Annotated in this window: 113 protein-coding genes (2 of these 113 cut by a window edge); 68 read left to right on the forward strand and 45 right to left on the reverse strand. The window is 66.8% G+C overall.

Going from position 1 to position 111823, the window contains the following annotated elements; all coding sequences use genetic code 11:
- From ACR65K_RS00840 to ACR65K_RS00850, 3 genes are all read right to left on the reverse strand, one after another.
- Positions 1 to 110, reverse strand: partial view of a sensor histidine kinase gene (locus ACR65K_RS00840; RefSeq protein WP_440150974.1) — the 5' end (the start) only. It extends 1483 nt beyond the left edge of the window; only the first 110 of its 1593 coding nucleotides appear in the window; its start codon is at positions 108 to 110; its stop codon lies beyond the left edge, outside the window.
- Between the two features lie 170 nt (positions 111 to 280).
- Positions 281 to 856, reverse strand: coding sequence for an SRPBCC family protein (locus tag ACR65K_RS00845; RefSeq protein ID WP_440150975.1), 576 nt, complete (start codon positions 854 to 856; stop codon positions 281 to 283).
- Between the two features lie 129 nt (positions 857 to 985).
- A complete protein-coding gene (locus ACR65K_RS00850) occupies positions 986 to 1156 on the reverse strand; it encodes a hypothetical protein (protein ID WP_440150977.1) in 171 nt (56 codons plus the stop codon).
- A 135-nt stretch (positions 1157 to 1291) separates the two neighbouring features.
- Here ACR65K_RS00850 and ACR65K_RS00855 point away from each other — a divergent pair, with 135 nt between their 5' ends.
- The 5 genes from ACR65K_RS00855 to ACR65K_RS00875 all read left to right on the forward strand — a co-directional run bounded on the left by ACR65K_RS00855 (position 1292) and on the right by ACR65K_RS00875 (position 6709).
- Positions 1292 to 1957 (forward strand): peptidoglycan-binding protein, encoded by a 666-nt coding sequence (locus ACR65K_RS00855; protein WP_440150978.1) that lies wholly within the window; start codon positions 1292 to 1294, stop codon positions 1955 to 1957.
- Positions 1958 to 1962: 5 nt separating this feature from the next.
- Positions 1963 to 4416 (forward strand): hypothetical protein, encoded by a 2454-nt coding sequence (locus ACR65K_RS00860; RefSeq protein WP_440150979.1) that lies wholly within the window; start codon positions 1963 to 1965, stop codon positions 4414 to 4416.
- Between the two features lie 244 nt (positions 4417 to 4660).
- Positions 4661 to 4873, forward strand: coding sequence for a hypothetical protein (locus ACR65K_RS00865; protein ID WP_440150980.1), 213 nt, complete (start codon positions 4661 to 4663; stop codon positions 4871 to 4873).
- Positions 4874 to 4981: 108 nt separating this feature from the next.
- The gene (locus tag ACR65K_RS00870) at positions 4982 to 5368 is read left to right on the forward strand and encodes a hypothetical protein (protein ID WP_440150981.1); all 387 of its coding nucleotides are present in this window, start codon (positions 4982 to 4984) and stop codon (positions 5366 to 5368) included.
- Between the two features lie 99 nt (positions 5369 to 5467).
- Complete coding sequence (locus ACR65K_RS00875; RefSeq protein ID WP_440150982.1) at positions 5468 to 6709, forward strand: glycoside hydrolase family 26 protein; 1242 nt, start codon at positions 5468 to 5470, stop codon at positions 6707 to 6709.
- A 65-nt stretch (positions 6710 to 6774) separates the two neighbouring features.
- On the opposite strand, the gene ACR65K_RS00880 is transcribed toward ACR65K_RS00875, so the two are convergent.
- The 8 genes from ACR65K_RS00880 to ACR65K_RS00915 all read right to left on the reverse strand — a co-directional run bounded on the left by ACR65K_RS00880 (position 6775) and on the right by ACR65K_RS00915 (position 13547).
- Positions 6775 to 6924 (reverse strand): hypothetical protein, encoded by a 150-nt coding sequence (locus ACR65K_RS00880; protein ID WP_307088381.1) that lies wholly within the window; start codon positions 6922 to 6924, stop codon positions 6775 to 6777.
- Between the two features lie 12 nt (positions 6925 to 6936).
- A complete protein-coding gene (locus ACR65K_RS00885; RefSeq protein ID WP_440150983.1) occupies positions 6937 to 8061 on the reverse strand; it encodes a glycosyltransferase family 2 protein in 1125 nt (374 codons plus the stop codon).
- 289 nt (positions 8062 to 8350) lie between these two features.
- Positions 8351 to 8794 carry a YdeI/OmpD-associated family protein gene (locus ACR65K_RS00890; protein ID WP_440150984.1) on the reverse strand — a complete coding sequence of 148 codons (444 nt, stop codon included), beginning with the start codon at positions 8792 to 8794 and terminating at the stop codon, positions 8351 to 8353.
- Positions 8795 to 8928: 134 nt separating this feature from the next.
- Positions 8929 to 9135, reverse strand: a complete 207-nt coding sequence (locus ACR65K_RS00895; RefSeq protein WP_056329277.1) for a hypothetical protein — start codon at positions 9133 to 9135, stop codon at positions 8929 to 8931.
- Positions 9136 to 9245: 110 nt separating this feature from the next.
- Entirely contained in the window at positions 9246 to 11375 is a 2130-nt protein-coding gene (locus ACR65K_RS00900) for a beta strand repeat-containing protein (RefSeq protein WP_440150986.1), read from the reverse strand.
- Positions 11372 to 11875, reverse strand: coding sequence for a hypothetical protein (locus ACR65K_RS00905; protein WP_440150987.1), 504 nt, complete (start codon positions 11873 to 11875; stop codon positions 11372 to 11374). Before ACR65K_RS00905 ends, ACR65K_RS00900 begins: the two co-directional genes overlap by 4 nt.
- Position 11876: 1 nt before the next feature.
- Entirely contained in the window at positions 11877 to 13013 is a 1137-nt protein-coding gene (locus tag ACR65K_RS00910) for a COG1470 family protein (RefSeq protein WP_440150988.1), read from the reverse strand.
- Between the two features lie 78 nt (positions 13014 to 13091).
- Positions 13092 to 13547, reverse strand: coding sequence for a hypothetical protein (locus ACR65K_RS00915; protein WP_440150989.1), 456 nt, complete (start codon positions 13545 to 13547; stop codon positions 13092 to 13094).
- A gap of 586 nt (positions 13548 to 14133) precedes the next feature.
- Between ACR65K_RS00915 and ACR65K_RS00920 the strand changes: the two genes are divergently transcribed.
- Positions 14134 to 15186, forward strand: a complete 1053-nt coding sequence (locus ACR65K_RS00920) for a transposase (protein ID WP_440150990.1) — start codon at positions 14134 to 14136, stop codon at positions 15184 to 15186.
- A gap of 20 nt (positions 15187 to 15206) precedes the next feature.
- Here the strand turns inward: ACR65K_RS00920 and ACR65K_RS00925 are convergent, their stop codons facing one another.
- From ACR65K_RS00925 to ACR65K_RS00935, 3 genes are all read right to left on the reverse strand, one after another.
- Positions 15207 to 15671 carry an Lrp/AsnC family transcriptional regulator gene (locus ACR65K_RS00925; RefSeq protein WP_056329293.1) on the reverse strand — a complete coding sequence of 155 codons (465 nt, stop codon included), beginning with the start codon at positions 15669 to 15671 and terminating at the stop codon, positions 15207 to 15209.
- Between the two features lie 164 nt (positions 15672 to 15835).
- Positions 15836 to 16078 carry a hypothetical protein gene (locus ACR65K_RS00930; RefSeq protein ID WP_440150992.1) on the reverse strand — a complete coding sequence of 81 codons (243 nt, stop codon included), beginning with the start codon at positions 16076 to 16078 and terminating at the stop codon, positions 15836 to 15838.
- A gap of 378 nt (positions 16079 to 16456) precedes the next feature.
- Entirely contained in the window at positions 16457 to 17071 is a 615-nt protein-coding gene (locus ACR65K_RS00935; protein ID WP_440150993.1) for an ArsR/SmtB family transcription factor, read from the reverse strand.
- A 278-nt stretch (positions 17072 to 17349) separates the two neighbouring features.
- On the opposite strand from ACR65K_RS00935, the gene pdhA reads away from it, so the two are divergent.
- The 6 genes from pdhA to ACR65K_RS00965 all read left to right on the forward strand — a co-directional run bounded on the left by pdhA (position 17350) and on the right by ACR65K_RS00965 (position 24683).
- The gene (pdhA, locus tag ACR65K_RS00940) at positions 17350 to 18579 is read left to right on the forward strand and encodes a pyruvate dehydrogenase (acetyl-transferring) E1 component subunit alpha (protein ID WP_440150994.1); all 1230 of its coding nucleotides are present in this window, start codon (positions 17350 to 17352) and stop codon (positions 18577 to 18579) included.
- Positions 18576 to 19697, forward strand: a complete 1122-nt coding sequence (locus tag ACR65K_RS00945) for an alpha-ketoacid dehydrogenase subunit beta (protein ID WP_440150995.1) — start codon at positions 18576 to 18578, stop codon at positions 19695 to 19697. Before pdhA ends, ACR65K_RS00945 begins: the two co-directional genes overlap by 4 nt.
- 2 nt (positions 19698 to 19699) lie before the next feature.
- Positions 19700 to 21247: a dihydrolipoamide acetyltransferase family protein gene (locus ACR65K_RS00950; RefSeq protein WP_440150996.1), complete on the forward strand. Its 1548-nt coding sequence runs from the start codon at positions 19700 to 19702 to the stop codon at positions 21245 to 21247.
- A 110-nt stretch (positions 21248 to 21357) separates the two neighbouring features.
- Complete coding sequence (locus ACR65K_RS00955; protein WP_440150997.1) at positions 21358 to 21663, forward strand: hypothetical protein; 306 nt, start codon at positions 21358 to 21360, stop codon at positions 21661 to 21663.
- Positions 21664 to 22071: 408 nt separating this feature from the next.
- Positions 22072 to 22857: a glycoside hydrolase family 16 protein gene (locus ACR65K_RS00960; protein WP_440150998.1), complete on the forward strand. Its 786-nt coding sequence runs from the start codon at positions 22072 to 22074 to the stop codon at positions 22855 to 22857.
- A 389-nt stretch (positions 22858 to 23246) separates the two neighbouring features.
- Entirely contained in the window at positions 23247 to 24683 is a 1437-nt protein-coding gene (locus tag ACR65K_RS00965; RefSeq protein ID WP_440151000.1) for an FAD-dependent monooxygenase, read from the forward strand.
- Between the two features lie 19 nt (positions 24684 to 24702).
- Here ACR65K_RS00965 and ACR65K_RS00970 read toward each other — a convergent pair whose 3' ends face one another.
- The gene (locus ACR65K_RS00970; RefSeq protein WP_440151001.1) at positions 24703 to 25119 is read right to left on the reverse strand and encodes a VOC family protein; all 417 of its coding nucleotides are present in this window, start codon (positions 25117 to 25119) and stop codon (positions 24703 to 24705) included.
- A gap of 100 nt (positions 25120 to 25219) precedes the next feature.
- Positions 25220 to 25957: an ANTAR domain-containing protein gene (locus ACR65K_RS00975; protein ID WP_440151002.1), complete on the reverse strand. Its 738-nt coding sequence runs from the start codon at positions 25955 to 25957 to the stop codon at positions 25220 to 25222.
- A 144-nt stretch (positions 25958 to 26101) separates the two neighbouring features.
- Here ACR65K_RS00975 and ACR65K_RS00980 point away from each other — a divergent pair, with 144 nt between their 5' ends.
- Positions 26102 to 27379: an acyltransferase family protein gene (locus tag ACR65K_RS00980; RefSeq protein ID WP_440151003.1), complete on the forward strand. Its 1278-nt coding sequence runs from the start codon at positions 26102 to 26104 to the stop codon at positions 27377 to 27379.
- Between the two features lie 19 nt (positions 27380 to 27398).
- On the opposite strand, the gene ACR65K_RS00985 is transcribed toward ACR65K_RS00980, so the two are convergent.
- From ACR65K_RS00985 to ACR65K_RS00995, 3 genes are all read right to left on the reverse strand, one after another.
- Positions 27399 to 28127, reverse strand: coding sequence for a cation diffusion facilitator family transporter (locus tag ACR65K_RS00985; RefSeq protein ID WP_440151004.1), 729 nt, complete (start codon positions 28125 to 28127; stop codon positions 27399 to 27401).
- On the reverse strand, positions 28124 to 28450 hold the full coding sequence (locus tag ACR65K_RS00990; protein WP_440151005.1) for an ArsR/SmtB family transcription factor: 327 nt from the start codon (positions 28448 to 28450) through the stop codon (positions 28124 to 28126). Before ACR65K_RS00990 ends, ACR65K_RS00985 begins: the two co-directional genes overlap by 4 nt.
- Positions 28451 to 28568: 118 nt before the next feature.
- Entirely contained in the window at positions 28569 to 30104 is a 1536-nt protein-coding gene (locus tag ACR65K_RS00995) for an LCP family protein (protein WP_440151006.1), read from the reverse strand.
- A 202-nt stretch (positions 30105 to 30306) separates the two neighbouring features.
- Between ACR65K_RS00995 and ftsW the strand changes: the two genes are divergently transcribed.
- The gene (ftsW, locus tag ACR65K_RS01000) at positions 30307 to 31548 is read left to right on the forward strand and encodes a putative lipid II flippase FtsW (protein ID WP_440151007.1); all 1242 of its coding nucleotides are present in this window, start codon (positions 30307 to 30309) and stop codon (positions 31546 to 31548) included.
- Positions 31532 to 32863: an MFS transporter gene (locus tag ACR65K_RS01005; protein ID WP_440151008.1), complete on the forward strand. Its 1332-nt coding sequence runs from the start codon at positions 31532 to 31534 to the stop codon at positions 32861 to 32863. The genes ftsW and ACR65K_RS01005 overlap by 17 nt, the downstream gene beginning before the upstream one ends.
- On the opposite strand, the gene ACR65K_RS01010 is transcribed toward ACR65K_RS01005, so the two are convergent.
- Together ACR65K_RS01010 and ACR65K_RS01015 are read right to left on the reverse strand one after the other, a co-directional pair.
- The gene (locus ACR65K_RS01010) at positions 32860 to 33006 is read right to left on the reverse strand and encodes a hypothetical protein (protein ID WP_156386093.1); all 147 of its coding nucleotides are present in this window, start codon (positions 33004 to 33006) and stop codon (positions 32860 to 32862) included. The two genes, ACR65K_RS01005 and ACR65K_RS01010, sit on opposite strands and share 4 nt — an antisense overlap.
- A gap of 337 nt (positions 33007 to 33343) precedes the next feature.
- On the reverse strand, positions 33344 to 34093 hold the full coding sequence (locus ACR65K_RS01015; protein ID WP_440151009.1) for an ANTAR domain-containing protein: 750 nt from the start codon (positions 34091 to 34093) through the stop codon (positions 33344 to 33346).
- A 226-nt stretch (positions 34094 to 34319) separates the two neighbouring features.
- On the opposite strand from ACR65K_RS01015, the gene ACR65K_RS01020 reads away from it, so the two are divergent.
- Positions 34320 to 34838, forward strand: coding sequence for a MarR family winged helix-turn-helix transcriptional regulator (locus ACR65K_RS01020; RefSeq protein ID WP_056329338.1), 519 nt, complete (start codon positions 34320 to 34322; stop codon positions 34836 to 34838).
- 65 nt (positions 34839 to 34903) lie between these two features.
- Positions 34904 to 35347: a hypothetical protein gene (locus ACR65K_RS01025; protein ID WP_440151010.1), complete on the forward strand. Its 444-nt coding sequence runs from the start codon at positions 34904 to 34906 to the stop codon at positions 35345 to 35347.
- 143 nt (positions 35348 to 35490) lie between these two features.
- On the opposite strand, the gene ACR65K_RS01030 is transcribed toward ACR65K_RS01025, so the two are convergent.
- Positions 35491 to 35814: a hypothetical protein gene (locus ACR65K_RS01030; protein WP_056329339.1), complete on the reverse strand. Its 324-nt coding sequence runs from the start codon at positions 35812 to 35814 to the stop codon at positions 35491 to 35493.
- A 157-nt stretch (positions 35815 to 35971) separates the two neighbouring features.
- On the opposite strand from ACR65K_RS01030, the gene ACR65K_RS01035 reads away from it, so the two are divergent.
- Both ACR65K_RS01035 and trxB read left to right on the forward strand, forming a co-directional pair.
- Positions 35972 to 36406, forward strand: coding sequence for an arsenate reductase ArsC (locus tag ACR65K_RS01035; protein ID WP_056329342.1), 435 nt, complete (start codon positions 35972 to 35974; stop codon positions 36404 to 36406).
- A 22-nt stretch (positions 36407 to 36428) separates the two neighbouring features.
- The gene (gene trxB / locus ACR65K_RS01040) at positions 36429 to 37406 is read left to right on the forward strand and encodes a thioredoxin-disulfide reductase (RefSeq protein WP_440151011.1); all 978 of its coding nucleotides are present in this window, start codon (positions 36429 to 36431) and stop codon (positions 37404 to 37406) included.
- A 51-nt stretch (positions 37407 to 37457) separates the two neighbouring features.
- Here trxB and ACR65K_RS01045 read toward each other — a convergent pair whose 3' ends face one another.
- Positions 37458 to 37799 carry a hypothetical protein gene (locus tag ACR65K_RS01045; protein ID WP_440151012.1) on the reverse strand — a complete coding sequence of 114 codons (342 nt, stop codon included), beginning with the start codon at positions 37797 to 37799 and terminating at the stop codon, positions 37458 to 37460.
- A 188-nt stretch (positions 37800 to 37987) separates the two neighbouring features.
- On the opposite strand from ACR65K_RS01045, the gene ACR65K_RS01050 reads away from it, so the two are divergent.
- Complete coding sequence (locus ACR65K_RS01050; protein WP_440151013.1) at positions 37988 to 38602, forward strand: PAS and ANTAR domain-containing protein; 615 nt, start codon at positions 37988 to 37990, stop codon at positions 38600 to 38602.
- 7 nt (positions 38603 to 38609) lie between these two features.
- Here the strand turns inward: ACR65K_RS01050 and ACR65K_RS01055 are convergent, their stop codons facing one another.
- Positions 38610 to 39005 carry a hypothetical protein gene (locus tag ACR65K_RS01055; protein ID WP_440151014.1) on the reverse strand — a complete coding sequence of 132 codons (396 nt, stop codon included), beginning with the start codon at positions 39003 to 39005 and terminating at the stop codon, positions 38610 to 38612.
- 164 nt (positions 39006 to 39169) lie between these two features.
- Between ACR65K_RS01055 and ACR65K_RS01060 the strand changes: the two genes are divergently transcribed.
- Complete coding sequence (locus ACR65K_RS01060) at positions 39170 to 39601, forward strand: hypothetical protein (RefSeq protein WP_440151015.1); 432 nt, start codon at positions 39170 to 39172, stop codon at positions 39599 to 39601.
- A 58-nt stretch (positions 39602 to 39659) separates the two neighbouring features.
- A complete protein-coding gene (locus tag ACR65K_RS01065) occupies positions 39660 to 40877 on the forward strand; it encodes an MFS transporter (RefSeq protein WP_440151016.1) in 1218 nt (405 codons plus the stop codon).
- A 9-nt stretch (positions 40878 to 40886) separates the two neighbouring features.
- Here ACR65K_RS01065 and ACR65K_RS01070 read toward each other — a convergent pair whose 3' ends face one another.
- Both ACR65K_RS01070 and ACR65K_RS01075 read right to left on the reverse strand, forming a co-directional pair.
- Positions 40887 to 41732, reverse strand: coding sequence for an SDR family NAD(P)-dependent oxidoreductase (locus ACR65K_RS01070; protein ID WP_440151017.1), 846 nt, complete (start codon positions 41730 to 41732; stop codon positions 40887 to 40889).
- Positions 41733 to 41763: 31 nt separating this feature from the next.
- A complete protein-coding gene (locus tag ACR65K_RS01075; protein ID WP_440151018.1) occupies positions 41764 to 42441 on the reverse strand; it encodes an NADPH-dependent F420 reductase in 678 nt (225 codons plus the stop codon).
- A gap of 140 nt (positions 42442 to 42581) precedes the next feature.
- Between ACR65K_RS01075 and ACR65K_RS01080 the strand changes: the two genes are divergently transcribed.
- Both ACR65K_RS01080 and ACR65K_RS01085 read left to right on the forward strand, forming a co-directional pair.
- The gene (locus ACR65K_RS01080; RefSeq protein WP_440151019.1) at positions 42582 to 43160 is read left to right on the forward strand and encodes a TetR/AcrR family transcriptional regulator; all 579 of its coding nucleotides are present in this window, start codon (positions 42582 to 42584) and stop codon (positions 43158 to 43160) included.
- Positions 43161 to 43251: 91 nt separating this feature from the next.
- Positions 43252 to 43953 carry an esterase/lipase family protein gene (locus ACR65K_RS01085; RefSeq protein WP_056329368.1) on the forward strand — a complete coding sequence of 234 codons (702 nt, stop codon included), beginning with the start codon at positions 43252 to 43254 and terminating at the stop codon, positions 43951 to 43953.
- Here the strand turns inward: ACR65K_RS01085 and ACR65K_RS01090 are convergent.
- A complete protein-coding gene (locus tag ACR65K_RS01090) occupies positions 43922 to 45028 on the reverse strand; it encodes a flavin-containing monooxygenase (RefSeq protein ID WP_440151020.1) in 1107 nt (368 codons plus the stop codon). The two genes, ACR65K_RS01085 and ACR65K_RS01090, sit on opposite strands and share 32 nt — an antisense overlap.
- A gap of 124 nt (positions 45029 to 45152) precedes the next feature.
- Here ACR65K_RS01090 and ACR65K_RS01095 point away from each other — a divergent pair, with 124 nt between their 5' ends.
- The 7 genes from ACR65K_RS01095 to ACR65K_RS01125 all read left to right on the forward strand — a co-directional run bounded on the left by ACR65K_RS01095 (position 45153) and on the right by ACR65K_RS01125 (position 50058).
- Positions 45153 to 45806, forward strand: a complete 654-nt coding sequence (locus tag ACR65K_RS01095; RefSeq protein WP_440151021.1) for a TetR/AcrR family transcriptional regulator — start codon at positions 45153 to 45155, stop codon at positions 45804 to 45806.
- 154 nt (positions 45807 to 45960) lie between these two features.
- A complete protein-coding gene (locus ACR65K_RS01100) occupies positions 45961 to 46506 on the forward strand; it encodes an alternate-type signal peptide domain-containing protein (RefSeq protein ID WP_056329377.1) in 546 nt (181 codons plus the stop codon).
- A gap of 72 nt (positions 46507 to 46578) precedes the next feature.
- Positions 46579 to 47175, forward strand: a complete 597-nt coding sequence (locus ACR65K_RS01105; RefSeq protein ID WP_440151022.1) for a hypothetical protein — start codon at positions 46579 to 46581, stop codon at positions 47173 to 47175.
- 12 nt (positions 47176 to 47187) lie between these two features.
- The gene (locus ACR65K_RS01110; protein WP_056329383.1) at positions 47188 to 47832 is read left to right on the forward strand and encodes a signal peptidase I; all 645 of its coding nucleotides are present in this window, start codon (positions 47188 to 47190) and stop codon (positions 47830 to 47832) included.
- Positions 47833 to 48321 (forward strand): hypothetical protein, encoded by a 489-nt coding sequence (locus ACR65K_RS01115; protein WP_440151023.1) that lies wholly within the window; start codon positions 47833 to 47835, stop codon positions 48319 to 48321.
- Between the two features lie 163 nt (positions 48322 to 48484).
- The gene (locus ACR65K_RS01120; protein WP_307088490.1) at positions 48485 to 48868 is read left to right on the forward strand and encodes a VOC family protein; all 384 of its coding nucleotides are present in this window, start codon (positions 48485 to 48487) and stop codon (positions 48866 to 48868) included.
- Between the two features lie 194 nt (positions 48869 to 49062).
- Positions 49063 to 50058: an aldo/keto reductase gene (locus tag ACR65K_RS01125; RefSeq protein WP_056329390.1), complete on the forward strand. Its 996-nt coding sequence runs from the start codon at positions 49063 to 49065 to the stop codon at positions 50056 to 50058.
- Between the two features lie 60 nt (positions 50059 to 50118).
- On the opposite strand, the gene ACR65K_RS01130 is transcribed toward ACR65K_RS01125, so the two are convergent.
- Positions 50119 to 51024 (reverse strand): phosphatase PAP2 family protein, encoded by a 906-nt coding sequence (locus ACR65K_RS01130; protein WP_440151024.1) that lies wholly within the window; start codon positions 51022 to 51024, stop codon positions 50119 to 50121.
- 36 nt (positions 51025 to 51060) lie between these two features.
- Positions 51061 to 52251, reverse strand: coding sequence for an MFS transporter (locus tag ACR65K_RS01135; RefSeq protein ID WP_440151025.1), 1191 nt, complete (start codon positions 52249 to 52251; stop codon positions 51061 to 51063).
- Between the two features lie 53 nt (positions 52252 to 52304).
- On the opposite strand from ACR65K_RS01135, the gene ACR65K_RS01140 reads away from it, so the two are divergent.
- The 7 genes from ACR65K_RS01140 to menD all read left to right on the forward strand — a co-directional run bounded on the left by ACR65K_RS01140 (position 52305) and on the right by menD (position 61807).
- Complete coding sequence (locus ACR65K_RS01140) at positions 52305 to 53291, forward strand: ABC transporter ATP-binding protein (RefSeq protein WP_440151026.1); 987 nt, start codon at positions 52305 to 52307, stop codon at positions 53289 to 53291.
- 1 nt (position 53292) lies between these two features.
- Positions 53293 to 54915: an ABC transporter permease gene (locus ACR65K_RS01145; RefSeq protein ID WP_440151028.1), complete on the forward strand. Its 1623-nt coding sequence runs from the start codon at positions 53293 to 53295 to the stop codon at positions 54913 to 54915.
- A complete protein-coding gene (locus tag ACR65K_RS01150; protein ID WP_440151029.1) occupies positions 54912 to 55508 on the forward strand; it encodes a GbsR/MarR family transcriptional regulator in 597 nt (198 codons plus the stop codon). Before ACR65K_RS01145 ends, ACR65K_RS01150 begins: the two co-directional genes overlap by 4 nt.
- The gene (corA, locus tag ACR65K_RS01155; RefSeq protein WP_056329405.1) at positions 55505 to 56521 is read left to right on the forward strand and encodes a magnesium/cobalt transporter CorA; all 1017 of its coding nucleotides are present in this window, start codon (positions 55505 to 55507) and stop codon (positions 56519 to 56521) included. The genes ACR65K_RS01150 and corA overlap by 4 nt, the downstream gene beginning before the upstream one ends.
- Positions 56522 to 56582: 61 nt before the next feature.
- Positions 56583 to 57611 carry an o-succinylbenzoate synthase gene (locus ACR65K_RS01160; RefSeq protein ID WP_440151030.1) on the forward strand — a complete coding sequence of 343 codons (1029 nt, stop codon included), beginning with the start codon at positions 56583 to 56585 and terminating at the stop codon, positions 57609 to 57611.
- Positions 57612 to 57782: 171 nt separating this feature from the next.
- Positions 57783 to 59849: a PhoX family protein gene (locus tag ACR65K_RS01165; RefSeq protein ID WP_440151031.1), complete on the forward strand. Its 2067-nt coding sequence runs from the start codon at positions 57783 to 57785 to the stop codon at positions 59847 to 59849.
- Positions 59850 to 60067: 218 nt separating this feature from the next.
- A complete protein-coding gene (menD, locus tag ACR65K_RS01170) occupies positions 60068 to 61807 on the forward strand; it encodes a 2-succinyl-5-enolpyruvyl-6-hydroxy-3-cyclohexene-1-carboxylic-acid synthase (protein WP_440151453.1) in 1740 nt (579 codons plus the stop codon).
- Between the two features lie 116 nt (positions 61808 to 61923).
- Here menD and ACR65K_RS01175 read toward each other — a convergent pair whose 3' ends face one another.
- From ACR65K_RS01175 to ACR65K_RS01190, 4 genes are all read right to left on the reverse strand, one after another.
- Positions 61924 to 62724: an amino acid ABC transporter ATP-binding protein gene (locus ACR65K_RS01175; protein WP_056329415.1), complete on the reverse strand. Its 801-nt coding sequence runs from the start codon at positions 62722 to 62724 to the stop codon at positions 61924 to 61926.
- 12 nt (positions 62725 to 62736) lie between these two features.
- Positions 62737 to 63528 carry an amino acid ABC transporter permease gene (locus ACR65K_RS01180; protein ID WP_440151032.1) on the reverse strand — a complete coding sequence of 264 codons (792 nt, stop codon included), beginning with the start codon at positions 63526 to 63528 and terminating at the stop codon, positions 62737 to 62739.
- 93 nt (positions 63529 to 63621) lie between these two features.
- Positions 63622 to 64425 (reverse strand): ABC transporter substrate-binding protein, encoded by an 804-nt coding sequence (locus ACR65K_RS01185; RefSeq protein ID WP_056329420.1) that lies wholly within the window; start codon positions 64423 to 64425, stop codon positions 63622 to 63624.
- Between the two features lie 178 nt (positions 64426 to 64603).
- On the reverse strand, positions 64604 to 66019 hold the full coding sequence (locus ACR65K_RS01190) for an isochorismate synthase (protein WP_056329422.1): 1416 nt from the start codon (positions 66017 to 66019) through the stop codon (positions 64604 to 64606).
- Positions 66020 to 66144: 125 nt separating this feature from the next.
- Between ACR65K_RS01190 and ACR65K_RS01195 the strand changes: the two genes are divergently transcribed.
- The 4 genes from ACR65K_RS01195 to ACR65K_RS01210 all read left to right on the forward strand — a co-directional run bounded on the left by ACR65K_RS01195 (position 66145) and on the right by ACR65K_RS01210 (position 70657).
- Complete coding sequence (locus tag ACR65K_RS01195) at positions 66145 to 66921, forward strand: demethylmenaquinone methyltransferase (RefSeq protein WP_235565060.1); 777 nt, start codon at positions 66145 to 66147, stop codon at positions 66919 to 66921.
- A gap of 3 nt (positions 66922 to 66924) precedes the next feature.
- Complete coding sequence (locus tag ACR65K_RS01200) at positions 66925 to 68256, forward strand: geranylgeranyl reductase family protein (RefSeq protein WP_440151033.1); 1332 nt, start codon at positions 66925 to 66927, stop codon at positions 68254 to 68256.
- Positions 68253 to 69353, forward strand: a complete 1101-nt coding sequence (locus ACR65K_RS01205; RefSeq protein WP_056329429.1) for a polyprenyl synthetase family protein — start codon at positions 68253 to 68255, stop codon at positions 69351 to 69353. Before ACR65K_RS01200 ends, ACR65K_RS01205 begins: the two co-directional genes overlap by 4 nt.
- 464 nt (positions 69354 to 69817) lie before the next feature.
- Positions 69818 to 70657, forward strand: a complete 840-nt coding sequence (locus ACR65K_RS01210) for a DUF559 domain-containing protein (protein WP_440151034.1) — start codon at positions 69818 to 69820, stop codon at positions 70655 to 70657.
- A gap of 118 nt (positions 70658 to 70775) precedes the next feature.
- Here ACR65K_RS01210 and ACR65K_RS01215 read toward each other — a convergent pair whose 3' ends face one another.
- Together ACR65K_RS01215 and ACR65K_RS01220 are read right to left on the reverse strand one after the other, a co-directional pair.
- Positions 70776 to 71204 (reverse strand): hypothetical protein, encoded by a 429-nt coding sequence (locus ACR65K_RS01215; protein WP_440151035.1) that lies wholly within the window; start codon positions 71202 to 71204, stop codon positions 70776 to 70778.
- Positions 71205 to 71256: 52 nt separating this feature from the next.
- Complete coding sequence (locus ACR65K_RS01220) at positions 71257 to 71910, reverse strand: trimeric intracellular cation channel family protein (RefSeq protein ID WP_440151036.1); 654 nt, start codon at positions 71908 to 71910, stop codon at positions 71257 to 71259.
- A 61-nt stretch (positions 71911 to 71971) separates the two neighbouring features.
- Between ACR65K_RS01220 and ACR65K_RS01225 the strand changes: the two genes are divergently transcribed.
- From ACR65K_RS01225 to ACR65K_RS01245, 5 genes are read left to right on the forward strand one after another with little or no spacing between them, the layout of a single operon-like run.
- Positions 71972 to 72829: a sirohydrochlorin chelatase gene (locus tag ACR65K_RS01225; RefSeq protein WP_440151037.1), complete on the forward strand. Its 858-nt coding sequence runs from the start codon at positions 71972 to 71974 to the stop codon at positions 72827 to 72829.
- A 54-nt stretch (positions 72830 to 72883) separates the two neighbouring features.
- Positions 72884 to 74629 carry a nitrite/sulfite reductase gene (locus tag ACR65K_RS01230; protein ID WP_440151038.1) on the forward strand — a complete coding sequence of 582 codons (1746 nt, stop codon included), beginning with the start codon at positions 72884 to 72886 and terminating at the stop codon, positions 74627 to 74629.
- Positions 74629 to 75357: a phosphoadenylyl-sulfate reductase gene (locus ACR65K_RS01235; RefSeq protein ID WP_142032264.1), complete on the forward strand. Its 729-nt coding sequence runs from the start codon at positions 74629 to 74631 to the stop codon at positions 75355 to 75357. The genes ACR65K_RS01230 and ACR65K_RS01235 overlap by 1 nt, the downstream gene beginning before the upstream one ends.
- A complete protein-coding gene (cysD, locus tag ACR65K_RS01240; RefSeq protein ID WP_056329446.1) occupies positions 75354 to 76298 on the forward strand; it encodes a sulfate adenylyltransferase subunit CysD in 945 nt (314 codons plus the stop codon). Before ACR65K_RS01235 ends, cysD begins: the two co-directional genes overlap by 4 nt.
- The gene (locus ACR65K_RS01245) at positions 76298 to 77704 is read left to right on the forward strand and encodes a sulfate adenylyltransferase subunit 1 (protein ID WP_056329449.1); all 1407 of its coding nucleotides are present in this window, start codon (positions 76298 to 76300) and stop codon (positions 77702 to 77704) included. Before cysD ends, ACR65K_RS01245 begins: the two co-directional genes overlap by 1 nt.
- Before the next feature lie 89 nt (positions 77705 to 77793).
- On the opposite strand, the gene ACR65K_RS01250 is transcribed toward ACR65K_RS01245, so the two are convergent.
- Positions 77794 to 78225: an SRPBCC family protein gene (locus ACR65K_RS01250; RefSeq protein ID WP_440151039.1), complete on the reverse strand. Its 432-nt coding sequence runs from the start codon at positions 78223 to 78225 to the stop codon at positions 77794 to 77796.
- Between the two features lie 72 nt (positions 78226 to 78297).
- Between ACR65K_RS01250 and ACR65K_RS01255 the strand changes: the two genes are divergently transcribed.
- The 5 genes from ACR65K_RS01255 (at position 78298) to ACR65K_RS01275 (ending at position 83235) form a co-directional block, all read left to right on the forward strand.
- Positions 78298 to 79464: an RtcB family protein gene (locus ACR65K_RS01255; RefSeq protein ID WP_440151040.1), complete on the forward strand. Its 1167-nt coding sequence runs from the start codon at positions 78298 to 78300 to the stop codon at positions 79462 to 79464.
- A 130-nt stretch (positions 79465 to 79594) separates the two neighbouring features.
- The gene (locus ACR65K_RS01260; protein WP_440151454.1) at positions 79595 to 80725 is read left to right on the forward strand and encodes an ABC transporter substrate-binding protein; all 1131 of its coding nucleotides are present in this window, start codon (positions 79595 to 79597) and stop codon (positions 80723 to 80725) included.
- A gap of 27 nt (positions 80726 to 80752) precedes the next feature.
- Positions 80753 to 81478, forward strand: coding sequence for an ABC transporter ATP-binding protein (locus ACR65K_RS01265; RefSeq protein WP_175316208.1), 726 nt, complete (start codon positions 80753 to 80755; stop codon positions 81476 to 81478).
- On the forward strand, positions 81468 to 82571 hold the full coding sequence (locus ACR65K_RS01270; RefSeq protein WP_440151041.1) for an ABC transporter permease: 1104 nt from the start codon (positions 81468 to 81470) through the stop codon (positions 82569 to 82571). Before ACR65K_RS01265 ends, ACR65K_RS01270 begins: the two co-directional genes overlap by 11 nt.
- Before the next feature lie 202 nt (positions 82572 to 82773).
- Positions 82774 to 83235: an SRPBCC family protein gene (locus tag ACR65K_RS01275; protein WP_440151043.1), complete on the forward strand. Its 462-nt coding sequence runs from the start codon at positions 82774 to 82776 to the stop codon at positions 83233 to 83235.
- Positions 83236 to 83244: 9 nt separating this feature from the next.
- Here the strand turns inward: ACR65K_RS01275 and ACR65K_RS01280 are convergent, their stop codons facing one another.
- Entirely contained in the window at positions 83245 to 83601 is a 357-nt protein-coding gene (locus ACR65K_RS01280) for a cupin domain-containing protein (protein ID WP_440151044.1), read from the reverse strand.
- 206 nt (positions 83602 to 83807) lie between these two features.
- Between ACR65K_RS01280 and ACR65K_RS01285 the strand changes: the two genes are divergently transcribed.
- The 3 genes from ACR65K_RS01285 (at position 83808) to ACR65K_RS01295 (ending at position 87338) form a co-directional block, all read left to right on the forward strand.
- Positions 83808 to 84425 (forward strand): TetR/AcrR family transcriptional regulator, encoded by a 618-nt coding sequence (locus ACR65K_RS01285; protein WP_440151046.1) that lies wholly within the window; start codon positions 83808 to 83810, stop codon positions 84423 to 84425.
- Positions 84426 to 84519: 94 nt separating this feature from the next.
- Positions 84520 to 85782 carry a uroporphyrinogen-III C-methyltransferase gene (gene cobA / locus ACR65K_RS01290; RefSeq protein ID WP_440151047.1) on the forward strand — a complete coding sequence of 421 codons (1263 nt, stop codon included), beginning with the start codon at positions 84520 to 84522 and terminating at the stop codon, positions 85780 to 85782.
- An 89-nt stretch (positions 85783 to 85871) separates the two neighbouring features.
- Complete coding sequence (locus ACR65K_RS01295) at positions 85872 to 87338, forward strand: FAD-dependent oxidoreductase (RefSeq protein ID WP_440151049.1); 1467 nt, start codon at positions 85872 to 85874, stop codon at positions 87336 to 87338.
- Between the two features lie 85 nt (positions 87339 to 87423).
- Here ACR65K_RS01295 and ACR65K_RS01300 read toward each other — a convergent pair whose 3' ends face one another.
- From ACR65K_RS01300 to ACR65K_RS01310, 3 genes are read right to left on the reverse strand one after another with little or no spacing between them, the layout of a single operon-like run.
- On the reverse strand, positions 87424 to 88683 hold the full coding sequence (locus ACR65K_RS01300; protein WP_440151051.1) for an SRPBCC family protein: 1260 nt from the start codon (positions 88681 to 88683) through the stop codon (positions 87424 to 87426).
- Positions 88684 to 88711: 28 nt separating this feature from the next.
- A complete protein-coding gene (locus ACR65K_RS01305; protein WP_440151052.1) occupies positions 88712 to 89539 on the reverse strand; it encodes a DUF1206 domain-containing protein in 828 nt (275 codons plus the stop codon).
- Positions 89540 to 89542: 3 nt separating this feature from the next.
- A complete protein-coding gene (locus ACR65K_RS01310; protein ID WP_056329480.1) occupies positions 89543 to 89833 on the reverse strand; it encodes a hypothetical protein in 291 nt (96 codons plus the stop codon).
- Positions 89834 to 89994: 161 nt separating this feature from the next.
- On the opposite strand from ACR65K_RS01310, the gene ACR65K_RS01315 reads away from it, so the two are divergent.
- Positions 89995 to 90534 carry a hypothetical protein gene (locus tag ACR65K_RS01315; protein WP_056329726.1) on the forward strand — a complete coding sequence of 180 codons (540 nt, stop codon included), beginning with the start codon at positions 89995 to 89997 and terminating at the stop codon, positions 90532 to 90534.
- An 83-nt stretch (positions 90535 to 90617) separates the two neighbouring features.
- Here the strand turns inward: ACR65K_RS01315 and ACR65K_RS01320 are convergent, their stop codons facing one another.
- The 3 genes from ACR65K_RS01320 to ACR65K_RS01330 all read right to left on the reverse strand — a co-directional run bounded on the left by ACR65K_RS01320 (position 90618) and on the right by ACR65K_RS01330 (position 94042).
- Complete coding sequence (locus tag ACR65K_RS01320) at positions 90618 to 91895, reverse strand: AI-2E family transporter (RefSeq protein WP_056329483.1); 1278 nt, start codon at positions 91893 to 91895, stop codon at positions 90618 to 90620.
- 148 nt (positions 91896 to 92043) lie between these two features.
- Positions 92044 to 92724: a FadR/GntR family transcriptional regulator gene (locus tag ACR65K_RS01325; RefSeq protein ID WP_056329485.1), complete on the reverse strand. Its 681-nt coding sequence runs from the start codon at positions 92722 to 92724 to the stop codon at positions 92044 to 92046.
- 4 nt (positions 92725 to 92728) lie between these two features.
- Positions 92729 to 94042 (reverse strand): MFS transporter, encoded by a 1314-nt coding sequence (locus tag ACR65K_RS01330; protein ID WP_056329488.1) that lies wholly within the window; start codon positions 94040 to 94042, stop codon positions 92729 to 92731.
- Between the two features lie 136 nt (positions 94043 to 94178).
- On the opposite strand from ACR65K_RS01330, the gene ACR65K_RS01335 reads away from it, so the two are divergent.
- Positions 94179 to 95819, forward strand: coding sequence for a CYTH and CHAD domain-containing protein (locus ACR65K_RS01335; protein ID WP_056329491.1), 1641 nt, complete (start codon positions 94179 to 94181; stop codon positions 95817 to 95819).
- A gap of 17 nt (positions 95820 to 95836) precedes the next feature.
- Here the strand turns inward: ACR65K_RS01335 and ACR65K_RS01340 are convergent, their stop codons facing one another.
- Complete coding sequence (locus ACR65K_RS01340; RefSeq protein ID WP_056329494.1) at positions 95837 to 97273, reverse strand: PucR family transcriptional regulator; 1437 nt, start codon at positions 97271 to 97273, stop codon at positions 95837 to 95839.
- A 168-nt stretch (positions 97274 to 97441) separates the two neighbouring features.
- Here ACR65K_RS01340 and ACR65K_RS01345 point away from each other — a divergent pair, with 168 nt between their 5' ends.
- Positions 97442 to 98872: an aminobutyraldehyde dehydrogenase gene (locus tag ACR65K_RS01345; protein ID WP_056329496.1), complete on the forward strand. Its 1431-nt coding sequence runs from the start codon at positions 97442 to 97444 to the stop codon at positions 98870 to 98872.
- Between the two features lie 53 nt (positions 98873 to 98925).
- On the forward strand, positions 98926 to 100296 hold the full coding sequence (gene gabT, locus ACR65K_RS01350) for a 4-aminobutyrate--2-oxoglutarate transaminase (RefSeq protein WP_056329499.1): 1371 nt from the start codon (positions 98926 to 98928) through the stop codon (positions 100294 to 100296).
- A 125-nt stretch (positions 100297 to 100421) separates the two neighbouring features.
- Here gabT and rarD read toward each other — a convergent pair whose 3' ends face one another.
- Positions 100422 to 101441: an EamA family transporter RarD gene (rarD, locus tag ACR65K_RS01355; protein WP_056329501.1), complete on the reverse strand. Its 1020-nt coding sequence runs from the start codon at positions 101439 to 101441 to the stop codon at positions 100422 to 100424.
- Between the two features lie 105 nt (positions 101442 to 101546).
- On the opposite strand from rarD, the gene ACR65K_RS01360 reads away from it, so the two are divergent.
- From ACR65K_RS01360 to ACR65K_RS01400, 9 genes are all read left to right on the forward strand, one after another.
- Positions 101547 to 102542, forward strand: coding sequence for a DNA topoisomerase IB (locus ACR65K_RS01360; RefSeq protein ID WP_056329729.1), 996 nt, complete (start codon positions 101547 to 101549; stop codon positions 102540 to 102542).
- Positions 102543 to 102617: 75 nt separating this feature from the next.
- A complete protein-coding gene (locus ACR65K_RS01365) occupies positions 102618 to 104048 on the forward strand; it encodes an FAD-dependent oxidoreductase (protein ID WP_440151053.1) in 1431 nt (476 codons plus the stop codon).
- Between the two features lie 40 nt (positions 104049 to 104088).
- The gene (locus ACR65K_RS01370; protein ID WP_056329507.1) at positions 104089 to 104694 is read left to right on the forward strand and encodes a TetR/AcrR family transcriptional regulator; all 606 of its coding nucleotides are present in this window, start codon (positions 104089 to 104091) and stop codon (positions 104692 to 104694) included.
- Positions 104694 to 105965, forward strand: coding sequence for a glycosyltransferase (locus ACR65K_RS01375; protein WP_440151054.1), 1272 nt, complete (start codon positions 104694 to 104696; stop codon positions 105963 to 105965). Before ACR65K_RS01370 ends, ACR65K_RS01375 begins: the two co-directional genes overlap by 1 nt.
- A gap of 33 nt (positions 105966 to 105998) precedes the next feature.
- Complete coding sequence (locus tag ACR65K_RS01380; protein WP_056329514.1) at positions 105999 to 107342, forward strand: helix-turn-helix domain-containing protein; 1344 nt, start codon at positions 105999 to 106001, stop codon at positions 107340 to 107342.
- Positions 107343 to 107511: 169 nt separating this feature from the next.
- Positions 107512 to 109035, forward strand: coding sequence for an acetaldehyde dehydrogenase ExaC (gene exaC, locus ACR65K_RS01385; RefSeq protein WP_056329517.1), 1524 nt, complete (start codon positions 107512 to 107514; stop codon positions 109033 to 109035).
- 52 nt (positions 109036 to 109087) lie between these two features.
- Positions 109088 to 110110 carry an alcohol dehydrogenase AdhP gene (gene adhP / locus ACR65K_RS01390; RefSeq protein WP_440151055.1) on the forward strand — a complete coding sequence of 341 codons (1023 nt, stop codon included), beginning with the start codon at positions 109088 to 109090 and terminating at the stop codon, positions 110108 to 110110.
- Entirely contained in the window at positions 110110 to 110517 is a 408-nt protein-coding gene (locus tag ACR65K_RS01395) for a DUF779 domain-containing protein (protein ID WP_440151056.1), read from the forward strand. The genes adhP and ACR65K_RS01395 overlap by 1 nt, the downstream gene beginning before the upstream one ends.
- A gap of 174 nt (positions 110518 to 110691) precedes the next feature.
- Positions 110692 to 111823, forward strand: the 5' portion of a protein-coding gene (locus tag ACR65K_RS01400; RefSeq protein ID WP_440151057.1) for an amino acid permease. Its footprint extends 434 nt past the window's final position; the window shows 1132 of its 1566 coding nt (coding positions 1–1132); its start codon is at positions 110692 to 110694; its stop codon lies beyond the right edge, outside the window.

Here is a 111823-nt window from a genome sequence, read left to right on the forward strand (position 1 = left end):
CCGAGAAGGAGCAGGTGGACGCCCATGCTGAGCATGAGCGGCGGCGACAAATCTATTGCCGGGTGCAGCAGGACCACCAGGGCAGCGACCAGCAGCATAGTGACGGACAATGGCAGCTGGAATAGCACGGTGCGGCCGCGCGGCCCCAACGCCCGAAAATACCGTTCTGCCGAGACCAGAAGTGTGCTGTCCCCCATACGGGGCATTCAACCACATTGTCAGCGCTGCGGATCAGATATTTCCTTCCCCTTCGCTTACTGACGTCGTTGGAATTGCCAGGTCAAAGGGGAAGATGCGCAGTCTTCCGCCGCCGTCGCCGGCTGACAAAGGTGGGGCCCGCCGGCTGCGGGATGTCGGAGAGATCGGCGCCGGCCCGCCGTCGTCGTAATTCCAGCGCGAGGGCCTCCTGCCCGCGCGCCATCGCCCAGCGGTGGTTCGCCGCGAAGGCGGCCTTGAGCAACCAGCTCAGCCGCCGCAGGAGCGGTTTTGACGCACTGACCCGCCAGTCATAGATGACAACCGTTTCCGGCCCGTCCTTCTTGAAGGTCCAGCGCCCGGTGCCGTTGAGGTCGCCCTGGGCGGAGAGGGCAAGCCCTTGTTCTGTGACAGGCTCGGTGACGGTGAGCTTCCACTTGAGGGTATAGGGCAGCCAGCCCTTGGTGTGCAGGAAGAACGACTTTCCGACGCCGTCGGGGCCGCCAGACTCCAGCGGCAGGACTGACAGATACACCGACGGCCACCAGCGGGCCAGCGTACCGGCGTCACCCAGGACGTCCATCACCTCGTGCGGGGTCCCGGCCACCCGCCAGATGGTCAGGAATTCGTAGCCGGTTCTGCCTTTGGAATTGCCGCCCATTGCCGCCTCCAAGCACGGATTATTAGTTCACCGTACGCATGGTCCGGTAAGCAATCAACGGGCGCTTTCCTGCGGAGGGGCGGGAAGGACGTATGGCGTTATCGCCATGTGTGCTTAATAGAAGATTCTTCAGTCGGTGGTGAGGAATAGAAGGACCAAGGCCGCACTCATGGCGATCCCTACCCACATGCTGATCCAGGCCGCCTTCTTATACCGCCCGGACTTGCCCCGCCCGTCCGCCATCAGCCATTGGTCGAACAGCACCATCGAGGCCACGAAGACCGCGGCAGAAATAGACAAGAAGACGAACGGCATGGCTGAGGTACTTTCTGCTGAAAATCGTCACTTCGCAAAACAAGTAATCATGCTTACTATTATGGGGCGCGGGCTGCCCGCTGGGGGCAGAGCACCCGCGCCGCACCGGAGGTCTCAAGCATGGACAACGAAATGCGTCCCCTCACTGACGAAGAACTGATGTCGGAGCAGGCCACCGCCCTGCCGGACAAGGAAGTGGCATCCGTCCTGGACCTGAACGCGGACCTGGACCTGGGCATCAATGCCGCAGCGCCCATCGACCTTGCCGTCGCCGCCAACGCCAACGTTGCCGCACCCATCGATGCCGCCGCCTCGGCCAACATCCTGTCCTTCGGCTCCGACGCGCAGGCGCTCTCCAACCAGGACGCCCTGATCGACCAGGGCATCACGGCCGACGCCAACGCAGACTCCACCCAGGACAGCGTGATCGGCCAGGCCGACGACACCGCTGACGGTACGGATGCCGGTACCACGGACGGAACGGCCGGCGCGGTGACGGATCCCACCGGCACCGGCGGGGTCACGGACGCGGCCGGCGTGCTGAACGGCAACCTGCTGAACGTCGACGTCAACCTGGATGCCGACGCCGCCATCGCCGCCCCCATCAACGGTGCCGTGGCCGCCAACGCCAACGTGGCTGCCCCCATCGATGCTGCGGTGGCCGCGAACATCGGCTCCATCGGCAGCCAGGCGTACGCCATCTCGGACCAGAGCGCCACCATCAGCCAGCACATCGACGGCGAGGCCAACGCCACCGCTGACCAGCAGTCCGACCTGCAGCAGTAACAACGATGACCCACGCCCACGGCGGGCCGCCTCCTGAGGCGGGCCCGCCGTCGTCACGCGCCACCCTTGCCCAGGATCCGCCGGGCAGCACAATTACGACGGCGGGAGCCCACCTTCCTGCCCGGGCCGACGGTGTGCAGCTGCTCGGCCCGGCCGAGGGGTCCGGCTACCGGACACCGCCCGCCCTGGTGCGGCGTGCCGACGGCCAGACGCTCCAGCTGACCCCGCTGCTGTACCTTGTGCTGGAGGCTGCCGACGGGACGCGCGGCCTGGAGGACATCGCCCGCCACGCCAGCGAGGGGTTTGGGCGGCTGGTCAGCGCCGAGAACGTCCGCACGCTGATCGACTCGCAACTGCTGCCCATGGGCCTGCTCCGGCTCGCCGACGGCACCCAGCCGGAGGTGAAGAAGGCCAACCCGCTACTGGGCCTGCGGTTCCGCTACATCGTGTCCGATCCCGAACGCACCCGCCGGATCACCGCACCCTTCGCCGTGCTGTTCAACCCGCTAATCGTGGTGGCCGTGACGGCGTTGTTCCTGGCGGCGTGCTGGTGGGTGCTCATGGTCAAGGGCCTGGGCTCCGCCACGCACCAGGCCTTCGAACAGCCCGCCCTGCTGCTGCTGATCCTCGCCGTCACCATCCTCTCCGCCGGTTTCCACGAGTTCGGCCACGCGGCCGCCACCCGCAAGGGCGGGGCAACACCCGGGGCCATGGGCGCCGGGCTCTACCTGCTGTGGCCCGCGTTCTTCACGGACGTCACCGACTCCTACCGGCTGGGCCGCGGCGGCAGGATCCGCACCGACCTGGGCGGGCTGTACTTCAACGCCATCGTGGCCGTTGCCATCATGGGCCTCTGGTGGGCCACCGGCTTTGACGCGCTGCTGCTGGTGGTGGTCACGCAGATCCTGCAGATGGTCCGCCAGCTGATCCCGCTGGTGAAGTACGACGGCTACCACATCCTGGCCGACGCCACCGGAGTGCCGGACCTGTTCCAGCGGATCAAACCCACCCTCCTGGGCGTCCTGCCCTGGCGGTGGGGGAACCCGGAGAGCAAGGTGCTGAAGCCGTGGGCTCGCGCCGTGGTCACCGCCTGGGTGCTGGTCACCGTGCCGGTGCTGCTGTTCAGCATGGTGATGATGGTGCTGTCCCTGCCGCGGCTCCTGGCCACCGGCTGGGCCAGCGTGGGGAAACAGCAGGAAATGCTGGCGGCGAGCCTGTCCACTGGGGACTTCGTGGGCGTGGCCGTGCGGGCGCTGGCCATTGTGGTGGTGGCCGTCCCGGTCCTGGGCCTGGTCTACATCGTGGTGCGGCTGCTGCGGCAGCTGGTCACCGGCCTGTGGCAGAAAACCCGCGGCAAGGCGGTGCAGCGCACCGTTGCCATGGGCGCCGTGGCGGCCCTGCTGGCGGGCCTCGCCTGGGCATGGTGGCCCGACGGCGGGACGTACCGGCCGGTGCAGGCGTACGAACGCGGGACGCTGGGAGACGCCACCCCGGCTGTTCTGCCGAAGCGCGACGGCGGTGCGTTGCGGCAGGGGAGCGCCGGCCGGACGGTTGCGTTGTGGCCGGCAGGTGCCACCAAGCCGACGCGGGATAACCCCCAGCTGAGCATGGTGCTGGTGCCGGTTGAGTCCGGCGCCTCGACAAGCGGCGGCGCTGCCCCCTCCGGCACTGCTGGTTCCGGTGCTGCGGCACCGTCCTGGGTGTTCCCGTTCGACCGGCCGGCTGCTCCGGAGGGCGACGGAAACCAGGCGCTCGCCGTCAACACCACCGACGGCTCGGTGACGTACAGCGTGGCGTTCGCGCTGGTGTGGGCCGAGGACGGAGAACCGGTCACCACCACCAATGAGGCCTACGCCTTTGCCAGCTGCACCGGCTGTGCGGCGGTGGCAGTCGGGTTCCAGGTGGTCCTGGTGGTGGGCCAGACCGATGTCATCGTTCCGCAGAACCTCTCCGCGGCGGCCAACTACAACTGCCTGGACTGCCTGGCCTACGCCCTGGCCAGCCAGCTGGTGCTCACCCTCGACGGGCCCCTGGACGGGGACAGCAAGCAGCAGCTGGAAGCGCTGTGGGCGCAGATCGCGGAGTACGGCAGGACCATCCAGGACGTGCCGCTCTCTGACATCCAGGCCACTTTGGACGGGTACAAGGAGCAGATCACCGCCATCGTCAAGGGCAGCTCCGGGACAACGTCCACCGCGCCAACCTCATCGGCGTCGGCTGACCCGGCCCCGAGCTCCACCTCGTCCGGCGCCCAAGCCGAGCCCACCGCCCCTGCCCGGGAGACGGCCCCCGCGGGTGTCCCCAACCCGGCCACGACCCAGGAGCCAACCGCCCCGGCCGGACAGTACGTGGAAGGCGGGCAGCCGACGTCGTCCGTTGTGTACCCCACGCCCGAGCCCACTGTTGGTTCCGGGGGAGGGGAGACCCTGGCCCCGATCCCTACTTCCGGTGCCGGCTGACTAGGGGCAAGAGGGGTCTGGCGGGGGTGCGCAGGGGCATCAGGTTGGGTAGGCGAGATGGCATAAAAGGTACCGGAGACCCTTATGGCGCTCTCCGCGGCCCGGGTACTGTAGCTCCTGCCGGAGAACCCCCGGGCTGGCGGGATTCCCATTTTGGGTCATCGGCTGGGAGCCCATTGCGCCCGCCCTCGTCCTGGGCCGGGCCGCCTTTCCCTCTCCCTTGCCGCATCCAAGGAGACAAGCGGTGTACACACGAACTGTCCCGGTTATTGCTGCCGTTTTTCCGGCGCTTTTCCTCTCCGCAGGGCCAGCCCCTGCCGCAACTTACCCTGACGACGTAGCCCTCAACACCTACGTTGACTGCCCGCTGGAGCGCATCGGCACCCAGCTGGTCCGCTGCGACAACCTCACCGGTACCGGGGTTGATGCGCCCTACTGGATTCCCGAGCAGAAGTAGCAGCTGCCGCAGGAGAGTCCGCCTACGGTCACAGCCCCTGGGCTGTTGGGTGACGCCTGACCAGCCTCGCCTGCCAGCCGCACCGCTGTCTCTTCGGCACATGCCGTGATGGGGCCGAGGTGCCGGCTGGCCAGCTGGGGCGAGGACGGCGTTTCCCTGCTGCGCCATGTCCTCGAGGAAGCCCTGCAGGTTGATAACCATACCGGCAAGGCGGTCAGCGCCCACCATCTGGGCCGAGATCTTGAGGCTCAGGACCGCGTCCATGGCCAGTTCATGGTCCGCGGTGAGCAGGCCCGTGCGCAGCTTCTGGATTCGAAGCGGCAGTTGGGCCAGGAAGCTGTTGAGGAAGAGGAGCCAGCCCTCATCGTCGTCGAGCTCGGCGCACAGCCTCGCCAGGACGGCCGGATCGACGAGGAGCCGCCCGGGATCATCATGCTGATTCACCTATTCCTCATTTTCCAGCAAGTCTTTCCACAGAATTCGGTCAAGAGCTGATCAGCTTCGGCACAGGGCCTTTACGATCAGGTGGTGCCGTCCGGCGCACCTGGCCGGCAGCGCACGTGGCTGCCACGACGATTCTGGGGATCGATAGCCTTGTTCAACTCCATAAAGACGCACCTCGCGGCAGTGGCCGCGGGCCTGGGCCTGGCTCTGGCCATGACGGTGGTTCAGCCCGTGGCGGCCCAGGCGGCTGCGGGACAGATCGCCCTGAATCCCGTGACGGGGCCGGCCGGATCGTCCATTACGGTCACCGGCACAGGCTTCAAAGCCTCCACCACCGGAACCGTGATCATCGGTTCGGCTACTTTCCCCTTGAAAACGACGTCGGCCGGCGCCTTCAGCGCCCAGGCCACCATTCCGGCAACGGCCACCGGCAAGATCACCGTGACTGCCAAGACCTCCTCCGTTCAGGGTTCGGCGGTGTTCACGGTGACCGTGCCGGCCCCGACGGCCCCGACCGTGCCGGGCGTCAGTACCGCCAAACTCCGCTTCGGGGCGGCGACGGCGGGAGGCCCCCTGGCCGGCAGCGAGCTGGACGAGGTGGCGGTCCTCGCCGGTGAAGCGCCGTCCAGTGTGTTGTTCTACGAGGACTTCGCGCAGCCGGCACCTATCACCGAAATGAACGCTGTCCGTGCACGCGGCGCCGTGCCGCTGGTCACCTGGGAGCCCTGGTTGTGGGGTGGGGGAGTGGACCAGCCGGCCTACAGCCTTGACCGGATCACTGCCGGCGATTTCGATCCGTACATCGCTCAGTGGGGCCAGTCGCTGGCCGCATGGGGCTACCCGGTCCAGCTGCGGTTCGCGCACGAAATGAACGGTGACTGGTATCCGTGGGCGGAAAGCGTTAACGGCAACCAGCCCGGTGACTACGTCGCGGCCTGGCGGCACGTGCACGATCTGGTGGCCGCGCAGGGCGCCAGCAATGTGTCGTGGGTCTGGAGCCCCAACGTTCCGTACTACGGCTCCACGGACCTGGCCGGCCTGTATCCGGGAACAGGGTACGTGGACATCGTGGCCCTGGACGGCTACAACTGGGGAACGTCCGCCACGTGGAGCGCATGGATTTCCGCGCAGGACCTCTTCGCGCCGGGCATAGCCCAGCTCCGCACCCTGGCTTCCGGCGTGCCCATCCTCATTGCCGAGACGGCGTCGAGCGAAGCCGGCGGCGATAAGGCCGCGTGGAACTCGGGCCTGGTGTCCTACCTCGCGGCGCAGCCCGATGTGATGGGCTTCGTGTGGTTCCACCTGCAAAAGGAAACGGACTGGCGGATCAACAGCAGCACCGCCTCCGCCACAGCGTTCAAGAACGCGCTGCAGGCCAGGAGCACGTCCTAGCCGCTGGTTCCGGCGAACCGCCGCTGGCCCGGACGGTGCTCCGGGCCGGGCCAGGGCGGACGGCATCAGGGCTTGACCTTGCTTCCCTTGCGCAACAGTGAGAGCAGGGCCACGCCGATGAGGGCGGTGCCCAGGGCGGTAAGAAGTGAGGAGCCGACGTTCAGCCCTGTGTAGGCCAGGGCTGCAGCTCCGGTAGCGGGGATAGTGGCAGTCATTCCATACATATTTCAGATGTCCTCTGCGGTGTATTGGGCTTCCCAGCGGTCGATTCGCCGTCGGGTGATCTTGGTGGTCAGGACCGCGCACCAGGAGGCAAGGAACCACCCTGACCGCAGCCACATGAACACTTCCTGGGGGAAGAAGGTGGCCGCGAGCAGGATGTCCTTCCAGTCCCGGTGCGGAATCCGCAGCGCGCGTTTGATGTCCAGTGCGATGAAGAGGACGGGAACCAGCCACCAGAACAGGACGAACCTGAAGACGCCCAGGGCGAGCGAAAGAACCATGACGGCGATCCACAGGAACTTCAGGAAGACGCCCAGCAGGCCCATGGCCTGTTGCCCCCAGTCACGGAGCGTCAGTCGGTTGATGCCCAGGTCCAGGAGGTCCTCGACCGTTCCCACCTGCCACTTCATCCGCTGGCCCCACAACGCCTTGACGGTCTTCATCGAGTCCGTATAGGCGCGGACGTCGGGGGAGACCTGGCAGATGTAGCCGAGTTCCCGGATCCGGTAGGTCAGCTCGAAGTCTTCCACCTGGGAGGTATGGACCCAGGGCCCGTCCCGGTCGTCCCGGGCAGCGATCTGCCGCAGCACCGCGTTATTGATCGCGCAGCCCGTCCCGGCCAGGACGCTGGTCTGCCGGCGGCGCAGGGCAGTGTCCGTCCAGGTGGCAAACTCGGCTTTTTGGAGCCGGCTGAGGAATCCGGGGTCCTGCATGGTGAATTTCGACGACGATCCGCCCAGCCGTGCTGCCCGGCGCCCCAGGAACTCACGCTCCCAAGCCGCCAGGGCGTTGGGTGGAAGGACGGTGTCCGCGTCCAGGCAGACCACCACGTCGGCGTCGTACCCGTGTTCGTTCCATGCCCGGTTGAGCGCCTCGGACTTGCGGTGCTCCAGCCGCGGCAGCTCCATCACCGTGACGGGATACTTGCGGGCTTCCCGGGCGGTGTCATCGGTGCAGCCGTTGGGGATCACCACCACCAGGTCCGCCGGGCGTGACTGGAGCATCAGGCCATCGAGGGTGTCGCCGATCGAGCCCGCTTCGTTGTAGGCGGGAACCAGCACTACCAGCCGCAGGGAGTGTGCGGCAGCAGATTCGGTGCGGGCAGGGGCAGCGGACAAACGGGCAGGCATGGAGGGCTCCTAGTTTGGGTTGGTGGCCCCCCATTGGGCCGCACCCCATTCTTTAAGCGGCCACTCAACTTTCGCCCCTGGGTTCCCTCAAGGTTCCATAAAGTATTTTTGCTGCCCCGCGGCTCGGTTGCAGGCTTTTGACCTGCGGAAACGTCCGTCGCGTCCGCCTCGGGCGCCCGCTGGCCGCGCCCTGATTGCCCGAACTGCATTTCTCGGGAGCTTGCCCCGGCATCGATAGTAAGTAAACTTACCAGTGGACGTAGTGTCCAGCAGTGTGGCGCTGCGTTCCTTACTTCTTGCCTGCCTTTAGGTCTTCTACCGCCTTGGCCACCCGGCGCGAACGGGTTTCCGGCGTCTTCGCTTCAGTGATCGGCTCCATGTAGCGGCGTTGGCTGCTGTAGTTCAGCGTGCCGTAGAAGGCCTTCGCGGCCGGTTCGGCTTCCATGGCACTGGCCAGGTCATCCGGCACCTCAATGACCCGTGGTTCGGTGTCCACCTTCAGTTCCACCTCTACGGTGTCGCCGGCAGACACTCCCGTCAGTTCACGGTTCGCCGCGCTCACGCTGACCATGTTCCTGCCGCCCATCACCGCGATGCTGCTGCGGTAGCTTTCGCCGTTCATGGTGACCACCACGGGCGGCCGCCGTCCGGCATCAAGTGCAGTAACGAGCTCCTCCGGGACCTCGATGCCTGTCTCGTTGCCGCTGCCCTGGATGGTGGTGGTGAATTTCATCCTCACAGTATGTATTCCATCCCGTCATCGCGCATCGGGCCGGATCGTGCAGTTCTCAGTGCTCGACGCAGAAAAGCCCCTGGCCCAGCATGATGCTGGGCCAGGGGCTTCCATGCGTGCGTCAACACATGCCGCTACTCCGCGAGCTTGGCGACGGCGTGCGCCCAAAGGAAGAACTTGTTGGTGCCGAGATCCTTGACGGTCTTAATGTTCAAGGCCTCTTTGAGCTTCTGGGCGTCGCTTTCGGAAAGTCCCTTCAACGCCTCCACCGGCGCTTTGGCAAGATCGTCGATGCCCTTGTCGAGGTATTCCTTGTCGAACTTCGCGTTGATTCCAGCCATACTGTCCTCCTGGTGCTCGGTTGGGCGTCACTGTGCCGTGAGGCACATTCGCCATTGAACCACGCTGTCGCCGGGAGGTCCCGGCGAAACGCGCGGTCTTGGAGTCGTCGCTAACCCAAACCCGACTTCGCCGTAATGGGCGCGGTGAACGAAGCAGTCGCGATCAGGTTTCCTGCCGCATCGGTAACCGTCTGCGGCGGGAAGTACGTCGGCTGTCCTGTGGCGACCCCTGAGTTCAGGGTGCCGGCACCCGAACTGCCGTTCGGTGCGTTGCCAAACGTGACAACAAGCGCATTGTTCGTGGAGTCCCAAATGACGCTGGAAGCTGTTCCCTGGGCTCCGAAGGTGGCATTGGCACCGGACAGATAGTTGCCACCCAGAGTGACCGTGCCGAGCGTGCAGCCGCTGAATGCAAGGTTCAATGTGTCATTGGTTCCGGTGTCAGAAATCGTCGCTGTGCCAGTCAGGGAGGTCCCGGTCCAGCTGGAGCAAAATTTGGTCAGATCCAGCTTTTCCGAGTAGGTGAGGGTAACGGTGTCCCCGGGATCGGCGGAGGCCTTGCTGGTGTTGGTTGAGCCGCCGTTAGTCAGCTTCACTCCGGTAACGGTCGGCGCCGCCGTGTCCTTTGTCGTCGTAGCCGCGGCAGTGGCCGTGCCCGTATTGCCTGCCGCGTCGGTGGCGGAGGCTGTGAAGGTCAGGGTGCCCTCTTTCAAACTGGAGAGGTCCATCGTCGTCGACCAGGAGGCACCGGAAGGCGTGATTGTTTTGGTCAGGGGGTTGAACGCAACGTCACGGACGGTGATGTTGACGGGGAGTCCCGCATCACCCGTTCCATTGATCAGGACCGAGGTGGCGGTGCTGCTGTTGACGAACATCGGGGCCGTGATGGTCAGAACCGGGGCCACCGTGTCTTTTGTGTCGGAGGCTGTGACGGTTGCGCTGGTGTTGCCGGCGGCGTCCTTGACGGTCACGTAGTAGGTGATCGTCCCATCTTTGAGGGAGCCGAGGTCCAGGTTCAGTGACCAGGAGCCGCCGTTAGCAGCCGCAGTGCCCGTCACCGGAGCGGCAGACCCCGGGCTCGTGGCCGTAACGGTCACGGACGCCCCGGCTTCGGCACTACCCGAAACAAGAACTGCAGCAACACTTCCGCTGGTCACGTACGACGGCACGTTCAAGCCCTGCGCCGGGGCCGGAGCGACGGTGTCTTTTGTGCCTGTGGCCGTCCCTCTGGCGCCCGTGTTGCCGGCCGGGTCAGTGGCGGTGGCCGTGTAGGTGACCGTGCCCTGGTCCAGGCTGCTCACGTCGGGGCTGGCGGACCAGGCTCCCGCGTCGGAGGCGGTGGCTGTTGTGGTGACGGAGTGGGCGGCGCCCGCGTCACTGGTAACGAGGGTGATCCTGGCACCGGCTTCCGCCGTTCCCGTGACCGGAACTGCGGCGACATTGGCGGAGTTCACGTAGGCCGGAACGGTGAGCGAAGGCACGGCCGGGGCCTGGCTGTCGATCCACACCGCCTGTGTCTGTGCCGCGCTGGCGTTGCCGGCGTTGTCGGTGGCGAAGTAGGAGATGGTGTGCGTCCAGTCGCCCGTGACGGAAATGGTCGCAATGGTGCCATTCACGGTCTGCTTCGCGCCGCCGTCGACCGCGTAGGTAATGGAGGCGACGCCCGAACCGGCCGGTCCGTCGTCGGCAGTGATGGTCACCGTGACCGGGCTGGTTGTGTTCCAGCCGGCAGCGTTCGGGGTGGGCGCCAGGCTGGAGACCCAGGCTACCGGGGCGGTGGAGTCACTGCTGACGCCGGTGCTGCGCGGGCTCTCTGCGCCGGTCCACAGCGCGATGGTAGGGGTGACGCTGTAGTACCAGATGCCGCCGGGGACGTTCTGTTCCGTGCACGTAAGTGTGGTGACCGTCCCTGCGCATCCGCCTGTCGCCTGCGTTCCGGTGCCACCCGTGGCAGCCGCGTACCTGGTGACCGTGTAGCCCGTGGCTGCACGGCCGTTCACGGTGGTGCCGGCTGCCCAGCTGACGCTGAGTGAGGCGCCGTTGGCGGTGACGGCGGGCTTGGCTCCCGGGGACAGGGCGTCCGCCGCGGCCGTGGCGTTGTTGCTGCTGGTGGTGGAGGCCCAGAAGCCGTAGGCGGCGGTGGCCGTGCCGAGCAGGAGCAGGACCGCGGTGGCAATCCACGCCAGCCGTCCTGAAGGGAGGCGGAGGCCGAACGGCATCTTCCGGATGGCGATGCTCATTTGCGCACCTCCGCTGTGACGGGGAGGTGGAAGGTGGCGCCCTGGCAGGCTGCGAGTGAGGTGGTATCCATGGCGGCCGATCCTGGAAGGGTGAGCAGGGTGGACGAGTTTGCCGGAATGTTGGTGGCCGGTGACAGCGGTGCGGCGGTTCCGGTGAAGCTGACGCCGGTGGTGGTGCAGCCGGAATGCGCGGTGTCCGCCGTGGCCGGGCCGTTGGCGGTGACACTGTAGACCTGCACGGAGTAGGGATTGGGGTTGGTGAGGCGGAGTACGACGTCGGCAGTGCCGCCGGGAACGAGCGCCGCCTGCGGGCCGTCCCCGGCTACGAGCGCTTCCACCGTGACGACCTGCATGGTGCCGGCGGCTGCAGAACCTGTGCCCGTTCCGCCTGCGGTCCAGAAGGCGTAGGCGCTTCCGGCGCCTGCGGCCATCAGTGTTCCCGCGAGGGCCGCTGCCTTGAGGGCACGTCCGGCCCTGGCAGTCCTGGTGCTGGTGATCATCTCAGTTCCCCTGTCCTGATCCCGAGTACGCCAGCTGGAGGGTGGCACCCTTGCAGCCGTCCTGGTTGGCGGACGTGTCCAGCATTCCCACATTGGGCCACGCAGTCTGGGTGACGCGGAGGCCGGAAAGGGAAGTGTTGCCGGCCGGTACCGTCAGCGGGTAGGGGCCGCTGTACTGGGTGACGGTGAAGTCCGCCGTGGTGCAGGGGAGGTTCCTGGCCGCGGCGTCCGCGCTGCGGGTGACCCCAGCCACCGCCACCGAAATGTTGGTCAGTGCCAACGCCTTGTTGTTGGGGTTGTTGATCTGGAGGTCCAGGGCGGCCGACGTGCCGGGGGACAGGGTTCCGGGGAGGTTGCCGGAGAGGACGAACTGCTTGATGGTGGCGTCCAAAACCAGCTGCACGTTCGCGTAGGCGTACTGCGACTTCCCGCTGGAATCCTTGCCCGTCCCGACTAAGTACAGGCTGTAGCTTCCGGTGGGGGACGCGGCCGTGGTTGCCACCTGCAGTGTGGTGGAGGTGCCGGTCACCGGATTGGGCGAGAACGATGCCGTGGCGCCGGAGGGAAGTCCGCCCAGGATGCTGAAGGTGACCGGGCCGGAGAGGTTGTTCCGGGTGAGCTGCAGTGTGTACACCGCGGTGGCGCCCGGCGGGACCGACAGGGAATCCGGCGAGGCGGCGACGGAGATCGCCGAGGAGATCTTGTAATTGACGGTGAGGCCGGCGGCCACGCTGCCGGAGACCTTGCCGCTGGTGCCGGTGATGGTCAGGGAGCTGGTGCCCGGAGGGGTGGTGGTGGCGCTGGAGACGGTCAGGGTTGAGGTTGCGGTGCTTCCGGAGTTAAGGGTGACGGACGACGCCGTGAAGGCACCTGCCGCTCCGGCCGGCAGTCCCGCAGTGGCCAGGTTGACCGCCCCGGTGAAGCCGCCGGTGGACGTGACGGTCACCGTGTAGGCGGCGGCCTGGCCCTGTTGGACGGACTGGCTGGCAGGGGAGACCTGCACCGTGATGCCCGGCTTGGGATTGTTAGCCGCCGCGATCAGCGCCCCCGCGCTGGCCAGCACCAGCAGCAGCGCCACCAGCGCAGCCTTGATACTCGTCCGCGTACCGCGCCGCGGATGTCCGTCCCTGTTGTGCACCCCGTGCCCCTTCCACTTTGGTGCGGTTGACGACAAGCAGGGGACGGGGTTTTCACCCGTCCCCGGCCCGCTCGTTTGTTAGTTGCTGCCGACCGTCACCGTGATGGTGGCGCCCTTGCAAGCGCTCTGGTCAACGGTTGCGCTGTCATTGAGGGTGAGCGTTCCGCTGCCCAGTGGCGTAGTCGTTGCGTTGGCAGGAACATTCGTGGCGCCGCCGGGAGCGGTCGCCGAGAACCAGCCCGGCAGGCATCCGGCGTCGCTGGTCGTGACTACGGGATCGGCCAATGTCACCTGGGTGTTACTGGCGTTCGGGTTGGCGGCCGTGTACGTGATGGCCTTGGGCGTACCGGGAGCCACGCCCGGCGCCACCGTCACATTGATGGTGACGGGCGAGGTGGATGACTGGGCGGCAGCTGAGCCGTTACCTGATCCCGTGGTGCTCCAGTAGGCGTAGGCGGCGCCACCGCCGACGGCCACCAGAGCAGCGGAAGCGGCAACAGCGGCGATCTTGTTCTTCTTGGTCATTGGGCGCATGGAAAGACTCCTAGTAAGTGTGATTGAGAACCCGTTCCCCCATGAGCGGCCCCATCCAGGTGCCTTTCGGTGGATCGATGACCCAATACTCGCGGGACCGAAATAGGCACAACAACACGTACCGATACCCGACTTTGCAGGCACTCGCTGTTTCCACTACTTGGATGGGCCCGCCATTACTCGCATCTCCGCTGGGGCCCTGACCTGCAGAAATTGCCGTGGAGCCCGGGAACTCAGGGCAGGGGACGCATAACGAGTAGCGCCTGGAAATAGGCCAGAAAACGCCGCTGACCTCGCTCGCGAGCGTTCACATGTGGAGGATTAGCGAGAGTCTACTTCTTCAAAAACCAGGAACTGTCGTCATCGCTCGCGTGACCGGAATTCGACTCCGATCTTCTGCCACGGACCTGCCTTGCCGCGGTTACACCAGCCAGTGCCGGGCTTATGGCTTAGTCCTGACGCGCAGAGCTTATATCCCCCAATATCCTGCCGCGCACCCCCATTTGCTGTCCTTTTATCTAGCTCCCGAAACCGCGTCGGGTGCATAGTGGTTCTAGCCGGGGGCACTAGGAGTTAGGAGTGCTTGGTGGGGGACGAAGAGCAGCGCCGAAAAGCAGTCTCGGCAGTGCTGGATAACGGAATGACGCAGGTATCCGTTTCCAAGCAACACGGCATCACGCTTCACCGTTTGCGCGTATGGCTCGCGGAGGAGCGAGCCCGCCGGGCGCATCTTGCAGATGTGGAACGCTATCGTGCCAGGGAATCTACCGAGGCGCGGCTCCAGCGCCTGACGGCCGAGTGGGCGCAACACGAGGTCCAGCCCGGACAAATCTCGGAAGGGCTAAAGAAGGCGGCCAAGGTGCACGTCTTCTTCGACTACATCATTGGCGGCCCAATTTTGGTGATTGCCGCCATCCTTGGCCTATTGCTTTCGCTTTTTTCTGTGCTGATTATTCTCGACTTCTTCAAGCTAGCCATGAACGGCTGGTATGCCGCAGCCATGTCCCTCTTCGCCGGTTTAGCTGACCTGCTGCTCGTCGTAAGCATTTGGTCTCTTGCCCAGTATTTCAAGGGCTTAATCTTCAGGTCTTTCGCGCCCTTCTCATATGCAGTGTTCAATCTCCAGCAAGCTTGGCTGCTGTTGGAGAAGCGCCAAGAGGCGCTCTTTGCCGCGCCCAGCAGTGAGCAGGACAAAATTGACCGGCATACGATTACCAAGGGGATAGGCAGGGCCGTCCATGTTCTGGACGCAACGCGACGGTCGGGGCGTGACCACGGCTCGCGGATCAGCAGACGCAACGAGCGAAACGCCCGCCGAAAGGTTGCTGCCTATGTTGCCAAAGCGGAGGAACTGCTGTGGGACAAAGGGCGTCCTGGTCGACTGCAGGCGATCAACGTACTGCAGATTGCTGCCTACGAAACCGTGCTGCGGAAGTGGACCCTGCACGATTTTAATGAGGTTGCCGATCCTGAGCCCATCTCAGTTTGGCGGCGACGGATCTCGCCATTCCTGAAAGGAGCAGCCGCATTTGGTGGAGCGCTCGGACCTATTGCATGGCAGGTTTTCGGTGCAGAGGATCAAAGCCCAGGTCACTTCATTCGGGTGTACCTTCAGAGCCGCGGCTTACTGGATCAGTAGTGTGAAGCAGTTCTGACTTATTAGCGAGTATCCACGTCTTCAAAAACAAGGAATGTCTGGGTATCCAGCACGCCGGGCATGGTCTGCAGTTGGTCGAAGATGACCCGGCGGAGGTCGATGTTGTCCACGGCACGGACCAGCAGGATCACGTCGAAGTCGCCGCCCACCAAGGCAATGTGGTGCACCTCCGGAATGGCGCCGAGCTGGTCCCGCAGTTCGCGCCAGGAGTCCTGTTTCAGCTTCAGCGTCACGTACGCCGAGGACTTCAGCCCGGCCTTGATGGGATCCACCAGCGCCGTGAACCGGGTCAGCACCCCGTCGCCGGTCAGCCGGGCAATCCGGCTGTACGCATGCGCACGGGAGATGTGCACGTTCTCCGCTACCTGCGTCACGGACATCCGGCCGTCCCGGGTGAGTTCACTGATGATTCGCCGGTCTATCTCGTCCAGCGCCACCTGATCGCTGCCGGCATCCTTGCCCGCCATTGTGCCCACTCCCGCCGTAACCCGGATCGCTGCAAATCGTCTCCCATACTAGGCAGATTTGAGCAGCGTCTCCGATGCAGAGCCAGGCGGCGGATACGAAACAGGCCCCCAGCGGAGCATGGGGACGAATAATGCCTACTTTAGGACGGCGGTCGCTGCACCTGTCAGGAGCGTGCGGAAGGGGACGCTCCGGGGTGGGACTCGAACTGCTCAGCGGCGCCCCGAATAAAATCGCAGTCGCTGGGGGAGAGGATCGTCTCACCGTGCCGGTCCTGTTCCAGCTGGGCTCCGGTGCTCTTCATGATGCCTGCCGCGACAGTGCGGGGAAGGATGGTGCATCCGGGATTCTCCACCAGCCACTGCCGCGTTTCGACGTCGAGCTGGTCCCACAACTTTTGTATTTCCATAACGAATGCCCCACCTGTCACTTTGTTGAGGAAATGCAGCCCCGCCAGGATGTCCCGGGACGGTGCGTATTGGACGTTGGCTGAAGAGTTGGCCCCCAATGAGAGGCGGAGGGGACCACGCTGTCCCCTCCGCAACCATCCCCGCAGCAGCAACCCCCAACGGGCTGAAACCCGGCACCTGTTGCGGAGCCTTTCCCCTGTAGGAGCGGAAAGCGGGATTTGACGCAAAGACATATTCGTCAATTCCCTGACATCCGAGTGTGCCCCTTGAGTCATCAGAGGTCAACGAAATTCTTCGAGATGACGGACAAGTAGGGACTAAAGTCCCGGTTGCAAAAAACGCCACGAAAGGCCAAAAGTGGCCCCAACCCTGCGGCGTCAGGCGTTGCTGCTGGCCTGTTCGCTGCGGAGCTCGTCCAGGGCGGCCTCCAGCAGGGTCATGTGGCAGGTCCTCGCCGTCATGATGAGGCGTCCGGCTGCCGCCTCTGAGCTGCAGCCGGTGCGGTCGGCTATGGCCCGGCACGCGTCCGCGATCACCGAACGCGACACCAGCGCTGTTTCCGGCGCCGAGATCCGATCGCCCCATGTGGCCGAGAATGGCTCCTCCTCCGGCAGCGGACCAAGGGAGCTGAGGGCGGCCGTTGTCCGGGCGTGCAGGACGGACCGGGCGGCGGCGAGCAGTTCGGCGGCCTCCGGGTAGGCCAGCCGGTACACCAGGCGGCCGCCGGAGCGGGCGCAGTCAATCAGTTGCTGCGCGCGCATCTGCGCCAGGTGCCGGGACAGGTGGGAGGGTTTCACACCGGTGCGCTCGCAGACCTCGGGGATCGACAACTCGCCCTGGGAGAGCAGCTCCAGGATGGTGGCGCGGACCGGATGCGCCACGGCCTTGAACACCTCCGCTGCGGCGGACATTGAGGGCCCAGCGAAACCGCCATCAACAGACTGGTCCGCCGTGGAGTGATAGCGCTCAACACCAATGTCGTAGTTGTTCATGCCGCCTGGCTCCTTTCGGTTTCGGCTCCCATTATCTGACGTGATCCGGTTCATGTCCCATGGCTGCCGGAAAAATAATTGCGGCCCGGCAGGCGCGCCCGGATGTCGCCACCGCCGATTTGTCCACAACCCCCGCCCGTAACCCGCGTCACAGTTGCAAATCGTCTTCCGGAACAGCCCTCTGTGCGCAGCTTCTCCACGATTTGCTGAGGTGCTGGATACGAAACCTGCTTCAGGACAATACTGGGAACGAATAGTGGCTACCGAAGGACGGACCAATGACGATCTCCGCAGACCACACCGCGCCGCACAGCACCAGCACGGAAGCAGCAGAGAATGCGCTGACGGAAGCTGTGAAGAAGTTCGGCATCACGGTGGAGGATTACATGCTCCCCGCCCGCCACCAGATCCAGATGGTGGACCCGGACGGCCGGCTTATCCCGGAAAGTGAGCAGGGCACCCAGCCCGGCCACGAATACCCTGTGCCCGGCGATGACGAACTGCTGGCAGCGTACGAACGCCTCGTCGTCGGCCGCCGCGTCAACGACCAGAACTCCGCCCTGGTCCGGCAGGGCCGCATGGCCGTCTACCCCTCCAGCCACGGCCAGGAAGCCTGCCAGGTGGCCGCCGCCCTGTGCCTCTCCGACGCCGACTGGATGTTCCCCACCTACCGGGACGCCGTGGCCGTGATGACCCGCGGCGTGGACCCCGTGCAGGTGATGACTATCTTCCGCGGCGACTGGCACGGCGGCTACGACCCCCTCAAATACAAGGTGGGCATTCAGTGCACCCCGCTAACCACCCAGCTGCTGCACGCCGTGGGCGTGGCCCACGCCGCCAAGCTCCGCGGCGAAGACACCGTGGTGCTGGCCATGTGCGGCGACGGCGCCACCAGCGAAGGCGACTTCCACGAAGCGCTGAACTTCGCTGCCGTCTTCCACCTGCCGGTGATCTTCTTCGTCCAGAACAACAAGTACGCCATCTCGGTGCCGCTGGCACACCAGTCCGTGGCGCCGTCGCTGGCGCACAAGGCCGTGGGCTACGGCATGGCCGGCGAACGCGTGGACGGCAACGATGTGGTGGCGCTCCTCGCCGTCCTGGACCGCGCCGTCAAACTCGCCCGCGAAGGCTCCGGCCCGCTGCTGGTGGAAGCCAACACCTACCGCATGCAGGCCCACACCAACGCCGACGACGACACCCGCTACCGCGAAAGCGCTGAAGTTGCGGAGTGGCGGGCCAAGGACCCGGTCAACCGGATGCGCACGTACCTGACGGACCGCGGTTTGTTGGACGACGACGGCGAGGCGCGGATCCGCGAAAAGGCGGAAGCAGTTGCCACCCAACTGCGCGAAGGCCTCAGCGAGGACGTGCCCGTGGACCCGCAGGAGCTCTTCCGCCACGTCTTCTCCGCGCCCACTCCCCAGTTGAAGGAACAGTCCGCCATGCTCGCCGACGAGCTCGCCCGCGACGCTGCAGCATCGTCTTCAGATCAGGAGGCCGGCAAGTGAGCCCCACCATCACCACCTCCTCGGAGGCCAACGGCAACGTCTCTGCCGCCACGGCCCGGGCCGCAGCCTCCGCCGCCGCGTCCGCCGAAGCAGCCGGCCCCCAGCCTGTCACCATGGCCAAGGCACTCAACACGGCCCTGGCCGACGCCATGCACGCCGACTCCTCCGTCCTGGTCTTCGGCGAGGACGTGGGCATGCTGGGCGGCGTCTTCCGCATCACCGACGGCCTCACCGCCACGTTCGGCGAGCAGCGCTGCTTCGACACCCCGCTGGCCGAATCCGGCATCGTGGGCATGGCCGTGGGCATGGCCATCAACGGGATGCGCCCGGTGATCGAAATGCAGTTCGACGCATTCGCCTACCCGGCGTTTGAACAGATCGTCAGCCACGTGGCCAAGATGCACAACCGCACCAAGGGCGCCGTGAAGCTCCCCATGGTCATCCGCATCCCCTACGGCGGCGGCATCGGGGGAGTGGAGCACCACTGCGACTCCTCCGAGTCCTACTACGCCCACACCGCCGGCCTGAAGGTCTACACTCCGGCCACCGTGGCGGACGGGTACCGGATGCTCCGCGAGGCCATCGACTCGGACGATCCCGTGGTGTTCATGGAACCCAAGAAGATGTACTGGACAAAGGACTCGGTGGACCTGGGCGAGCTGCGCCGGCTCCATGAACGTCCTGGGGACGGCACGACGGCGGGACTTGGCTCTGAGGGGCGTGCCGCCGTCGCGCGTCCCGGCACGGACGCCACGCTGATTGCCTACGGCCCGTCCGTCCCCACCGCTTTGGCTGCGGCCGAGGCCGCTGCTTTGGAGGGGCGGTCACTGGAAGTCATCGACGTGCGCACCATCGTCCCGTTCGATGACGACACCGTATGCGCGTCCGTCCGCAAGACCGGCCGGGCCGTGGTGATCGCCGAGGCGCATGGCTTCGCGTCCGTGTCCTCCGAGATCGTGGCCCGGGTCCAGGAGCGCTGCTTCCACTATCTGGCCGCCCCCATCCGCCGCGTCACCGGATTCGACGTCCCCTACCCGGCACCCAAACTCGAGAAGTACTACCTGCCCGGCGTGGACCGCATCCTCGACGCCGTTGACGACCTTCAGTGGGAGAACTGACCATGAGCGAACCACGCGTGTTTTTGTTGCCCGACCTGGGCGAGGGCCTCACCGAAGCCGAACTGGTGGCCTGGCATGTTTCCGTTGGCGACGAGATTGCCGTTGACCAGCCGATCGCCGAGGTGGAGACCGCCAAGTCCGCCGTGGAGGTGCCGTCCCCGTATGCCGGGATCGTGGCCGAGCTGCATGGGAAGCCGGGCGAGACCCTGGACGTGGGGAAGCCGCTGATCTCGGTCACGCCTCTCCCGGAACTCGTCCCTGCAGGTGGTGCCAGCGCGGATGATGCCGCCCCCGCCCCTTCGCCGGACGGCCATGCTGCAAGCAGCATGCCGTCCGCCTCAGGAAGGCCCGATGCCACTCCCGGGGCGGCATCATCCGCGTCGACTGAGGCGGAAACGTATCGCGAGGAGGAAAAGGCCGGATCCGGCAATGTCTTGATCGGGTATGGCACTCCCGGTGGCCACGGCGTTGCCCGGCGCACCCGTGCCCCCAAAACCTCCGTTTCTGTGCTCGAGCCGCAGGAAACCAAACCTGCCCAGCCCACGGAAGACGACCTCACCCTCCTGCGCACGCGCGTGCCCGGGAAACTTGGCGCCGTCATCTCGCCGCTGGTCCGGCGCATGGCCCGGGAGCACGGCGTCGATCTCGGTGACATCTCCGGCTCCGGCGACAGCGGCCTCATCATGCGCCGCGACGTTGAGGCTGCGCTCCGGACGACGGCGCCCGCGGCAACCCCCGACGCCAAACCCGAACAAGCCAAGCCAGCGGAAACCAGGCCTCTCGAGAAACCAGCAAGTGCGCCGCTGGAAGCGCAGGCAGCCAAGGGCGTGGATGCCCGCACCGGGCTTCCCATTGCCGCCCGCACCCCGGTCCGCGGAGTCCGCAAGGCCGTGGCCGCCAATATGGCCCGCAGCCGCTCGGAGATTCCGGAAGCAACCGTGTGGGTGGACGTGGATGCCACCGCCCTGATGGAACTCCGCGGGGAACTCAAGGCCAACGGCGCCGAGGTTCCCGGCCTGCTGGCGTTCATCGCGCGGTTCGTCACTGCGGGGCTGAAAAAGTACCCGGAGCTGAACACGCGGATCGAAACCGCTGGGGACGGGTCCCAGGAAATCGTCGCGTTTGACGGCGTCAACCTCGGCATCGCCGCGCAGACCGACCGGGGCCTTGTGGTGCCCTCGGTCCGGGCCGCGGAGAAGCTGACCGCCCGGGAACTGGACGCGGAGATCCGGCGCCTCACCGACGTCGCACGCCAGGGCAAGGCGACCCCTACGGAACTGGGCAGCGGCACCTTCACGCTGAACAACTACGGCGTGTTCGGGGTGGACGGGTCCGCGGCGATCATCAACCACCCGGAAGTGGCCATCGTCGGCGTCGGCCGGATCATCGACAAGCCGTGGGTGGTCAAGGGCGAGCTGGCGGTGCGCAAGGTCACCGAGCTGACCCTGACGTTCGACCACCGCGTGTGCGACGGCGGCACAGCAGCAGGCTTCCTCCGCTTCGTGGCGGACGCCATCGAAAACCCGACGTCGCTGCTGGCTGATATCTGATCCAGGGCCAAAATGTCAGGAAATGATCATCCTGCAGACACCCGGGAGTCAGCTTGCGCAGGAAACATATGAGACAGGGGGATCCTTAAGCCATTAGGAAAGGACCAGTCGTGACTCGTTATGACCGCCGCATCGTCGGATCCTGCCGGGAACTCGCCTCGGGTGATGGCATCGAGGCCTTTTACCAGGGCACCTTGATGCATCGTGGCCCGGTGACGGATACCGATCCGGATTACGGGCTGTTTTGGATTCTGGATACTTTGACGGGAAGCAAGTGCCTGATTGATACGTTCGAACTCGATATTGTGCGGATTCCGCCGCCCTCCGTCGGATCCGGGCCCTTTTTGCGGAGCCACAGATCAGGGAACGTAGAGCCCGCAACGTCCTATTGGCGCGAGGTATCCACCCCTGGCTGACGGCCCTTCACCCCCGCACCTACCCAACGGGTAGCCCCCTATAGTCCAGGGACGGAAATATGAGTACCCACTACTCGTGACCCCCTAATGGCCTCGTCCGTAGGCTGTGTCGAATAGGGGGACAAGGCTCCCGTGCAATGCCTTGGGGAAGGAGCGGAACTTTTGAAGAGGAATCAGCGTCGCGCATGGACCTGCGCCGTCCTCGTCATGGTGATGACGCTTTTATCGGCCGTGGCATGCGGGGACCTCAGAGGCGCTCCGGGCGCGTCGCCGCCCCAGGCTACGGACCCGGAGAGTACAACCTCCAGTCCTACACAGCCGGCAACAGACCAGGCTTCCCCAGCGTCCGAATCCGCGGAGCCCTCCCCGGCGTCCGAACCCGCACAGCCCTCGACAGACAAGCCGGCCTTGACCCCCGAGCCTTCCGCGGCCGCAGACCCTGCTGCCGCCTCCGAAGCCATGCCGGTGGGCGACCTACCCGGCTGGACGCAGGTCTTTGCGGAGGACTTCACCGAGGGAGACGTGGGCCTTGGCGGATTCCCCGGCCCCGTCTACGGCGCCCGGTGGAGCGAGAACTACTTTGACGGCACGCCGGACACGGCTGCACAACAGCAACCCAAAGGCCAGCGCACGTCCGGTTATTACCCGACGAAGGTCCTGAGTGTCCATGACGGCTTTATGGACATGTTCCTGCACTCGGAAAATGGCGTGGCAATGGGCGCGGCTCCGTCGCCCAAACTTTTTGGAGCCAACCAGCGGCCCTACAACAGCCTGGTGTACGGGCGCTATTCGGTGCGGTTCAAGGCGGACGTCCTGCCGGGCTTCAAACTGGCATGGCTCCTGTGGCCGGACAGCAAGAATTGGCCCGCGGATGGGGAGATCGATTTTCCCGAGGGTGACCTGTCAAAGGTCATGTACGCCGCCGTGCATGGCCTGGAAAACGGCATCCACGACAATGAGGTCCTCCGTCCCAACGTGCCATACGGGGACTGGCACACAGCAACCACGGAGTGGCGTGCCGACGGCATCGAATTCTTCCTCGATGGAAAGTCGTTGGGCGTTTCCAGGAGGTTCACGCCCACCAATCCCATGCATTACATCCTGCAGACCGAGTCCTGTGGGCCAGTGTGCCCATCGCCGGAAACCAGCGGGCACGTCCTGGTTGACTGGGTGGCCATTTGGGCAAAGTCCTAGCCACGGCGGTCCCGGGGACAGGCTCACTTCCCTGATGGCACGACGGCGGCCCCGCGCCGCCGTCGTGCCTCTTGAGTTTTTTCGCCTGAGGGTCTTTACGCACCGGCCGGACGTTATTAAAGTGGGTTGGGTCATAGTCCGGATGGGCGCGAGGGGCGTCCGGGAAGGGGGAGTGCATCACCGCTGACCGTTACCTACAGACAAATGACCACTACGTTGAAGGCCCCTCCTAGGAGGGGCCTTCCCTTTGCCCCGGCCCCGCGCCGTCGTACAAGTTGCGCAGGAAATCCCCTTCCATTTCCAAAGTACCCCGCCGTGGGGGCCTTGCCGCAAGGCCCCGGGAGTGGCGCATACTGGCGGTCGGCTAATTGGTGATGGAGGGGGACGGCATGCATGACGTGGTGATTGTGGGGAGCGGGCCCACGGGGTTGATGCTGGCGGGCGAGCTGCGGCTGGCCGGGGTGGACGCGGTTGTCCTGGAGCGGCGGGAGTCGCAGGAGCTGGCGGGCTCGCGCGGCGGCGGCATCCATGCACGGACCCTTGAACTGCTGGACCAGCGCGGCATCGTGGACAGGTTCCTCGCTGAGGGCAAAACGATGAACGCCGCCACGTTCGGCAACACCCCGCTGGACCTGGGCGCGCTGCCCACGCGCCATCCGTACACGCTGGCGCTGTTCCAGAACCACATCGAGCGGCTGCTGCTCCAGTGGGTGGAAGAGCTGGGCGTGCAGGTCCGCCGCGGCGTGGAAGTCACCAACGTGCGGGAGGACGACGGCGGCGTGGACGTCCAGCTGGCCGCCGGCGGATCCCTGCGGGCCCGGTACGTTGTGGGCACCGACGGCGGGCGGAGCACGGTGCGGCGCTCGGCCGGCATCGCGATGGTGGGCCCGGACGCCAGCCGGAGCGGCCTGATCGCCGAGGTGAAGGTGGCCGGCGAGCCTGTCCAACAGGGAAAGGTGGACGCCCGCGGCATCCACGGGCTGTACCCGATGGGGGACGGCACGGTCCGCGTGGTGGTGACCGAGGCCGTGCTGGGCCCGGCCACGGAGCCCACGCTCGCGGACCTGCGGCAGGCGCTGACCGACGTGTTCGGCACCGACTTCGGCGTGCACAGCCCCACCTGGCTCTCGCGCTTCACGGACGCCACCCGCCAGGCGGAGTCCTACCGGAAGGGCAGGGTGCTGCTGGCCGGCGACGCAGCACACGTGCACTCACCCACGGGCGGGCTGGGCATCGGTCTGGGCGTGCAGGACGCCGTCAACCTTGGCTGGAAGCTGGGGCAGGTGGTCCGCGGCAGCGCCGGCGGGGAACTACTGGACACCTACCACGCTGAACGCCATCCGGCGGGGGAGCGGGCGCTGAAGTACACCATGGCGCAGTCCCTCTTCCAGAAGGCCGACCCCCGGCAGGAGGCCCTGCGCGACCTGCTCGGTGAGGTGCTCCGCGTGGAGGGAGCGGGCGAGCCCATCGCCGCACTGGTCACCGGGCTCGACGTCGCCTATGACCTGGGGTCCGGCCACCCGCTCCTGGGGCGCCGGATGCCGGACCTGGACATCACCACCGCCTCGGGGCCGGCCCGGGTGTACGGGTTGCTGCACCAGGCTGAGACCCTGCTGCTGGACTTCAGCGGGCAGGAGCTGGCTGCGGGCGTTTCCACCGGGAGGGTCAGGCACGTTCGGGCAAGGTACGACGGCGCGTGGCAGCTTCCAGTGCTGGGCCCGGTACCAGCGCCCACGGCAGTCCTGGTCCGGCCCGACGGGTACGTGGCCTGGGTGGGCGACGGCTCAGCGGATGGGCTTGCCGGGGCCCTCGACACGTGGTGCTGAGGGGCTGCCCGGGCCCGGGCTACTGCTTGGGGCCGGCGATGTTCACCAGCCACTGGACGCCGAATTTGTCCGTGCACATGCCAAAGGAGTCACCCCAGATGGCCGTTTGGAGCGGCATTGTCACGGTGCCGCCGTCGGACAGCTTCTCCCAGTAGCCCCTCAGTTCTGCGTCGTCGTCGCCGCTGAGGGACACACTGAACGTGTTTCCGGGGGAATAGTCCATGCGCTGCGGCGTGTCCGACGCCATCAGGGTGAAGCCCGACGGCGTGTCCAGCTGCGCGTGCATGACCAGTTGGTCTTCGGAAGGATCCTGGCTGGCCTGAAATTCTGCGAACGTGCCGATGTTCAGTTCGCCGCCAAAGACGTCCTTATAGAACTCCATGGCTTCACGGGCATTGTTGCGAAAGCTCAGGTAGGGATTAAGTTGCGTGGGCATGCGGGAAACTCCTTAGAAGGCGGACACCGTTGTCGGCACGCGTCATGCTAACAGGGGGCTCCCTGAGCGGGAAGGGGCCGCGGGGGCGGAGCGGAAGCCCTCAGTCGTCGAAGTACGCTTCCGCCGCTCCTTGGCCTGCAAACCGGTCCACCAACGTCTGGGCCAGATCGTTGAGCTTTTGATTCCTGGTGTTCGAAGCGTTGCGGAGAAGCTGGAAGGCAGCCTCCTTGCTGCACTTGCTTTGGGCCATGATGATCCCGCAGGCGAGGTCAATGACGGTCCTGGTGTCCATGGCCGCTTTCAGGTGTTCGGCACGCTGGTCCGCTGACACGATCCGGACGGCGAGCCGCAGCGCTTTTCCCGCCATCCCGGCGAACCTGACCCCATCGGCCACCGCCTGCTCACTGAAGCGCCCGCTGACCGGAGCGAAAAAGTCCAGGACGGCCCCGGCGTCGTCATCCAGTTTCATGGGGATGCCCAGGGCGCTGGCAATTCCCGCCGCGGACAGGGCGCTGCGGTAATCCGGCCAGCGCCGGTCGGACGAAACATCCCCCAGGAGGACGGGAACGCCGCTTTCCAAAGCGTCCACGCAGGGACCGTCCCCCAGCGTTTGTTCAATCCGGTCAAGGACTATGGCCGTGCCGCTGCTGCCGCCAATGGTGGCTGAGCGCTTGCGCCGGTGCAGCGTGACAGCACATTCGATGGGTACTCCCGTGGTGCCGGTCATGGTGGCCGCCGCCACCTCCGTCAGGCCGTCGAGGACCGATTTGATGTCCTCCATGCCGGCCACCAGATCCACAAGCTGCTCAAGGTCGTCTGCCATGTCCTGATCCGCCATCTGCTCAATCTAGAAGCAGCGGGGACCGGCCACAAGGCACGGATTTTTGGTCGTCCTGCCAGCGTTCATCCAGCCTGCGTCCAGCGCAGTTATGGAAACGTTATATATGATTGCTTGGTGGTTTTGAGGTCAAGCAGCGGAATTTTGCCAGCACAGGAACGCGCGGCGGCGCCCGGAACAGGGCTGATCGCCGGGCGCAAGCACGCCTTGGACGGGCTCCGGACGGTCGCCGTAGCGGGTGTGTTCTTCTTCCACACGGCCACGGACTCGATGCCGGGCGGATCCATCGGCGTGGACGTGTTCTTCACGCTGAGCGGCTTTGTGATCACGCTGCTGATCATGAAGGAACGGATCGCCACCGGCCGGCTGCACCTGGGCATCTTCTACGCCAAGCGCCTTGCCCGGCTCTGGCCGGCGCTGCTGGCGCTCTGCGCGGTGATTCTCGCCGTCGGATTCGTGTTCCCGGCCTCCGGCTGGGGCGGGCAGGCGGGCTTCGTCCTCCCCGCCGCCGCCTACGTGATGAACCTGGCCCACTTTGGCATGTTCGGCGACTCCATTGCCGGTGAAACCCTCGGCCCCACCTGGACCCTCGCCGTCGAAGAGCAGTTCTATCTCGTGTGGCCGCTGCTCCTGCTGGCGATGCTCCGCTTCTGGAAAGTCCGTACCACAGCCCTGGTCACCGCGGCCCTGGCCGCCATCTTCGTGCTGAACCGGTTCCTGATGGTGAACGCCGGCGAGCCGCTGGACCGCATTTACAACGGGCCGGACACCCGCGCGGACGAGCTGCTGATCGGCTGCGCGCTGGCCCTCCTGTTTACTGCCGTGCGGCACGGTTCGCGGCTGCACCTCACCCTGGCATCTGCAGCGCGCTGGGGCGCCCCGCTGGCCGGGATCACCCTGGTGGCCGCACTGTTCCTGCTCAAGGAACCGGACACCCCCGGCGACTGGTTCAACGTGTTCTGGACATTCGGGCCCGCGGCGCTCGCCTTATTGTCCGCGGTGCTGATCGGCTCCCTGGTGCTCCAGCCGGCCGGCTTCCTCTCACGCATCCTCAGCCATCCCTGGCTTGCCCGCCCCGGCCGCGACCTGTCCTACGGCATGTACCTCTGGCACCTGCCGGTCTACCTGCTGCTGATGCCCCTGATCCCGGCGCTGCCGCTCCGCATCGCGCTGACCGCAGTCCTTACCGTGCTGCTGGCTTACGCGTCCTTCCGCTTTGTTGAGCGGCCCCTCAGGCGCTGGGCGAACGAAAGGCTGGAGCCCGGCGTCGTGCGTTCACCTTCCGGGCCTTCACCTGCTGGGGTCTCCGCTGCTGGCCCTTCAACGCCTGGAGCTTCGACGCCGGGGCCTGCCGCCCCGGCAGGTGCTGCTGCCAGGCAGCCGGCGGCGGAACCCCGGCCTGCGGGACAGCTGGTCAACTGAGGCAGTCCCAGCTGCAGCGTCAGTCCTTCCGGAGGGTGGGCATGCCCAGGGGCTGCGGCGGGGCGGGGCTGGAGCAGTCGGAGCAGCAGGCGCTGTTCTCGGCTTCGTCCGCCTGTGCATGTGGAACGGCACAGCAGGCGTCGCCGCGCCAGGCGTTGATGCCTTCACGCACGGCGATGCCGGCGATCACCAGCGCCGCGCCTGCATCGGCCCACCACCATCCCAGGGTGCTGTTCAGGACCAGGCCCACCAGCAGGACGGCGGAGAGATAGGTGCACAGCAGCGTCTGCTTGGAATCGGCCACCGCCGTCCGCGAACCAAGTTCCCGGCCGGCCCGCCGCTGGGCCCAGGACAGGACCGGCATGACGGCCAGGCTAAGCGCCGCAATGAGGATGCCGGGCAGGGAGTGCTGGGCTTCCCCGCCGCCCGCCAGGGAACGGATGGAATCGATGGTCACGAAGGCGGCCAGGGCGAAGAACGAGACGGCAATGATCCGCAGGGTCAGATGCTCACGCCGCTCCGGGTCCTTGGCGGAGAACTGCCAGGACAGCGCCAGCGCGGAGGCTACCTCGATCACCGAATCCAGGCCGAAGCCGATCAGGGCGGAGGAATCGGCCACGCCGCCCGCCCACAGCGCCACGATGGCCTCGATGACGTTGTAGGTGATGGTGGCCGCCGCGAAAAGCCTGATCCGGCGGCTCAGCACTTGCCGGCGTTCTACTGTGGAGGAGTGGAGTGTGCCGGTCATGCGAAGCACTCCCCGTCCGGGGCGCAGCAGGCAGGGTCCACCGCGAGGACAACGTTGATCAGGTCTTTGATGGCATGGCCGATCCGGCCGTCCGCCAGCTCATAGCGGCTCCGCCGCCCATCCGGAACCGCCACCACCAGTCCGCAGCCACGCAAGCAGGTCAGATGGTTGGACATGCTCTGCCGGGACACCCCCAGGCTGTCCGCGAGGTCAGAGGGATAGGCCGGGGCTTCCGCGAGTGCCAGGAGCACGCGGGCGCGGGTGGGGTCCGATACGGCATAACCAAAGCGCGCCAGGACCGGAGCGTGGGTGAGGGTCTGCATGCCTTCTAAAGTACATCTACCGATGTATTCAGGCAAAGGTGAACCCTCCCCGAGATGGGACTTGGCAGCAGTCGCGGCGTGTGTGATTGCCGTCAACTGCCATCCCGCGTGACGCGTACTATCCCACCGGGTTGGCGGACTGGCAGGTCTGGTCGCTGCCGGTCTGGGCCACCACACCGCCGGGGGATTCACTGGACGACGGCGGCGCGGCGGGTTTGGTGCCCGTGGCAAAGTCAGTGCCGGCGTACAGCTGCACGCCCTGGATGTTCGCCACCTGCTGGATGCTGGCTGCCGGCAGGCCGAACAGCGCGGCCACATCCGCGGCGACGTCCTCGAAGCCTGCCGAGTAGTACACCATGGTCTTGTCCTGCGCCTGGGCCTGCAGCTTGGCCAGGTTGGTGAAGCCGGCGTCCGAGAGCAGTCCGGCGATGGCGTTGCTCCGCCCTGTTACGCCCGTGCCGTTGGCTACTGAGACGGGCTGCAGTGACTTGTCATAGGCGGGTGCCGCGGGAGTGGCGGGCGTCTCCGTGGGCGCGGCCGGGGCAGGCTGGCTCAGGTCCGGGCTGTTGCGCAGCGCCGCGAAGAAGTTGGCGGCCGCCGGTTCAGCCAGGGCCAGCCGGTTGGGGTCCTCCGGCGCCGGCATGGTGGGCGCAGTGATGAAGTTGACGTTGGCCGGATCGATGTTCTTCAGCCGGTTGACGATGGTCAGCAGCGACGGGACGGAGGACAGGCCCGAATCGACCGTCAGGTTCCTGGTGATGGTATCGGCGATCGTGAGGGTCTTCTGCGGGTTGCCCAGGGTTCCCTCTGACTTGAGCTTGCGGCTGAGCGAGGCCAGGAAGCCCTGCTGGGCCTGGATGCGGCCGAGGTCCCCGCCGTTGGCGAAGGCGTGCCGGGTGCGCAGGAACGCCAGGGCCTGTTCGCCCTGCACCTGGGAGGTGCCGGCAGGCAGGTTCAATCCGCTGTCAGGATCGTGCACGGCATCGCTGACGCAGACCTCCACGCCGCCCACGGCATTGGACAGTTCCTTCACCGCGTTGAAATCGGCCATCATGAAGTGGTCCACTTCCAGGCCGGTCAGCTTGTTCACGGTGTCCACCGCGCAGCCGATGCCCGCCTGTGCCATGGCGCTGTTGATCATGACGTCCTGTTGCACGGGGTATGACTGGCTGGTTTTGGGGTCCGTGCATTTGGGCACGTCCACCAGCAGGTCGCGCGGGAAGCTGACCACATTCACATGCTTGTTGTCAGCCGAAATGTCCAGCAGCATCATCACATCGGACTGCCCGTACCCGGAGGAGTCTTCCGCCGCGCCGTACCGGCTGTTGCTTCCGTCCCTGGTGTCCGAGCCCAGGACCAGGATCTGCAGGCGGTCCTTGCTGTCATTCACCGCCCCTTCGGTCCGCTGCCCGCCGGCCGTCAGCTCCGAGGTGCTGATGTTGGACTGCAGGCGCCATGCCCAGTAACCGCCGAAGGCCACGGCGCCCAGGAGCAGCAGGGACACCACGGCGGTAATGGCCTTCAGCCAGCGCGGGGTGCGTCGCACCGGACGACGGCGGACCGAGCTTTCGGCGTACAGGTCGCCTTGGCCGGGGTAGGCGGGGCGGCTGGTGCCAACCTGGTCCGGGCCGGGGGATTTTCTGGAACCGAACACGGCAAAATAACCTTCAAGAGGGGACGGATTTCCGCTACCCTACAGGCCCAAGCTGGCAATTCCCTAAGAACGGCGGCCCTCAGCCGCGCCGCCACCGTCCAGATAACGGCAAAGGGCGTACTCTTTTTTCTCGGCGGTACCCGCCCCGGAGATGGGCCCGGCCATGGGGGAAGCCCTGCTGTGCAGGTTGAGGAACGGACAGATGAATACAGGACAAAAGCAGCGCGTGACGGGCCGTCCTGCCCGGCGCGGGCTGGGCAAACTGGCGGTGTGGCTGGAGGATGACTCCCCGGGACGCCTCCGGCCCCTGATCCTGGCGGTAGTCCTCACGCTCTCGGCGATCGGACTCGTGGAGGTGGCATCGGCGTCGTCCGTGGAATCCGTGGCGGCAGGCAACAATCCGTACGATCTTCCGCTCAAGCAGGCCATGTGGACCGTGGCAGGCGTGGTGATCATGCTGGTGCTGGCGCGGATGCCCGTCCGGCGGATCCGGTGGCTGGGCTGGCCGCTGCTGATCGGTTCCCTGGTTGCCCTGGTGCTGGTGTTCACGCCGCTGGGTATGTCCGTGAACGGCAACCGGAACTGGCTGAGCGTGGGTGGTTTCACCGCGCAGCCGTCCGAATTCGCCAAGCTCTCGCTGATTGTGTGGGGCGCGGGCATCCTGGACCGGAAGCAGGCCCTGCTGGCTAATTGGAAACATGCCATTGTTCCGCTGGGTCCTGCCGGGGGACTGATCATGCTGATCGTGGGGCTGGGACACGACCTGGGCACCACCATGATCATCATGATGATCCTTGCCGCCACCATGTTCTACGGCGGGGTCCGGATGAAAGTGTTCTCGGTGGCCGGGCTGATCTGCGCGGTGGCAGCGCTGCTGCTCGCGGCCACCAGCGGCAACCGCATGGGCCGGATCTCCTCCTGGCTGGGCATGGGATCGGAGGAGGACGCGCAGGGAGTGGGCTACCAGGCGCAGCACGGCGCTTACGCCCTGGCCTCCGGCGGCTGGTTCGGCGTGGGCCTGGGGCAGAGCCGGCAGAAGTGGAACTGGATCCCGGAAGCCCACAACGACTTCATCTTCTCGATCCTGGGCGAGGAACTGGGGCTGGCCGGCACGCTGCTGGTGCTGGGCCTGTTCGCCATTTTGGCCATCGCGGTGTTCAAGACCATCGCCCGGACCACGGACACCTTCTCCAGGATCGTGGCCTGCAGCGTGATCACCTGGATCCTGGGGCAGGCGGTGATCAACATCGCCATGGTCAGCGGACTGCTGCCGGTGATCGGCGTGCCGCTGCCGTTCATCTCCTACGGCGGGTCGGCCATGGTTTCGTCGCTGGCCGGCATCGGGGTGATCCTGGCGGTGACCCGTCCGGGCCGCGCTGCATCCAGTCGGGCTGCGTCAGGCCGCGCCCCAGCACAGGTCCGGGAGCATGCGCACCAGCGGTAGCACCGGCGGGACTGTTCCTGCGGCGCCCATGACTGCCATCCGCTTCATCCTGGTTTTCGGGCTGGTCAGCTCCCTGATGGACATGGTCTACGAAGGGGCCCGGAGTGTCACCGGACCATATCTGGGTGCACTGGGCGCGTCAGCACTCCTGGTCAGCGTGGTCACGGGCGCGGGCGAGGCCGTGGCGCTGGTCCTCCGCCTGGTGTTCGGCCGGCTGGCAGACCGGCCGGGCCTGCGCTGGACGCTCGCCATCAGCGGGTATGCCCTGACCGCGGTGTCTGTGCCGTTGCTGGGAATCACCGATGCGCTGTGGATAGCCTGCCTGCTGGTCCTCACCGAGCGGCTGGGCAAGGCGGTGCGGAGCCCCGCCAAGGACACCATGCTGGCAGAGGCCGGATCCTCGCTGGGGCAGGGCAAGGCGTTCGCGCTGCACGAAGCGCTGGACCAGGTGGGGGCGGTGGTGGGGCCGCTGCTGGTGGGGGCGGCCCTGGCGCTTTCCGGCAGCTACGGGCCGGGGTTTCTGTTGCTCGCTGTTCCGGGGCTCGGCGCCATGCTGATCCTGTTGTGGCTGAGGCGCCGGGTTCCTGATCCTGCTGTCTACGAGGCAGCCGGCGGGCAGTCTATATCCGCCCAGCCAGCCGCCGGCCCGCAGCCCACTTCCGGGCAGCCAACCTCCGGCCGGCCGATCGCCGGGCAGCCCGACATCGCGAAGCCAGCCAAGCCCCGGCCCGCGATGCCCCGCGAGTTCTGGCTGTACGCCGCCTTCAGCAGCCTGACCATGTTCGGCTATGCCACGTTCGGGTTGCTGTCCTTCCACCTGGTGGCCACCGGACTCCTGGCGCCGGCACTGGTCCCGGTGCTCTATGCCGCAGCCATGGGAGTGGACGCCGTGGCTGCACTGGTTTCCGGCTGGCTCTTTGACCGGGTGGGGTTGAAGGTTCTCCTGGTCCTGCCGGTCCTGGCCGCAGCGGTCCCGTGGCTGGGCTTCAGCAACAACACCGCGCTGGCAGTGGCAGGGGTGCTGGTGTGGGGAGCGGCGATGGGTGTCCAGGAGAGCACCATGCGCGCCGGGGTCGCGGGGCTGGCGCCGCCGGCCCGGCGGGGGAGTGCCTATGGGATGTTTACCGCGTGCTACGGCCTTGCCTGGCTGGCCGGGAGTTTCCTTATTGGCCTGCTCTACGAATTCTCAGTTCCTGCCCTGGCGGTGACCGTCACGGTGGTCCAGGCCGCCGCATTGGTGATTTTCGCCGTCGTGCGTCGCCATGCCTCCGTCGGGGACGCTGGATCGCCGTCTTCGGGGAACCAAACTAGCTAGGCGACCGCCCCGGCGATCTCGGGGCACTCAGCGCAGCGGACGTCAGCAACCAGGGCGCCGGCGTCGTCCTTGTGGAAGTGCGTGACGTGATTGGTGGTTCTGCCGCAGGTGGGGCAGAAGCTTTGGCTTTGTTTTGTCCACATGCATGAATAATACGGAACGCCCCGACAAAGAGAAGATCGCAGGCCAAAGTATGTGGATCGCCGCACTTTTCCTTTACCGGATCTTGACCAAACCTGCTGGCGATCCTTCGGGGAACGCTGAGTTTGGCGGCATAGCTTGGGCTCATCAGGCAGTACGGAAGGAGCGCAGGACAATGACCATTACCGATTACTTCGTGGCTCTCGGCGGCATGCTGGCTTCACTCGGGTGTGCCGGGCTGGTGGCGGCAGGCCTTATCCGGTTCCGGGCGCGGCACTAGTCAAGGGCGCCGCACCAGTTGGGGCCGGGGCTCGGCACCAGGATTCTTCGCGGCAGTACTTACGCGATGGCTGGTGGCTCGAACCGCGTTACCGGCGCGCCGCTGGGCAGCGACCTCAGGATGCCCTCCGCAACGCTGCGGACCTTCAAGTTGCGGTGCCGCGAGGTGCCGGCGAGTTTGCCAAACGCCTCCGCGTAGGAACAGCGGTTCTGTGCCATGATCACGCCGCAGGCAACGTCGATGCTTGTCCTGCTCTCCAGAACCTGTTTCAGGTTGTCGCCCGCGCGGATGACGCCATGCACGTCAAGGGCCAGTTTCAGGCTGTGTGACGCCACCCCAGCGAACCAGGCTGCCTCGTCAACCACCCTGGCACTGAAAAAGTAGTCTGCCGGTCCCAGGAACACCAGCGCCCCGGTAGAGCCCGGCTGCAGTTCCAGGGGAACTGCCAGGGCCGCGCCAAAACCCCTGTCCATCAACCGCCTCCGGTACGTTTGCCACCGGGTCCCGCCCTGGTTGACCACTGCCGGCGCAGGCAGCGCCAACCCCATCGCTGCGGGGCCATCCCCGTTTTCGTCCTCCGCTGCCAGGCTCGCCGCGGCCGGCGTGCTCCCGGCGCTGGCAGGACAGGACCGTTGCCGGTGCAGCACGGTGGCACACTCAATGGCACTCCCGGCCGTGGCACTGATCCAGCGGGAGGCGGCAACGGCGAGCTGCTGCAGGGACGCTGCATCGTCGTCGGCCCCTGTCACCAAATCCAGCAGGAACCCCTGCCGCTCGGGCTCCGCGTTGTTTGCCGGGCCACCTGCCACCCTGCACCCCCGTATTGTCGTGCCCCTTGGCTGTGGTGCCGAGGGTTTCATAGAAACTTATGGGGCCGGCCGGAGGAGGGCACGAGTAGCCGGTACTCTACTTTTCCTCCGGCTACCTGCGCAGGTACTTGCCTTGCTTTTCAACGTTGTGGAGGTGGGGGCGGAACAAGTGGGCTAGCATGGGTTTGTTAGACAGCCAAGCAAGTAGGATATCGAAGGAATTCGCATGAACCCCCATGGTGCAAGCGAACGCTCCTGGTACGCGCCTGCTGCGGACGCACAGCCCGGAGCTGTCGACGTCATCAGCGCCCTCCGGGAATTCCGTAGTTCGGAAAGCGCCATGCGACGGCGCACCCGCTCCTCGGCCGCGATGGGGGAGACAGACCTGCTGGCGCTCCGCTACCTCATTGATGCAGATGCAGCCGGCGTTGGAATCCGCCCCACGGAACTTGCCGCCCGCCTGGGGATTACCTCGGCTTCGATGACCAGCCTCGTGGACCGGCTCGTGGCAAGCGGTTACGTTACCCGGGAGCCGCACCCGTCAGACCGGCGTGCCGTCATCCTTCGGCCAACGCCAGGAGCTGATGAGGAAGTCCGGCACAACCTCAACCAGATGCACAAGCGCATGCTGGAAGCTGCTGAATCGCTGTCGTCCGAGGAGATCAAGGCCGTCCTGCACTTCCTGGTGCGGATGCGGGAAGCGCTGGACTCCATTGATTCACGGGTGGGCGCTACTCCCCAGTAGACAACCAGCTAATCCTAGTTAGGCTAGCTACATTGTTAGTTAACTATCGGACGGTGGCGGATCGCATGACTGCAGTACTTGAACCTCAGGCGCCGGAACAGTTGATGCGTGCCGAGAGTAACGTTGAGCTTCCGTTTCAGTCGGCAGGGGACATGGAGCCCCGTGACTCGGCGGCACCCTTCCACTGCGGTGCGCCCATGACAGCAGGTCCGGTTCCCATAGCATCCCTGGGGTGGGCGCCGCTGGAGCTGGGCTCGGACCAATGGAGCTGTGCGTGTGGCCACACGGTGGATGACGGACCCGCCGGCGATCCGCTGGAAGCCGTCCGGTTGGCCTCGGCGCGGGTGGAGAGCCTGCAGTGGGAGCTTGACGCGGCCCAGGAGCGGTTCGGGAGCGTACTCCGGAGTGCTGCGAAGCTTGGGGCTGGGCGCGACGCGCTGAGCAGGGCCGCCGGCCTCACCGTTGAGGAACTTGAGGACGTCCTGCGCGCGGGTGTTCAGCTGCTGTAGTGCTGAAAAAAGCTCCGCCGCCCCGAAGTGCAGCCATCCGTTTGTTCAGATGCAGCTGCACTCCGGGCGGTTGGAGCGAGAAGCGAGGCGATGGGTCGGCCGGCTCTGGCCCGAAAATTGGGCTCGGCGAGCGGCCGGAAAATTTATGCGGCCAGGCGGCCTGCCGTTTGGCGCCGATGTCGGCGGTCGGCCAGCACACTGATGGTGCAGGATGCCTGGTCCGGATCGATTTTGGCGGGCAGGTGCCTTGTTTCAGAGCAGGCGCGGAGCATGTCCAGCGCTTCCTGGTCCACCCAGGCGCTGGAAATGTCCAGCTCCAGGTCCAGGCCTCCCCGGAGGGAGTTGGCACGCTTTGCCACGACATAGAGGGCGTTGATGCTGTGAATGGTGATATGCCCCGTTGCAATCACCTTGGCCTTGCTACGGTCCAGATCCACCCGGACCACGATGTTCAGCTTAGAGTTCAAGATGTAAAGCCTTCCCCGGCATTGGCTGCGACGCTGCAGCTTCTTGCGTGGCCTGTTTGCTTAAGCCTCAACTAGATTAGGCAATCAATGTGATCCACGCAACACGGGTGACGTTTATTACACCGAACGCAGTTTCCAATCAGTTTGAGGAGTACCCATGAGCACCGACCCCGCAGGAAAGCCGTCTGTCCTCTTTGTCTGCGTCCACAACGCCGGCCGGTCGCAGATGGCTGCCGCCTTCCTCACCTCCCTGTCCAGGGGTGCCATCGAGGTCCGCTCCGCCGGGTCCCAGCCGGCGGACAAGGTGAACCCGGCCGCCGTCGAGGCCATGGCCGAGGTGGGTATCGACATGTCCGCCGAGGTCCCGAAGGTGCTCACCACCGAGGCAGTGAAAGAATCGGACGTGGTGATCACCATGGGCTGCGGTGACGAGTGCCCCTATTTCCCGGGCAAGCGTTACGAGGACTGGGTGCTGGAGGATCCGGCCGGCAAGGGCGTTGACTCTGTCCGTCCCATCCGTGACGAGATCAAGGCACGCGTTGAACAGCTGATCACCGAGCTCCTGCCCGCGCAGCACGCGGACGCCCAGTAGTACCGCCATCGAAGGACAATTCATGAGTAAAGAGCAGTTGATCATCATCGGGTCCGGACCGTCCGGCTACACCGCGGCCATCTATGCCGCCCGCGCCGGCCTGAACCCCCTGGTCCTGGCCGGGTCCGTGACCGCCGGCGGCGCGCTGATGAACACCACCGAGGTGGAAAACTTCCCCGGCTTCCCCGGCGGCATCCAGGGTCCGGAGCTGATGGACGGGCTGCAGCAGCAGGCGGAAAGGTTCGGCGCGCGCATCGAGTACGACGACGCCACGTCCGTTGAGCTGAAGGGTCACCTCAAGCGCGTGGTCACCGGCGGCGGGGAAACCTACGAGGCGCCGGCCGTCATCCTGGCCACCGGTTCCGCGTACAAGGAACTGGGCCTGCCGGAGGAGAAGAAGTTCAGCGGCCACGGTGTTTCCTGGTGCGCCACCTGCGACGGCTTCTTCTTCCGCGACCAGGACATCATCGTGGTGGGCGGCGGCGACTCCGCGATGGAGGAAGCCACCTTCCTGACCCGGTTCGGCAAGACCGTGACCGTGGTGGTCCGCAAGGGCGAACTGCGCGCCTCCCGCATCATGGCCCAGCGCGCCAAGGACAACCCCAAGATCCGCTTCGCCTGGAACTCCGCGGTGACCGCCATCCACGGCGACGGCAAGGTCACCGGCGTCACCCTCACGGACACCCGCACCGGCGAGACCCGGCACCAGGACGCCACCGGCATCTTCGTGGCCATCGGACACCTGCCCCGCACCGAGCTGGTGGCAGGCCAGGTGGACCTGGACGAGGAAGGCTACATCAAGGTGGACGCCCCCACCACGTGCACCAACCTGACCGGTGTCTTTGCCTGCGGCGACGCCGTGGACCACCGCTACCGCCAGGCCATTACCGCGGCAGGCACCGGCTGCGCCGCAGCACTGGACGCCGAACGCTTCCTGGCCGCACTGGATGACGCCGCCAGCATCGCCACGGCGCTCGTGGAGGAACCAACGCACAGCTGAGCACCGCTGCCCGGGCACCCACGGTTGCCCGGGCAGCACGCTGCGCGGATGTCAGACGACTTCGGGAAGCCGCCCGGTTAATACTGAAACTGGAGCTGCGGACCAGCGCTCACGCTCCGGCTCGTAGGAGATCACCATCGATGCGTCGTTCTCGCGTGCCTCGTCAATGGCCAGCAGCAGGGCGTCCTCCATGTGCCTGGCGTATTCCAGCCGCTCCGGCATGGACCCCTGCAGCCCGCCGTCGTCAATCAACACGTGGCCCTTGCCGTCCACGATGACCTTCAATGAATACCCCTGGTCCTCATACAGGGACCCGCGGGTGGATGAAATCTCGGTGACCCGATCTGCCCGGACCAGCCCGTTGCCCAGCGTCCGGATCCATGCCTCACCCATGAATTGACCTTCCCTTGGATTGGGACGCGCTTCAGCGCCCCATAAGGCGAACGCTACTCCTCCACGCCGGTTTTGTGACCCCCTAATCCGCGTCCTGCCGCCAGCGAACAGGGGACCTGACGGCCGCCGCATTCAGCTACTCTTAGGCCAGAAACCCGCACGGGGCAGGCGACTATTAGGAGGCATGTATGTGGTCGAAGCTGGATGCCTACCTCTTCCCGCTGCCCGTTACCGCGGTCTGTCCCTCAGGGACCTTTGAGCTGGACGTCGCCTCCGGAAACATGCAGTGGTCCGAGGGCATGTTCGCCATTCACGGGCTGCGGCCAGGCGATGTGGTACCCACCTTTGACGTGCTGATGGCCCACAAGCACCCGGTGGACCGGGAACCGGTGCGGGCACTGTGGGCGGACCTGCTTGAGGGCGGCGGCCAGGGCGCACTCCTGCACCGGATCATGGACGCCCGGGGCAGGGAGCGGCGCGTCTTTTCGGCCATCCAGGCCGTCACCGCACCTTCCGGACGGGTGGAGCAGGCACGCGGCTTCATGGTGGACGTGACCCAGAGCCTGCGCATCGAGTCCCAGCATGCCGCGTCCGAGGCCATCGAGGGCGCGTTCGGGCACAAGGCGGTCATCGAGCAGGCGAAAGGCATGGTCATGGCCCTGCGCAGCCTGGATGCCGAGTCGGCGTTCCAGGTCCTGGCCGCCAGGAGCCAGCACGCCAACGTCAAGCTGCACCTCGTGGCAGAGGAATTGATTAACGCGGCGGCAAACGGCAAGGCCAGGGAAGTCCTGGAAGGGTACTGATTCCCGGCTAGCCCATGACCTGCTGGTCCACCCACCGCTCCAGCGGCGGCACCAGCAGCAGCACCGCCACACCGGCCACCATCAGGACGTGAACGAACACATTCCACGCCGTAGTCCCGACTGTTTCGCCCCCGCCAATGGCCGCGAACCAGAACGGCACCAAGGCCACAAGCCCAAGGGCCGCCGAAGCCAGGGCCGCGTATTCCCACCAGCTCCACCGGGCAAACAACCCCCACGTGGCAACCAGGAATCCCAGAACCGTCAGCAGCGCAAGCACCATGGTGATGTTCCACCAGATGCTGGACGTGTTCACGCCGCGGGTGGCGAACGTGGGCGTGATCCACAACCAGCTGCTTCCAGCCATTAAGAGGGCGATGCCGCCCATGGTGCGAAGAGTAAACATTGCCACCACCTCCACTATCCAGCGTCGTTGGCACTCGGGGCCGTGAGACAGGGCCGAACGGCCCGTTCAGTGTTCAGGTTTGAGCGTCCCGGACGCCTGGTTAACGGGAGGCCGGGGGACCTTCGGCACTTCTGGGCATGGCTGTTGTGCCGGACCCTGTTGGCATGGCGGACAGGACAACCACCCGGCCCAGCGGCAACCTTGGCTCGGCCATCGTCAACGCCCTGCTGCTGTACGGGATCAACATTTGGCCGGGGTGGCAGGTGCTGCCGTTCCTGACAGCGGACATGGACCGGGCCCTTGACCTCATCAACGCGTCCCTGATCGCGGGCATCATCGTGAACCTGGTCTGCGTGGTGATCCGCGCCCGGGCCCTCCTGGCACTGGGCAATATTGTTGTCATGGGCTTCGGAGTAGCTGCCATGCTGCGTCTGTGGGAGGTCTTTCCGTTCGACTTCGGCGACGGCTGGTCCGGCTGGCCGGTGGTGGTGCGGGTGCTCCTGGTGCTCGGGATCGTGGGCTCGGTCATCGGCGCCGTGGTGGAAGTGGTCAATCTGTTCCGCGCCCTGGCCGGATTCGAGCCCAAGCCCCGCTGAGCTGTTCCCGGTTGAGTCAGGTCCTGTGGTGTGAAGGGGCAGCCATAGGATAAATCTGATGACTTCCCTGGATGACTCCCCGCCCTTCAGCCTGCGCAGCATTGCCGTGGCCGCTTTCGGACCCACGCTGCTCTACGGGATCGGAACCGGCGCCATTCTTCCGGTGGTGGCATTGTCTGCCCGCGAGCTGGGCGCCTCGGTGGCCGTGGCAGCGTTGATCGTCACCCTGATCGGGCTGGGTTCCTGGTTCTTCAACCTGCCGGCGTCCCTGGTGACCCTTCGCTTCGGCGAACGCTGGTCCATCGTGGGCGCCGCCGTCGCTGCCGGCCTGGCGCTGGCGGCCGCCGCAACCTCCGCCGTGGCCCCGAACGGACTGTTGCTACTCGCGGTGGCCATGGCCGTCGTCGGGATGTCCGGGGCGGTGTTTGGCCTGGCCCGGCAGAAGTACCTCACGGAGGCGGTCCCGGTGGCGTTCCGCGCCCGGGCGCTGTCCACGCTGGGCGGCGTGAACCGCATCGGCGTCTTCATCGGCCCGTTCGCGGGAGCCGCGGCGATGCAGTTCTTTGGCATCGCGGGGGCCTACTGGGTGGGGGTGGTGGCCATGGCCGCCGCCGCGCTGCTGTCCCTCACCATCCCGGATCTTGCGACGCCGGACCTCCCCTTGGGCGGGGCCGCGGGCCCCCAGCCCACGCTTCGGAGCGTGGCGGTGTCGCATGCCGGCGTATTCCTTTCGCTGGGCGTGGGAATCCTGCTGCTCAGTGCGCTGCGGTCCTCGCGGCAGGTGGTGATCCCGCTCTGGGCGGACCACCTGGGCATGGACGCCACCTCCGCCTCCCTGATCTACGGGCTCTCCGGTGCCATCGACATGCTGGTGTTTTATCCCGCCGGGAAACTGATGGACCGCAAGGGGCGGCAGTGGGTGGCGGTCCCGTCAACGCTGCTCATGGGAACGGCGCTGCTCCTGATCCCGCTCACCGGTTCCTTCGTGGGGCTGCTGCTGGCGGCGCTGCTGATCGGCTTTGGCAACGGCATCAGCTCCGGGCTGGTGATGACCCTGGGCGCCGACTTCTCGCCGGACCGCGGCCGCGGCCAGTTCCTGGGGCTCTGGCGGTTCATGGCGGACGCGGGCTCCACCGGCGGCCCCGTCCTCCTCTCCGGGGTGACCGCGCTGGCCTCCCTGGGTCCGGGGATCTCAGCCACGGGCCTGCTGGGGTTTGCCGCGGCGGCCGTGTTCGCCGTCGTCATTCCCCGCCTGAAGCACCGCCGCAACTACTGACTCGTGGCGTCAGGGCAGGTGGGCCAGGCCGGCGCAGGCGTCCCACAGGCGCCTGCGGGCCTCCGGGTCCGATCCCATGCCGGGCGTGGCAAGTTCCTTGCGCTTTGCCCAGAGCTTTCCGGAAACGCCCGCCGTTTCCTTTGACGCGGCCAGCCAAAGGGCAGTGTCTGCCGCCTTTTCTGCCGGTGCGCCGAAGGTATTGGTGAGCAGGCGGAACGGGCCGCCGACGTCCTTCAGCAGCGACGTATTCCTGACCAGGCCCGGGTGGACGGCGTTGGCCGCCACTCCCGAGCCGCGCAGCCGTTCGGTGAACTCCTGGGTGAGGAGGACCCGGGCCAGCATGGTGGGTGGCGTGGAGCGCAGGAAGCTGTACCGGCCCTTGGCGGTCTGGAGGTCGTCAAAGTTGAGTTTGGTGTTGCCGTACCTGGACGCGATGTTCACGATCCGGGCCGTCCCGGCCGCTGCTGCCGCGTTCCTGAGCGCGTTAAGCATCAGGTTGGTGAGCAGGAAGTACGCCATGACGTTGGTGGCGAACGTCAGTTCCAGCCCGTCGGGAGTGACCTGGCGCTCCTTGCGGAATACGCCCGCGGAGTTCACCAGGACGTCGAGTCTGCTGTGGCGCGACTGGAAGTCCGCCGCGGCGGCAGTGATCGAGGACTGGACCGAAAGGTCGCAGGCCAGCGGCTCCAGCAGCGCCGACGGGACGAGGCGGCGGATGACATTAGCCGCCTCTTCCGCACGCGCGGGGGAGCGCCCCACCACCACAACCAGGGCGCCTTCGCGTGCAAGGCCCGTGGCCACGGCCTGTCCCAGGCCGCTCCCCGCGCCGGTCACCAGCGCCACGGTTCCGTGCATGGAGGCCATCCTTTTTCGCCTTGCGGGCCGGTCAGCGAACGATCTTGAAGTTGAACGCGGGAGTGCCCAAAGCGCCCCAGAGACGAAGCCAGACAGGGAGGAGCATTTCGGTGCCGCGGGCAGTGGAGATGTCCCCGAGGTCAATGATGTCCTGGTGGCCGAAATCCTTCAACAGTCCCGTGACAACGTACTTGGCATCCGCATCGTTTCCGGAGACGAAGACGCTGCTGGCTTCGGGAAGGGCGGCCGGGTGCACCATGAGGTCGGCGTTCATGGTGTTGAGCGACTTCACCACGCGGGCGGCGGGGAATGCGCGCTGGATCTGCTCGCCGAGCGAATCGGTGTCCTTCACGAACAGTGTTGGGGGCATGCCGTGGCTGAAGTCCAGCGGGTTGGCGATGTCCAGGACAACCTTGCCGTCAAGACTCTCCGCGCCGGCCTGCGCCAGGACCTCCAGCGATGCGTTGCCGTTGGTGGCATTGACGATGAGCTCCGCCCCGGCGGCGGCGCCGGCAAAGGTGGTCAGCGTAATGCCCGGGTTAGCGGCAGCCCAGGTGGCGAAGGGTTCGGTGCCCATGGCGTCGGCTTCAGTGCGGGCGAGCGTGGCGTCCGGGTTGCGGGTGCCAACAGCCACGGTGTGGCCGAGCTCCGCCAGCCGGGTGGCGATGGTGCGGCCGACAATGCCGGTTCCGAGGACTGCAGTCTTCATGCGTGGTTCCTTTTATTTGTTCTGGGCTTGGCCTGATCCAATGTGACGGATCGTTCTCATCAGTTTGTGACGGATCGTTCCGTCTGTCAAACTTGGAGGCAGGAAATCTTTAGCTGAGGTTTGGAAGGGTGGGGTTTGCCGTGGCACGCAAGAGCGGCGAGGAGAACCGGCGCAATGTGCTTGAGGTGGCCACGCGCCTGTTCTACCAGCGGGGAATCCGTGCGGTGGGAATGGATACCGTGGTCAAGGAATGCGGGGTGGGAAACGCCACCATCTACCGGCAGTTCCCCACCAAGGACGCTCTGGCCACGGCGTACGTCCAGGGGCGCGCGGATGCCTGGTTCGAGCGGATGCGGCAGGCTGCGGAGGAACGGGCCGAGGCCCGGGAGAAGCTCATTGCCGTGTTCGAGGTATTGGCTGGAGACACCGCCGGCGCCACCTACCGCGGGTGTCCCATGCTGAACACGAACACGGAGTTCCCGGAGGGCAACCATCCGGCGCATTTGGTGGCCGTAGCGCACAAGCAGCAGGTGCGGGACTGGTTCCATACCCTGGCAGTCGACGCCGGCGCGCAGGATCCCGGCGAGCTGGCCGAGGAGCTGCTCATCGTCCTCAACGGGGCCTACGCAACGGGTGCGGTCCTCGACAGCGCCCTGTATGGCAAGCGTGCCCTGAACCTGGCCCGGCGCCTCATCGACGGCGCCTGCGCCCCGCGCTAGGTGCGGGAAGAGACGCCAGGTCCGCTGACGCACTCCTTGCCGCGGCGCCGTCATTGCAGGAAGTGTCTCAGGGGCGGGTTATTCTCGACACATGAGTGATCCCGGCGCCCAGGCCCGCATCAGTCCGCTGCAAAAAGCCGTGTGGTGGGCCCAGGACTATGCCTACGCCGCGGGCTGGCAGGTCCGCGGATTCCTGTCGCGCGTGAAGCCGGAGTCCTTCCGCACCGGCAACCGGGCGCCCGTGCTGATCATCCCCGGCGTCTACGAGAACTGGCAGTTCATGATGCCGCTCATCCACGCCGTCCACGACGCCGGACATCCCGTCCACGTGGTCACGGTGCTCCAGCGCAACAAGATGAAGGTCCCGGACGCCGCAAAGCTGGTGGCCCAGCACCTGGAGGAGGCGGGGCTGCGCGATGCCATCCTGGTGGCGCACAGCAAGGGCGGCCTGATCGGAAAATACGCCATGCTGTCCCTGGACCCTGAGCACCGGATCGACCGGATGATCGCCGTGTGTGCACCCTTCTCCGGCTCCCGCTACGCCCGGTACATGCTGCTGCCCAGCCTGCGGATCTTCTCGCCAAAGAACGCCCTGACGCTCCAGATGTCCCGCGAGCTGGCCATCAACAGCCGCATCACCTCCATTTACGGACCGTTCGATCCGCACATCCCGGAAGGCAGCGTCCTGCCAGGGGCCACCAACATTGAGCTGCCGGTGGCGGGGCACTTCAAAATCCTCGGCGACCCCGCCACCGCCCGGATCATTGTGGAGCAGCTGAACCTTCCGGCCTGATTTTGATGGGGCTCTGCGTTGCTGCGATGTGCCGTGCAATGAAGGCCGCGTCCCTGCCCACGCCGTGGACCATGGAGGACGCCAGCGACTGCTGGAAGATGGCGCCCAGGAAATAGAGCCCCGCCTGGGCCCTCACCACGCCCCGATCCTGTTCCGGCCCGCCGTCAGGGCCGAACACCGGCAGATGGATCCATTCGAAGTCCGGGCGGAAACCGGTGCACCAGATGACGTTGGCCACCTCCAAGGTGCGTCCGTCCGCGAGCAGCGGCAGGCCGTCTTTGCTGCCTTCCGTCCTGGGAACGCGTTCGACGCCGGCACGCACCAGGTCGCGGTTCTTCACCCTGACCAGTGGTCCGCTGTGTGCGAGGATCTGCGGGCGGGCCTTGCGGCCCATCGGCGTGTTGAGCGTCAGGATATGGGAGAAGGCGAAGAAGACGGCGAGGGTGAGCGGCCTGGCGGCCATGGCGTCGATGGGCCAGGGGATCTCCCCGGGGTGCCTGCCGGAGAGATAGGTTTTACGGGTGGCAGCCAGTTCCAGGGCGATGTCCGCACCGGAGTTCCCTGCCCCGACCACCAGGACAGGGCCCGCGGCGAGGTCTTTTGGGCTCTTGTAGCTTGCCGCCGTGAACTGCCGGACGGCCGGGTTGAGGTCCCGCGCGAACGCCGGCACCTTGGGCTTCCGGTCCCAGCCGGCCGCGACCACCACATTGTCCGCCTCGAAGTGCTGGCCGCCGGCTGCGACGGCGAAACGGTGTCCGTTGTGGCTCAAGTTGGTGACCCGCACGTTGTTCCTCACCGGCAGCCCGTACCTTTCCGCATAGCTGCTGAGGTAGTCGGCGAACTCCTCCCGGGAGGGGTAGGACCAGGGCGGCGCGGGGAAGCGGCTGCCCGGAAGTGCGTCATAGCGCGCCGGCGTGAACAGCCGGAGGGAATCCCAGCGGGTACGCCAGCTGTCACCGGGCCTGGCATTCCCATCCAGGATGACGAAGGGACGCTTCAGGCGGGACAAGTGGTAGCCCATGGCCAGACCTGCCTGGCCGCCGCCGATCACCACGGTGTCGAAGTGCTCTGACATGGTGCCCTGCCCTTCCGCCCTGGACCTCCGGCTTTTTGGATGCTGCGCATTGCCACCGCCGGTCCAGGCTTCCTGCTAGGATTCATCCGAATACACTTCGGATGAAATTAGGGTAGGCCTGCCGATGAATGCAGTCAATCCCCCGGCACGCCGCTATCACTCGCCGCGGCGGAAGGAACAGGCGGCGGCCACGCGCGACTCCGTCCTGGGTGCTGCCCGTGAGCTCTTCGTGGGGGAGGGCTACCGCTCCACCACCGTGGCCGGCATCGCACGGAGGGCCGGCGTCGCCGTCGACACCATTTACGCCACCATCGGCCGCAAGCCGGATCTGCTGCGGGAAGTGGTGGAAACAGCCATCTCGGGGACCGGCCAGGCGGTTCCCGCTGAGCGCCGCGATTACGTGATCCGGATGCGGGAAGCGAAGACTGCAGCGGAGAAGATCCGGATTTATGCGGTGGCTTTGGCGGGGATCCAGCCGCGGCTGGCTCCGGTGTACGTGGCGCTGCGCGATGCTGCCGGCACCGATCCCGACTGCGCAGCCCTCTGGAAGGAGATTTCGGAACGGCGTGCGGCGAACATGCTGAAGTTCGTCGAGGAACTTGCTGCCACGGGAGAGTTGCGCAGCGACCGCCCGGCCGCCGAGCTCGCGGACGCCGTATGGAGCATGAACGGGCCCGAATACTGGGTGCTGTTGGTGGACCAGCGCGGGTGGAGTCCTGACCAGTTCGCGGCCTGGCTCGACGACGCCTGGTGCCGGCTGATGCTCGAGCCAAAATGAGTCTGATTTGGATAGAAGCGCAGGTCAGAGGCTTATTGAACTTTCAAATAACTTGAGCTTTCGTTGACCCTTTACCCCCTCACTTCCTGAGGTTGGCCGTGCAATGTTGTCCCCAGTTAGGCCAACACACCATAAAAGTCTGAGGGGACACACCATGAAGAACAGCACTCTGATCAAGGGAACCGCAGCCATCGCCGTCGGTGCAGCACTGTTGCTGGGCGGCGGCGGAACCCTCGCCGCATGGAACGACCAAGCAACTGCTGCTCCTGGCAGCATCGTTTCGGGCGATCTCAAGATTGGTCTGAACAGCGCTCCCGGAGTCTGGACTGACCGTGCCGGCACCGACATCACGGCCAAGATCAAAGACGGAACATATCTGGTAGTTCCCGGCGACCTGCTCACCTTCAAGCAGGATCTCGACGTGACACTTACGGGAGCCAAGATGGCAGCGAACATCACCGCCAGCGGTGCAAATGCTGCCAACGGGTTCGTGGGCGACAGTGTTGTCGTCTCGGCGCCGGTGCTGACCCTGGGAGCTACTGATGTTGTTGCTAACCCGCTCACCACCTCTAAGAAGGTCACAGCAACCATCACGTTCCAGTTCAAATCCGGGACAACGGGCCGCGTGGATGTCAACAAGACCTACAACTTCAACAACGTCGAGTTCACCCTTTCCCAGGTGCTCCAGGCGGGCGCCTAGCAGCCCCGGGCGGGTGGCTGAAACGCCACCCGCCTGAATTACGGAAGCAGGAACCAGGACCAGGAGGAGATCATGCGCATCAAGCGCAGGCTGCAGGCGGCAGTATTGGTCGCCGGTGCAGTGGTCCTGGGCCTGTTGACAGTTCAGGGAACCTACGCGTTGTGGAGTGCGGCGGCGTCCGCCTCTCCTGGAACCATTACGTCGGCGTCGTTCGATACGGCGCTGACGGCGGTCAACACGGGCCAAACAACCACCATGACCCTGGCCAACGGGACGCCAGCCACCCTGACCCTGTCACCCGCAGGGACCCTGGGGCCAGGCACTCCGGTCTACGGCGGTGTGGTGGTCACCAACAGCACCAACGCCGGCGGCCAGTTCAACACGACCATGACGGCAAGCCAGCCCGCCATCGCCAATGTCGGCGGCGGAACCCTTGCCGGCTACATCAGTGTCAGCGCCAAAACGGCCGCTTCCTCGGCCGAATGCAGCACCACCGCAGGCTTCGCGTCGATCAGTACCGCCGGGTTGGTCTCGCCTACGGTTGCAAAGGGCGGTTCCACGGTCTTCTGCTTCCAGGTCAGCCTGAACGCGAACGCCGCAAACGCCTCACCATCAGTAGAAGGAAAATCTGTGACCATCTCCATCCAGCTCACCGCACGGCAGCTCTGAGGGGTGTGTCCGGTGAGTACTGACCTGACCGAACGCCTGCTCGGCGGCGACGCCGGCTCCACCGAACGCCGGAACGGGACCAAGGCGGACACGCAGCAGCGGGGACGCAGGCGCAATGCCGCCTGGACCGCCGTCGGACGTTTGCTGAGCTTGGCCGCCATGCTGGCGGCACTTTTCGCCGCGATGGTCCTGATCGTGGTGCCGGTGGCCACGGGCTCGCAGACCTATACGGTGCTGACCAACTCCATGGCCCAGAAATACCCGCCGGGCACGTTCATGGTGATGAAGCCTGCGCCGTTTGACGAGCTCAAGTATGGCGATGTCATCGCCTTCCAGCTCTACTCGGGCCGGCCGGAGGTGGAAACACACCGGATCGTCGGTTTCGGGTCCACCCAGCAGGGCGAAAAGACGCTGATCACCAGGGGCGACAACAACGGCGCCAACGATGAGAACCCGGTCCGCGCCATCCAGGTCAAAGGCAAGTTGTTCTACGCAGTTCCCTACGTGGGTTTCGTGGCCAACTTCCTGGGCAACTCGGACCGGGGAATGTGGACGGTCATCGCGGCCGTGGCCCTCATCGGCTACGGCGCCATCACCATCTACAAGTCGGTCCGCAAAACCCGTTCGCCTGACCAACAGGCTGCCGAGGCGGAGTAGATGCCACGGTTACGGAACCTTCCCGGTGGTGGACTCGCCGTCGGGGCGTTCGTCCTCACGGTGCTGTTGGGCGCAGGCGGCGCCTCGGCGTCGGCCCTGTGGCAGCAAAGTGCGACGGCCACGATGACCGTCACCGCCTCCGGCACGTGGCCCGGTCCCGTGTTTCCCACGCCTGTTTGCAGCAACGTGGACAGCGCGAACAAGTACGTATCACTCGGGTACTCCGGTTTATCCGAGGCCCCTGTGAAGCTCACCTTTTCCGCCGCCGGAACCAACGGAATATACGGGACGACGACAGATGCCGCCGGACCATTCGGGACTTCCGGGAGCGTCACGCTGTGGGGAGACTCCGCGATTTTCACCCAAGTCAACACCAGCCCGGCCACAGTCAAGATCGTTGCTACCTTCTCCGGCGGTTCGCAGACGACGGTGTACGTCAAGGTGAGCCTCGAGATCGGGACCGGAAACAAGAAGATCTCCTGCGCCTGACAGGACGCCAGCCCGGCGGAAGAAGGTGCCGCTGCAATACCCCCAACGCAGCGGCGCCGCCTCCCGCCGAGCTGGCCTTTGCCCGGGAAGGCGCGTGCCGCCGTCGTACTTTCCCGCCCGTGTCTGCCGGCTGTCTGGTGACGGCCGTCCGTACACTGGCACCATGTCATGCCGCATCAGCGAACTGGTCCTGAACTGTGCCGACCCGGAACTGCTTGCGCGGTTCTGGAGCGATGTCCTGGGGTACGTGGAGATCGACCGTGAGGACGGTGCGATCGAGATCGGGCCGCCTGACGCCGGCTTCGGCGGCCTGCAGCCCACCATCTTCCTGAGCCCCAGCAGCAATCCACGGGTGGGGAGGCTTCCGCTGCATATCGACGTCAACCCGGTGGACCGGGACCAGGACGCCGAACTGGAACGCCTGCTGGCCCTCGGCGCGCGGCCGGCCGACGTGGGGCAGACCGGCGATGAGCAGTGGCACGTGCTGCAGGACCCCGAAGGCAACGAGTTCTGCCTCCTGCGCAAGCGGCTCGATCCCATAGCCTGAGGCTGTCAACGGGAGAGCGGGGAATGTACCGGGCGGCGCCCACTTCAAGACGCCGCCCAGGCACCTGCAACTATCCACGCTGCGGCTCAAGCTGGAGGGCACCAATTCCTCAAGATTTGCTCAAAACTCACTGCCGGGCGCCCAACCGTGCTACGGCAGGGATGGTGGAACTCCCACAGCGAACAGGAGCACAGATGCACAAGCGCACACTCGGCCGCGACCTGGAGGTCTCTGCGATCGGACTCGGCTGCATGAGCATGACCGGCGGCTATGGCAGCACGCCGGAGCGGAAAGACATGGTGGCGCTGCTCCGGGCAGCAGTGGACCGTGGCGTCACCTTCTTTGATACGGCCGAAATCTACGGGCCCTTTGCCAACGAGGAACTGGTGGGGGAGGCCCTGGCCCCCTACCGCGGCCAGGTGGTGATTGCCACGAAGTTCGGCTTCGACATCGATCCCGTGGCGCGTAAGCCGCGCGGCAATGTCACCAGCGATCCCGGGCATATCCGCGCCGCCGTGGAGGGCTCCCTGCAGCGGCTCCGCGTGGAGGCGATCGACCTGTATTACCAGCACCGGGTGGATCCGAATGTTCCCATCGAAGACGTGGCCGGCGCCGTCAAGGAACTCATCGAGGCCGGCAAGGTGAAGCACTTCGGTATGTCCGAGGCCGCAGCGGGAACAATCCGGCGCGCCCACGCCGTCCAGCCCGTCACCGCCGTCCAAAGCGAATACTCCCTCTGGTGGCGCCGCCCCGAGGAAGAGGTCCTGGGTACGTGCGGGGAACTGGGCATCGGATTCGTCCCCTACAGCCCGCTGGGGCGGGGATTCCTGACCGGGACGCTGGACGCATCCAGCACGTTCGACGGCGGCAACGACGCACGTGCCAACATCCCCCGGTTCGGCCCGGACGCCATGGCGCACAACCAGGCTTTGGTCGAGGCTGTGCGCAGCATCGCCCGGGACAAGGGTGCGGCGACGGGCCAGATTGCGTTGGCCTGGCTGCTGGTGCAGAAGCCCTGGATTGTGCCCATCCCCGGAAGCCGGAGGCTGGACCGGTTGGAGGAGAACATTGCGGCCGCGGACCTGGTCCTTACAGACGCGGAGCTGGCGGGGCTGAACGGCCTGATCACGGAGATTCCCGTCCAGGGCGCGCGGTACGCGGATGACGCGGAGGCGCGGACCAACCTTTAATCTGAACCTGCAGCTGTGAGGGTGGGCAGGACCCGGGTGGGTTGCAGCCGAAGCAACCCTTTACCGCCTGGGTGCGCTCCGCCGTCGTGCCGCGAACGCGAACAGCGACGTAGTGGCCACCGTGGCCAGGTATCCGGCGATCACGATCAGCGCGATGCCCGCCCAGAAGTAGTTGGTGGTGCTGGCCTCCTGCCACGGGCTGGGCGCAATCCGGATCAGCGAAAACACCGCCACCACCGCCGAGGCCAGCCCGATCAGCACCGGCAGCGTGAGCCAGATCCGGGCCGAGCCCACATGCTCACCGAACCCGTCCCACTCGTTCCAGGAACCGCGGCGCAGGATCAGCCACCCCGCCGGAATCATGAACGCGCCCACCAGCAGGAACGCTGCCACCACGTCGGCAGGCCGGTGCCACTGGTTGATCAGCGTGGACACCCCGGATGCGATGGCGAAGCTGCCGCCGATGAAGCCGGCCATGGGCCGCCAGCGCGGGGACGCCATCAGGAACACGGCGGCCGCCGCGGACGCCGCCAGGGTGGTGTGCCCGGACGGCAGCGAATTCAGCTCCAGCGTCAGCACCCCTTTGTCCGGGCGCGGCGGCAGCAGGTCCTTCAGCACCTGGGTGGCCACGTTCGCGCCGATGCAGGCGGCCACGGCAATCCCGGCCTCCGCCCAGTGCCGCCGGATCACGGTGACGAACAGGACCACGACAGCGGCCATCACCAGCGAGATGGTGGGCAGCAGGTCCAGGAACCGGGTTGCTGCCTTCCCGGCGGGCCCGTGGATTTCCACCGCTTCGACCAGCGCGGACTCGTCAATGAACTGTCCGGTGGTGGTCTGGACGAAGAAGTAGTAGGTGGCAAACAGCCCGGCAATGCACGCCAGGGTGGACAGCACGAACAGGAACGCCGAGCCCGGGGCAGGCCGGGCAAGTGTCCTGGTGGGTAGTTGCCGTGAAGAAGTCATCGCGGTTAAGGGTGACACAGAAAGCTGGAAGGCCGCTTAGGGGGCGGGGGTGGGTTGGACCGGGTCCAGGCGGGGAATGCTTGCCGCGGCCACCAGCAGCGCCAGGGCGCCCAGCCCGAACGGAAGCGCAGTGAGCGTGGCGATGCCGCCCACCAGCAGGGGCCCGCCGGCGTCGCCGAGTTCGCGCCCCAGTTCCGCCGAACCCATGGTCCGGCCCATCCTCTCCGGCGGGGTGGTGTCTGCCAGGTGGGCGAAACCGAGCGGGGTCACCGCGCCGATCCCCACCCCGATGCACGCCGCGGCAACGAAAATGGTGACCACGCCGGGGAAGGCCGCCACCAGGCCGACGCCCGCGGCAACCAGCAGCAGGCCCGCCGTCGTGCCTTTGTTGTCGGTGACGGCGTGCCGGTCCCGCCGCCGCCCGATCCACGGCTGGGTCAGCACCGAGCCCAGCGCCACGACGCTTACCGCGGCAGTGCCGGCCAGGGCGTCCAGGCCGTGCCGGGTGGCCAGCGCGGGAAGGAAGCCGACGGCGGCGCCCAGCGCTCCCGTGGAGGCGGCCAGCACCAGCGTGGGGACCAGGAACCGGCGCTCGCCCACCTGCCGCGCCAGGTCCATCACCGTGTACCGCTTCCGCGGCAGCGGCGCCAGGTGCGGCACGGACACCAGCACCCACACCGCGGTAACCGCAGCAAGCGCCGACAGGGTACCGAACAGCAGCGGGAAGCCGCCGGCCAGGATCAGGCCGGCACCCAGCGGCGGGCCAATGATGTAACCCAAGCTTTTCCAGGACCCGTACCGGCCAAAGTAAGTGCCCGCCTTCCCGCCCCGGGCCATCCTTGCCACCATGGCGGACGACGCCGGCGAGAAGGCCGACGCCGCCGCGCCCTGTCCCAGCCGGGCCAGGGCCAGGATCAACGGGTCGGCAGCGCCCAGGCCGATCAGGGACAGGGCAGCAAAAGCGAGGAGCCCGCCGACGACGACCGGTTTGGCGCCGATGCGGTCGCTGAGGGCACCGAAGACGGGCTTCAGGAAGACCTCGGCAATGTCGTAGAGGGCCAGCAGGATGCCCAGGTTCAGCAGGGTCAGGCCGATGTTTTGGCTCTGCGATCCCAGCCCGGCCGCGATGCTGTGGGCACCGAACGCGGTGACGAACCCGGCGGCGTACAGGGGCGCCGAGGAGGAGCGGGCGGCTTGGTTAGTGGTCAGGGGATCGCCGGTGCTCATAGTGGGGACTTTAGTACCTTCAGAAAATTGTGAAAACTGCGAAGACTTGAAGCATGAACACCGTGGTCCACACTGCGAATTTGCATAAGCACTTCGGGCACGTCAGGGCGCTGGACGGGCTCGACCTGGACGTCCAGCGCGGTGAGATCCATGGCTTCCTGGGCCCCAACGGCGCCGGGAAGTCCACCACTCTCCGCATCCTCCTGGGCTTGGCCAGGCCCACCTCCGGCTCCGCGGCTGTCCTGGGCTTCGAACCCTGGAGCCAGGCTGTGGAGCTGCACCGGCGCCTGGCATATGTGCCCGGGGACGTAAGGCTCTGGCCCAATCTGTCCGGCGGCGAGACCATCGACCTGCTGTCCCGGCTGCGCGGCGGCACCGCCGACGGTGCAGCGTACCGCCGCCGAAAGGACCGCCTGTGCGAGGAGTTCGACTTCGACCCGGCCAAGAAGGGGCGCGCCTACTCCAAGGGCAACCGGCAAAAGGTGGCGCTGATTGCGGCCCTGGCTACCGAAGCCGAGGTCTACCTGCTGGACGAGCCCACCAGCGGCCTTGACCCGCTCATGGAGGAGGTCTTCCGGCGCGAGCTGCTGGCCGCCGTCGGCCGCGGGGCCACCGTGCTGCTCTCCAGCCACATCCTCTCCGAGGTGGAGGTGCTCTGCCACCGCGTAAGCATCATCCGGGCCGGCAGGATCGTGGACGGCGGCACACTGGACTCGCTGCGGCACCTCACCAGGTCCGAAGTTTCCTTCGCGGCGGACGGCCTGGACGCGCAGGCCCTGGCTCGCCTGGGCGCGGTGCACGACCTCACGCTCGACGCCGGGCGGGTCAGGTTCAGCGCAGACTCGGACCGGATCGCCGAGGTCCTTCCCGCGCTGGGCGCCCTGGGCGTCCAGGGCCTGACGATTGTTCCGCCGTCGCTGGAGGAGCTGTTCCTGCGGCACTACGGGGATGTTTCGGCTGCTCCGGAGCCGGAGGCTGATGCACCTGCGGGTGGACATGGTTCCCGGCGGCACCTGCTCAGTGCCCGGGGACGGAGCTGACTTGGGCGTCCTCCTTGTCCTGTGGGGCCAGCGCGTGCGGCGGGACCGCTGGCAGCTGGTGAGCTGGGTGGTGGCCATCGGGGCGTTCGCATTGTTCGCGGCGGCAGCCGTTACCCAAACCTACGGCAGCGCAGCGGCACGGACCGAGATTTTGCAGGTGGCCATCGCCACGCCCGCCATCCTGATGCTGCGCGGCCTGCCCCGCGGCGCAGACCAGGGCGCCTTCACGTTCTTCCTGATCTACGCCTTCCTCGCGCTCCTGGCCGGCCTGATGAGTACTTTCTTGGCAGTACGCCACACCCGGGCCGATGAGGAAACCGGCGGGGCGGAACTGGTGTCCGCCACGCCTGCCGGACGCCTGCTGCCCAATGCCGCCACCCTGCTGCACGGAGTCACCGCGAACATCCTCGTGGCGCTCGCCGTGTTCGCCGGCTTTGCTGCCCAGGGCCTGGACCCGCAAGGCTCCCTGACCGCCGGAGCCGCAACGGGCGCCGTCGGCCTGGTGTTCCTGGGCGTGGGGCTGCTCGTGGCCCAGTTCATGGGGACCTCGCGCGGCGCAAACGGCGTCTCTGCCGCGCTGGTGGTCCTTGCCTACGTCCTGCGCGGGATCGGGGACGCCACCGGGACGCCCGGCGCCGACGGAACCACCATGACCGAGGGGCCTGCCAGCTGGTTCTCACCGATCGGCTGGGGCCAGCAGACGTATGCCTACTCCGGGAACCGCGCCTGGCCGCTGCTGCTGCCGTTGGGGCTTGCCGCCGTCTGCCTGACGGCCGCCTGGCTCGTCCTTCGGCACCGGGACAGCGGGGACAGCGTGTGGGGTGCCAGGCCAGGGCGTGCCGCCGCCCGGCCGGGGCTACGGAGTCCGGTGGCCCTGGCACTGCGGCTGCAAAGCGGATCGATCATCGGCTGGGCGCTGAGTGGAATGGCGCTGGGACTGCTCGCGGGGTCGCTGGGCAAGGCAGTGGCCGCCCTCGATACGCCCGGGACGGGTATCACGGCGGTGATGCGGGCCATGCTCCAGGCGCAGGGGATCTCGCTGACCCAGCTCATGGTCTCGGTGATCTTCTCCATGGCCGGAGTGCTGGCGGCTGCCTGCGCGCTGCAGGCGGTCATCAGGCTGCGGCAGGAGGAAGCGGCCGGAACCGCCGAACTCCTGCTGGCCGTTCCCGTGGGGCGGGTCCGCTGGCTGGCCGGCTACCTGCTGCTGGGTGCGGCGGCTGTAGTGCTGGTCATAGGGCTGGCCGGCGTAGGTGCGTGGGCCGCGCTCGCCGGCTCCGGTGATGCGTCCATGCCCGCCGATGCGCTGTGGGAAACCGCGCTGGCCCAGGTGCCGGCGGCGCTGATTTACCTGGCTGTTCCGGCCCTGGTGTTCGTCCTGTGGCCCGCGGCAACCATCGCCGCCAGCTGGGCGCTGCTGGCCCTGGGTGTGGTGCTGGGCATTTTTGGCGGCATGCTGGGCCTGGACCAAAACCTGCGCAACCTGTCCCCGTTCACCCACACACCGGTTCCGCAGGGCGACGCCACGGACTGGAGCGGCGCATGGTGGATGCTGGCCGTCGCCGTGGTTGCAGCCGCTGTGGCAGTTGCAGTGATGCGGCGGCGGGAAGTGGGGCAGGCATGAGCGCAAACCCTGAGGTTGGGACCGGCCCGGTTTCGGGGCCCGACTCGATCCCGGGGCCTGGCTCGATGCCGGCGCCTGGCGGGGTTGCCGGGGTTGCCTCGGATTCCGGGCCTGTTGAATATGCCGATGCCGGTGCCACGGTCGCCGCTGCCGAACGAACAGCTGCTGCCTTCGCAGCGGCTGGTTTCCCCAAGATGCCGGCGCGGACGTTGCTTGCCCTGGTGTCGTCCGAGACGGGCGGCCTCACGGCGGCGGAGCTCGGGGAACGGCTGGGGGCCAGTGCAGCAGCGGTCTCCGGGGCCGTGCGGTACCTGCAGACCGTGGGCTTCGTGCACCGCGTCTCCCAGCCCGGCAGCCGCCGCGACCTCTACGCGCTGCATGAGGACGAGTGGTACGTGGTGTCCATGCGAAACAGCCCCATCTACGAGAAGCTTGCTTCGCTGACGGATGCGACGGCGGATACCCTCCCGGAGGGATCGGCCGCACGGGCCCGCGTGGCGGACATGGCCCGCTTCTACCGGTTCCTCAATTCCAGGATGCCGACCCTGTTGGATGACTGGGAGCGGGAGCGGTCCGGGGAGGGCCCGCCGTGACCATCATTGATAACGCGGTGTACGTGAACGGGCTGCGCACCGAGGACCCGGAGGACCTGGACGAGACCTACTTCCTGCTCCGCCAGCGCGAGGGGATGGCGTGGATCGGGCTGTACCGGCCGGACGGTGAGGAGTTGAAGTCCGTCGGCGAGGAATTCGACCTCAACGCCCTGGCCATCGAGGATGCGCTCGCCGGCCATCAGCGGGCCAAGCTGGAGCACTACGGCGAGTGCCTCTTCCTGGTGCTGCGGCCCGCCAGGTACCGGGACGACGAGGAAAAGGTGGACTTCGGCGAGATCCACATCTTTGCCGGTGATGAGTACGTGGTGACGGTGCGGCACGCCGAGTCTCCGGACCTGGCCAAGGTCCGGCGCCGGATGGAGTCGATGCCCGAATTCCTGGCCCTGGGGCCGGATGCCGTGCTCTACGGGATCCTTGACCAGGTGGTGGACGAATACGAGCCGGTGGTGGCCGGCCTCGAAAACGACATCGATGAGATTGAGGATGACCTCTTCGGGGCCGATCCGGATGTTTCCCGCCGCATCTACGAACTGTCCCGCCAGGTGATCATCTTCCAGCGGGCCACCAGTCCGCTGGCTGGAATACTGCAGGCCCTGATTACCGGGGCTCCGGACCGCGACCAGGCAACCGAGCTCCGGGACCACTACCGCGATGTCCTGGACCACGTCATCCGGATCAATGAGCGAGTGGCATCTTTCCGCGCCCTGCTCCAGAACGCGCTCGCCGTGAACGCGGCCCTGGTGGCCCAGCGGCAAAACGAGGAAATGCAGCGGATGACCGAGTCCAGCTTTGAACAGAGCGAGCAGGTCAAGCGCATCTCCTCCTGGGCTGCCATCCTGTTCGCTCCCACGCTGGTGGCATCTATCTACGGCATGAATTTCGCCAGCATGCCTGAACTCGCCTGGACCTACGGCTACCCCTACGCCCTGGGCCTGATGGCTGCGATGGGCCTGGGCCTTTACCTGGCGTTCAAGCACAAAAAGTGGATCTGAGTTGTGCACATAGCCCCGGCAGCCTCGCTGCTGCCCTCGGAGCCGCCGGTACAGTGAAGCCATGCCTGCCCCCGAGTTCCGGATCCCCCCGCTGGAAGAGTTGCTGTCAGGCGCCCGGGTGGTCAGCCTGCCCATGCGGGTGAAGTTCCGCGGCATCATGGAACGTGAAACGCTGTTGCTGCGCGGGCCGGCGGGCTGGGGCGAGTTCTGCCCGTTCCCGGAGTACGGCGACGCCGAAGCCTCCCGGTGGCTGGCCGCGGCCATCGAAGCGGGCTGGCAGGGATTCCCGCCTCCCGTGCGGCAGTCCGTACCGGTCAACGCCACCGTGCCCGCCGTTTCCGCCGACTGCGTTCCCGACGTGCTGGACCGGTTCGGCCGGGTGGACGCCGTGAAGGTCAAAGTGGCCGAGCACGGACAGTCCCTGGACGACGACGAGGCCCGGGTAAGTGCCGTCCGCAGCGTTTTGCCGGACGCAGCCATCCGCGTGGACGCCAACGGCGGCTGGGACGTGTCCGGCGCCGTGGCAGCGCTGACCCGGCTGGCGCCGTTTGGGCTGGAGTACGCCGAGCAGCCGGTACCTACTATCGAGGGCCTGGCGGAGGTCCGGTCCCGGTTGCGCGAAGCCGGGACCCCGGTGCTGATCGCCGCGGACGAGAGCGTCCGCAAGGAAACCGATCCGCTCAGGGTGGCCCGGGCAGGCGCCGCGGACCTTCTCGTCGTCAAGGTGGCCCCGCTTGGGGGAGTGCGGCGCGCCCTGGACATCGTGGCACAGGCCGGACTTCCCGCCGTCGTCAGCTCAGCGCTGGACACCTCCGTGGGCATCCGTGCGGGCCTTGCCCTCGCCGCCGCCCTGCCGCAGCTGCCTTATGCCTGCGGCCTGGGAACCGTGTCCCTGTTCGAATCGGACATCACGCTGGACCCCTTGGTGGCAGACGACGGCGCCATCCGCCTCCGCGACGTCAGTGCCGACGCTGGGCTGCTTGAGCAGTTTGCGGCTTCTGCCGAACGCCGCGACTGGTGGCTGGCCCGGCTCCGCCGCGTCCACGCCCTCCTCAGTTCAGCACCCACCCCACCATCGATTGCTCCGTAACTGCCGTTTTCAGGTCCCAAAACGGCAGTTACTCAGCAATCGATGCGGGTTTTGGTGATGTTCCTGCAGGTCACGGGCGGTTCACCATAACTTCATCCAATTGATGGCTTCCCGTAGGAACCGGCTGGAAGGGTGATCAGGCACCCCAGCGAGATTCCTTGGAAGGTTCCCATGTCTGAAACTGCCCGCAAGTTCACCCTGCTGCCCATGCTCGGCCACACCAAGGGCAAGCGGAGCCCCGTCACCTGCGCGCTCAAGTGTGACAACGCCTGCGCCGGCGATGTCTGCAACACCAGTTCCAACAGCTACTTCCGCGACATTGCCTCCGCCACCCTGTCCCGCCGCGCCGCCCTGGGCATGGGAGCCGCCGGTGCACTCGCCGTCGTCCTCGGTTCTGCTGTGTCCTCCGCCGAGCCCGCCTCCGCTGCCGGCCTGTCCAAGGCCGCCAAGGAAGGCTTCGGCAACTCCAAGCTGCAGTTCACCGCCATCAAGCCCGTGGACAAGGCCGTGGACGCCTTCACCGTGCCGGAAGGCTTCACCTGGCAGCCCATCATCCGATGGGGCGATCCGCTGTTCGCCGACTCGCCGGATTTTGACCTGAACAACCAGACCGCGGCAGCCCAGGCCCGCCAGTTCGGCTACAACAACGACTACACGGACATCGTGGAAATCCCGGGCAGCAAGGGCCGCCGCGCCGTGCTGTTCACCAACCACGAATACACCAATGAGAGCATCATGGTCCCTGCCGGGTACGACGCCGCGGAAACCCGGGCGATCGGCCGGGCAGCACACGGCCTGGCCGTGGTTGAACTTGAGCGCAAGAACACCACCAAGCCGTGGAACTACGTCAAGGGCGCCCCGCTGAACCGCCGCTACCTCTCCGACACCACGTACGAACTGACCGGCCCCGTGGCCGGCTCGGCACTGGTCAAGACCACCGCAGATCCCTCGGGCCGCGCCATCAAGGGCACGTTCGGCAACTGCTCCGGCGGCACCACCCCCTGGGGCACCATCCTCTCGGGTGAGGAAAACTTCAACGGCTACTTCGTGGCCGCCGGCATCTCCGCCAGCGACAAGCGCTACGGCCTCTCCGCCAAGCCCACCGCCCGCAAGTGGGAACTGGACGATCCCCGCTTCGACACCCGCAACCCCGGCTACGAGAACGAAACCAACCGCTTCGGCTGGATCGTTGAAGTGGACCCGTTCGACCCCACCTCCACCCCCAAGAAGCGCTCCGCCATGGGCCGCTTCAAGCACGAGGGCGCCAACGTGATTGTGGCCGAATCGGGCCATGTGGTGGCCTACATGGGCGACGACGAGAAGTTCGACTACCTCTACAAGTTCGTCTCCGCGGAGAAGTACCGTGAAGGCGACCGCCGGCACAACATGAACCTGCTGTCCGAGGGCGACCTCTACGTTGCCAAGTTCACCGGGAACTCACCCGCCACGGACATCGACGGAACGGGCAAGCTCCCGGCCGATGGCGCCTTCGACGGCACTGGCGAATGGCTGCCCCTGGTGGTGGGCGGGAAGTCCGCTGTCCCCGGCATGTCCGTGGAGGAGGTCCTGGTGTACACCCGCCTCGCCGCGGACAAGGTGGGTCCCACCAAGATGGACCGTTGCGAGGACGTCCAGCCCAGCCTGCACACCGGCAAGGTCTACGTGGTCTGCACCAACAACTCGGACCGCGGCACCGGCACCAAGGAAGGCGCCACCGAAGTCAACCCGCGCACGCAAAACCGCGATGGGCACATCGTGGAAATCACCGAAACCGGAGACCAGACCTCCACCAAGTTCAACTGGGCACTCCTGATGGTCTGCGGCGATCCGGCCCAGGGCGACGTCACATATTTCTCGGGCTACCCGGTGGACAAGGTCTCGCCCATCTCCTGCCCGGACAACGTGGCCTTCGACTCCGTGGGCAACCTCTGGATCTCCACCGACGGTGCCCCCTCCGGCATCGGCTATAACGACGGGCTCTTCAAAGTCACCCTGGACGGCGCCGAGCGCGGCAAGGTGGAGCAGTTCCTCTCCGTGCCCCGCGACGCCGAGACCTGCGGCCCGGTCATCCACGACGACGAGCGCATGGTGTTCGTCTCTGTGCAGCACCCGGGCGAGGACGGCACCTTTGAGGCGCCCAACTCCTACTTCCCGGACTACGTCCCGGCAGGTACGACGCCGGCACCCGGCCAGGTGCGCGCCCCGCGTCCCTCAGTGGTCCAGGTGTTCCGCGCCTAGTTCCTCTTCCCGGAACGCCCGCTCACCTTTGACGGTTTGCTGGAAACGCCCGCTCACTTTTGACGGGTTTTCTGGAAACGCCCGCTCACCTTCCAGCCCTGATGGAGCCGGAAGGTGAGCGGGCGTTTCGTTTTGGGCGACGAAAGGTGAGCGGGGGTTGGGATATTGGCTGCCAAACCTGAGCGGGGGTTGCGGGGTGGCAGACTGGTTGGGTGACTTTGCCGAACGAACCTGCACCGAACATCCCCGAGGTGGACGCGCCTGAGCTGAGCGCACTGGCTGCGGCGCGGACCGCCGTCGACGTTCTGCTCGACGGCGGCGTGCGGCACGTGGTGGTATCGCCGGGTTCCCGGTCGGCCCCTATGGCGTACGCCCTGGCCGAGGCCTCTGCGGCCGGGCGGGTGGACCTGCTGGTGCGGATCGACGAGCGCTCCGCGGGCTTCACGGCCCTGGGCTTGGCCCTGTCCACCGGGTCTCCGGCGGCCGTCCTCACCACGTCCGGGACCGCCGTCGGGAACCTGATGCCGGCGGTGATGGAGGCCAACCATGCCGCCGTCCCGCTGATAGTCCTCTCCGCGGACCGGCCCGACGAACTGCGCGGAACCGGTGCCAACCAGACCACCATCCAGCCGGACCTCTTCGGTGAGCAGGTGCGCTTCGCCGTGGACGTTCCCGCCGGGACCAACCCCGAGCGCGCCGTCCAGACCGGGCTCTCCGCTGCAACCGGAGCCTTTCCGGACCTGCCGCCGGGCCCGGTCCAGCTGAACCTCGCGTTCCGTGATCCCCTGGTTCCGTCGCAGGACGAAGGGCTGCCGGCGGCGGTGGAGCGGCAGCGCTACCGGGTGGGCAGCGAGCCCCTGGTCATGAACCTGCCGCCGGCACCGGACAGCCTGCCGGAGCGGCGCACGGTGGTGCTGGCAGGGCACGACGCCGGTCCGGTCGCCGAGGCCTTTGCCCGGGCCCACAACCTGCCGCTGCTGGCCGAACCGTCCTCCAATTCCCGCTTCGGGCCCAACGCCGTAGGCCCGTACCGGCTGCTGCTGGAGCATTTCGGCCCCGGTTCCGCACAGCCGGTTGAACGTGTGGTGCTGTTCGGCCGGCCCACCCTGTCCCGTCCGGTGGCTGCGCTCCTGGCCCGCGCCGATGTTGAATCGGCCCTGTACCAGCCGGTTCCGGTCGCCTGGTACGAGCCCGGCCGCCGAACCGAGCTGCCGCTGGAAAACCTGGCGGACCTTGCCGATTTCGCCGGCCGGGGAGCCTCTGCCTGGCTGGACACCTGGCTCCTCGCCGGCTCCGCTGCGCAGCATGCCCTGGACCAGGTAATCTCCGCAGAGGCCGCTGCCACCGGGCCCTCTGTCGCCGCGCTGGTCTGGAAGCACGCCCGCGGCCAGCTGCTGCTCGGGTCCTCCAACGGCATCAGGGATGTGGACCTGGCCGGCTTGCCCGCGCCTGATCCCGCCGCCACGGTCTACGCGAACAGGGGCCTGGCCGGGATCGACGGCACCGTTTCCACGGCCACCGGCATCGCCCTGGGCGGCCGGCAGGAGACCACGGTGCTGATGGGCGACGTGACGTTCCTGCACGACGCCGGCGGGCTCCTCCTCGGCGCCGGGGAAGAACAGCCGGACCTGCGGATCGTGGTCCTGAACGATTCCGGCGGCGCCATCTTCGGGCTGCTGGAACACGGGGGAGTCGAGGAGGGCGGCCGCTACGGAGACGCCGTCGAACGGCTCTTCGCCACCCCGCACTCCGTGGACATCGCGGCACTCGCCGCAGCGTACGGCGTCGGCCATTCATTGGTAAGTACGACGGCGGGACTCGCCGAAGCGCTCGCCCGGCCGGTGCAGGGGCGCAGCATTGTGGAGGTCCGGACGGACCGCCGGCAGCTGCGGCAGCTGCATGCCCGGATCAAGGACGCCGTTGCTGCCGCTGTCGAGGGTGTGCTGGCGGGGCAATAGGCACTCGCCCGGGTTAGGTTGGCCGGCGCGCAAACTACCCCGGACGAAAAAATTCCCTGGCGCCGCCGAAATATCGTCAGCGCCAGGGAATGTGAGCGTCGAAAAGTCGCGGAGACCTATTCCTCGATCTCGATGTGGGTGGGATCCAGGACGCGGCGCAGGAACTCCTTGGTGCGGGGCTGGGTGGGGGCGGAAATGACCTGTTCGGCCACGCCTTCCTCCACAACTACGCCGCCGTCCATGAACACCACGCGGTCGGCCACCTCGCGGGCGAAGCCCATCTCGTGGGTCACCACCAGCATGGTCATGCCTTCCTTGGCCAGGTTGCGCATGACCGAGAGGACATCGCCCACGGTTTCCGGGTCCAATGCGGACGTGGGCTCGTCAAAGAGCATCAGTTCGGGGTCCATGCTGAGGGCGCGGGCGATTGCCACACGCTGCTGCTGGCCGCCGGAAAGCTGGTCGGGGAACCGGTCCGCGAGGTGCCCCAGGCCTACGCGCTCAAGGTTGTGCAATGCCACCTTGTCCGCCTCGGCCTGGGAGCGCTTCAACACCTTGGTCTGCGCCACGGTGCAGTTCCGCTTGGCGTCCAGGTGCGGGAACAGGTTGAACTGCTGGAACACCATGCCCACCTTGCGGCGCATCTTGTCGATGTCCACATCCGGATCGGTGGCCTCGAAGCCGCCCACATGGATGCTGCCCTGGTTGGGCTGCTCCAGCAGATTTACGCAACGGAGCAGCGTGGATTTGCCGGAGCCGGAAGGGCCGATCAGGCAGACCACTTCACCCGGGGCAACGTTCAGGCTGATGCCCTTCAGGACCTCATTCGAACCGTAGGACTTCCGCAGGTCCTTGATGGCTACGCCGGCGGCGTGGATGGTGCTGGTGCTGCCGGAGGAATTTACGACGTCGTTCATGGTCTTCCCTGCCTATCGCTTGGTCCGCGCGGAGCGGCTTTCGAACTTCCGGGCCAGGAGGCTCAGCGGGATGGTGATCACCAGGTAGAAGGCACCGGCCACCAGGAGCGGCGTCAGGCCCGCGCCCAGGCTGGAGATACCGTCGCGGCCGAACTTGGTGAGTTCGTACTGCGAGGCGGTCAGGCCCAGGACGTAGATCAGCGAGGAGTCCTTGGTCAGCAGGATGACCTCATTGGTCAGCGGCGGCAGGACGATCTTGAAGGCCTGCGGGATCACGATGGTCACCATGGCCCGCCACTGCGGCATGCCCAGTGACCGGGCTGCCTCGAGCTGGCCCTTGGGCACAGCCTGGAGGCCGGCGCGAAGCGTCTCTGCGATGTAGGCCGAGGCCACCATGCCCAGGGAGATCATGACCACGATGGTGACGTTCCACTGGACGCCGAACGCCAGCGGAACACCGTAGCCAAAGGCGATGAAGACCAGGAGCGCGGGAATGCCGCGGAAGAATTCGATGTAGTTGGTGGCGATCCAGCGGTAGAGCGGGAAGCTGGAGAGCTTCATGAGGGCCAGCAGCAGGCCTCCGGAGAGCCCCACAATAAAGCCGAGGAAGGTGTAAACCAGGGTGTTCTTAAGGCCGGACAGGAAGATGTCCGGGAACATCGGACCGATCTTGCCGAAGTTGAAGACACTGGTGCCGATGGTCTTCCAGTCCACGGCCAGGATGATGGCCACCAGGGCCACGAGGAAGATTGCGCCCTGGACGTAAAGGCTTACCCGGGCCCGTTGGCGTGCGGTCATTGCCATTAATAGCTCACATTTCGTTGTGCGTGGCTGAGGCCCCGGACGGACTGACTACAGCCTGTCCGGGGCCCCAGCGGCGTTCGATAGCCCGCAGGCCTACTTGGCGGTCTGGCCGAACCAGGTGGTCTTGAACTTTTCCAGCGAGCCGTCATCGGTCAGGCGCTTGAGCGTGCCGTTGACCTTCTCCAGCATGGCCGTGTTGCCCTTCTTGACGGCGATGCCGAGCTTCTCGCCCGTTGCGAAGTCCTCGACGCTCTTGAACTTGGGGTCGTCCTTGATGGCGTAGCCCAGGACGGACTGGTTGCCCAGTGCAGCGTCGACGGTGCCTGCCTGGAGGGCCTGGACCAGGAGGCCGGTGTCCTCAAACTGCTGGGCCTCGATGCCCTTGTCCTTGGCGTACTCAGCGCCGGTGGTGGCCTGCTGCACGCCCACCTTCTTGCCCTTGGCGTCATCCAGGCTCTTGATTCCCGAACCGGTGTTGGCCACCAGCGTCAGGTCGTCATCCAGGTAGGGCGTGGAGAAATCCATGACCGACTTGCGCGTATCGGTGATGGAGATCGAGGAGATGGACACATCGCACTGGGTCAGAGCGGTGCCGGTCTCGATGGCCTCGAAGGAGCTGTCCACCGTGTTGAGTTCCGCGCCGAGGTCCTTGGCAACCTCGTTGGCGATGTCGATGTCGAAACCGACAGTCTTGCCATCCTTCTGGAATTCGAAGGGCTCGTAGGGGATGTCCGAGCAGACAGTGAGCTTGCCGGCGTTGATCAGCTTTACGCCGCCTTCAGAGGCTGCCGGGGTGGAGCTTCCCCCGCCGCATGCCGTGAGGGTGAGGGCGCCGACGGCGAGGAGTGCTGCTGCCTTGGCTGACATTTTGGCCGTGGCCAGGGACTTGAGCTGCATATTTCTTACCTTTTGTTGCAGGGGTATGCGGGACTAAACCGGTTCATAGTGTAGCGCCGATAAGGAGATGTGCATCACAGAAAACTTCTTTTGATTATTGGATAACTAAACCACAACAGGATTCAAGCCTTCCACGCCACCCGTTGTCCGTGATCCCAGACTCTCTGCCATCCAGGGGTCAGCTGCTGATGCCCAGCGACTCCAGCATCGGCCGGAACTTGGCCCAGGTTTCGGCCAGCTCCGCCTTGGGCTGGGAACCGTCCACGATGCCGCAGCCGGCATAAAGCCGCACGGTTTCAGGAGACTCGATGACGGCACCGCGCAAAGCGATACCCCACTCGCCGTTCCCGGCCGCGTCCAGCCAGCCCACCGGCCCGGCGTAGGGGCCGCGGTCAAGATGCTCGAGCTTCCGGATCAGTTCGCCCGCCACCAGCGTCGGGGTTCCGCAGACAGCCGCCGTGGGGTGAAGTGCGTTGATCAGGGCCAGGCAGGTGGGTACGTGGCCCTCCACCTCGGTGAGTTCCGCCTTGACGTCCGAGGCCAGGTGCCACACGTTGGGCAGCTCCAGGATGAAGGGCTCGTCATGGGCATTCATGGCCTCGGAGAACGGCGCCAGCTGCTTGGTCAGGGACTGGATGGCGATCTCGTGCTCGTGCCGCTGCTTCTCGGACCCGGCCAAAACACGGGTTGCGTAATCCATGGGCGGCCCGTCCTCGCCATGCGCGTCGCGGCGGTCCAGGGTGCCGGCCAGCACGCGGGCCTGGGCAGTGCGGCCCTCCACCTGGATCAGCATCTCCGGGGTGGCCCCCACCAGCCCGTCCACCCCATAGGTCCAGCATTCGCGGTACCTCGCGGCGAGTTCGCGCAGCACCGCTGAGGCATGTACGCCGGTTGGAATAGTGGCCACCACGTCCCGGGCGAGCACCAGCTTCTCCAGCGCTCCCGTGCGGATTTCGGCAACCCCGGCTGCCACGGCATCCATCCACGCTTCCTCGCTCAGGGAGCCGGTATGCAGGGTTGCGCCGGCAGCCAGGGGGAGGGGACGGACGACGGCGCCGCCGGCTTTCCCGGGCACGGCACCCAGGGGTGCGTCCCCGGCGGAGTCTGCTGCCGCCGTCGTGCCTTCAGCGTCCGGGGTGCCGGCAGCGTGCGCGCCGGCGGGACCACCGCTGAGCCAGCGGTCAAGTGCCGCGAGTGCCGACTCTTCGGTGAGCGGGCCGTCGTCGAACGTCAACTGTGTGAGCCATGCCTGGTTGTCCCGCACGCCCACCACGATCTCCGGGACAATCAGGCGGGACTCGTGGGCGGACGTCTTGGAGAAGGCGAACGAGCCGAAGGCCACGGGGCCGGTGCCGGGCAGCTCCACGGAGTCCGTGGCGTCAGCCTCCAGGACCAGGTGCCGCCACCAGATGTCCGCCTCCAGGAACCGGTCCGGTCCGGTGGCAGTGAAGCGCGCGATCTCGCCGAACCCGGCCAGGCCGGCTTCCCGGCGGGTCCAGCACAGGACATCGTCCCTGACCAGAAACGAAGGCAGCCCCCCGGGGAACGCTTTGCCATCCAGGGGGACTGTCAAGGTGCGGAACGTGCTCGTCATGATGAGACAACACTACTCCCGCGTACACCCTGGCCTCCCCGGCACCTTGGCGCAGCCCTGCGCAGGCGGGATGCGGCAAATCGGGGCTGGTCAGCACCTCCGGGAACATTTGAGACAATGTCATGGTGAACCGAGCATCCTTGGATAAGCGTCCGGACGAAGTAGCCACGATGTTTGACGACGTCGCACCGAAATACGACGTCGTCAACGATGTCCTCTCCATGGGGCAGACCCGCCGCTGGCGGAAGATCGTGGTGGACGCGATGGAAGTCTCCAAGGGCCAGCGGGTCCTGGACCTTGCGGCCGGAACGGGTACCTCCAGCGAACCATATGCCGACGCCGGCATAGATGTGGTGGCCTGCGACTTCTCCCTGGGCATGCTCAAGGTGGGCAAGCGCCGCCGGCCGGACATCAACTTCATTGCCGGTGACGCCACCAACCTGCCGTTCGCTGACAACACCTTTGACGCCACCACCATCTCCTTCGGCCTGCGCAATGTAAACGAGCCCAAGAAGGCGCTGCAGGAGATGCTCCGCGTGACCAAGCCCGGCGGCCGGCTGGTCATCGCCGAGTTCTCCCAGCCCGTGGTTCCGCTGTGGCGCACCATGTACACCGAATACCTGATGCGGGCCCTGCCGGCCATCGCCGTCAAGGTCGCCTCCAACCCGGACGCCTACGTGTACCTGGCCGAGTCCATCCGCGCCTGGCCGGACCAGGACCACCTGGCCGCGTGGCTGCAGGAAGCGGGCTGGGAGAACGTCACCTACCGCAACCTCACCGGCGGCATTGTGGCCGTCCACCGTGCCTTCAAGCCCGCGGATTCGTCACCGGACAGCGCCGCCGCCGCCATCGCCGCGCACAAGGGCCCGGTGGCCAAGCTGCGCCGCAACATCGTCCGCTGACCTGTGAAAGTACTGATTGTCGGCGCGGGTCCGGCAGGATCCACGGCCGCGTATTACCTCGCCAAGGCGGGCATCGACGTCACGGTCCTCGAGAAGACGTCGTTTCCACGGGAAAAGGTGTGCGGCGACGGGCTCACCCCCCGCGCCGTCCGCGAGATCCAGAAGCTGGGCCTGCCCCATCCGGAGAACGACGGCTGGCGCCGGAACAAGGGCCTGCGACTGATCGCCGGCGGCCGCACCATCGAACTGCCCTGGCCCGAGGTGTCCGACTTCCCCCAGTATGGGCTGATCCGCACCCGGCTCGGCTTTGACGAGGAACTGGCCCGGCATGCGCAGGCCGCAGGCGCCACCGTCCTCGAGCGGCACAGCGTCACCGATGCCATCCGGAACGACGACGGCCGCGTCACCGGGGTCCGCGCAGCGCTCCTTGACGAGTCCGGACGCAAGACGGGACAGACGCAGGAGTTCAGTGCCGACGTCGTCCTCGCCGCGGACGGCAACTCCACCCGCACCGCCGTCTCGCTCGGCATCCAGAAGCGCGACGACCGCCCGCTCGGCGTCGCCGTCCGCACCTACTTCACCTCCCCGCGCACCGACGACGACTGGATGGAAGGCTGGCTGGAGCTCCCCGGCCGCGACGGCAAACTCCTGCCCGGCTACGGCTGGGTGTTCGGCGTGGGCGACGGAACGTCCAACGTTGGCCTGGGCATCCTGAACTCCTCCAAGGAATTCGGGAAGCTCGACTACAAGCAGGTGCTGCGCGAATGGACCGCCGGCATGCCCGCCGACTGGGGCTTCACCCCGGAGAACCAGGTGGGCGAGATCCGCGGTGCCGCGCTGCCCATGGGCTTCAACCGCACGCCCCACTACTCGCCCGGACTCCTCCTGCTGGGCGACGCCGGCGGCATGGTCTCCCCGTTCAACGGCGAGGGCATCTCCTACGCGATGGAGTCCGCGCGCTTCGCCGCGGAGTTCATCATCGACGCCTCCTCGCGCACATATGCCGCAGGTGGAACGTACGACGCCGACGCCCACCTTTCGCGGTACGCGGACTATGTCCGGGACCAGTGGGGCTCCCACTTCACCCTGGGCCGGGCCTTCGCCGCGCTCATCGGAAAGCCGGCCGTCATGAAACTCGCGCTGCGGACCGGCATGCCCATCCCGGTGCTGATGCGGTTCGTGGTCCGGCTCCTTGCCAACCTCACGGACCCCTCCGCCAAGGGCTTCGAGGACCGGGTGATCCGCGTCCTGGAATCGCTGGTTCCGGCCACATCCAATACCCCGTCAGCTCCGAACCAGCGGTATCCGCAACAAAAAGTTAGGGTTAACCCGTGACCAAATCCGCAGACCACAGCTGGACGCACGCCGGGCACGGCCTGCCGGACTCCGAACCCAGCCTCAACACCACGGCCATCGCCACGGGACTCCAGCTGCCGGCCGGCTTTGCGGCCATCGCGGCGGACGCTGAACTGGGCCCTGCCATCACCAACAACCTGGCCAAGGTGGAGAAGAAGCTCCGCGAAGCCATCGCCAATTCGGATCCCCTGGCTGACGCAACGTCGCGCCACCTGGTGGAAGCCGGCGGCAAGCGAATCCGGCCGCTGCTGACGCTGCTCTGCGCCCACCTCGGTGACGCGTCGCTGCCCGCGGTGGTGCAGGCCGCCGTCGTGGTTGAACTGACGCACCTGGCAACCCTGTACCACGACGACGTCATGGACTCCGCCCCGTTCCGCCGCGGCGCCCCCACGGCCCACGAAGTCTGGGGCAACTCCGTGGCAGTCCTCACCGGCGACCTGATCTTCGCCCGCGCCTCCATCCTGGTGTCCGAACTCGGCGGGCGCGCGCTTGGCATTCAGGCCCGCACCTTTGAGCGGCTCTGCCTGGGCCAGCTGCACGAAACCGTGGGCCCGCGCCCGGACGAGGATCCGGTGGAGCACTACCTGTCCGTCATTGCGGACAAGACCGGTTCACTGGTGGCGGCCTCAGGCCAGTTCGGTGCCATCTTCTCCGGCGCTGACGAGGCCTTCGAGGACATCCTGGTGGAGTATGGCGAGAAGGTTGGCGTGGCCTTCCAGCTGGCTGATGACGTCATCGATGTCACCGGCGTGAAGGTGAAGTCCGGCAAGTCACCCGGTACCGACCTGCGCGAAGGGGTTCCCACCCTGCCCGTGCTGCTCCTGCGCAAGGCTGCCGCTGATGGTGACCAGTCCGCCGTCGACCTCCTGAAGCTTATTGACGGCGACCTGTCCTCTGATGACGCGCTGGCTGCCGCCGTTGCGGGGCTCCGCGAGCACCCGGTTACCGCCGAGTCCTGGGTGGTGGCACGCCGCTGGGCTGATGAGGCCATTGCCGCCCTGGCTCCGCTGCCCGAGGGCGTGGTCAAGGAATCGCTGTCCAACTTCGCGCTGGCCGTGGTGGACCGCGCCAGCTGATTTCCGTTCGTTAGGAGCCCGGTTCCCCTGGTTTATCCAGGTGGGGGCCGGGCTTCTTCTTTGCATCGATTGCTCCGTACTTGTCGTTTTGGCGCGCCATAACGACAAGTACGGAGCAATCGATGGGGTAGGTCCTTAACGGGATGGCCCCGGTCCTCAGCAGCCGAAGCTGCTGTGAACCGGGGCCATCTCTCCGTTCGCATCAGACCCGCCGGAGGCGTTTAGCGGATCCGTGAACAGCTTATGACAGCTTTGTCACAATACGCAAGTCTGTTGTTACTGCTGGTGTCAAAGATTTTTCTGCTCCGTCTCTCCTGCCGTTGTGGGGCACTTTGAGGCCCCTTTCCTGCTGACAGGACTCAACCCGCGGCGAGTCCGTGTCGAAGTGCCCCGCGACGGCCCGTTCTCCACATGGCGCTGCCTGCAACTGTTGCTTGCGGCACGGGTCGGGTGACCTTGAAGTCATGGGTATTGAGGTTTTTCTGCGTCATCGGGGCGGCATGGCCCGAACTGCTGCACTCCACCGTGCCGGGTTCACGAGAACGCGTGTGGACGAGGCCCTCGCCGCAGGCTGCGTAGTCCGGGTCCGGCGGGGTGTCTACGGCCTGCCAACAGAAGGCGCGGTGCTTGGTGTAGCCCTGCAGCACAATGCGCTCGTGACCTGCCTCTCCGCTGCCCCTGTCTATCAGCTGTGGACATTGGAGAAAGCCGGCTTGATTCACCTAAGCCCTGGGCACAAGAAAGCAGTGCCCGGAACCCTGATCCACGGCCGGATCCTTCACTCTGTTCACCCCTGGCTGCCGGTGGCAGGCCTTGCGGACGTCCTCATTCATGCGTTGCGGTGCCTGCCGCCGCTGGAAGCCTTGGTCATGGTTCAGTGTGCGGCGCAGCGGGGAGACGTGACAGTGGATTTCCTTCGGCGCAAACTCCCCGGGAACCGCAACGCCCGTGCCAGGTCAATCCTGGATTACGTGATTCCCCGGGCCGACTCGGTTCTGGAGGTATTGGCCAGCTACCACTTCCGGAGGGCTGGCCTCCATGTGCGTCGGCACGTGGAGCTCCAAGGCGTGGGGGAGGTGGACTTCCTGATTGAGGATTGCCTGGTGGTGGAAACCGACGGGGCCAGTCATCTGGAGGCAAAGCAGGTCAAGAAGGACCGGGTCCGCAACAACGCAACGGTGGTTGGCGGACGTCTCTGCCTGAGGTTCGGCTACGCGGACGTGGTCCATCATCCCGAGCAGATGGTGGCCCAGGTGCTGGCGGTGCTGGAGCAGAGCCGGAAGGGGTCCTTCAGTGTGCGGTGAGTCCCGCCGTCGTGGGGCACATTGGGCGGTAATGACGGTGTAACCGGGCTAGATGACGGCGTGTCCGTGTCAAAGTGCCCCGGGACCGCGGCTGGCAACCAGAGAAGCGGGGAGGTCCCTACTCTTCCTCTTCGTCCTCGAATGCCCACTCGAACATGTCAAAGACGAACTCGGAGAAGGTGCCTTCCTCGGACTTCCACTGGCCGCGGGCATTGTTGCGGCGGTACACGATGGGATCGGGGACGCTGAGGTCGCCCACGCGGAAGCCCCAGGTGAACGCTTCCTCTTCATCCTCGAGGAACATGAGGAAGCCTTCGTCATCCACTTCGAGCTCTTCGGGATCCCAGAAGTAGTGGTAGGCCTCCATCAGGTCCTCGCAGCCGCCCAGGGCCAGGTAGAACTCGCGCAGGACCAAGGGGATCTCGAACTGGTGGTCGGCGAGGGCCTTGTCCAGTTCCTCCGGGGTCAGGCCGTCCTCTTCCTGCCATTCATCCTCGAGATACTTCGGAACAAGCGCGCGGAACTTCTCGAGGAACATGTCAGTCATGCTCATATCCTAGCCAATGCGGAGCACCCCGAAATGACACCCGGACCGGCCCTCACAGCCCTGTGCCACCCACCCGCCGGTGCCACCCGCGGACGGCAAGGGGAGCCTGCCAGGACCGCCGCCAGGCCAGGACCCGGAACGTGAAAACCACAGCCGCAATGCCGGCTGCCGTCAGCACGTTGAACACCCCCAGGACCCAGAGCCCGGCAGTCATCGCTGAACCCACAAAAGCGGGCAGGGCGTAAATGTCCTTGGGGTTGAACAGCTCGGGCACCTCATTGGCAGTGATGTCCCTCAAAAGTCCGCCGCCCACGGCCGTGGTCACGCCCAGCAGCACGGACGCCACCGGGTTAAGGCCCGTGGCCAGCGCCTTGAGCGTGCCGGTCATGCAGAACAGGGCCAGGCCGGCGGCGTCGAAGAGGATCAGCAGCGAGGTGTACCGCTGCACGCTGGAGAACAGGAAGAACACCAGCACCGTGGCCAGCAGCGGCGGGGCCAGGTAGGCCGGGTTAGTGAAGGCCGCCGGAACGATGGCAAGGATAATGTCGCGGATGACACCGCCGCCGAGCCCCACCAGGGAGGCGAGCAACAGTGATCCCACAATGTCGATCTGCTTCCGCGCCGCCAGCAGCGATCCCGAGACGGCAAAGAAGAACACGCCCAGCAGATCCAGCCACACCGGGGAGTTGTCAAAGGCGAATGTCATGGGGCGTCCCCGGTATTTCAAAGAGGGCGGACAGGGCGGATCCAACGTTACGCTAGCCCCTATGAACAGCCCCATCATGATCGCCTGTGCCCATGGGACGTCCAACACACAGGGGGCCGCGGAGGTCAATGCCCTGCGCGCCGCCATCGCTGAACTGCGGCCGGGCCTTGATGTCCGGGAGGCCTACGTGGACGTCCAGCAGCCGGACCTGGTGGATGTGGTGGCGGGCCTGCCGGAGGGCGAGGCCGCCGTGGTTGTTCCCCTGCTGCTGAGCGTCGGCTACCACGTGAAGGTGGACATCGCCCGGGCCGTGAAGAGCCGCCCGGGCAGTGCGGCCGCCGCGCCGCTGGGCCCCGATCCGCGGCTGGCAGAACTGCTGGACCAGCGGCTGCGTGAGGCCGGCACCACGGACAACGACGTGATCGTCCTGGCCGCCGCCGGTTCCTCCAACCCCAACGCCGCCGTCAGCGTCGAGGAACTGCTGGGCCAGCTGCGGGAGCTGCGGTCCAACCGGATGGTGGCCGCCTATGGTGCCTCGGCCAAGCCGTCAGTGCCCGACGCCGTCGCCATGCTTCACGAGGAACTGGAAGGCGGTGCCGGCGCGGGGGAGTCCGCAGGGGCTGTGGACGTCGGCGGGCGCGTGGTGATTGCCTCCTACCTCCTGGCGCCGGGCTTCTTCCATGACCAGCTGGCCAAGGCCGGGGCCGACGTCGTGACCGAACCCCTGCTGCCGTCCCCGGTACTCGCGGAAATCGCCCTGGACAGGTACGACGCCGCCGTCGCAAAGATGAATGAAGCGCCCGCAGAGTCACCCCTGGAACCGGCAGCAGCATCCCCCGCGGAAGCTCCGGCAAATGCACAGGAGGGTGCCTTCTTCAAGGCCGTCCGGCGTTTCGTGACGAAATATTTCCCTAGGTGACTTAGCGTTTCCGGTCCTTTGTGACGCAATTCGGGCGGGACCTACAGTCGATGCATGACTGATACAGCTCTAGCCGGAGCGTCTGCGGACTCCGCTGCCGCCAAGCGCCCCGCCCGCCCGTCGCGACCCGCTGCGAAGCCGCACGGGCAGTGGAAAGTGGACGGCACGACGCCCCTGAACGCCAACGAAACCTGGAAACAGGAAGACGACGGCCTGAACGTGCGCGAGCGTATCGAAACCATTTACGCCAAAGAGGGCTTCGACGCGATCCCCGGCCAGGACCTGCACGGCCGGTTCCGCTGGTGGGGCCTGTACACCCAGCGCAAGCCCGGGATCGACGGCGGCAAGACCGCAACCCTTGAGCCGCACGAGCTCGAGGACAAGTACTTCATGCTTCGCGTGCGGATCGACGGCGGCGCCCTGACCACCGAGCAGCTGCGCGTCATCGGCCAGATTTCCGTGGACTTCGCACGCGACTCCGCTGACCTCACGGACCGCCAGAACATCCAGCTGCACTGGATCCGCGTGGAGGACATCCCCGAGATCTGGAACCGGCTCGAGGCCGTTGGCCTGTCCACCACCGAGGCCTGCGGCGACGTTCCCCGCGTCATCCTTGGCTCGCCCGTGGCGGGCATCGCCAAGGACGAGATCATCGACCCCACCCCGCTCATCGAGGAGCTGGGGGAGCGGTTCATCGGCAACCCGCTGCTGTCCAACCTGCCGCGCAAGTACAAGACCGCCATCACCGGCCACCCCAGCCAGGACGTGGTGCACGAGATCAACGACTGCGCGTTCGTGGGCATCGAGCACCCCGAGCTCGGGGCCGGCTACGACCTCTGGGTGGGCGGTGCGCTGTCCACCAACCCGATGCTCGGCAAACGGCTGGGCGCCTTCGTCCAGCCGGACCAGGCCGCCGACGTCTGGCTCGGCGTCACCAGCATCTTCCGTGACTACGGCTACCGCCGTATGCGCACCAAGGCCCGCCTGAAGTTCCTGCTGGCCGACTGGGGCACCGAGAAATTCCGCCAGATCCTGGAGGACGAATACCTGGGCTACAAGCTGGCCGACGGTCCCGCCGCGCCCAAGCCCACTGCCCCCGGCGACCACATGGGCGTGCACGAGCAGAAGGACGGCAAGTTCTTCATCGGCGCCACCCCGCTGGCCGGCCGGCTGTCCGGAGCCCAGCTGGTCAAGCTCGCGGACACCCTCGAGGCCCGCGGTTCCCGGCGCCTGCGCACCACCCCGCACCAGAAGATCGTGGTCCTGGACGTCGAGAAGGACCAGGTGGAGCCGCTCGTGGCCGAACTGGACGCCCTGGGCCTCTCCGCCCGCCCGTCCGTGTTCCGCCGCGGCACCATCGCCTGCACCGGCATCGAGTACTGCAAGCTGGCCATCGTGGAGACCAAGTACACGGCCGCCACCGCCGTGGCCGAGCTGGAACGCCGCCTGGCCGACCTCGCCGGCTCCGGCCAGCTGCCGCAGGCACTGTCGCTGCACATCAACGGCTGCCCCAACTCCTGCGCCCGCATCCAGACTGCGGACATCGGCCTGAAGGGCATGATGCTGCCAACGCCCGACGGCGACCCTTCCCCGGGTTTCCAGGTCCACCTGGGCGGCGGGCTGGCTTCCAGCGACCGCGAGGAAGCAGGGCTGGGACGCACCGTCCGCGGCCTGAAGGTCTACGTGGACGACCTGCCCGACTACGTGGAGCGGGTTGTCCGCCGGTTCGTGGCCGACCGCGCCGAAGGCCAGACCTTCGCCGAATGGGCCCACGCAGCAGACGAGGAGGCACTCCAGTAATGGCAAAACACCTGGCACCCGCACCCGCCAAGCGCCCCGTGGAGGAGCTCAAGGCCCTGGCCGAAGCCGGAGCTGCCGAGCTCGGCTGGGACGCTCCCGCCCGCGACGTGATCGCCTGGGTGGAGCGCAACTTCGACCTGCCCGCCGTTGCCGTCGCCTGCTCCATGGCCGACGCCGTCCTGCCCGCCCTGGTGGCGGACCAGATGCCCGGCGTCGATGTCCTCTTCCTGGAGACCGGCTACCACTTCCCGGAAACCTACGCCACGCGCGACGAGGTGGCCGCGAACCTCCGCGTCAACGTGGTGGACGTGCTCCCCGAGAACACCGTGGAACAGCAGGACCGGCTGCTGGGCAAGGACCTCTTTGCCCGCGACGCCGCACAGTGCTGCGCCCTCCGCAAGGTGGCCCCGCTGCAGCGCACCCTGGCCGGCTACGAACTCTGGTTCACGGGCGTCCGCCGCGACGAAGCCCCCACCCGGACCAACACTCCGCTGGTTACCTGGGACGAGAAGAACGGCCTGGTCAAGGTCAACCCGATGGCTGCCTGGACGTTCGACCAGCTGGTCCAGTATTCCGACGACAACCTCCTGCCGGTCAACCCGCTGCTTTCCCAGGGTTACCCCTCCATCGGCTGCCAGCCCTGCACCCGCAAGGTGGCACCCGGCGAGGATCCCCGCGCCGGCCGCTGGGCAGGATCCGACAAGACAGAATGCGGGCTACACGTATGAGCACTTCACTTACCGAGGAGACCCAGGTGACTGACGCCGCCGTATCCACGCGCCTGTCCAGCCTGGACACCCTGGAATCCGAGGCCATCCACATCATCCGCGAGGTTGTTGCCGAGTTCGAGAAGCCTGCGCTGCTGTTCTCCGGCGGCAAGGACTCCGTGGTGATGCTGCACCTGGCCACCAAGGCCTTCTGGCCCGGCAAGGTGCCATTCCCCGTGCTGCACGTGGACACCGGCCACAACTTCCCCGAGGTCATCGACTTCCGCGACCGCACCGTTGAGCGGCTGGGCCTGAAGCTGGTGGTGGGCTCCGTGCAGGAGTTCATCGACCGCGGCGAGCTGGCAGAACGTGCCGACGGTACCCGCAACCCGCTGCAGACCGTCCCGCTGCTGGACGCCATCCAGCAGAACAAGTTCGACGCCGTCTTCGGCGGCGGCCGCCGCGACGAGGACAAGGCCCGCGCCAAGGAGCGCATCCTGAGCCTGCGCGACGAGTTCGGCCAGTGGGATCCGCGCAACCAGCGCCCCGAACTGTGGAACCTCTACAACGGCCGCCACACCGTGGGCCAGCACGTCCGCGCGTTCCCCATCAGCAACTGGACCGAGCTGGACATCTGGCGCTACATCGAGCGCGAGAACATCGAGCTGCCTGGACTGTACTACGCCCACGAGCGTGAGGTCTTTGCCCGCGACGGCATGTGGCGTGCAGTGGGCGAAGTGTCCCAGCCCCGCGAAGGCGAGCAGGTTATCACCAAGACCGTCCGCTACCGGACCGTGGGGGACATGTCCTGCACCGGCGCCGTCGAATCCAACGCGTACACCGTGTCCGACGTCGTGGTGGAAGTCGCCGCGTCCACCCTCACCGAACGTGGCGCCACCCGTGCAGATGACCGCATCTCCGAGGCCGCCATGGAAGACCGCAAGAAGGACGGGTACTTCTAATGACCACCGAAGCAGTTCTCCCGGCAGACCTGGAAACGGCCCTGCCCACCACGCTCTTCCGGTTTGCCACTGCGGGATCGGTCGACGACGGCAAGTCCACTTTGGTGGGCCGCCTCCTCCACGATTCCAAGGCCATCCTGGCTGACCAGCTCGACGCCGTGGCCCGCACCTCCGCGGACCGTGGCTTCGGCGGGGAAAAGGGCGGGATCGACCTGGCCCTGCTGACCGACGGCCTGCGCGCCGAGCGCGAACAGGGCATCACCATCGACGTGGCCTACCGCTACTTCGCCACCGACCAGCGCAGCTTCATCCTGGCTGACTGCCCCGGGCACGTGCAGTACACCAAGAACACGGTGACCGGCGCGTCCACTGCGGATGCCGTCGTCGTCCTCATTGACGCCCGCAAGGGTGTCCTGGAGCAGACCCGCCGGCACCTGTCCGTGCTGCAGCTGCTGCGCGTGGCGCACGTGATCGTGGCCGTGAACAAGATCGACCTGGTGGACTTCAGCGAGTCCGTGTTCCGGGACATCGAAGCCGACGTGCAGCAGGTGGGCCGCGAACTGGGCCTCGGCTCGGACGGGATCAGCGACCTGCTGGTCATCCCGGTGTCCGCGCTCGACGGCGACAACGTGGTGGAGCGCTCGGAGCGCACCCCCTGGTACACGGGCCCGGCGCTGCTCGAGGTCCTGGAGACCCTGCCCGCCGCTGATGAGCTGGAAAGCCACCTGGAAAGCTTCCGCTTCCCCGTGCAGCTGGTCATCCGGCCGCAGGGTGCGCTGGCTCCCGACGCCGTCGCCGCCGGCCTGGACGTGGAAGCCTACCGCGACTACCGCGCGTACGCCGGCCAGATCACTGAAGGCTCCGTGAAGGTGGGGGATCAGGTGTCCGTGCTGACGCCGGGCCAGTCGCCGCGCACCACCACAGTGGTGGGCATCGACTTCGCCGGTGCCTCCCTGGAGGAAGCCGCCGCGCCGCAGTCCGTGGCCATCCGGCTGGCAGACGAGTTCGACGTCGCCCGCGGTGACACCATCGCCGCCGCCGGCACCGTCCGCGAGGCCTCCGCCGACCTCTACGCCGCCCTGTGCTGGCTGTCCCCGAAGCCGCTCCGCGAAGGCCAGAAGGTGCTGGTCAAGCACGGCACCCGCACGGTGCAGGCCATGGTCCGCAGCGTCTCCGGCAAGCTGGACCTGGCCACCTTCAAGCTCGAGGGTGCCTCAAACCTGGAGCTGAACGACATCGGCCACGCCCAGCTCCGGCTCGCCGCCCCGCTGCCCCTGGAGAACTACCTGCACCACCGCCGCACGGGCGCGTTCCTGGTGATCGACCCACTGGACGGCAACACGCTGGCCGCAGGCCTGGTCAAGGACCACCCGGGCGACCATGAGGACGAGCGCTACAGCATCTAGTTCTTCCGCGAAATCGCCGGAACAGTGCCAGGGTCGCCGTATCGCTACGGCTGCCCACGCACGGTTCCGGCGATTTCGTGCTTCCCGGGCTACTGGCTTTCCAGGATGGCCTTGAGCTTCCGCAGGTCCTTCCGGTTCTCGCGGCGCATCATCGGTGCCATGACCAGCCCGGCCAGCCGTGAGAAACCTGATGGGCGGCCGCTGTTGCCAAGGGTCATCCGGGTCCCGCCGTCGTCGTCCGTCCACGTGTAGGTGGTCTGCATGGGGAACGGGCCCTGGGCGGTGCGCATCACCAGCTTCCCGCCCGGGACGTACTCCACGAACTCGTAGGTGTAGTTCAGCTCCCGGCCCAGGAACCTGGCAGTGAAAGCCGCCTTGGAGCCCACACCAAGGGGACCGTCAGTGAGCCGCTGCGACTTGTGGATGTTGACGTACCACTGGGGCGCGTTGTCCGGGTTGGCCGCGTAGTCCGCCACCTGGGTGCGTGGCCGGTTGATGACAACCTCGGTCTGGACGTTCACCACGGGAGTCTCTCCTCTGTAGAGTGCGGGGATACCTACGTTAGTCCTCGGCAACGCTGCGGGAGGCGAAGCATGGAGACCATCAGCCCCAAGCTCCTGAACTGGGCGTCCATCCTGGATGACAAGACCCGGGAGCAGGCGGTGATGACCGCGCGCCTGCCGTTCATCTACCCGCACCTGGCGCTGATGCCGGACGCGCACCTGGGCAAGGGCGCCACCGTGGGTTCGGTCATCCCCACGCTGCGGGCCATCATTCCGGCTGCGGTGGGCGTGGACATAGGCTGCGGCATGATCGCGGTCCGCACCCAGTACTCGGTGAAGGACCTGCCGAAGGACCGGAAACGCCTCCGCGAGGACATCGAGCGGGTCATCCCGTTGTCAGCAGGCCACAACAACCGGCAGATCCTGCCCACCGCGGAGCCGCGGGTCGCCGAGCTGAAACAGCGCGCCGCGAAGGCCGGCTTCAACCCGGGGCAGTACGTTGCCAAGTGGGAGCTGCAGCTGGGGTCCCTGGGCTCGGGGAACCACTTCATCGAGGTCTCCGCAGATGAGGACGACGGCGTGTGGCTCTTCCTGCATTCAGGCTCGCGGGGCATCGGCAACAGGATCGCCCAGCACCACATCGGCGTCGCCCAACACGTCAGCCGGAAGAACCAGGTTTACCTTCCTGACCCGGACCTCGCGTACCTGGACGAGGGTACCCCGCAGTTCGAGCGGTACATCGCCGAGCTGCGCTGGGCCCAGCACTTCGCCCTGCTGAACCGGGAGGAGATGATGGACCGCGTGGCCGCCCAGTTCAGCCGCTGGGTGGGAGGGCAGGTCCGGGAACGCGAGCGGATCAACTGCCACCACAACTTCACGGAGCAGGAGACGCATTACGGGAAAACGGTGTGGGTGTCCCGCAAGGGGGCCATCAAAGCCGGCCCCGGCGATCCCGGACTGATCCCCGGGTCCATGGGAACGGCGTCGTACGTGGTGGAGGGCCGGGGCAACCCGGCGTCGCTGAACTCCTCACCCCACGGCGCGGGGCGTGAATACTCCCGGAATGCTGCCCGGAAGACGTTCACGCTGGAAGAACTGAAACGGGCCATGCGGGGAATCGAGTTCCGCGCCTCGGAGGCCTTCATCGATGAAATCCCGGCGGCCTACAAGCCGATCGACCAGGTCATGCAGGACGCCGCGGACCTGGTGACGGTGCGGCACAAGCTGCGGCAGCTGGTCAATGTCAAAGGCAACTGATTCCTGAAAACCACGCAGTACCGCAACTGAATATGACGCTGGATGAACGTGCGTGACCCCCCGTTTCCGCTTCATTGAACGGGTTTGGGCCACTCCCTATGGTGAAACAATGACTAGTTCCAAGCCCGGGATGACCCGCATCGTGGCAGGCGAAAGCGCGGTCCCAACGCGCAGGCGCGCCGTCGAGGCTGCCCTGGCCATCGGGCTGGTCCTGCTGATCGCCCTTGGCGCCATCGTGGCCTCGAACATTTCCCGCAACACGGAGGCGCAGGCCGCCGAACCCACTCCCGCCGCGGAACTGAAGCTGGGCTACTTCGGCAACATCACCCACGCCCCGGCACTTGTGGGCGTCAAAAAAGGGTTCCTTGCCGATGCCCTGGGCAGCACCAGGCTCAGCACCGAGACCTTCAATGCCGGCCCCGCCGCCATCGAAGCCCTGAACGCCGGCGCCATCGACGCCGCCTACATCGGCCCCAATCCCGCCATCAACTCCTTTGTCAAGAGCCAGGGCCAGTCCGTACGCGTGATTGCCGGCGCCGCGGCCGGGGGTGCGCAGCTGGTGGTCAAACCCGGCATCAACTCGGCGGCGGACCTGTTGGGCAAGACTCTCGCGTCGCCGCAGCTTGGCGGCACCCAGGACGTGGCCCTCCGCTCCTGGCTTGCCAAACAGGGCTACAAGACCAACGTGGACGGCAGCGGGGACGTGGCCATCAACCCCACGGACAACGCGCAGACCCTGAAGCTGTTCCAGGACGGAAAGCTCGACGGCGCGTGGTTGCCTGAGCCGTGGGCGTCACGCCTGGTGCTCCAAGCCGGCGCCAAGGTGCTGGTGGACGAAAAGGACCTTTGGGATGGAACCGGCACCGGCAAGCCCGGCGAGTTCCCCACCACCATCCTGATCGTGAACCAGAAGTTCGCATCCGACCACCCGGACACCGTCAAGGCCCTGCTCAAAGGCAACGCGGAGTCGGTGGCCTGGCTCAATTCGGCGCCGGCAGACCAGAAGGCGGAGCTCATCAACTCCGCCCTGCAGGAAGCCGCCGGGGCAGCGCTGCCGGGCGATGTCCTCACCCGGTCGCTGGCGAACATCACGTTCACCCTGGACCCGCTCGCCGGCAGCTACCCCAAACTCCTCCAGGATGGCGTCGACGCGGGCACCACCAAGAAGGCCGACATCAACGGCCTCTTCGACCTCCGCGCCCTCAACCAGGTCACCGGCGGTACCCACAAGATTTCTGCGGCCGGCCTCGGCCAGGACTGACCCACCCCACTACCTAAGGACGGCACCATGCCAGTCGTACTGGAACACCTGGGCAAGCGCTTCGGCGACGGCGCCCCGGTACTGGACGACGTCAACGCCAACATCAAGCAGGGCGAGTTCGTTGCCCTCCTCGGTGCCTCCGGCTGCGGCAAATCCACCCTCCTGAACATCATCGCGGGACTTGAAGCGCCGACGTCGGGCGCCCTGGAAGTCCCCAGCGACGGCGCCGCCTTCATGTTCCAGGACGCCGCCCTCTTCCCGTGGCTGACCGCCCGGGAGAACATCGAACTCGCGCTGAAGCTGCGCGGTGTTGGCAAGGCCGAACGCCGCACCAAGGCGCAGGAACTGCTCGAACTGGTGCACCTGGGGTCCGCCGGGGACAAGCGGCCGCACGAGCTCTCCGGCGGCATGCGGCAGCGCGTCTCGCTGGCCCGTTCGCTGGCCCAGGACCGGCAGCTGCTGCTCATGGATGAACCGTTTGCCGCGCTGGACGCCATCACCCGCGACCTGCTGCACGACGAGCTGGAGCGCATCTGGAAGGAAACCGGGCGCACCATCGTGTTCGTCACCCACAACGTCCGCGAGGCCGTCCGGCTGGGCCAGCGCGTCCTGCTGCTGTCCTCCCGCCCCGGCCGCGTGGTCCAGGAATGGGCCGTCACCGAGGAACACCGAACCGATGCCGGGCTCGCCGGCCAGCTGACCGGGGTCATCACCGCCCGGCTGCGGGAGGAGATTCGCCGCCATGCCAAGTAAGTCCCTGTCCGGCTCCGTGCCCTCCGCGCCGGATGCCGCCCCCGCCCCTTCGCGGGACGGCGATGCTGCGAGCAGCATCGCGTCCCGCTCCGATAGCGGCACCGGCCTTCCCGAGACTCGCAAGCTCGCATCGGGTCCCGCGGCCGGTGCCTTAGATGCCACTCCCTGGGCGGCATCCGGCGCTGCGCCTTCGTCCTCGCCTCACGTGCATGCCGCTTTGACCCGGACGTCCACCGGACACGAGGACCTGCGCGAACTTGAGTCCGGACTCGACTCCCTGCAGTCCGACGCCGACCGCAAACACCGGATCGAGTGGAGCCGCATCCTGCTGCCCGTGGCCGCGCTGGTGGTCCTGGTGCTCGTGTGGCAGTTCTATGTGTCCCTGGGGGTCAAGCGGCGCGACCTGGTGCCCGGTCCGCTGGATGTGGTGACCCAGATGGGGGTGCTGTGGAGTGACGGCAAGCTCCAGGAATCGGTGTGGACATCCCTGCAGCGCGGGCTGGTGGGCTTCCTGATTTCGGTGGCCATCGCCACACCGGTAGGGCTGCTGCTGGCACAGGTTGCACCGCTGCGCCGTGCGTTCGGGCCCCTGATTTCGGGCCTGCAGGTCCTGCCCTCGGTAGCCTGGGTCCCGGCCGCGATCATCTGGTTCGGCCTGACCGATGCCACCGTGTACTTCGTGGTGTTCATGGGCGCCATCCCGTCCATCATCAACGGGCTCATCTCCGGCGTGGACCAGATCCCACCGCAGTACCGCCGCGTGGGCACGGTGCTGGGCGCGTCCCGGCTGCAGATGGCCCTACAGGTAATCCTCCCCGCCGCGCTGCCCGGCTACCTGGGCGGACTCAAGCAGGGCTGGGCCTTCTCCTGGCGCTCACTCATGGCGGCGGAAATCATCGCCGTGGGAGGCACCATCGGCTTCGGCCTGGGCTCGCTGCTGGACCAGGGCCGGGTTTTGTCCGACATGACCGTGGTGATGGCGGCCATCCTCCTGATCCTCGGCGTCGGCATCCTGATTGAACTGCTGGTCTTCGGCCCCATCGAGAAGCGCCTCCTGCGCCGCCGCGGCCTCCTGGCCGGCAGCACCCGCTGACCCAGCCCGCTCCCAAGGCGTCCCCAAGAGCCCGACGGCGAGTCCCGCCGTCGGGCTCTCTGCTTTCCTGCATTCTGCGTTGACGGAACTGGGGCACTTTGACACGGACACGCCGGGGTTTCCGGCCAGTTCGACGCCGGGACGCCCCAAAGTGCCCCACGACCGCGGCAGCTGCGGAGGCAGACCGTGGCAGACTGGCGCCATGACCGCCTGCTTTATGTGCCGCACCGAATCCCAGCTTCCGGTGGAGCGGCTCTTCGACCTGGCGCGCAGCATCGACGTGCACGTGGAATCCCAGCGGACGTCGGGGGAGCGGGCGGTGTCAGGCGTGACAAGCGGGCTCATCGGGGAAGGCCAAGAGGTGACATGGCGGGCCAGGCACTTCGGCATTCCGCTCACCATGACCAGCCGGATCACCCGCCTGGACTTCCCCCGCAGCTTTACTGACGAACAGGTCAGGGGCCCCTTCAAGGCTTTCCGGCACGTCCATGAATTCGAGCCCACAGCCGCCGGGAGCATCATGCTTGACCGGGTGGAGTTCACCGCCCCGCTGGGTGTGCTGGGCCGCGCCGTCGAACGGCTGTTCCTGGCGCGGTACCTGGAGCGGCTCATCGCCAGTCGGGGCCGTTTCCTCGCGGGCGGCGCAGATCGCCGGATCAACTAACTTCCAGGGCTATGCGAAGGGCGGCGGCCCAAGGATCTCGATCCCGCCGTGGGCCTCGCCGGATGCCCTAATCCGGCCGAAGTCCACCAGGCCTGAACCGTTCGGGGCATCAGAATCGGACAGTGGTTCGCTGGCGCCATCGTAGAAGGACTGGGCACTGCCGGGTGTCTGCAGGCAAAGGATCCGGGTGCCCTCCTGCAAAACCTTGAAGGCGTGGGGAAGGCCGCGTGGTGCCATGGCCAGTCCGCCGGCGGCGATCCGGTGCTCCGTGCCGTCCAGGTTCACCAGGATCTCGCCGGCCAAAACGTAGAGGGTTTCGTCGGAGTCGGGGTGGGTGTGGAGCGGGGTGACCTTGTTCAGGGCCAATCTCGTCCTCGAAGAGCAGGAAGGCGCCGGCCGTCTCCTCCTCCCTGGCCTTCCAGGTGTGCACTCCGCCGCCGTAGAACCAGCGTCGTGGTCCTTCGCCGGGCCGGCGGACCAGGGATGATGACGCATTTTTCGTTTCCATGCTGCTCGCCTCGATGCCTTGGGAAACTTATGGGACGTGTGTCCCATAACAAGACTGATGTACCATGAAGAGCGTGTCAAGACCCTATGCGGACGGTGGGCGAACCGGCCAGAAGCGCCGCACCATGGATGCGCTCGTGGCGGCGGCCAGGGCCCTTGTTGCCGCCGGCAGGACGCCTACGGTGGACCAGGCTGCGGAGGCGGCAGGGGTAGCGCGGAGTACCGCCTACCGCTATTTCCCCGGCCAAAGGGAATTGCTCGCCGCGGCGCACCCCGAGACCGCGCGGGCCTCGATGCTGCCGGACGCTCCGCCCCTTGACGCGGCCGAACGGCTCGATGCCGTGGTGGTGGAGTTCACCAGCATGATCCTGGAAACCGAGGCACAGCAGCGGACCATGCTGCGCTTGTCGCTTGAGTCCACGGACGGCCCGGACCGGAGCCTGCCCCTGCGCCAGGGGCGCGCTATCGGCTGGCTGACCGAAGCGCTGATGCCGTTGCGGGGGGAGCTGACCGATCAGCAGATCCACAAACTGGTGCTGGCCATCCGCAGTGCCATCGGCATTGAAGCCCTGGTCTGGCTCACGGACGTGGGCGGGCTGGACCGGGAGGAGGCCATCGAATCAATGCGGTGGACCGCGGCCGCGTTGCTGGCCAAGGCGCAGGCGGATGGCCTCTGGGGTTGACCGCCCGCAGCACTTTGTGACGCAGCGTTACCTTACGTGAACTGGTGTTGCTCGGCCTTTGTAGCCCATTGTGACGCGGCCCTACCGTTGATTCATGGCAATTCAGGATATTTACCCCACGGCGCTGCGGCTGCTCGGTCGCCCCGTGCTGGTGGTGGGCGGCGGCCCCGTTGCCGCGCGCCGCGCCAAGGGGCTGCTCGACGCCGGTGCTGTGGTCACCGTCGTGGCTCCGGTTGCCTCGTCCGCGCTCCGGGAGATGGCCGACGCCGGCCTGCTCACCTGGGAAGCGCGGCCCTATGTTTCCAGCGACGTCGACGGCGTCTGGTTCGTCCAGACCGCCACCGGCGACTCCGCCGTGGACGCCCAGGTATCGGCCGACGCCGAGGCGCAGCGGGTTTGGTGCGTCAACGCCTCCAACCATGAAGCTTCTGCCGCCTGGACCCCTGCCGTTGCCGAGGTGGACGACGTTAAGATCGCCATCAATGCCGGGGGAGACCCCCGCCGCGCCATGGCCGTCCGCGACGCCGTCGCCACCGCCCTCGAAACCGGCGACCTTCCGCTCCGTCGGCGCCGCGCCCACGCCGGGAGTGTCGCGTTGGTCGGCGGCGGTCCCGGCGACACCGGCCTCATCACCGTCAGCGGCCGCCGGCTCCTGGGCCAGGCCGACGTCGTTGTTGCCGACCGCCTCGGCCCGCGCGGACTCCTGAACGAACTCGCCCCCGACGTTCGGATCATCGAAGTCGGAAAGACCCCCGGCCACCACCCGGTCCCGCAGTCGGAGATCAACCGGATCCTCGTCGAGGAAGCCCTGAAAGGCCACCGTGTGGTCCGGCTCAAGGGCGGCGACCCCTACGTGCTGGGCCGCGGCGGCGAGGAAGCAGAATACTGCCGCCAGCACGGCGTCGAGGTTGAAGTGGTTTCCGGCGTCACCTCCGCCATCTCCGTCCCCGCAGCAGCCGGAATCCCCGTCACCCACCGCGGCCTGGCCAAAGGCTTCAGCGTGGTCACCGGCCACGAGGAACTCTCCGAGGTTCCCGCCCGCCCGGACCACACGATCGTCCTGCTCATGGGAGTGGGCCAGTTGCGCGAATCTGCGTCCGCGCTGGGCGAAGCCGGCCTGCCGCAGGACACCCCTGTTGGTATCGTGGAAAACGGCTATTTGCCGGACCAGCGCGTCACGATTGGCACGCTCGGTTCCATCGCCGACCAGGCCCAGGCGGCCGGCGTCGCAAATCCTGCCGTGATTGTCATCGGTGACGTGGTGCGCGTGAGCCCGTTCGCGCCGTCGCACTTCAAAACCGCTGACTACAGCACCACCACCCCGAACAGCCCCCGCAAGACCGTCCTCACCACCTGAAAAACCCATCGATTGCTCCGTAACTGCCGTTATGAGCGTTGAAAACGGCAAGTACTCAGCAATCGATGCAGAAGAAAAGGAACACAGCCGTGTCATCCAGCACTCCCGTAGGAACAGCTGCGCGTCCGCTGCGCGTCGCCGTCGTGGGCTCCGGCCCGGCCGGCGTCTACGCCGCGGACATCCTCACCAAGAGCGAAGCCGTCAAAAGCGGCGAGCTGACCGTCAGCATCGACCTCTTTGACCGCTACCCGGCACCCTACGGCCTGATCCGCTACGGCGTGGCTCCGGACCACCCCCGCATCAAGGGCATCGTGAACGCCCTGCACAAGGTGCTGGACCGCGGCGACATCCGCTTCTTCGGCAACGTGGACTACGGCACGGATCTCACCATCGAGGACCTCCGCACGCACTACGACGCCGTCATCTTCGCCACCGGCGCCATCAAGGATGCGGACCTGAACATCCCCGGGATCGAGCTGGAAGGCTCGTTCGGCGGCGCCGACTTCGTCTCCTGGTACGACGGCCACCCCGACGTCCCGCGCGAATGGCCGCTGGAGGCCAAGGAAATCGCCGTGATCGGCAACGGCAACGTGGCCCTGGACGTGGCGCGCGTGCTGTCCAAGCACGCCGATGACCTCCTCACCACCGAGATCCCGGACAACGTCTACGCCGGTCTGAAGGCCTCGCCCGTCACCGACGTGCACGTCTTCGGCCGCCGCGGCCCCGCCCAGGTGAAGTTCACCCCGCTGGAGCTGCGCGAGCTGTCCCACTCCAAGGACGTGGACATCATCCTGTACCCGGAGGACTTCGAGTTCGACGAGGAATCGGACCGCCAGATCCAGACGAACAACCAGACCAAGACCATGGTGGGCACGCTCACCAACTGGATCGCCGAGCAGCCAGAGGACCTCTCCGAGCTCAAGGCTTCCCGCCGCCTGCACCTGCACTTCCTGCACAGCCCGGTGGAGATTTATGACGACGCCGAGACGCCGGGCAAGGTTGCCGGCATGCGGTTTGAGCGCACTGAGCTCGATGGCACCGGCAACGCCCGCGGCACCGGCGAGTACGTGGACTACCCGGTCCAGGCCGTGTACCGCGCCATCGGCTACTTTGGTTCCGCCCTCCCGGACGTGGAGTTCGACCACAAGAAGGGCGTCGTAACCAACGACGGCGGCCGCGTCCTGGATGCCGACGGACGGCATGTGCCGGGCATCTATGCCACGGGCTGGATCAAGCGCGGACCGGTCGGCCTCATCGGGCACACCAAGGGTGACGCCCTGGAGACCGTTACCTACCTCTTGGAAGACCGCGAAAACCTTCCCGTCGCTTCGGCACCCCAGGAGGACGCCGTCGTCGAACTGCTCGACGCCCGCGGCGTGAAGTTCACCAGCTGGGAAGGCTGGCTGGCCCTGGACGCGCACGAACTCGCGCTCGGCGCAGCAGCCACGGAGGCCGGCGGCTCGCACGGCGTCGAGGTCAAGCGTGAGCGCATCAAGGTGGTGCCGCGCGAGGACATGGTGGACATCTCCCGTGACGGCGTGGCCGCGCAGGTCTAACCGGCGCCTTTAGACAAAAGCAGGAACCGCGGGGCCATTGGTCCCGCGGTTCCTGCGTTAAAGTGGCTTAACCCGGCCGTGCTATCTAGGGCTTCTGTTTGCCAGCGCCGCCAACTGCCATCAGCTCCAGGCGCCGCAGGGTCTCCCTGTTCCGCGCCGAAATCAGCGGATCCCGCAGGGCCTTCGGCATCAGCTTGCCGGGTCCGCGGATGGCGTCCTCGGCGATGGTCACCAGGCACTGGTCGCCGCGGTCCTCCACCGTGATCTCCACCTTCGCCTCACCCATCGGCCAGCCCCGCGCCACGAGTTCGAGCGAGCGGCCCGGCTCGACGGCGGTAACGCGCGTGCTGTCGTCGATCACCAGCGGCCAGGCGCCCACAGAGTGGTGCAGCCGGGCCCCCTGCCGCGGCCATTCTGCGTCCACGTCCCTGATCCGGGACGCGCCCACCACCCAGCCGGAATAGAGCCAGCCGTCGGCGATGACCCGCCAGACGTCGGCCGCGGGGGAGGTGAACAGCTGCGAGACGGTGGACATGGAGTTCCTTCCGGTTCGGGTGGTGGTTTCCTGGCGCGTGGCGCCGAATTCTGCTGCACGTTCGGGCTCCAAAGGGCGTACGACGGCGGGAGGTGCCGGCCGCCGTGCGGCCCGGTAGGACGGCTTCCGGAGGCGCCGGGCCCAGCCGTAGGTGCGGGCCCCGGGCGGCTGGTTCCCCAGGGGGTCGAAACGCAGCGGGATGTCCCCTGGGTCAGTGCCGGCACGCAGCCTAAGTTCTCCGCACTCCCGCCAGGGCCCGCCCGGTTTGGCCCAGTACAGTCCCAGTTCCCATTCGCCGGACGCAAGGGAACCCGGGGGAAGGTTCCGCGTCCGCAGACCCAGCAGCACCGGGCCCCGCCGGCCGCGGTACGGCATCAGCGTGGTCAGGGTGGCTCCGGCGACATCAAGCCGCGGCATCAGCAGGAACCGGCCGGGTAGTCGCCAGCCGGTGGAGGCGAACAGGACATCGGCAGGGTTGGCGCCGGCGGCCGGATCAGGGCCGCTCCCGGGGGTGGCCTGGCCCGAAGGCGAAATCCGGAGGGCCAGGCCCAGGATGTCCGGCAGTGCCTGCGGCAGCCCGACGGACCGCGAAAACCGCGCCACCACCTGGTCAGTGCCGTGGGAATCGAGCCAGTCGATCCCGCTGGGGCCGGCCGGGTTGCCGGTCCTGGTGAGCTCTCCAGCCAGGCCCAGGCCGTGGGAATGGATGGGCCGGTCCGGGCGTGCCAGTTTCAGGAGCCGGAAGAGCGCGGCGAAAGCCTGCCCGGCACTCCGGGTGACGGCGGAACCAACGCGCAGTTGCTGGGTCATGCTTCCTTCCTACCCCGGAAAGTTGGCTCTACATGCGACCGAACCGCGAACGGACAAGAGCGAAAATCCCATAGGCGATGAATCCCGCCCCGATCGCCACCAGCAGGGCGGGCCCGAACGGGTGGTCCTGCAGGGCCTTGAGGCTGCCGTCCAGGCCGGTGGATTCGTCCGGGTTGTGCTTGGCGGCGGCGATGACGAACAGCAGGCCGGTGAGTACCAGGGCCACACCCTTGGCGATATGGCCGGCGATGCCCAGCCCGTCGATCAGCCTTCCGCGCCTCCGGCCGTCAAAGTGAAAAAGCTCCTCCTTGAACCCCAGGCGCAACCCCTTGATCACAAAGTAAATGCCGATTCCCACGATGATCAGGCCCAGCGCCACCAGGGCCCACAGCCCCGGCGGCGTAGCCATCAGCGAGGCGCTGAAGTCGCGGGTGCTTTTACTGGAGTCTCCGCGCAGCCCAACGGCAAAGCCGGCGAAGCTGACGCCCACGCTGCTGTAGGCGACGGCCAGGAAGCCCGAGGAGATCAGCTTGGAGATCCGTTCCTTGCGGGGAGCGCGCCGCATGCGCAGAGTTGCCTCGCTTGCTTGCCACAGCCCCAGGCCAAAGCAGGCCAGGGTGCAGGCCCACATCACGGCCGGCCCCCAGGCATTGGCAGCCAGCTGCTCGATCGCACCGGTAGGTTCCGCTTCTCCAGGCTGGCCGAACGCGACAGCGATGGCGATGGCCCCGATGATCACGTGGAGCAGGGCCATGACGGCGAACCCGCTGCGGGCCAGGACGTCCAGGGCCTTGTGGTTGGACGCCTCCTCGACAACGTCCGCTGCCTGGCTGAGGGTGGAATCGCCGTCAGACATGGTTCAGCCGTTCATGGGCCCTTCGGCCCGCAACTTCTCGGCGCCCGGCCCCTCCACGTGCACGGTGCAGCGGACCACCAGCTGGCCGGGGGCGTTGTCCAGCTCAACCAGGGAATCGTCCGCGCTGAGGACGGTGAACACCTCGGAACCCGTTACAGCCTCCACGCCCTTGGCCTTCGCGGTTTCCCGCGCATTCCTGAGCGCATCGCGCTGCAGGCCGTCCACGTAGCCGCCATCACTTTCACGGGCGGGGTCCCCGAAGGCCCAGCCGAACAATGTTCCTGTGTTTCCCATGGCGACGATATTACGCGGTTACCCGGGCCCGGGGGGCGGGCTTTCGTAATATTAGTAAGTGTGCTTACCATGGGCGCACCATACCTCGATGGGACAAGGCAAGTGAAGTCCGCGGCACAGCGGCAAACCGGAACCAGTTCACAACGTTAGGAATGCACATCATGGCAGGAAATCTCATTGCCCGTTCAGTTCACGACCTGACGGCGGCAGCATGGTTCGGCGGATCCCTGATGGGCGCCATCGGGCTCAACGGCGCAACCGCCCAGGCCAAGGACCCCGCCGAGCGCACCCGTCTTTCCAGCGCAGGCTGGATGAAGTGGGCACCATTCCAGACAGCGGCCTTCGCCTCCCACCTGGTGGCCGACCTCGCCATCGCCTGGGAGAACAAGGGCCGCATCGCCAAGCAGGAGGGCGTGGCCCGCGACACCGTCATCAAGACGGCCGTCACTGTGGTGGGCGCCGCGGTGACCCTGTACTCGGGCATCCTGGGCAAGAAGGTGGACAAGCTCGCCGGTGAAGGCGCCGAAGGTGCCACGGAGCCGCACGGCGCAGCCTCGGACGAGCTGAAAACGGCCCAGCAGCAGCTCAAGCTCCTGCAGTGGGCCATCCCCGGCTTCGCGGCCCTGGTGATCATCCTCGGTGCCAAGCACGGCGAGATGCAGCGTCCTAAGAACGTCTTTGCGGGCCTGCGCGGCGAGTAGCAGCCACAGCAAGTACAGAGCGGACGACGGCGGCCCGGCACATAAGTGCCGGGCCGCTGCTTTGTCTGCTGCTGGGGTCCTTGCTACACCGGCTGGGTATTGGGCGGCGGCAGGTCCGGATTCATGTCCTTCAGGTTCGGGTCTTCCGCCGTCCACACCTGGATAATCGCCCAGGCTACAGCCGCCAGCGGGACGGACAGGACGGCACCGACGATCCCGGCCAGGATGGTGCCGGCGGTCAGGGCCATGAGGATCACCAGGGCGTGGAGCTGGAGCGACTTGCCCATGACGACCGGCTGCAGGAGGTCGCCCTCCAGCTGGTTCACCGCGACGACGACGGCCACCACGATAAGTGCCACCACCGGTCCGTTCGCAACAAGCGCCACCAGGGCGGCAAGGATGCCGGCGATGGTTGCGCCCACGAGCGGGATGAAGGCGGTGATGAAGACGATGATGGCCAGCGGAATGGCCAGCGGCACCTGCATGATCAGCAGGGCCGCGCCGATGGCCACGGTATCCACCAGGGCAACAATGGCGGTGCCCCGGACGTAGCCGCCCAGGACCTCAAGGGTGCGGCGTCCCGAGCGGCGCAGCTTGGCTTCGCGCTGGCCGGAGAAGGGGCGCAGGAAGAAGTCCCAGATCTTGGCGCCGTCCTTGAGGAAGAAGAACAGGATGACCACCATGAGGCTGGCCCCGGCAATGAACTCGGTCACCACGGACAGTCCGGTAACCGCGCCGGAGCGGACCTGGCTGCTCGTGGCGAACTGCACCACCGCCTCCCGTGCCTGGTTGAGCTGCTCCTGTTCGATGGGGATTGGTCCCGTCAGCAGGAACCGCTCCAGCTCGTCGAGGCCGGAGGAGGCCTGCGCTGCCAGTTCGCTCCACTGGTTCCGCACCGAGAAGTAGATGACAGTGGACACGCCGGCCAGAATCACCAGCAGCGCCACGAAGGCCATCCCGGTGGCCAGGCCGCCCGGTATCCCGCGGCGGCGGAGCATGTTCACGAACGGTCCGATTGCTGCCGCCAGGATCAGGGCGATCAGGGCGGGGATCACCAGGAGCTTGATCTGCATCAGTGCGAAGACGGAGACGGCCACCACCAGCACCACCAGCAGGATCTGTGCCGCGCGGGTGCCCACTCTGCCCAGCCCGTCGGACCACAGTGCGTTCGGCGTCCTGGACCCCTGCGGTTTACTGACCGGGCCGAGGCGCTGCCCTTGGCGGGGTGCGCCGCCGGGCTGCCCGGCGTCAGCGGCTGCACCGTCAGAGCGCATCCCACTGGTCTGCACTTCGCCGGCCCGCGCAGCCCCGGGGGACTCGTTGTCCAGTTCCTGGTCATTGAGGCGTGTTGATCGCGCCATGGGGACTCCTCATCGTCCGGAGGGTGCCCTGCGCCGCGGGGTGCAGCGCAGGGCAGAACATCCTTCGTCAGATGGTAAGCCTACTGATGGTTAGGGTCGGGTAGAAACCCTGCGCGAAAAAGTTCACCGCCAGGGGTGCGGGTGGAGGCTACTCCGCCAGCCACTCCGCGCAGGAGTTCAGGTTCCGGTTCACCGTGGCCACGGCGGCGTCTTCGTCCCGCCGTTCGATCGCATCCAGGAGCGTCTCGTGGCCGTCCCGCGGAAGCCCGTTGAAGCCGGGCCGGCGCTGCTGCTTGAGGAGATCCTGGTGGAAAACTGTTCCGAAGCTGGCGTAGAGCTCGTGCAGCAGCGGGTTGCCGGACGCCCTCGCGATGCCCTCGTGGAAGTGCCAGTCGGCGTCCGCCCAGCCCTCGAAGTCACCCCTGTTCCAGGCCCGGTCCCGGCTGGTGAGGAGGGCACGCAGGGCGGTGACGTCCTGGTCCGTTGCATTCCGTGCCGCCAGCCGGGCAGCCTGCGTATCCAGGCCCAGCCGCACCTCCAGGATGTGCTGCTCGGTGTGGTCCCGGTACATCCGCTGCGCGGCACCGGACATCTCGCTGGTAGCGCGCACGTAGGTGCCGTCCCCGCGCCGGACCTCCAGCATGCCGCCGTGGGCAAGGGCCTTGACTGCTTCCCGGAGGGTTCCGCGGGAGACACCAAGCCGCGCCATGAGTTCGGGCTCGGAAGGGATGCGCTGGTTCAGGGCCCACTCGCCGGTGTGGACCATGTCCCGCAGTTTGGCCGTGACTTCGGCGGCGAGCGGCGGGCGGACTGACGGGCTCAGTGACACGGGGCTACTTCCTTCCATCCGCGGTGCGGGCCGGAACAGCGCCCTGGGCAGTGGCTGCGGTCTTGCCGGACATCGCACGGCCGGTAATCAGGTGGGATACCACGATCTGCACCAGCGCCAGTGCCAGCAGCAGGGCCAGCGGCAGGATCCAGCCGCCGGTGGCGCTGTGCAGCAGTCCCATGCCGAAGGGGCCAGCCGTGGCCAGCAGGTACCCCGAGGACTGGGCCAGCGTGGACAGCGCAGTGGTTTCGGACGTGCTGGTGCCGCTGCGGCTGATCATGACCATCACCAGCGGGAAGATGCCCAAACCAAAGCCCAGCAGGACGGCGGGGATGGCCGCCAGGCCCACGGGCAGGAACAGGAGCGCCAGGATGCCTACAGCCATGGTGATGCTCACCAGGTAGAACGCCGGGCGCAGCATCCCGGGGCGGGATCCGATGGCGATCAGCACCATGCCGGCCGGAACGGAGACCAGCTGCATGAGCCCGAACATCAGCCCACTGTCGGCGGCGCTCAGGCCCATGGTGGTGAGCATGTACGGGAACCAGCTCAGCAGGGCATAGGCGAGGAGGGCCTGCAGCGTGAAGATCGCGGTGAGGAGCTGGCCTTTGCGGGTCCGCAGCAGCGGCCAGGGGGAGACGTGGCCGGCGGTGCTCCGGACCGTGGTGCGGTGGGCGTGCAATGCCACGGGCAGGAAACCCAGGAAGGCCGCCACCGCGGCGATGCCCACGGCACCCACGGCGGCCGAAGGAGACCCCAGGGCCTGGGCCAGCGGCACCACCGCGACGGATGTCAGCGTGCCGCCGGTGGTCATGGTCACCGTGTAGACGGCGGTCATCAGCGAGGTGCGCGAGGCGAAGTGTTCGCGGATGAAGGACGGCATGGCCACGTTGCAGATCGCCAGGCCGGACATGCCCACCACGCTGCCGGCCACGAGCATGCCGGTGGCGGGGATGCCGCGCAGCAGGAGGCCGCCGGCCAGCAGGGCCAGGGACAGCAGGATGGCCTTCTCCACCCCCACCCTGCCGGTGAGCCATGAGGTGGCGGCGCCCGCCAGCGCGAAGCAGAGCGTCGGGATGGACGGAATGATGGCCGCCACCAGTGCCCCGTAACCCAGCACCGCCTGGAGGTCGTGCAGCAGGGCGGACGCCCCGGTGATGCCCGCCCGAAGATTGAGCCCGATCAGCACCAGGCCGATCACGCCGAACACGACGGCGGAGCGCGGCTTGGCGGCGGCCGTGCCGGTCGCAGGAGCGCTTGGGGCAGCCGCGGGTGCCTCGGCGGCCAGGGATGGGGAGGAGGGGGGAGTGGCGGGCATACCTTCCAGCCTAAAGGTTAGACGTTTGATGTTTGCTCTTTTGTGGCCAACCTCTCCCGGGTCCCGGCCGCTGCAATAGACTGCCAACGGACTGTCAGAGGGCCTGGCGCGGACCAGGTGGTGCGGAAGGACGGCTGTGGAGGCTTCCCGGGGACTGGAAATTGAGAAGAAGTACGACGTCGACGCCGGCGCCGCAGTGCCCGCACTGGAGCAGGCAGCCGGGGTGGCCCGGGCAGGCAAGCCGCATACCGACCTCCTGGAGGCGGTGTACTTCGACACGCCAAAGCATGCCCTCGCCGCCCGGCGCATCACACTGCGCCGCCGCACCGGCGGGAAGGACGCCGGCTGGCACCTGAAGCTGCCGCCACAAGCTGCCGCGGACGGGGACGGGCCGCAGCACCGCACGGAACTGCACGCACCCCTGGGCCGGCCCGACGTCGTCCCGGACACCCTGCTCACCCACCTGCACGCCTACCTCAGGGGTGCCCTCCCGGTGCCGGTGGTCCGTCTGGAAACCCGCCGCACCACCTATCCCCTGTACGGGGACGACGGCGTCCACCTCGCCGACCTCGCCGACGACCAGGTGACTGCCGAACGGCTCCAGGACAGGGACAAGGCGGCAGCCACCCGGCAGCAGTGGCGCGAGTGGGAACTGGAACTGGTCCACGGGGATCCCGGCCTCTTTGGGCCCGTGGAGGAACTGCTCGCCGCTGCCGGCGCCCGCCCGGCCGGCCACGCCTCCAAACTGGCCCGCGCACTGGGCGATGACAAAAAAGCCGGTAAGGCGGCCGCCGAGCCCGCCGCCGCCGGTGAAGAAGCCAGAGGTGGGGAAGCCGCAGGTGGGGAAGCCGACGGCGACGCCGCGGCCGGAAGCAGCCCGGCCCTGCTGGCCGGAAAGCGTGCGCCGGCAGCCGCCGTCGTCACCGTTTACGTGGGCGCGCAGATTGACCAGATTCTTGCCAGCGACGCCGCCGTCCGGGGCGAGGAACCCGAGGCAGTGCACGCAATGCGCTCGGCAGCGCGGCGGATCCGTTCGGTGCTGGGTGCCTACGGCAGGCTCTACCGGGCATCGCCGGTCCGCAAGCTGCGGAACGAGCTGAAGTGGTTGGGCCAGCTGCTGGGGCAGCCGCGTGACGCCGAAGTCCTGAGGGAACAGCTCCGCGGACAGCTGGCCGGTCTGCCGCCCGGGGATGGTATTGCGGAGGCAACAACCCGGCTGCAGGAGCGCACGGGCGCCGATTACGACGCCGCGTACCGGCTCCTGCAGGAAGCCTTGGGAACTGAGCGCTACTTCCGGCTTCTGGACAAGCTTGAGGACTTCCGCGACAGCCCGCCGGTGCGTGCCGAAGCGGTGACGCCCGGGCGGCGGGCGGCGGCGAAGGCGGTGGACAAGGCGGCCAAACGGCTGCGGCGCTCGCGCAAGGCGGTGAAGCGCGCGCGGCGCGGCAGGGAGCAGGAGCTGGCCCTCCACCGTGTCCGCAAGGACGCCAAGCGGCTGCGCCATGTGGCTGAATCGGCAGTGCTGGTGCGCGGCAAGCGGGCGGGCAAGGTGGCAAAGGCCGCCCGCAGGCAACAAAAGATCCTTGGCCGGTTCCAGGACGCCGCCGTGGCCCGCGACCTGCTGGCCGGCATCGCCGCGGACGGCACGGATGCGGCCACCGCGGGCATCTATGCGCAGCTGCTCAACCAGCAGGAAGAACGGATGCTGGCGGCCCAGGCCGACTTCCGGAAAGCGTGGAAGAAATCGCGCGACCTGTTGGGCCACGGCGTCATCTGACCGGCAGCTTATCCCGGCTACTTGCCCTGGCGCGCCGACAACCGCGCCACCGCCAGGGCGAGCCACAGCTGCACCCGGTCGGCGGTGACGGCGGGGTCGTACCCCGTGAGTTCGGTGATCTGGGCCAGCCGGTACCGAACGGTGTTGCGGTGCAGTGTGAGTTCCTCCGCCACGGCTGCCACCGAGCCGTTGTTGTTCAGATAGCTCTCCAGCGTGGCCATCAGCTCCGAGCCGTGCGCCGCATCGAAGGACCGCAGCGGGTTCAGTGACTCGTGCGCCATGTCCGCCAGCGGCACATCCTCGCTGGCCAGCAGCAGCGACGTCAGGCTGAGCCGCTCGGGTTCGTTGACCGGCAGGCCATGGCTCGCGGCGTCCCGGGCCTCAAAGTAGCTCCAGCGCAGGCCGTTCGGCTTGGTGTACGCCCCGCCGATGCCGATCGTGGCGTGGATGCCGGCTTCGGCGAGGTGGTCGCTGAGCTTCCGTGCCAGCGCCGGTGCCGTCCCGCCGTCGTCGTTGACCACCAGCACCAGGTCCTTGCCCACCACGGCGGCAACCGCCTTCTCCAGTTCCAGCGGCACCGAGGTGCTGCCCAGGGCCTTGCCGTGGGCGGCCGACACGGCCAGCAGCACCACGTTCTTGCGGGTGCTGTTCACGCCCACGCCGGCCAGTCGGCGCTGCGCCTCGCTGGTCTCCAGCGCCCCGTGGATCACGTCCTCCAGCACCTGGCCGCAGAGGGCACGCTGGGCCTGCCGCTGCTTGACCATGTTGTTCAACTCCACGCTGATCAGGTTCTGCGCGTAGCCGATGATGCCCGTGTCCTCGAACGGCTGGCGCACCCACAGCGTGCAGGCATCACGGCGTCCCGTGGGGACGGGATAGCTGGACCAGGTGTCCGCCGACGGGCTGGCGGTGCTGCTGTTGTACAGCTGCGCCGTGAACTGCGTGAGGGCAACGTCCGTGCGGAGCATGCCGCCCAGGTTCTTCAACAGTTCGCCCACCCCGCCGCCGGTCAGCAGTGCCCGCGCCAGGACCTGGTGGCCGGCGATCAGCCGTTCCAGCTTGGCGTAATGGTCCGCGGACTGCGCGTCGGCCACCAGCTTGGTGATGGCGATGAACGGGGTCTCGTACGGCACTTCCACCACGGGCAGGCCCCAGCGGTTGGCCTCCGCTAGCAGTGCCGGCGGCACCGCTTCATGCGAGAGGCCCACGCCGAATCCGATGCCCACCGCGCCGGCCCGCTGCACCTGGCGGACAAAACGGCGCTGCTCGGGGGCGGAGCGCAGGCGCAGGCCGGTGGTGAGGACCAGCTCCCCGCCGTTAAGGAACCGCTGCGGATCCTCCAGTTCCGTGACCGCCACCCAATTGATGTCCTGGTTCCACGTAGTCTCCGCCACGCCCGCTTTTGACAGCTTAAGGGACGACACGCCCACCAGGGCAGCAAGGGAAATGGCCATGAAGCAAGGATAAACGTGAGCTGGGCAACCGCACTAAACCTCTTTGGCAAGGGTGTGCAGGTGGCTATTCACCCGACTTGGGCGCTGGCATAGGCTCAAGGCAGTTCCATCCATCCGTCCTGGTCTCCGCCCGGCCGCCGATGGCCCTTACGAAAGAGGTTGCACGCCGTGGTCCAAACCTTGCAGAACTTCATCAACGGGAAGTTCGTCACCCCCGCGGGCACCACCCTGCTGGACGTGGTCAACCCCACCAACGGCGACGTGGTGGCGCAGGCCCCCGTCTCCATGCAGGCGGACGTCGATGCCGCCATGGCGGCTGCCAAGGACGCCTTCAGGACCTGGAAGCATGTCACCCCGGGCCAGCGGCAGCTGATGCTGCTCAAGCTCGCAGACGCCATCGAGGCCAACAGTGACGAAATCGTCGACGCCCAGCACCGCAACACCGGCCAGGTCCGCTCCCTGATCGCCTCCGAGGAGGTTGCCGCCGGCGCCGACCAGCTGCGCTTCTTCGCCGGCGCCGCCCGCATCCTTGAAGGCAAGTCCGCGGGGGAATACTTCGAGGGCCACACCTCCTACGTCCGCCGCGAACCCATCGGCGTCGTGGCCCAGGTGGCCCCCTGGAACTACCCGTTCCTGATGGCCATCTGGAAGATCGGCCCCGCGCTCGCAGCCGGCAACACTGTGGTCCTCAAGCCGTCCGACACCACCCCCGAATCCACCCTGGTCCTGGCCCGCCTGGCCGGCGACATCTTCCCCGCCGGCGTCCTCAACGTGGTGCTCGGGACCGGCGAAACGGGCGCCATGATGGTGGAGCACAAGGTCCCCGGCCTGGTGTCCATTACCGGTTCGGTCCGCGCCGGCATCGCTGTTGCCTCCGGTGCCGCCAAGAGCCTCAAGCGTGCGCACCTGGAACTGGGCGGCAAGGCTCCGGCCATCGTGTTCAAGGATGCCGACATCAAGAAGAGCGCCGCGGCCATCGCCGAGTTCGCTTTCTTCAACGCCGGCCAGGACTGCACCGCCATCACCCGCGTGCTGGTGGAGGACTCCGTTCACGACGACGTTGTGGCCGCCATGGTGGAGCACACCCGGACCCTGCACACCGGCTCGCAGAACGACGAAGACAACTACTTCGGCCCGCTGAACAACGTGAACCACTTCAACGCCGTCACCTCCGTGGTGGAGAACCTGCCAGCCAACTGCCGGATCGAGACCGGCGGCCACCGGGCGGGGGAGAAGGGCTACTTCTTCGAGCCCACCATCATCACCGGAGCCAAGCAGACCGACGACGTGGTGCAGAAGGAGACCTTCGGCCCGGTCATCACGGTGCAGAAGTTCAGCACCGAAGAAGAAGCGGTGGCCATGGCCAACGACGTGGATTACGCCCTGGCGTCGAGCGTCTGGACCAGCAACCACGGCACGGCCATGCGGCTGAGCCGCGACCTGGACTTCGGCGCCGTCTGGATCAACACCCACATCCTGCTCACCGCCGAAATGCCGCACGGCGGCTTCAAGCAGTCCGGCTACGGCAAGGACCTCTCCATGTACGGCGTGGAGGACTACACGCGCATCAAGCACGTGATGAGTGCACTTGATGCATAACCCAGCCGCCTGATTTTCCCCACCGGCGCCCCTTTAGCAAAGAAAGAAACACCATGACCACCACCGCATCAGACATCACCTACCGCCTGGAGCAGAAGCGCAACGTCCAGGCCGACTTCCCGGGCCCCAAGTCCGTGGCACTGACCGAACGCCGCAAGTCCGTGGTGGCTGCCGGCGTCGCCTCCAGCGTCCCGGTCTACGTTGCAGACGCCGACGGCGGGATCATCCACGACGTCGACGGCAACTCCTTCATCGACCTCGGCTCCGGCATTGCCGTGACCAGCGTGGGAGCATCCGACCCCGCCGTCGTCGGCGCCGTCAAGGAAGCCGTGGAGCACTTCACCCACACCTGCTTCATGGTCACCCCCTACGAAGGCTACGTGGCCGTCGCCGAGCAGCTGAACCGCCTCACCCCGGGTGACCACGAGAAGCGCACCGTCCTCTTCAACTCCGGCGCCGAGGCAGTGGAGAATGCCGTCAAGGTGGCCCGCCTGGCTACCGGCCGGGACGCCGTGGTCGCCTTCGACCACGCCTACCACGGCCGCACCAACCTGACCATGGCGCTGACCGCCAAGGCCATGCCGTACAAGACCAACTTCGGGCCGTTCGCGCCCGAGGTGTACCGGATGCCCATGAGCTACCCGTACCGCGAGGAAAACCCCGCCATCACCGGTGCCGAAGCCGCCAAGCGCGCCATCACCATGATCGAAAAGCAGATCGGCGGCGACCAGGTGGCCGCGGTCATCATCGAGCCCATCCAGGGCGAGGGCGGGTTCATCGTCCCGGCCGAGGGCTTCCTCCCCGCGCTGGCCGCCTGGGCCAAGGAAAAGGGCATCGTCTTCATCGCGGACGAGGTCCAGTCCGGCTTCTGCCGCACCGGCGAATGGTTCGCCGTGAACCACGAGGATGTTGTCCCGGACATCATGACCATGGCCAAGGGCATTGCCGGCGGCATGCCGCTGTCCGCCATCACCGGCCGCGCAGACCTGCTGGACGCCGTGCACCCGGGCGGGCTGGGCGGCACCTACGGCGGAAACCCGGTGGCCTGCGCCGCAGCCCTCGCCTCCATCGGATCCATGGAGGAGTACAACCTGAACGGCCGCGCCCGCCACATCGAGGAACTCGCACTGGGCCGGCTCCGCGACCTGCAGGGCGAACTCGCCGCTGCCGGCACCGCCGTGATCGGTGACGTCCGCGGCCGCGGCGCCATGCTCGCCGTCGAACTTGTCCAGGCCGGCTCCAAGGAACCCAACCCGGAACTGACCAAGGCCGTTGCCGCCGCCTGCCTGAAGGAAGGCGTCATCATCCTCACCTGCGGCACCTACGGCAACGTCATCCGCCTGCTGCCGCCGCTGGTCATCACCGACGAGCTGCTGAACGACGGCCTGGATGTCCTGGCCGCCGCCATCAAGGCCAACGCCTAACCGGAACGACTCCCTCCGGCAACGCAGAGAAGGCGGACTCCCGAAGGGGAGTCCGCCTTCTTTGTCGGATGCGCCGGCGTGCGCCCGGGGTTGCGTGCGTCCGGCGTTGCGCTAGGAACAGGGCGTCAGGCGGCCCCGCGCAGCGCTGCCCTGCGGGCCACCGAGTTCCTGCGGGCTGTCTGGAGCATGTCAAGGGTCAGCAGGAGCAGCGCCAGCCACACCACGCCGAATCCGATCCAGCGCTCCACGGTCATGGCTTCGCGGAACACCAGCAGCGCCACCAGGAACTGCAGCACGGGCGCAAAGTACTGGAGCAGCCCGATGGTGGTCATGGGCAGCCGCCGCGCGGAGGCGCCGAAGAAGAGCAGCGGGACGGCGGTGATCACGCCCGACGCCAGCAGCAGCCAGAAGTGCCCGGGACCCTGCGAGGTCAGCGTGGCGCTGTTGGTCTCGGCCAGGACCACCATGGCCACGGCGGCCAGCGGGGCCAGCACCATGGTCTCCACGCTCAGGCTGGTGATGGCGTCCACCCGCGATCCCACCCGGTTCTTCACGAAGCCGTACAGGCCGAAGCTGAAGGCCAGCGTCAGGGCGATCCACGGCAGCTTCCCGTACGAATAGGTCAGGACACCCACCGCCACGAAGCCGACGCCCACCGCGGCCCACTGGAGCGGGCGCAACTTTTCCTTCAGCACGAGCACGCCCAGCAGGACCGAAACGAGCGGGTTGATGAAATAGCCCAGCGAGGTTTCCACGGCCTGCCCGGTGGTCACACCATACGTATAGGTCAGCCAGTTGATGGCGATCAGGAACGCCGCCAGGGCCAGCGAAGCAAAGACGCGCCGGTCCCTCAATGCCGCCGCGAGCACGCCCCACGCCCTGGTCACCGTGATCAGGAGTGCACAGAAGAGCAGTGACCACACCACCCGGTTGGCGACGATCTCGACGGCGCCGGCCGGCATCAGGATGAAGAAGTACAGGGGGAGCAGCCCCCACAAGACGTACGCGCCGATGCCGAACAGCATTCCCGCCGTCGTGTCCTTGGCCAGCGGCTTGGGGCCTGCGGGCGCCGCCGTTCCAGTCCTGGAGTGTGGGGCGGAGGAGGTGGCTGTGGGCGTTCCGTCTGGCATGGGCACGCTGTCCATAACAGCATCCCTCCGGCAGGTATTCCACCAGGCGGGCAGGGAAATCCGGAAAATAGTCAGTAGGCTTGCTTTCATGAGATGCGCCCGTACCCCGCAGCCGGCCCCATGAGGCTCCGGCGCAGCAACGCCTCGGGCCGCGGCTACCGCAGGGTGCCGGCCGGCAAAGGCTTCAGTTACCGGGACCTGGACGGCTCCACCCTGCCGCCCGGTCCCATCCGCGACCGGCTGGAGAGCATCGGCATCCCGCCGGCATGGACCGACGTCTGGATTGCCCCGTTTGAAAACGGCCACATCCAGGCCACGGGCGTGGATGCGGTGGGTCGGCGCCAGTACATTTACCACCCCGAGTGGCGGGAACGTAAGGACCGGCTGAAGTTCGACCGGTCCCTCCAGCTGGCCGAATCGCTGCCTGCGGCCCGACGCCGGGTCACCATGGACCTGCGCAGCGAGGGCTTCACCAGGGAACGGGTTCTGGCGGGGGCGTTCCGGATGCTGGACAGCGGATCCCTGCGGGTGGGGTCTGAGCGGTACACCAACGAGAACGGCAGCCGGGGACTGGCCACGCTGCTGTGCGCCCACGTCCAGGTGCGCAAGGACCGGATCCTGCTGCGCTTCCCGGCCAAGAGCGGGAAGGACTGGGAATCGGAAATCCGCGACCCCGACCTCGCCGTCCTGCTGAGACTGCTCAAGCGCCGCGGGCCCAATGCCCGGCTCCTGGCCTACAAGGAGGGCAGGACTTGGCGCCCGGTGACCAGCGCGGACATCAATGCCTACGTGAAGGAACGGACGGGGTCTGACTTCACGGCCAAGGACTTCCGCACCCTTCGCGGGACGGTGGCGGCGGCGGCAAGCCTGGCCCGCACCGGCGCGCAGCGCACGGCAGCCAAACGGAAGCGCGCCATCAGCCGGGCCATGTACGATGCCGCGGAGACGCTGGGAAACACACCTTCAATCGCCCGCAAGAGCTACGTGGACCCCCGCGTCCTGGACCACTACCACGCGGGCGAAACCATCGACCCGAAGCGCCTGGACTCGGCCGAGGCCGAACTGCGGGCGCTCCTCTACCGCGAGGGCAAGGTGGTGGCCCTGGCCGCCAACTAGAATGGGGGACTGTGCGCTGCATGATGCGGCGCAGTCTCATGAAACGTGAGCAGGACCAGTTCAGAAGGGCTCCCGGTGTCCAATCAGAGCGAAACCGCCGCCAACCGTCCCCTCCGCGTCGCCATCGTCGGCGCTGGACCGGCAGGAGTCTATGCTGCGGACATCCTCACCAAGTCCAGCGGGGTGAAGGACGGCGACTTCCAGGTCAGCATCGACCTTTTCGAGGCCTACCCGGCGCCCTACGGCCTGATCCGTTACGGCGTGGCCCCGGACCACCCCCGCATCAAGGGCATCGTGAACGCCCTCCACAAGGTCCTGGACCGCGGCGACATCCGGTTCCTTGGCAATGTGACCTACGGCCGTGACCTCACGCTGCACGATTTCCGGGCCTTCTACGACGCCGTGATCTTCTCCACCGGCGCCGTGAAGGACGCGGACCTGGAGATTCCCGGCATCAACCTGCAGGGCTCGTTCGGCGGCGCCGACTTTGTCTCCTGGTACGACGGCCATCCCGATGTTCCCCGTGAGTGGCCGCTGGAGGCCCGGGAAATCGCCGTCATCGGCAACGGCAACGTGGCCTTGGACGTGGCGCGCATGCTGGTCAAGCACCCGGAGGAACTGCTGAGCACCGAGATTCCGGACAACGTCTACCAGGGCCTGAAGGCCTCGCCCGTGACGGACGTCCACGTCTTCGGCCGCCGCGGCCCGGCCCAGGTGAAGTTCACCCCGCTGGAGCTGCGCGAGCTCAGCCACATGAACGATGTGGACATTGTCCTGTACCCGGAGGACTTCGAATTCGACGAGGCGTCGGACGAGGCGATCCGCAGCAACAACCAGGTCAAGACCATGGTGAACACGCTCACCAACTGGCTGGTGGAGGAGCATGCGGAGTCGGAGAACCCCTCCTCCCGCAGGCTGCACCTGCACTTCCTGCACAGCCCCGTTGAGGTGCTCGACGACGGCACGGGCAAGGTGGGCGGCATCAAGTTTGAGCGCATGCAGCTGGACGGGACCGGCAACGCCAAGGGTACGGGGGAGTACGTCGAGTACCCCGTCCAGGCGGTCTACCGGGCCATCGGCTACCACGGCTCCGCCCTGGATGAACTGGAGTACGACGCCAAGCGCGGCGTCATCCCCAACGAAGGCGGACGTGTCCTGGATGCGGAGGGCAATTCCGTCCCTGGCATCTACACCACGGGCTGGATCAAGCGCGGCCCCGTCGGGCTGATCGGCCACACCAAGGGCGATGCGCTGGAGACCATCGGCTTCCTGCTGGAGGACCGGTTGAACCTTCCCGCAGCACAAAATCCGGACCCGCAGGCCATTATCGACCTGCTTGAGGAACGCGGCATCGAATACACCACCTGGGAAGGGTGGAACAGGCTCGACGCCCACGAGGCAGGCCTGGGCGCCGCCTGGACCGGCCCCGAGGGGCTGGACCACCTGGCGCGCGAACGGATCAAGGTGGTGCCCCGCGAGGACATGATCCGCATCTCCCGCGGCTGACCCCTAGCCGCGAAGGCGTATTCGCGTTAGTCTGATTAACATGAATACGGCGGGGACCCGGGCCTACGATTCCCGGAACCGCGCAGCCTCTGCCGCCGCTACCGGGCGGCGGATCCTGCAGGCGACTCTTGACCTCTTCATGGAGGGGCCGCTCGCCGACGTGACCCTGAATGCTGTGGCCGAACGTGCAGGCGTCACCGTCCAAACCGTTATCCGCCGCTTCGGTGACCGCATGGGGCTGATCCACGCCACGGCTGAATTCGCGTCAACGGAGGTGGCCGCCCAGCGCGGTGCCGCTCCTCCCGGCGACGTACCTGCCGCCGTCAACAACCTTCTGGATCACTACGAGACCACCGGCGCCCTGGCCCTGAAGCTGCTCGCCGAGGAGGAAACTTCCCCTGTCCTCGCAGAGATCACCGAGGGCGGCCGGCGGATCCACCGGCAGTGGTGCGAACGCGTCTTCGCCCCCTTCCTCGCGGACGATTACCTTCCGGACAGGGCGGAGCGGAAACGCCGCCTGGCCCAGTTCGTCGCCCTCTGCGACGTCTACACCTGGAAACTGCTGCGCCTCGACGCGGGGCTCAGCCGCGACCAGGTGGCCCACTGCCTGCTCGAAATGCTGGAACCCTTCACCCGGAGGCCCTGATGTCCACCGTCCTTGCCTACACTTCTCCCGCCATTGGCCATCTTTTCCCGATGGTTCCGCTGCTCCAGGAACTGAAGGACCGCGGCCATGATGTCCACGTCCGCACGCTGCGCCGGCAGGTCCCGCTGCTCAAGGGGACAGGGTTCCATGCCGGGTCGGTGGACGAGCGGATCCTGGCAGTCGAGGCCACGGACTACCGGGCACGGAATGCGAAGGCAGCCCTGGCTTCCAGCGTGGAAACCTTCACCGCCCGCGCCCGGTTCGACGCCCCGGACCTGCAGAAGGCCATCGATGAGGTGGGCCCGGAACTGCTCCTGATCGACATCAACTCATGGGGAGCCCGCATCCAGGCCGAACTATCCGGGTTGCCGTGGGCCACTTTCAGCCCCTACACCCCGCCGCTGCAATCCAGGGGAACGCCGCCGTTCGGCCCCGGGCTTGCCCCCATGTCCGGGCCCGTGGGCAGGGCCCGCGACGCGGTGGCCCGCCGCCTGGTGATCGGCGCCGTGGAAAAGCTGATGTTGCCGCGCATCAACGCGCTGCGCTCGGAACTGTCCGCCGGCACGCTGCCACCCGTCAGCGGTGCGGACGAAATGTTCCGCACCGCACCGCTGCTGCTCGTGGCCACATCCGAGCCCTTCGAATACCCCCATCCTGACTGGGGTCCGGACGTGCGGATGATCGGTGCGCTCGGCTGGGAACCCTCCACGGAAACTCCGGCCTGGCTGCGGGATGACCAAACCCCGGTGGTTCTGGTGACCACATCCTCCGAATACCAGGCCGACGAAGCCCTTGTGCGGGCGGCGCTGGCCGGGCTGGCCGCTGAACCCTTCACAGTGGTGGCCACCTTGCCGGCAGCGGACGCAGGATCGGCCGGCTCCGGCCGTGCACCCCGGAGCGACGGCTTCGGACCGGTGCCGGCGAACGTCCGGCTGGAGCACTTCGTGCCACACGGCCAGGTCCTTGACCACGCGGCCGTCGCCGTCACCCACGGCGGCATGGGCGCCACCCAGAAGGCGCTGTCCAAGGGGGTTCCCGTGGTGGTGGTCCCGTTCGGCCGGGACCAGCACGAGGTGGCAGCGAGGGTGGTGGCGGCCGACGCCGGGGTGCGGCTCAGCCGGAAGCACCTCACCGCCGAAAGGCTCCGCGCAGCCGTCCACGAGGCCCGGACCAAAGCACCGGGGGCGCGGCGCGTTGCGGAGGGCTACGCTGCGGCGGGAGGAGCGGCGGCAGGGGTGGATGCGCTGGAGGAACTGCTGCGGCTAGACTAGCGGCGCCAGAAGCCTGCACTTCCAGGGAGTTCGATGACGAACCTGCTCCAGCCTGAACCGCGCCAGCGTGCCGCCCTGGCCGGGCACGAGCGCCTGGATCACGCCCTGGGCGGCGCCACTCCCGAAATCCCCGGCCTGCGCAAACTCATCAGGGAATCCTGGCTGCGGTCCGCCAGCTTCAAGGCAAACCCGGACAACACGGCCGCCCCGCTGGCCCTGGACTACGAGGAGCTGGAGGAGTACCGCCGGCAGCACCCCCTGGCTGCCATCATGCCGGTCATCAACAAGCTCCTGGTCCAGCCCAGCCACGACAGCGGACTCCTGGTGGCCGTGGGGGATGAGGTGGGCAGGCTCCTGTGGGTGGACGGGGACCCCGCGCTCCAGCGCCGGGCCGAAGGAATGATGTTCGTCCCCGGCGCCGACTGGTCCGAAGCCAGTGTTGGCACCAGCGCCCCGGGCACCGCCCTGGCCCTGGGCAGGGGGATCCAGATTGCCGGCGCCGAGCACTACCAGCGCACCGTCCATCCCTGGAGCTGCACCGCTGTCCCCTTCCATGACCCCGACTCAGGCGCCGTGCTCGGCGTCGTGGACATCACGGGGACGGCAACGGCGGTGGCCCCGCACACCCTGTCCCTGGTGGAGGCAACGGTGGCGGCCGCCCAGGCGCAGCTGCGGGTGGAGCGCCTGCAGCATGCTGCGGAGCTGGCCAGGAAGCCGGTACGACGACGGTCCCCGGCCGCTGCAGGAAGGCAGGGCCAGGGTGCCAAGGAAGGCAGCCTCTACCGGAACAGCCTGCAGCTGCTGGGCCGCGACCAGGCACTGCTCAGCCTTGACGGCAGGACCGTTTCCCTGTCCGCCCGGCACAGCGAAATCCTTGCCCTGCTCAGCATGCACCCGGACGGCCTCACAGCGGAGGAACTGAGCTCGCTGCTGTATCCGGGGGACGGCTCCACCATGACACTGCGCGCCGAGATGGTCCGCCTGCGCAAAGTCCTCCAGCAGCTCTCGCAGGATGCCGTTCCCGGGTCGCGCCCCTACCGGCTGCCCATCGACCTGGTGCCGGACACGGGCCAGGTGCTCAGTTGCCTGCAGCGCGGTGCACACCGGATTGCCCTGGAGATTTACCGCGGCGGGGTGCTTCCACGCTCCGAGGCACCGGGCATCGTGGACTTGAGGAACAGGGTTTCGTCCCTGCTGCGGGAAGCGGTCCTCACTGACGGCAGCGCCGAGTCCCTGCTCAAGTACGCCGCTCTGCCCGAGGCAAGTGACGACGTCGAAATCCGCCGCGCCGCGCTCCGCCTCCTGCCGCCGCGCTCACCCAAGCGGGCCGCCGTCGTGGCCGACCTGGAACGACTGGAAGCCGAACTGCGCGCCTGATTATTTGGAGTTGCGAGGACGGGCCCACGCCTGCAGGGTTCCCTGGCCGAGCTTGCGAGGTTAGGGGGCAGGTGGGGCGCAACCTGGCTGCAACCTCCCGGCTCCTACGCTGTCTTCAACGGCGGACGCCCCTGTGGCCCGCCTCCTGCACAGCAAAGGAGCTAAGCACATGACCGTTTACGCACAGCCGGGAACCGACGGTTCGAAGGTCACCTTCAAGGACCGGTACGAAAACTGGATCGGCGGCGAATGGGTTGCCCCCGTGAAGGGGCAGTATTTCGAGAACATCACCCCGGTGACCGGCAAGGCGTTCTGCCAGGTGGCCCGCGGCACGGCGGAGGACATCGAATTGGCCCTGGATGCGGCGCACAAGGCGGCGCCGTCCTGGGGCAAGACCTCCGCGACGGAACGCGCGGCCATCCTGAACAAGATCGCCGACCGCATTGACGAGAACCTGGAAATGCTCGCCGTCGCCGAAACCTGGGACAACGGCAAGCCGGTCCGGGAAACCCTCAACGCGGACCTGCCGCTGGCCGCGGACCACTTCCGCTACTTCGCCTCGGCAGTCCGCGCCCAGGAAGGCAGCCTGTCCCAGCTGGACGAGAACACCACTGCCTACCACTTCCACGAACCCCTGGGCGTGGTGGGCCAGATCATCCCCTGGAACTTCCCCATCCTCATGGCCGTCTGGAAGCTTGCGCCCGCGCTGGCGGCCGGAAACACGGTGGTGCTCAAGCCCGCCGAGCAGACCCCAAGCTCCATCCTGGTGCTGGTGGAACTCATCGGGGATCTGCTGCCCGCCGGCGTGCTGAACGTGGTCAACGGCTTCGGCGTGGAGGCCGGCAAGCCGCTGGCGTCCAGCTCCCGGATCCGGAAGATCGCTTTCACCGGTGAAACCACCACCGGCCGGCTCATCAGCCAGTACGCCAGCCAGAACCTCATCCCCGTCACCCTGGAACTGGGCGGCAAGAGCCCCAACATTTTCTTCAACGACGTGGCCCAGGACAACGACGCGTTCTACGACAAGGCCCAGGAAGGTTTCGCCCTGTTCGCCTTCAACCAGGGCGAAGTCTGCACCTGCCCGTCCCGTGCCCTGATCCAGGAGGACATTTACGACTCCTTCATGGCGGACGCGGTGGCCCGGGTGGAGAAGATGGTCCAGGGCAACCCGCTGGACACCGATACCCAGGTGGGTGCACAGGCCTCCAACGACCAGCTGGAGAAGATCCTGTCCTACATCGACATCGGAAAGCAGGAAGGCGCCAAGGTCCTCACCGGCGGCGCCCGCGCAGAACTCCCGGGCGACCTGGCAGGCGGCTTCTACGTCCAGCCCACCGTGTTCGAGGGCCACAACAGGATGCGGATCTTCCAGGAGGAGATCTTCGGGCCCGTGGTGGCGGTGACGAAGTTCAGCGACTACAACGACGCCATGGGCATCGCCAACGACACGCTCTACGGCCTGGGCGCCGGTGTCTGGTCCCGAAACGGCAACGTGGCCTACCGGGCCGGCAGGGAAATCCAGGCCGGCCGTGTCTGGGTCAACAACTACCACGCCTACCCGGCCGGAGCTGCCTTCGGCGGCTACAAGTCATCCGGCATTGGCCGTGAGAACCACGCCATGATGCTGGACCACTACCAGCAGACCAAGAACCTGCTGGTCAGCTACGACGAAAACAAGCTGGGCTTCTTCTAAGCCCCGCGGCAAAACCTATCCCAACCCAGCTACAACGACGCAAGGATCGCCAATGACGACGACAATGCAAGCAGCCGTAGTAACCGAATTCGGCAAGGACCTGCAGGTCCAGACCCTCAACGTCCCAACACCCGGACCCGGACAGGCGCTGGTCAAGGTGCTGACCACCGGCGTTTGCCACACCGACCTCCATGCAGCGGAGGGGGACTGGCCGGTCAAGCCCACCCCACCGTTCGTTCCCGGCCACGAGGGTGTGGGGGAAGTGGTGGCACTGGGCGAGGGCGTCACCGGCCTCCAGGTTGGAGACCTGGTGGGCAACGCCTGGCTCTGGTCCGCCTGTGGTGACTGCCAGTATTGCCGCACCGGCTGGGAGACCCTCTGCGAAGCCCAACAGAACGGCGGCTACAGCGTGGACGGCTCCTTCGGGGAGTACATGCTGGTGGACTCCCGCTTCGCGGCCCGCATACCGGCGGGATCCGACCCCGTCGAGGTGGCGCCGGTGCTCTGTGCCGGCGTCACCGTCTACAAGGGCCTGAAGATGACCGAGGCCCGCCCGGGCCAGTGGGTCACTATCTCCGGCATCGGCGGCCTGGGGCACATCGCCGTCCAGTACGCCGTCGCGATGGGCCTGCGGGTGGCGGCCGTGGACGTCGCCGACGACAAGTTGGCCCTGGCCAGGGCCCATGGGGCCGAAGTGACCGTCAACGCCCTGCACGAAGATCCGGTGGAGGTCATCCAGCGTGAAACAGGAGGATGCCATGGAGTGCTGGTTACTGCGGTGCATCCGTCGGCATTCGGGCAGGCCATCGGTATGGCCCGCCGTGGCGGCACCATCGTTTTCAACGGCCTGCCGCCGGGGGACTTTCCGGCACCGATCTTCGAGATTGTGCTCAAGGGACTGACCGTCCGCGGCTCCATCGTGGGCACCCGGCAGGATATGGAGGAAGCCCTGGACTTCTACGCGCAGGGCAAGATCCACCCCACCGTCTCCGTCCGGGAGCTCTCCGAGGTCAACGCCGTCTTCGATGAAATGAAGCACGCCAAGATCGACGGCCGTGTGGTGCTGAGGTTCTGATGCCCGCCCATGGGATCGATGCCGCCGTGACGCTGCCCGGGGAAGACTTTTCCCGGGTGGCGCTCACGCCGGCGGCCGTGGACCTGCTGCGGCTGCTCTGGGACCGGCACGGACCGCTCATGTTCCACCAGTCCGGCGGCTGCTGCGACGGGTCCTCGCCCATGTGTTACCCGGCCGGGGACTTCATCACCGGGGATTCGGACGTCCTGCTGGGGCTGTTCGACCTGTCCGACGGGCTGCAGCCCCTGCCGCTGGAGTTCTGGATGTCCCGGGAGCAGTTCAATTACTGGAGCCACACCCACCTGACCATCGATGTTGTACCGGGCCGGGGGAGCGGCTTTTCGGTGGAAGCGCCGGAGGGCAGACGCTTCCTGATCCGGTCCACGCTGATGGACTGGCCCGCCTAGCAAGTTCGACGTATTCCCTCTCGGGGCTCTCCAATCGGAGGGCCCCGAGTGCGTTGACAGAAGAATATTCGGCGCTTTGACCGTCTCACTATTCGGGACGATTGGGCCCGTCCAGTGGATGGACACTATCGTTGATAGGTCTGTTTCCCTCACAAACCAGGATTGTGACCCCTTATGAATCTTCTGCGGACAAAATCCATCGAGCAGTCGATTGCCGACGCCGATGAGCCCGGACGCAAGCTCAAGCGTTCCCTCAGCACCTGGGACCTCATGATCATGGGCGTCGCCGTTGCTGTCGGCGCCGGTATCTTCTCGGTGGGCGCCAAGGCCGCTGCCAACTTCGCAGGCCCCGCCGTTACCGTCTCCTTCGCCATCGCCGCCGTCACCTGCGCGCTGGCCATCATGTGTTACGCCGAATTCGCCACTGCCATCCCCGTAGCAGGTTCGGCCTATGTCTTCACCTACGCCACCATGGGTGAACTCCTTGCCTGGATCATCGGCTGGAACCTGATCCTGGAACTGTTCACCGCTGCCGCCGTCATTGCCAAGTACTGGGGCATCTACCTCAGCAAGGTGTTTGCCCTGACGGGCCTGGACGTTCCGCCGGCCATCTCGCTGGGCGGCGTGGACCTTTACTGGGGCGCCTTCCTGATCGTGGCCATCTTCACCGTGCTGCTGGTGCTAGGCACCAAGCTGTCCGCCCGTGTGGGCAACATCTTCACCCTGATCAAGATCGGCGTGGTGCTGTTCGTGATCGTGGTGGGCTTCACCTACGTGAAGGTGGAGAACTACAGCCCGTTCGTTCCCGCCGCCGAGCCCACGGCAGGCACCGGCGCCGCGGACGTCCTGAAGCAGTCCTTCTTCGGCTTCCTGACCGGTGCCGCCCCCGCCCAGTACGGCACCATGGGCATCTTCGCCGGCGCCGCACTGGTGTTCTTCGCCTTCATCGGCTTCGACGTGGTGGCCACCTCCGCCGAGGAAGTCAAGAACCCGCAAAAGACCCTGCCCCGCGGCATCTTTGGCGGCCTGGCCCTGGTCACGCTGCTCTACATCCTGGTTTCCCTGGCCCTGACCGGCATGGTGTCCTACACCCAGCTTGCCGAAGCCAAGAGCCCCACCCTCACCACCGCCTTCGAGGCCGTGGGTGACACCTCCGCCGCCAAGGTCATCGCCTTCGGTTCCCTTGTGGGCCTGACCACCGTCATCATGGTGCTCCTCATGGGCCTGTCCCGCGTGGTGCTGGCCATGAGCCGCGACGGCCTGCTGCCCCGGTCGCTGTCCAAGACCAGCGACAAGCGCTCCACGC

The sequence above is a fragment of the Arthrobacter sp. SAFR-179 genome (assembly GCF_059414945.1).

Excerpts from the sequence above, each read along its gene's own strand:
- ACR65K_RS00845 (WP_440150975.1), bottom strand. The coding sequence starts at position 856 with ATGGGCGGCAATTCCAAAGGCAGAACCGGCTACGAATTCCTGACCATC.
- ACR65K_RS00855 (WP_440150978.1), top strand. The coding sequence starts at position 1,292 with ATGGACAACGAAATGCGTCCCCTCACTGACGAAGAACTGATGTCGGAG.
- ACR65K_RS00860 (WP_440150979.1), top strand. The coding sequence starts at position 1,963 with ATGACCCACGCCCACGGCGGGCCGCCTCCTGAGGCGGGCCCGCCGTCG.
- ACR65K_RS00870 (WP_440150981.1), top strand. The coding sequence starts at position 4,982 with ATGGGGCCGAGGTGCCGGCTGGCCAGCTGGGGCGAGGACGGCGTTTCC.
- ACR65K_RS00880 (WP_307088381.1), bottom strand. The coding sequence starts at position 6,924 with ATGACTGCCACTATCCCCGCTACCGGAGCTGCAGCCCTGGCCTACACA.
- ACR65K_RS00885 (WP_440150983.1), bottom strand. The coding sequence starts at position 8,061 with ATGCCTGCCCGTTTGTCCGCTGCCCCTGCCCGCACCGAATCTGCTGCC.
- ACR65K_RS00890 (WP_440150984.1), bottom strand. The coding sequence starts at position 8,794 with ATGAAATTCACCACCACCATCCAGGGCAGCGGCAACGAGACAGGCATC.
- ACR65K_RS00895 (WP_056329277.1), bottom strand. The coding sequence starts at position 9,135 with ATGGCTGGAATCAACGCGAAGTTCGACAAGGAATACCTCGACAAGGGC.
- ACR65K_RS00900 (WP_440150986.1), bottom strand. The coding sequence starts at position 11,375 with ATGAGCATCGCCATCCGGAAGATGCCGTTCGGCCTCCGCCTCCCTTCA.
- ACR65K_RS00905 (WP_440150987.1), bottom strand. The coding sequence starts at position 11,875 with ATGATCACCAGCACCAGGACTGCCAGGGCCGGACGTGCCCTCAAGGCA.
- ACR65K_RS00915 (WP_440150989.1), bottom strand. The coding sequence starts at position 13,547 with ATGCGCCCAATGACCAAGAAGAACAAGATCGCCGCTGTTGCCGCTTCC.
- ACR65K_RS00925 (WP_056329293.1), bottom strand. The coding sequence starts at position 15,671 with ATGGCGGGCAAGGATGCCGGCAGCGATCAGGTGGCGCTGGACGAGATA.
- ACR65K_RS00930 (WP_440150992.1), bottom strand. The coding sequence starts at position 16,078 with ATGGAAATACAAAAGTTGTGGGACCAGCTCGACGTCGAAACGCGGCAG.
- ACR65K_RS00935 (WP_440150993.1), bottom strand. The coding sequence starts at position 17,071 with ATGAACAACTACGACATTGGTGTTGAGCGCTATCACTCCACGGCGGAC.
- pdhA (WP_440150994.1), top strand. The coding sequence starts at position 17,350 with ATGACGATCTCCGCAGACCACACCGCGCCGCACAGCACCAGCACGGAA.
- ACR65K_RS00950 (WP_440150996.1), top strand. The coding sequence starts at position 19,700 with ATGAGCGAACCACGCGTGTTTTTGTTGCCCGACCTGGGCGAGGGCCTC.
- ACR65K_RS00965 (WP_440151000.1), top strand. The coding sequence starts at position 23,247 with ATGCATGACGTGGTGATTGTGGGGAGCGGGCCCACGGGGTTGATGCTG.
- ACR65K_RS00970 (WP_440151001.1), bottom strand. The coding sequence starts at position 25,119 with ATGCCCACGCAACTTAATCCCTACCTGAGCTTTCGCAACAATGCCCGT.
- ACR65K_RS00975 (WP_440151002.1), bottom strand. The coding sequence starts at position 25,957 with ATGGCGGATCAGGACATGGCAGACGACCTTGAGCAGCTTGTGGATCTG.
- ACR65K_RS00985 (WP_440151004.1), bottom strand. The coding sequence starts at position 28,127 with ATGACCGGCACACTCCACTCCTCCACAGTAGAACGCCGGCAAGTGCTG.
- ACR65K_RS00990 (WP_440151005.1), bottom strand. The coding sequence starts at position 28,450 with ATGCAGACCCTCACCCACGCTCCGGTCCTGGCGCGCTTTGGTTATGCC.
- ftsW (WP_440151007.1), top strand. The coding sequence starts at position 30,307 with ATGAATACAGGACAAAAGCAGCGCGTGACGGGCCGTCCTGCCCGGCGC.
- ACR65K_RS01005 (WP_440151008.1), top strand. The coding sequence starts at position 31,532 with ATGCGCACCAGCGGTAGCACCGGCGGGACTGTTCCTGCGGCGCCCATG.
- ACR65K_RS01010 (WP_156386093.1), bottom strand. The coding sequence starts at position 33,006 with ATGTGGACAAAACAAAGCCAAAGCTTCTGCCCCACCTGCGGCAGAACC.
- ACR65K_RS01020 (WP_056329338.1), top strand. The coding sequence starts at position 34,320 with ATGAACCCCCATGGTGCAAGCGAACGCTCCTGGTACGCGCCTGCTGCG.
- ACR65K_RS01025 (WP_440151010.1), top strand. The coding sequence starts at position 34,904 with ATGACTGCAGTACTTGAACCTCAGGCGCCGGAACAGTTGATGCGTGCC.
- ACR65K_RS01035 (WP_056329342.1), top strand. The coding sequence starts at position 35,972 with ATGAGCACCGACCCCGCAGGAAAGCCGTCTGTCCTCTTTGTCTGCGTC.
- trxB (WP_440151011.1), top strand. The coding sequence starts at position 36,429 with ATGAGTAAAGAGCAGTTGATCATCATCGGGTCCGGACCGTCCGGCTAC.
- ACR65K_RS01045 (WP_440151012.1), bottom strand. The coding sequence starts at position 37,799 with ATGGGTGAGGCATGGATCCGGACGCTGGGCAACGGGCTGGTCCGGGCA.
- ACR65K_RS01050 (WP_440151013.1), top strand. The coding sequence starts at position 37,988 with ATGTGGTCGAAGCTGGATGCCTACCTCTTCCCGCTGCCCGTTACCGCG.
- ACR65K_RS01055 (WP_440151014.1), bottom strand. The coding sequence starts at position 39,005 with ATGTTTACTCTTCGCACCATGGGCGGCATCGCCCTCTTAATGGCTGGA.
- ACR65K_RS01060 (WP_440151015.1), top strand. The coding sequence starts at position 39,170 with ATGGCGGACAGGACAACCACCCGGCCCAGCGGCAACCTTGGCTCGGCC.
- ACR65K_RS01065 (WP_440151016.1), top strand. The coding sequence starts at position 39,660 with ATGACTTCCCTGGATGACTCCCCGCCCTTCAGCCTGCGCAGCATTGCC.
- ACR65K_RS01070 (WP_440151017.1), bottom strand. The coding sequence starts at position 41,732 with ATGCACGGAACCGTGGCGCTGGTGACCGGCGCGGGGAGCGGCCTGGGA.
- ACR65K_RS01075 (WP_440151018.1), bottom strand. The coding sequence starts at position 42,441 with ATGAAGACTGCAGTCCTCGGAACCGGCATTGTCGGCCGCACCATCGCC.
- ACR65K_RS01085 (WP_056329368.1), top strand. The coding sequence starts at position 43,252 with ATGAGTGATCCCGGCGCCCAGGCCCGCATCAGTCCGCTGCAAAAAGCC.
- ACR65K_RS01090 (WP_440151020.1), bottom strand. The coding sequence starts at position 45,028 with ATGTCAGAGCACTTCGACACCGTGGTGATCGGCGGCGGCCAGGCAGGT.
- ACR65K_RS01095 (WP_440151021.1), top strand. The coding sequence starts at position 45,153 with ATGAATGCAGTCAATCCCCCGGCACGCCGCTATCACTCGCCGCGGCGG.
- ACR65K_RS01100 (WP_056329377.1), top strand. The coding sequence starts at position 45,961 with ATGAAGAACAGCACTCTGATCAAGGGAACCGCAGCCATCGCCGTCGGT.
- ACR65K_RS01105 (WP_440151022.1), top strand. The coding sequence starts at position 46,579 with ATGCGCATCAAGCGCAGGCTGCAGGCGGCAGTATTGGTCGCCGGTGCA.
- ACR65K_RS01115 (WP_440151023.1), top strand. The coding sequence starts at position 47,833 with ATGCCACGGTTACGGAACCTTCCCGGTGGTGGACTCGCCGTCGGGGCG.
- ACR65K_RS01120 (WP_307088490.1), top strand. The coding sequence starts at position 48,485 with ATGTCATGCCGCATCAGCGAACTGGTCCTGAACTGTGCCGACCCGGAA.
- ACR65K_RS01125 (WP_056329390.1), top strand. The coding sequence starts at position 49,063 with ATGCACAAGCGCACACTCGGCCGCGACCTGGAGGTCTCTGCGATCGGA.
- ACR65K_RS01130 (WP_440151024.1), bottom strand. The coding sequence starts at position 51,024 with ATGACTTCTTCACGGCAACTACCCACCAGGACACTTGCCCGGCCTGCC.
- ACR65K_RS01135 (WP_440151025.1), bottom strand. The coding sequence starts at position 52,251 with ATGAGCACCGGCGATCCCCTGACCACTAACCAAGCCGCCCGCTCCTCC.
- ACR65K_RS01140 (WP_440151026.1), top strand. The coding sequence starts at position 52,305 with ATGAACACCGTGGTCCACACTGCGAATTTGCATAAGCACTTCGGGCAC.
- ACR65K_RS01150 (WP_440151029.1), top strand. The coding sequence starts at position 54,912 with ATGAGCGCAAACCCTGAGGTTGGGACCGGCCCGGTTTCGGGGCCCGAC.
- ACR65K_RS01160 (WP_440151030.1), top strand. The coding sequence starts at position 56,583 with ATGCCTGCCCCCGAGTTCCGGATCCCCCCGCTGGAAGAGTTGCTGTCA.
- ACR65K_RS01165 (WP_440151031.1), top strand. The coding sequence starts at position 57,783 with ATGTCTGAAACTGCCCGCAAGTTCACCCTGCTGCCCATGCTCGGCCAC.
- ACR65K_RS01175 (WP_056329415.1), bottom strand. The coding sequence starts at position 62,724 with ATGAACGACGTCGTAAATTCCTCCGGCAGCACCAGCACCATCCACGCC.
- ACR65K_RS01180 (WP_440151032.1), bottom strand. The coding sequence starts at position 63,528 with ATGGCAATGACCGCACGCCAACGGGCCCGGGTAAGCCTTTACGTCCAG.
- ACR65K_RS01185 (WP_056329420.1), bottom strand. The coding sequence starts at position 64,425 with ATGCAGCTCAAGTCCCTGGCCACGGCCAAAATGTCAGCCAAGGCAGCA.
- ACR65K_RS01190 (WP_056329422.1), bottom strand. The coding sequence starts at position 66,019 with ATGACGAGCACGTTCCGCACCTTGACAGTCCCCCTGGATGGCAAAGCG.
- ACR65K_RS01210 (WP_440151034.1), top strand. The coding sequence starts at position 69,818 with ATGGGTATTGAGGTTTTTCTGCGTCATCGGGGCGGCATGGCCCGAACT.
- ACR65K_RS01215 (WP_440151035.1), bottom strand. The coding sequence starts at position 71,204 with ATGACTGACATGTTCCTCGAGAAGTTCCGCGCGCTTGTTCCGAAGTAT.
- ACR65K_RS01220 (WP_440151036.1), bottom strand. The coding sequence starts at position 71,910 with ATGACATTCGCCTTTGACAACTCCCCGGTGTGGCTGGATCTGCTGGGC.
- ACR65K_RS01225 (WP_440151037.1), top strand. The coding sequence starts at position 71,972 with ATGAACAGCCCCATCATGATCGCCTGTGCCCATGGGACGTCCAACACA.
- ACR65K_RS01230 (WP_440151038.1), top strand. The coding sequence starts at position 72,884 with ATGACTGATACAGCTCTAGCCGGAGCGTCTGCGGACTCCGCTGCCGCC.
- ACR65K_RS01235 (WP_142032264.1), top strand. The coding sequence starts at position 74,629 with ATGGCAAAACACCTGGCACCCGCACCCGCCAAGCGCCCCGTGGAGGAG.
- cysD (WP_056329446.1), top strand. The coding sequence starts at position 75,354 with ATGAGCACTTCACTTACCGAGGAGACCCAGGTGACTGACGCCGCCGTA.
- ACR65K_RS01245 (WP_056329449.1), top strand. The coding sequence starts at position 76,298 with ATGACCACCGAAGCAGTTCTCCCGGCAGACCTGGAAACGGCCCTGCCC.
- ACR65K_RS01255 (WP_440151040.1), top strand. The coding sequence starts at position 78,298 with ATGGAGACCATCAGCCCCAAGCTCCTGAACTGGGCGTCCATCCTGGAT.
- ACR65K_RS01260 (WP_440151454.1), top strand. The coding sequence starts at position 79,595 with ATGACCCGCATCGTGGCAGGCGAAAGCGCGGTCCCAACGCGCAGGCGC.
- ACR65K_RS01265 (WP_175316208.1), top strand. The coding sequence starts at position 80,753 with ATGCCAGTCGTACTGGAACACCTGGGCAAGCGCTTCGGCGACGGCGCC.
- ACR65K_RS01270 (WP_440151041.1), top strand. The coding sequence starts at position 81,468 with ATGCCAAGTAAGTCCCTGTCCGGCTCCGTGCCCTCCGCGCCGGATGCC.
- ACR65K_RS01275 (WP_440151043.1), top strand. The coding sequence starts at position 82,774 with ATGACCGCCTGCTTTATGTGCCGCACCGAATCCCAGCTTCCGGTGGAG.
- ACR65K_RS01285 (WP_440151046.1), top strand. The coding sequence starts at position 83,808 with ATGAAGAGCGTGTCAAGACCCTATGCGGACGGTGGGCGAACCGGCCAG.
- cobA (WP_440151047.1), top strand. The coding sequence starts at position 84,520 with ATGGCAATTCAGGATATTTACCCCACGGCGCTGCGGCTGCTCGGTCGC.
- ACR65K_RS01300 (WP_440151051.1), bottom strand. The coding sequence starts at position 88,683 with ATGACCCAGCAACTGCGCGTTGGTTCCGCCGTCACCCGGAGTGCCGGG.
- ACR65K_RS01305 (WP_440151052.1), bottom strand. The coding sequence starts at position 89,539 with ATGTCTGACGGCGATTCCACCCTCAGCCAGGCAGCGGACGTTGTCGAG.
- ACR65K_RS01310 (WP_056329480.1), bottom strand. The coding sequence starts at position 89,833 with ATGGGAAACACAGGAACATTGTTCGGCTGGGCCTTCGGGGACCCCGCC.
- ACR65K_RS01315 (WP_056329726.1), top strand. The coding sequence starts at position 89,995 with ATGGCAGGAAATCTCATTGCCCGTTCAGTTCACGACCTGACGGCGGCA.
- ACR65K_RS01320 (WP_056329483.1), bottom strand. The coding sequence starts at position 91,895 with ATGGCGCGATCAACACGCCTCAATGACCAGGAACTGGACAACGAGTCC.
- ACR65K_RS01330 (WP_056329488.1), bottom strand. The coding sequence starts at position 94,042 with ATGCCCGCCACTCCCCCCTCCTCCCCATCCCTGGCCGCCGAGGCACCC.
- ACR65K_RS01340 (WP_056329494.1), bottom strand. The coding sequence starts at position 97,273 with ATGGCCATTTCCCTTGCTGCCCTGGTGGGCGTGTCGTCCCTTAAGCTG.
- gabT (WP_056329499.1), top strand. The coding sequence starts at position 98,926 with ATGACCACCACCGCATCAGACATCACCTACCGCCTGGAGCAGAAGCGC.
- rarD (WP_056329501.1), bottom strand. The coding sequence starts at position 101,441 with ATGGACAGCGTGCCCATGCCAGACGGAACGCCCACAGCCACCTCCTCC.
- ACR65K_RS01360 (WP_056329729.1), top strand. The coding sequence starts at position 101,547 with ATGAGGCTCCGGCGCAGCAACGCCTCGGGCCGCGGCTACCGCAGGGTG.
- ACR65K_RS01370 (WP_056329507.1), top strand. The coding sequence starts at position 104,089 with ATGAATACGGCGGGGACCCGGGCCTACGATTCCCGGAACCGCGCAGCC.
- ACR65K_RS01375 (WP_440151054.1), top strand. The coding sequence starts at position 104,694 with ATGTCCACCGTCCTTGCCTACACTTCTCCCGCCATTGGCCATCTTTTC.
- ACR65K_RS01380 (WP_056329514.1), top strand. The coding sequence starts at position 105,999 with ATGACGAACCTGCTCCAGCCTGAACCGCGCCAGCGTGCCGCCCTGGCC.
- exaC (WP_056329517.1), top strand. The coding sequence starts at position 107,512 with ATGACCGTTTACGCACAGCCGGGAACCGACGGTTCGAAGGTCACCTTC.
- adhP (WP_440151055.1), top strand. The coding sequence starts at position 109,088 with ATGACGACGACAATGCAAGCAGCCGTAGTAACCGAATTCGGCAAGGAC.
- ACR65K_RS01395 (WP_440151056.1), top strand. The coding sequence starts at position 110,110 with ATGCCCGCCCATGGGATCGATGCCGCCGTGACGCTGCCCGGGGAAGAC.